The following is a 115343-nucleotide window of genomic DNA, read 5'->3' on the forward strand; positions in this document are numbered from 1 at the left end:
TTGGATGGATCGTCGCGGGGCACCAATTGGGCGCGGCATTCGCCACGCTGGGTGCGGGCATGATGCGCGCCTCGCTGGGCAACTACACGCTTGCCTCGATGATCTCTGGTGGGCTGTGCGTGGCCGGCGCCTTCCTGGTGCTGCGCATTCACCGCACGCCCAAGAAGGACGCCGAGCGCGCAGGCCAACCCGCCACGGCGTGAGTGATTACGGCTTCAGGAAGCCGTATCTGGCCAGCACCGCCTGGCCCGCCGGCGACAGCACATAGGCCACAAAGTCGGCCGCCTGCTGGGCCTGCTTCGTGCCAGACGTCACGGCGATCGGGTACGTGAGCGGCACGTTCAGCGGCACGGGGCTCGCCACCTTCACCTTGTCGGCGGCGATGGCGGCATCGGTGGAGAACACCAGGCCGGCCTCGACCTCGCCGCGCGACACATAGTCCAGCGCCTGGCGCACGTTCTGCGCCAGCACCGCCTTGGTCTCCACCGGCTCCCACAGCTTGGCCGCTTCCAGCGCACGCTTGGCATAGCGGCCCACCGGCACCGACGCCGGATTGCCGATCGCCACGCGCTTCACGTCGGGCCTCGTCAGATCGGCCAGCGCATGCACGGGCACCGTGCCGGCGGCCGGCACGATCAGCACCAGCTGGTTGGCGACAAAGTCGTGGCGCGTCTCCCCCTTGATGACTTTCTCCGCTGCGGCCTTGTTCATCGCCTCCTGGTCGGCGGAGGCAAACACGTCGGCCGGGGCGCCCTTCACGATCTGCTGCATCAGCACGTCCGACGCGCCGAAGTTGAGCACGACCTTGGTGTCCGGATGCAGCACTTCGTACTGCTGCGCGATCGTCTTGAAGGCGTTGGTCAGGCTGGCGGCGGCAGAGACAACGAGGTCCGCCGCCCGGGCTGGCGCTGCAAAACCCAGCGACAACGCAGCGACCAGGCCAATGGCGCGCACCTGCGCACGAACCGAGAAACGTTGCATGAAAGACCCGGACGTAGATGAATGACCGGCCGTAATATACGAGTTGATATAACGCTTGGTCAACGCGCGATCTGAATGCCGGATATCACGCGCTCACCATGGGCTTCAGGTGCGGTCGGCGCGTGCGGCTTCGTCGATGCAATCGGCAAGCCGCCCCGCAATGGGCTGGCGGCTATGGCGGGGGCGCTCGATCAGGCCGATCTCTCGGTAGAACGTGGCGTCGCCCAGGCTGACGGCGCGCGTGCCGGGTGGCCAGGCGGCTTGCGCGGCGGTCTGCGGGGCCAGTGCCACGCCCTGCCCGCGCGCCACGAGTTGCGTCATGCCTTGCAGCTCATCGAGTTCGATCACGTCGTGCGGGGTGATGCGCTGGTCGCGCAGGAACTGGTCGACGCGGCGGCCACCGAACGAGCGGCGGTCATAGCGGATGAACGGTTGATGGGCGAGCAGCGCGCGCCAGTCGTCGCCGGGCACGGCGGCAGGCACCAGCAGCACGAAGGGCTCGGCCACCAGCGTGCGCCATTCCAGATCGGCCGGTACCGCAAACGGCGGGCGGATCAGCACCGCGAGGTCGATCTCGCCGGCATCCACCAGGCCAAGCAGGTCCAGCGAGACACCAGGCACGATGCGCGCACGGCAATGCGGGAATTCGCTGCGAAACTGCACCAGCGCATCCACCAGGAACGACGTCTGCACCGAAGCAATCGCGCCGATGCGCACCAGGCCGCGCTGCTCGTTGCCGCCGGCCTGGTCGCCCAGACGGTCATACAGCGTGACGATGTGTTCGGCCAGCGCCAGCGTATCGCGCCCGGCGGCGTTGAGGGTGGCCGAGCGGCCCGTGCGATCGAAGAGCTGAAAGCCGAGCGATGCTTCCAGCCGCTGGATCTGCGCGCTCACCGCCGACTGCGTGAGGCCGATGCGCTCGCCCGCACCCGCAAACGTGCCATGCCGGGCGACGGCGATGAAAGTCTTGAGTTCTCGAAGCATGAGGCACGCGGATCAATGAAGAAGCGCAAGGATACGCGCGCCGCGCCGCCTCACTTGGCAAAGAGCGAAGCCATGTTGGCAAACGCCTTGATCTCCATCGCATTGCCCGACGGATCAAGGAAGAACATCGTGGCCTGCTCGCCCACTTCGCCCTTGAAGCGGATGTGCGGCTCGATGATGAACTCGATGCCGGCGGCGCGCAGCTTGTCGGCGGCGGCTTCCCACTCGGCCATGGAGAGCACCACGCCGAAGTGGCGTACCGGGACGTTGTCGCCGTCGACGGCGCTGGTCTTGCGGTGGCCGATTTCGTCCGGCGCGAGATGGGCGACGATCTGGTGGCCGTAGAAATTGAAATCCACCCACTCCGCCGAGCTGCGGCCCTCCGGGCAGCCGAGGATGCCGCCGTAAAAGGCACGCGCCGCGGCAATGTCGTGCACGGGGAAGGCGAGGTGGAATGGGGCAAGCACAGGCGTGACGTTGCTCATGTGTAGGGCGCAGGCTGGGAAGAGTTGGAATCAGGCAGCACCGGCACGCAGCGGGGGGGCCGCTTACGCACCGGGCCGCGCGAACGAGTCTATGCGCATCCACTCATGCACAAAAGCGATGTTTTTTTGCGCTGAGCAACATTAAATTTGATGAATCAGGCAAAAAAGAAGCCGCCCAACGGCGGCGAAAGAGACACACGGTAAGCGCACCTGCAGGGGTGCAGGCGCGCGAAGACGAATATCAGGCGAAGGCGAACGGCGTCACGGCCATTTCGGCCTGTGCGAGCGGCAAGCGCACGGTGCAGACCGTGGCGTCGCCCGGCACATTGGCCACGCGGAAACCCGCGTCGCGCGCAAGGCTGATCATGCGGCGGTTGATGGACAGCACCTCGCCGAAGACTTCGCGCGCGCCGGACACCCGCGCCGCACGGACCAGCGTGGCGAACAGGCGCCGGCCGACGCCCTTGCCCTGCCACGCGTCGGCCACCAGGATGGCGAACTCGGCCACGCCGTCTTCTACGACGAAGCGGCCGTCGGCGATCAGGTCTTCGCCGCTGCCATCAGGGCGCGCAACGCTCACGACCAGCGCCATGTGGTTCACGTAATCGATTTGGGTATAGGCGGCGAGCATCTCGTCGGTCAGCCGCCCGCCGCCCACGAGGAAGCGCGCATAGCGGGACTCGGACGACAGCCCCTCGACCAGGGCGGCCTCAAGCGGGGCGTCTTGCGGCAGAATCGGGCGCACGGTGGCGATGGAGCCGTCGTGCATGGTCCAGCGGTCGATCCATTCGGCGGGGTAACGGTGGATGGTGTAAAGCATGGGGATCTCCTCACGCGATGGATCGTTGTTATTGGCCGTCAGCACGGGATCACCATCTGACTTTCTAATTTGAAGCTAGATTAGCAGAAACCCTGACTTTTGCAAGTAAAGTCAGAATTGACTATGCTTTTGCCATGAGAATTCCGGAACCCTTCCCCGTCCCAGCGGCGTCCGAGCTTGTGACGTCGATGGAAGAGCCCTGCTCCATCGCGGCGGCCGTATCGATCGTCGGCGAGAAATGGACGCTGCTTGTGCTGCGCGAGGCGTTTTCGGGCGTGACGCGGTTTGATGAGTTTTTGCGCCGCACGGGGTGCTCGTCGGCGATCCTGTCGTCGCGGCTCAAGGCCCTGGTGACGTACGGCATCCTGCGGCGCGTGCCGTACCAGGAGCCGGGCGACCGCGTGCGCGATGCCTACCGGCTCACACGGGCGGGCGTCGATCTGCTGCCCGCCATCGTGGCGCTCATGCAATGGGGCGACCGCTACCTCACGCCCGACGGCGAAGGCCCGATCCTGCTGCGCGACCGCGAAAGCGGCACGCCGATTCACGTGGCGCTGGTCAATGCGCTGGGCGAGCCCGTCGCACCCCAGAACTCGATGCGCGAGCGCAATCCGCGTTATGGGCAGGGGGAAAACGCAGCCGTCGCGGCCGCTGATACGCCGCCGGCCAACGGGTAACACACAACTTTACAGGCCCGGAAAAACGCCCTATCGTCGCGGATGAATGGGCAAACGGCCGCGTTCAACCCGCTTTCCAACGCATCCCGCGCCTTCCTGCCATCGGCTGATGGTTGCCCCGCCCGATTTCGCCCTGGACCTCGCTGCTCACGCCCGGAACCACGACTGCCATGCCTGATGCCGTGGTACCGCTCTACCACCAGATCTACGTCGTCCTGCGCCAACAGATTCTTGAAGGCCGGTTCAGCGACGGCCCGATGCCGGGCGAGATCGAGCTGGCCCGCCAGTTCGGTGCGTCGCGCGTCACGATGCGGCGCGTGTTCGACTACCTCGTCAAGGAAGGTCTGGTGCGCCGCCATCGCGGCATGGGCACGTTTGTCGTCAAGCCCGATGACCCGGTGACGATGGGCGGCGGCGCCCAGACGCTGCTGCAGAACATCATCGATGTGGGCGAGCGCACCTCCGCCGTCGTCGTCGAATTTGAAGACGTGCTGGCCCCGCCCGAGGAGGCCAAATGCCTGGAAGTCGCCCCCGGCACGCCAATCAAGAAACTCGTGCGTGTGCGCCACCTGGAAGACACGCCCATGGCACTCATCACCACGTGGCTGCCGCTGGACGTGACGAGCAAGCTCACGCTCGACCGCCTGGCGAACCAGTCGCTGCTGCGGCTGATCGAGGGCTCGGGCGTGCGGATCGATCGTGCATCGCAGGTGGTGTCGGCACGGTTGGCCGATGTGGCGACGGCGCAGTATCTGGATGTGTCGGTGGGCGCGCCGCTGCTGTCCGTCCAGCGCATCGTGCGCGAGATGAGCGGGCGCCCCGTGCAGTTGCTGCAGGGTCTCTACCGGCCCGACCGCTACGAATACCGCATGGAGCTGTCGCGCGTGGGCGAAGACCGCGCTCGCCTGTGGATCGACAACGCCGGCCACGACGTGCAGGGCGGTCACAGCGAAGACGTGGAAGAGGCGCCAACATCAGCCTCCACCGCCGCCGGCCAGCGCGCCTGACACCACCACCAGCAAGGTTATTGGCCCTCAGCAGGCGCAGAGGAAAGTTGTTAGCATCGCCGCTTCGCTGCGATGCAGCAATCCCGTCCATGAGGTTCCCATGTCGACCTCGCCTGCGTCCCCAACGCCTGCCAATACCACCACCGCAACAAACACCCAAGGGCTGATCCGCCTGCTCACGGCCGGTGCGGGCATCAGCGTGGCCTGCATTTACCTGAACCACCCGCTCCTGGGCCTGATCGGCCGCGACCTCGCCATCGCGCCGAAGGCGCTGGGCGTGTTGCCGACACTCACGGCGGCAGGCTACGCCAGCGGCATCTTTTTCTTCGGCCCGCTGGGCGACCGCTACGATCGCCGCATCGTCATCCTCTGGAAGGCGGTGCTGCTCACGTTGGCGCTCATCGCCAGTTGCCTGGCGCCAAACCTGCCCCTGCTGGCAGCGGCAGGCTTCGCGGTGGGGCTGTCGGCCACCATGGCGCAGGACTTCGTCCCCAGCGCCGCCGCCATCAGCACGGACCACAACCGCAATCGCAACATCGGCACGGTGATGACGGGGCTGTTGATCGGCATCGTCAGCTCGCGCGTATTCAGCGGCATCGTGGCGGACCACTTCGGCTGGCGCGCCGCATTCGGCGTATCGGCGGTGGCGATTGTCGGACTGGCCATTGCCGTGCGCGCCGCACACTTTGGTGTGGCGCCTCCCTCGGCCACCACGACGCAGCCTTACCTCGTGTTGCTGCGCTCGCTCGGCACGCTGTTCGCGCAGCATCCGCGGCTGCGCGCGTCGGCCGTCACGCAAGCGTTCATCGGCATCGCGTTCGCGGGCTTCTGGTCGACCGTGGCGTTGCATCTGACGGGTACGCTCGGCCTGTCGACGGGGCAAGCCGGGCTGCTCGGCTTTGCCGGTGCCGCAGGCGCGCTCGGTGCAAGCATTGCCGGGCGGTTGTCGGGCCGCGTTGCGCCGGGCCACATCGCTGCGGGTGGCGCGTTGCTCATGGCGGTGACGTTTGCCGCGATGGCGCTGTTCCCGCAGTCGCTCGTCGCCATCGTGATCGGCACGCTTGTCTTTGACGTGGGCGTGCAGGCTGCGCTGGTTTCGCACCAGACCATCATTTATGCACTGGCACCGGAAGCGCGCAGCCGCATCAACGCGGTGTTCATGACGGCGCTGTTCATCGGCATGTCGTTGGGCGCGTATGGCGCGAGCCTGGCGTGGACGAACGGCCGCTGGACCGGCCTGATGGCGTTCTGCACGGTCGCAGCGCTGGTGGCGCTCGGGTTGCGCGTGATGTTCAACGCGCGGCAGGGGGCGCGGTAACAAGTCTGCTCGGCATTGCGGCTGTGACCATTTGTGAACTATAGTTTACAGATCGAAGTGCGATCCTTAGCATCCCCGCATGCTGACGATCCGCACTACCAATGCTTTCGACACCTGGTTTTCGAAGCTGCGTGACAAGACTGCGCAGCGCCGTATCCAGGTACGCATCGACCGCTTACAGCTGGGTCATCCGGGTGATGTGAAGCCTGTCCGAGCGAGTGTCAGTGAGCTACGCATCAATCACGGCCCCGGCTACCGGGTGTATTTCGCCCAGCGTGGCGCAGTGCTGATCATCCTGTTATGTGGCGGTGACAAGTCGACACAGGAAGCCGACATCCGACGCGCGATTGAGTTGTCGCGCCATCTCGACGTGGAGTGACCATGCCTACCGACAAACCCGTCAAAACTCGCCCGTGGGACTCCGCTGAGCATCTCAAGACCGAAGCCGACATGGCCGCATATCTGGACGCGTGCCTGGAGGAAGCGGCCGACGACCCCGCATTTATCACGCATGCGTTGGGCGTAGTGGCCCGAGCGCGCGGCATGACGCAACTCGCACGTGACACCGGCATGACGCGCGAAGGGCTGTACAAGGCCTTGTCTGAAGAAGGCAACCCGAGCTTTGCCACCGTGCTCAAAGTCATGCGGGCGTTGGGTATCCGCCTGCATGCGGTCGCGGTGTAAAAGGCCGGGGCGTACCCGTTTCTGCGTGACCTCCACACGCCTCCCGCACGTCTGCCGCAACACGCCATCCCACCCATCGGGGCAATTCCGGGGCGCGACAACCTGCGACATGTCGCTACAATTCTGAGGGTCAGCTTAGGCTGCCCACAGAACAACCACACCGAGACGCCCTCATGGATAGCACTGCCACCCCGCATGCGGTTGACCCGCACGACACACGTCGCCGTATCTTCGCCATCGTCGGCGCGTCGTCGGGCAACCTCGTCGAATGGTTCGACTTTTACGTCTACGCGTTCAGCTCGCTGTACTTTGCGCCGGCGTTTTTCCCCAGCGGCGACCGCACGACGCAACTGCTGAACACGGCTGGCGTGTTTGCGGCGGGCTTTCTGATGCGGCCGATTGGCGGCTGGCTGTTCGGCCGCATCGCCGACAAGCACGGCCGGCGCACGGCGATGATGATCTCGGTGCTGATGATGTGCGGCGGCTCGCTGCTGATCGCGGTACTGCCGACCTACGCGCAGATCGGCGCGCTGGCCCCGTTCCTGCTGCTTGTGGCGCGGCTGTTCCAGGGCCTGTCGGTGGGTGGGGAATACGGCACCAGCGCGACCTACATGAGCGAGGTGGCGCTGCAAGGCCGGCGCGGCTTCTTTGCCTCGTTCCAGTACGTGACGTTGATCGGCGGCCAGCTGTGCGCGGTGCTCGTGCTGGTGATCCTGCAGCAACTGCTCACGACGGCCGAGCTGAAAGCCTGGGGCTGGCGCATTCCGTTCGTGGTGGGCGCGCTGACGGCGCTGATTGCCTTGTACCTGCGCAAGTCGCTGCACGAAACGCAGAGCGCCTCGGCGCGCAAGGCGGAGCACGCGGGGACGATCCGTGGGGCGTGGCAGCACAAGGGCGCGTTCCTGCGCGTGCTTGGTTTTACCGCCGGCGGTTCGCTGATCTTCTACACGTTCACGACGTACATGCAGAAGTACCTCGTCAACACGGCGCACATGGACACCAAGACCGCCTCGAACGTGATGACGGCCGCGCTGTTCGTCTACATGGTGTTGCAGCCGGTGTTTGGTGCGCTGTCCGACCGCATCGGCCGTCGCAATTCAATGCTGCTGTTTGGCGCCTTCTCAGTGCTGGGCACCGTGCCGCTCATGAAGGCGCTGGCCACGGTGTCGACGCCGCTCGCCGCCTTCGGTCTCATCACGCTGGCGCTGGCCATCGTCAGTTTCTATACGTCGATCAGCGGGCTGATCAAGGCCGAGATGTTCCCGCCCGAAGTGCGCGCGATGGGCGTGGGCCTGTCGTACGCGATTGCGAACGCGGTGTTCGGCGGCTCGGCGGAATACGTGGCGCTGTGGTTCAAGCAGGCCGGCAGTGAATCGACGTTCTATTGGTACGTGACAGCGCTGTGCGCGGTGTCCTTCATCGTGACGTACTTCATGCCCGATCCGAGCAAGGAAGGGTATCTGCGCCACGAGCCGTAATCGCGGCCCGGCGTTCCCGCGACAAGCCCATACCGCGACCTCCGATGCCTCAAACGGTGGTCGCGGTCGGGCTTCCCGCATCAGCTTCCGGCTAACCCAACGCGCCAAACGCAGCAGCCACCAGGCGACGCTGCTCCGCCTGGTGCGCCCGCACCGACGCATGCGCGCCCGACGGCGTCGCGCTGCGGCACACACTGGCCAGTCGGCTCCGCTGCGGAACACACGTCTCAAGCGCCTCGCGCACGAAGCGCCATGCGCCTTGGTTGGCATCCTCCTCCTGCGCCCAAACAACGTCCTTCAGGTTCGGGAATGCCGACAACGCGGCCGCGAGTGCATCCTGCGGAAACGGGTAGAGCTGCTCCACACGGACAAGCGCCACATCCGTACGAGCCTCACGCTCGCGCTGCGCCTGCAGTTCGTAGAAAAACTTGCCGCTGCACAACACCGCCCGCGTGACGGTGTGCGGGTCGACCACCGAGGCGTCGGGCAGCACCGGCATGAAGCACCCGCCAATCAGGTCCTGCACGCGCGAATGCGAACGCCCGTTGCCATGGAGCTGCGTCTTCGGAGACATGACGATCAGCGGCTTGGGCGCAGCCAGGGTGGCTTGCTCGCGCAGCAGGTGAAACCACTGGCCCGATGTCGACGGCATGACCACTCGCATGTTGTCATCCGCGCAAAGCTGCAGGAAGCGCCCGAGGAACCCGTTGGAATGCTCCGGCCCGACACCTTCGTGGCCGTGCGGCAGCAACATTGCCAACGCAGACTGGCAACCCCATTTGTATTCGCCCGAAGCGATGTACTGGTCGACGAACACCTGTGCGCCGTTGACGAAGTCGCCGAACTGGGCCTCCCACAACGTCAGCCGCGTGCGGGTCTGCACGCTGTAGCCGTATTCGAAACCCAGCGCGGCCTCTTCCGACAACGGCGAGTTGACGATGTCGAACGTGCCCTGGCACGGCGCCACGTGCTGCAGCGGAACATAGCGGTCGCCTTCGTCAGACGAGCTCGACTGCGAATGCCACACCGCGTGCCGATGCATGAACGTGCCGCGCCCAACATCCATACCGGACAGCCGGATGCTGTGCCCGTCTTCCAGCAGCGTGGCGTGGGCGAGGTTTTCTGCCAGGCACCAGTCGACCGTGTGAGCGTCGCTCGAGACCGCGGTACGCCAGCGCTCGCACAGTCCGCGCACGACATCGTGCAGCAGCACGCCGTCGGGCGGTGTGGTGAGCGTCTGCGTCAATGCCTGCACGCGGTGCAATGACAACGGCTGCAACTGGCGGCGCGCCGCACCGTGCGGCAGCGAAACGTCGGCTTCACCCAGCGCAGCGCCAGGGCCTGCGTGCAAGTTGCGCACGGCAGCGTCACGCAGATCCGCCAGGCGCGCCGAGTCCACGCTGGCAGCGTGATACAGCTCCGTGACCGTCGGGTGCGCGGCAATGGCCGCGTGCAGCGCGGGCTGCGTCACGGCAGGCGTGTCGTGCTCCGAATGCCCAAGGCGGCGATAGCCGATCAGATCGATGACGATATCGGTGCCGTACTCCATGCGGTATTCGATGGCAATGCGCGCGGCGCGCAGGACGGCTTCAGGGTCGTCTGCGTTGACATGAAGGACCGGCGCATCGACCATGCGCGTCACGTCGGTGCAGTAGTCGCCGGCACGCACGTCCATCGCGTTGGGGGTGGTGAAGCCGATCTGGTTATTGACGATCACGTGCACGACGCCGCCCGCCGTGTAGCCGCTGCGGCGGGTCAGGTTCAGTGTCTCCATGACGACACCCTGCCCCGCGAACGCCGCATCGCCATGCACCATCACCGGCAGGCACGGTGTGCCGGGGTGTTCGTCCACATGCGCGCGCGCCATGCCACACACGACGGGGTACACGCTCTGCAGATGCGATGGATTGGGTGCCAGCACCAGCGCGACCTCATCGCCCGCAACCATCCGGCGCGCAACGCCACCGAGGTGATACGGCAGATCCCGCTGGGTGAATGCGATGTCCGAATCCGGATCGAGCCGATCGAGCATGCCTTGCGCGTCAAAGCCCATCACGTTGACGAGCGTGTTCAGGCGCCCACGATGCGGCATGCCGAGAAACACCTGCCGCACGCCGTGACCGGCACCTTCCTCCACCAGCGTGTCGAGCAGCGGCACCAGGCTCTCGCAGCCCTCCAGCGAGAACCGCTTGGCATGCGCAAACGTGCCGCCAACAAGACGCTCCCACATCTCCGCCGCCACCAGCCGGCGCAGCAGCCACCGCTTCCGGTCGGGCGCTAGCGGCGGTGCCAGCAGTTCTGCCTCCATGCGGGCGTAGAGCCACGCGCGGCGTTGGCGCTTGCGCACGCTGCTGCAATCGAGACCGATCGCGCCGCAGTACACGCGTTTGAGCTGCCATTCGAGTTCCTGCACCGTCGTCGCGGTGGGCAGGACCGCGCTTGCCGGCTCGCGCTTCTGCGCGGGGTCCAGCCCGTGAAACCGCAGGCGAAGCTCGGGCACGTCTGGCAGGGGCACACGTGCGAGCGGGTCCAGCCGCGCGCGACGATGCCCATGCTCGCGATAGGCATCGATCAACTGTGTGACAGGGGTGGATGGGAGTGCCGCCGCGGCAGCAGTGCCGGTCAGCACGTTGGACGGGTCAAACGCTGCGGCCGAACCCGGGTCGGCCATTTGAGGAGCGTGCGAAGACATGGTTGTTCAGGAGATAAGAGACACCGTGGGTTGGCCCCACCATCGGCACTCCGGCGCACCCGCGCGCGCAATCCTCCAACCAGCACAGCGGTTGCGCAGCAGACACCTGTTCGGCAAATGGCGGGACCGTTCGAAACGCCAACGCTGGCGCTACGTCGATTCCTTCTGTGACGAGCCGCCTGCCGGCGGCCCGTGCCTCCTCCGTTGGACTGCTGACTGCAACATCACTGCGACAACAACTGCGAATTACGAAAGTGTTTGTGCTCGCGCCCAGCCACCCTGCGCCAGGGTGGTCGCCTCGCTCGCGGCGCCATGCGCGGGGCCTCGCATGTCGCCATGCAGCTTGAACGCGCTGACCATGTCGGCCAGTTGATCGGCCTGGTCCTGCAGCGCCTGCGCCGAGGTCGCGCCTTCCTCGACCAGCGAGGCGTTTTCCTGCGTGACCTTGTCCATCTGCGTGATGGCCTCGTTGATCTGCTCGATGCCTTCGCTTTGCTCGCGGCTCGACGCGCTGATCTCGGCAACGATGTTCGTCACGTTCTGGATGCCGGCCACCACGTCGCGGATGATCTGGCCGGCCTCTTCCACCTTGGCGGTGCCGGTGCCGACGTGGCTGACCGAATCCTCGATCAGCGCCTTGATCTCCTTGGCCGCCGCGGCACTGCGCTGCGCAAGGTTGCGCACCTCGCCCGCCACCACGGCAAAGCCGCGGCCCTGCTCGCCGGCGCGGGCCGCTTCCACCGCAGCGTTCAGTGCGAGGATGTTGGTCTGGAACGCGATGCTGTCGATCACGCCGATGATGTCGACGATCTTGCGTGACGACGCATTGATGGTGCTCATCGTTTCGATCGCCTCGCCAACGGCATCGCCGCCCTTGGTGGCCACCAGCGATGCATTGGATGCCAGGCGGCTGGCTTCCTGCGCGTTGTCGGCGTTCTGCTTGACGGTGGAGGTGAGCTGTTCCATGGCCGCCGCCGTTTCTTCCAGCGAGCTGGCCTGCTGTTCGGTCCGGCTGGACAGATCGATGTTGCCGCTGGCCACCTCGCGCGATGCACGCGCGATGGTGTCCGTTCCGCCGCGCACCCGGCCGACGATGCCGTGCAGGTTCTCGGTCATGCGCTTGAGCGCGGCCAGCAGGCGGCCGATCTCATCTTGCGCGCCAAGCTCAAGACGGTGCGTCAGATCGCCCTGCGCCACGGCTTCAGCCAGATGCAGCGCACGGTTGATCGGGCCGGTGATCGTGCGGGTGATGAAAGCGCCCGTGGCAATGGCAAGCAGGGTTGCCAGCACCGCCAGCACGATCATCTGGATCTTCGCGTTGGCGCCTTGCGCGGCGGCTTCGCCCACGTCGTGCTCCATCTCGCTCGCCTGGCGGTCCACCATCTTGTCGACCAGCACGTAGTACTGGTCTTGCAGGCGGCTCATGTCACCCTGGTACAGCACGCGAGCGTCTTCGGGCTTGTTGGCATCGATCAGCTCAAAGAACTTGCGCACGCTCGCACCGTAAGCGGAACGCGCGTCGAACTGTTCCTTGAAGAGCGCCTTGCCCGCATCGGTCGTGAGCATCTTCTCCAGCCGCCCATACGCCTGCCCGTTGGCCTGGCGGATGGCCGCGTAGTCGCTCATGTACTTCGCTTTCTGATCGGCCGACGTGGCCAGCAGCAGATTGCTGAGAATGCCGTTGGCCTTGTAGCCGTTGTTCTTGATCTGGTTGCTCAGTGCGATCAGCGAATAGCGCTCGCTGACGATCCGGCCCATCTTCGTGTTGTTGTCGTCCAGCCGTTGGATGCCGACCGCGGCGGTCCCGATCAGCAGCGCCACGACAAGCGCGAACGCTGCACCAAGGCGCACTCCGATCTTCATATCCGAGATTCTCATTTGCTTCATTCCTGTTTCAGCGGCGTCAGAGAGAGAGAGAGACGACATGACCTGGTCAGCCCCATCGCCGGGATCATCTGGCGATGCACGCAGGTACATGCGTCGAAGCAGGAGCATCTTGGAGACATGTGCGGCTGTCGTTGACCGATCTTCAAAACCGTCGCGCTACAAGATTGCCCAGGCTGCTTCGATCGGAAATGACGGCACGGCACAAGGATTCTTGAATGCGATGCCAACGCAGCAACGCGCTTCAAACCTGTGCACTCGACTCGGTGCACAGGTTGCTGATTGCGAGGTGCATGGCGCCAGCACTGGCGTGGCGGCACATCGCATCAAAACGAAGAGAACGAACGCGCACCAAATTTGAGCTTTTTTGAATCTTGGCGGCGCAAAAACTTCCGATATGAAATTATTTTAATTCTCGTATGCGGATGGAAATCGGGTCCGCCATCATGCGGTCACACGCATCTGCATTCGCGTCGCATGCCTGGCCGCCTTCCACGAAAATTTCGTCACGCGCACCTGCCGCATCGTCTGCTGGTGCAGCCTCTAGACAGCAACCTGACCGCCAAACCGCTGGCGAATCAGCTCCGGCGGATAGCGATAGTTCCAGCGCAACTCGGCACCGGCGGCCACGCGCTCCGTTGCGAAGAAGGCGCGGATGGCAAAACGTCGTCCGCAACGTGAGGTCGCCTCGAACACCGCGGCCTCCATGTTGTAGCCGGACTCCGCCTGCCGGTCCGCCTGGCCACGTTCATAAGCAAAGCTGGTGTTGGCCATCGCCAGGATGTTTTCACCGTCGACCCACGAATCGATGCCGCCGGCGCTCGTGCTCAGCACGAACGAATCATCGAGGCACGTGTAGTAGGTGGCAGGGGTCATGAGCCGGCCGCCATAGACGCCGAGGCATTCGCCAACGGCGATGTCCCGCACCGCAAATACACCGCGCTCGCCAATGAGCGCTTCCTCGCGCGGGTCGCGCAGGTCAGCACGCTGCAACCGTCGGCACACAAGCGTGCTGTGATACAACCGGCCCCGCAAACTGGGCGTCACATCGACTTGCAGGTATGGCCAGACCGCGTCAGCCGGGTAACGCTCGAAGCGGCCTCCGACTCGCCCCGTCGGCTCCAGCGCGGTGATGAGAATGGGCTGCTCGATGTCGTCGCGAAACGGATAGCGCTGATCGACCTCGGGTGAATACGCGAGTCGCGCAATGGCATGCGCCTGCTTGAAAGCCTGCGTCTCTTCCCGAAAGACGTGAGCGCACGTCAGCAAGGCGGGATCGTCCGGTTCTTCGGACACCAATTCCAGAATCTCGGAGCGCAGCGCCTGGGCCGCTTCGTAAAAGCGCTCGTGTCGTGCGGCAAGTCCACGCGTTTCAGCGGCCCTTCGAAGCGACGAGCGAATACGGTCGACCAGCGCATCGGCAGAGCAAAACGTTGATGGCAGCATAAGCACCACGGCAGCAGGACGAGTTACGGACGGCCACAACCATAGCCGCAACCCGGCGCACGACGGCGTCACAGCGCGAAAGGAACCGTTGCGGCGCGAAACGAGGTCCCCCTCCCATCATCCAGTGATGTTTGCCAAAGGAAGCGCTCAGCGGATCGAGGATCTGCGTTGCGGTGCGCCGAGAAACGGCATCAGGCAGCTCGGGAAAAATCCACCCCCCTCTTCGGAGGGGAAACGTGGCATGGATCCTGCGTTATTGGCGCCCGTTTCACGACAATAAAAATACGGGTGGGGGGTATGAACAAGAAGCGGATCCCGGCGATCGCGCCGGCGACATGCAGGCCCCAGTTCGGCATGTGTGAACTGGACCATCGCGCGAGTCTGGACCGGGGGTGCGCCTAGCAGGCAGATCCGCTCGTTTCTGCGACGCGGCAGAGCGCCTCGGAAGTTTCAGGCGCACGGGGCGCGCGAACGTCCTGCGTTCTCCGTCTTTTCCGGACCTTCGCCGCACGGTGACAGCGCTGTCCCTCATGACGTCCTTGCGATTTACCTCATTCCGGCTCCCTGGCCTGGCTGCCCTGCTGATCGGACTTTCCGTATCGCAGCAGGCGCATGCCGTGGCGGCTGACGAGCCTCAGCGCTTGCGTATTGAGCGGTCAACGCTCGAGCATGTCCTGATGGAAATCACGCGGTTGAGCGGCCAACCGCTGTCGTTCGCATCCAGCCTCGTGCAGGAGCGCTGGGCAGGTCCGATCGACGGCACGATGACGGCCGCCGATGCCGCCCGGCTGGCACTGCAGAACAGCGGGCTCGCGCTGTCCGTGCTGCCTGACGGCACGATGACCGTCGTGGCGGCCGGCACCGCTGGCGCCCCCGACCCGCAGCCGCGCGACATCGGCGCGCTGCCGCCATCGGAAGTCCATGGCGCAGGCGACACAGGGTTCGCGGTGCTTTCCAGCAGCGCCATCACGCGCGTTGAAATGCCGATGACCAGCATGCCGCACGCCGTCAATACGATCACGCGTGGCCTGTTAGCCAGCCAACAACCGACCTCGTTGAATGCCGCACTGGCACAGGCCGGGGTGGCTTCGGTATTGGCTGACCCGACCGCACCGCCCCTCTATGCCATTCGCGGCTACATGACCAACGCCATCTCCGTGGATGGCTTGCCCGACAAGCTCGCCTCGCTGCGGCCCGTGGACGCACTGGAAGAGATCGACGTCATCAAGGGGCCGAACGCAGACGTCGCAAGCGTCACCATGGCCGGTGGTGCCATCAATGCCAGCCTGAAGGCACCGACCGCTGCCGCACAGCGCAGCGTCGCCATGGAGGTCGCCTCGCATGGCGGCCGCAAGGTGGTCGCCGACCTGGCCGGTGCCATCGGGGCCAACGGGTTGTCGTACCGCCTCGTTGGGGTCAACGACACGACGACCGACAGCGACGGCGGATACGCGGGCCACCGCGTCAGCTACGGCCACGCCGCACTGGGCTGGAACGACAGCACAACGAGCATCACCGCGGGCATCGAATCCCTCACCAGCCGGCAGCCTGTGCCACCTGCCACCTTTGCGCTGGACGGTGCACCTGCGCGTGTACCCGTGCAGCGTCCGTTCGGCAACGTAGACGACCGCGTTGAAGGCAGCGGCACGCGCGTCTACTACACGGCCTCGCGCAACCTGAACGACGACTGGGCCCTCCATTCGCGGGCGAGCTATGAATCCGTGAGAGAGGAATCGGCCCAGTGGGATCTCGGATCGGCCTCGTCATATAACGCGATGCCCAACAACACGATCTGCGGGCTGCGTCATACCGAAAGCCACCTGTGGGCCATGTCGAACGAGTTGACAGGCACCGTGTCGCACAACGCGCTGCGCCACACATTCACCCTCGGCTGGGAAGAGATCCAGGAGCGGCAGAACCTGATCAAACCGGGCTTCATCGCACAGGCCACGCAAGACCCGTTCGCGCCCGTACCGCTGCCGGCGGCCACGTTCATTCCCGGCAACCGGCTGTCGCAAACCTTGAGGCAGTCGATCTTCCGGCTGCGCGACCACGTCGCCATTGGCGACAGGTGGGAGGTGTCGGCCTCCATCCGCGCGAACAACTACGTCGCCCTGCTGCCCCATACGCAATTGCGCGGCGTTGCCTGGACGCCTGCCGTGGGCCTGCTCTACAAGCTCACGCCCAGCACGGCATGGTTTGCCGACTACATGCGCGGCTTCCAGATCAACACGGGCTACTTCTATGACGGCACGGGCATGCAACCGGAGCGCAGCCGCCAAGTCGAAACCGGGCTGCGATGGGAAGACGCACACCGCACGCTGACGGCGCAGGCAGCGCTCTACCGGATCGATGCGAAGAACGTCAGCCTGGCCGACGTGTCGCACCCGGGCTACTACACGCAACTCGCCGAGCAAACCAGCCAGGGCGTGGAACTGTCGATGCAAGGCACGGTGGCGCGCGGCTGGGAGGCATCGTTATGGTTATCGGTGGCTCGCATGTCAGCGAGGCTGCCGGGCGGCTACGTACCCGGCGTGCCGGCTCGAAACGCCGCGCTGTGGACCACGTACACGCTGCAGAGCGGTGTGCTCGCAGGCATGGGCATGGGGCTCGGCATCAGCGCGCAGGGCCGTGCCGACGCCCACGGCGATGCGTCGTTCCGGGTGCCCGGCTCGGTGCGTGTCGACAGCAGCCTCTTCTGGCACCAAAAGCGCTGGCGCATCGACCTCTTCGCGCGCAACCTCTTCAACGTGCGCACGTACGGCAACACGCTCAGCAGCAGCTACATCCCCATCCTGCCGGGCCGCACGCTGGCGCTGCGCGTGACGCACCACTTCTGAAGCCCACCTGCGATTCACATGCCGCGCGCTGACACAGCGGCACGCACGTGAGTTTGCCGCCGCGCACGTCCGATCTGGCCTGAGATTTCGTCTCGGTGATCAGCGCTTCGGCCTGGCTGCATGGCCTGATGGCCGACATTCCCTAACGTTCCACCAAAGTCGCCCGACATGCCCTTTCGCTTTGCGATCGGCGTGCCGGCACGCGGCTGCCCTGGGCTGCGCGGCCCGGCACGGGCAGAACGCGCAGGGCCATGTCGGCCCCGCGACCCGAACTGGAATCGGAAGCGATTGCCGTGCTGGCGTTTCTCTGCAGACGTCGGCCGCGCGGCGTTTCTCTCCTCTCTGTATCGGCATGCGCCCAGTCAGCGGCCTGGACGGTGCCATGCATCACGCCTGCCCACTGAGGTGACACATGAATATGAAGGTCCAAGACAACGCTTCACTGAATATCTCGACCCAGCTCCAGCTGGATCAACCCGGCAAACAGAACCAGGCCGAAAGCCCGCTGCAGCATCTCGTGCAAGACATCCTGAAGGTGCTGGAAGCGATGCTGCGCAACGCCACCGCACAAGGCGGCGCCAATGCAGGTGCGGGCGGTGGCTCGGGTGGCGCAGCCGGCGGTGGCGCCCAGGGCGCGGGTGCCGCGCAGGGCCCGTCCGCCAACCAGGGCGCGCAAGGTGCACAAGGTAGCCAGGGTTCGCAAGGCGCGCAGGGTGCCAACAAGGGCCAGCAGGTTGGCGACGACAACGGCGACGACTCCAGCAGCCAAGACCCGATGCAGGCGCTCATGAAGCTGCTGGAAGACCTGCTGAAGTTCATGAAGATCAGTGAGCAGATGCAGCACAAGTTCGACACGGGCGAAGGCGCCAAGGGCGTCGATGGCGCGGGTGGTGCCAACGGCGGCAAGGGCCTCAACATGGACGACATGCTGCAGATGCTGGACGATGCGCTGCAGCTGATGCAGCAGCAGATGATGACGAACGCGTTCGGTGGTGCGGGCGGCGCAGGCGGTGCTGATGGCGGTGCTGGCGCAGGCGGTGCTGATGGCGGTGCTGGCGCAGGTGGTGCTGACGGTGGAGCCGGCGCAGGTGGTGCCGGTGGCGCAGACGGCACCGACAACTCCAGCGACGCCAGCGGTGCAAACGGTGCCGACGGCACAGGCGACGCCGGTGGCGCAGATGGCGCCGACAACTCGGGCGACACCAGCGGTGCAAGCGGTGCTGACGGCACAGGCGATGCCGGTGGCGCAGACGGTGCTGATACCACAGGCGATGCCGGTGGCGCAACGGGCGCGGACAACGCCAACGGCGCCGAGGGCAGCGGTCAGAAGAGCAACGACTCCATGATCGAACAACTGCTGAAGGTGTTGGACGACCTGGTGAAGATGCTGACGCAACAACAGCAGCAGGCGCCTGGCGGTGATCAGACGCAAGGCGGCAGCGCTGGTGCCGGTGGCGCCGGCAACGCAGGCGCGGCCGGTGGTGCGCAAGGCGCGGGTGGCGCAGCGGGCGGCACGGCAGCCGGTGGCGCAAACGGCGCGTCCGGTGCATCCGGCACGCCGAACGCCTCCACGGCCGATGGCGCGAACGGCGCAGACGGCACCGGCAACGGCGCCAACAGCCCCATGGCCCAGCTCGAAACGCTGCTCAAAGACATGATCAAGGTGCTCGAGCAACTGCAGGCACAAAAGGCCGGCGGCACGCAACAGCAGCACGCCCAGGTGCAAGGCGCCTGACGCCAGCCCACTCAACCCGACGGCCGGCAACGGCCGTCACTTTTGCTATCCCAAGCAAGGAGACTCGCCATGAGTATCTTCAGCAAAATCAAGCACGCCTTTCAGCACCTTGGCGATGACATCGCCAAGGTCGGCAAGGGCATCGCCCACGCCGCCGAAAGCGTCGGCAAGAACCTCGTCCACGACGTGGAAGCCGTTGCCAAGCAGACGGCAGCCATGACCAACGATCTGGTCCACCTGCGCATTCAAAAGGCGCTGCACGATGCCGTAGGCGTTGGCGAAGCCACCTTCAAGGGCATGCGGGATCTGAATACCGCTGCCTTCGACGTGGCAGAAAAATCGCTGGAAAACGCCCACCTGAGCAAGGGCCTGGACAAGGCCCTGAGCAAGGTCGACAAGGCCCGGGGCTTCGTCAACGATATCGCCGACCGCACGGTCAAGAGCATCGGCGACAGCGTCAACGGCTTTGCGGACAGCAGCATTGCTGCGGCCAAAGCGGCTGCGCATGGTCGCTTCGGCGAAGCGCTGGGCGATATCGGCTCAGCCGCGGGTAACGCCGCACAGTTGGCCTCGGACCTGACGCCGGAAGGTCTGGCCGCCAGCGCGGCCGTGGCAACGCTGCAGAAGACGCACCTGGGCGGCACGGTGGTCGACTCGGTGGTGGAAGGCGCGCTCACGGGCGGCCGCAGCGGCCTGAAGGATGCGGTCAAGTTCGCCGCCAAGGAAGGCGCCAAGGCAGAGGCTGGCGTGCAGGCACAGAACCTGTTCAACAAGGTGAGCGGCCAAGGCAGCGGCAATGGCACCGGCGGCATGCTGCTCGGCGCTGCGGCTGCGGGCGCTGGCGTGGCAGGCGATTTCCATGCCTCCCGCAAGACCCGTCACGCCACGGCAGCTGAACCGCACCACACTGGTACGCAACATCAGCCCGAGGCTGGCGGCCACGAAGATGCGAGCCGCAAAGGCAAGAAGAAGCACGAGGCCGAAGTCGACTCAAGCAACGGCAACGGCAACGGAAGCGGCACGGGCAAGACGGGCAACGGCAGCAACACCGACCCCACCGGCCAGGACGCGGCCCTTGAGCTGCAACTGCTGCAACAGCAGTCCGCGCATCAGAGCATGCTGAACGGCATCAAGTCGAACACCAACGACGACGATGATGACGATGGCGACGACGTTACGTCGAACGCACCGGCCGCGGCACCGCAGTCCTCCGGCTCGAGCCAAGCGAGCGCCAGCGCTGGCCCGAACAGCCACGCCAGCGCGTCGACGCATAAGAAGGCTGCATAAGCCGCTGTTTGCGTTTGTTCCACTTCGGCCCCACGCGAGGTTCGCGTGGGGTCGAAGCTTTCCGCCATCGGTGCGACGCCACCGTCGTGCAACCTTCGACTGGAATTTCAATGCCTTCGATCAATCCGTTCCGCCGCACTTCGCACACTCCGGCCGCCGATTCCACGCCAGCGCATGGCGCCGTCCCTGCCTATGCCACGCCACCGCGACAGGAGCCGGCACGGCAGCCTCGGCGAGGCGGAATTGCCGGATTGTTCGGGCTGCGCCGCTCGTCTGCCAATGCGGATCGGTCTTCCGCCGCGCGCCCCAACATCGCTGCCGGCACCCCACCCGGGGCTTCGCGCACGGCGCCAAACAGCCCACTCCACGTACGCGCTCCGGCGCCCGAAAACCTGCTGCATGGTGCTGCCGCCGTGAATGCGCGCATTGCCGGTTCCGGCGTCCGCCAGGCGCTGGAGGAGTGGCACGCGCAGATGCATGCCCGGATTGGCGACTACCGCCCGACAAACCCGTCTGCTCCTTTCAATCCGGCACGGCAGCTCGACATTGCGCTGACCCACATCGAAGACGTGGCGCGAGGGCGTCGAGAGCCAGCAGACAGGATCGAGCTGAAGGCGACGCCTGTGCTTCATCTGCCTGACCTCGTTTCCGAAATCGCGCACCTCAAGGCCCTTCACGTGTCGGACTGCGACCTGCGCGAACTGCCGCACGACTTGAGCAACCTCGGCATGCTCGAGACGCTCAAGCTGCAGAACAACCCACGCCTGCACACGGTGCCCGATACGCTGGGGCAATTGGCGAGCCTGAAGCATCTCGAGATCGTGGGAAGCGGCGTGCGCGCGTTGCCGGCCATGCACGGCCTCGCGAACCTGGAACACCTTGCCATCCAGCATTCACCACTCACCTCGTTGCCGCGCGACATCGGCAACGCAAGAAAGCTGAAAACATTGTCTCTGGCGCATACCTATCTGCGCGAGGTGCCGGCCAGCATCGGCAATCTGTCGAAACTCACCGAACTGGACCTCCGCCACAACGTAGGCCTGACTTCGGTGCCTGATTCCATTGGGCAGCTGCGTCAGCTGAAAACGCTCGACCTCTCGTACTGTCCACAACTCCGCGCCGTCCCGGCGTCCGTTGGAAACCTGCGCCACCTCAAGACCCTCGATCTGCGTGGCTGCACGGGTCTTACCATGCAAGGTCTGCCGAAATCGCTCATCACCCCGATGCCCGGCCGCAAGGTGCACTTCCCGGAACATCTGCACACCGAAATCGGCAAGGTACGTGAAGAATGGGCGATGAAGAACGCACCTCGACTTCAACTGCTGCAAGCCGACATCGAGCGCAAGAACGAAGAGATGGAAAACGCCGTCTTCGGGTCGGCAAACGACATGAACGACGGCCAGTTGGTTTCGGTTGCCTTTCGTCTGAAGAAGGCTCATGACAAGCTGCCCGAAGTGAGGAATCAGGTCCTGCGTAATCCGGCAGGCCTGCAGACCGATGCGTCTGTCGCCATGCGGCATGCATTGGCCAACGCATTCAACGTGGAGCCCGATCGCGAGATGTCCGCACGTTTGGTGACCGCGGCGCGTGCGTTGCCGCGCCCCTTGCAGCACGAACTGGCCGATCTGGTCGCCTCTAGCTCGGGGCGTCAACTGGTGATCGCCATTGGCGAAGGCGCATTTGGCGTGCGAGGCTCCAGCAGGCTGCAACACATGCTGCCGGCGTTTACGCAAGAGATTGCCCGCCACCCGCAGATCAGGAACCTGCGCGAGCAGGCACGGCGACATCCGACAACCCACACCGCGCAACAGGTAGCGGCACAGCTCACGCCGATCGTTCAGCAGTTGTGGACCGCCACACAGGCCGAGGCAACACTCGCGGCGCTTGTACCGCCGCTGCAGACAGAACTGAAACCGCTGCTGGCATCAGAGGCCGGCCGAAAGTTCGTGTTGGACCTCAGCAAGGTGGCAGAGGGCGCCAAGGGAACAAGTACGCTCAGGCGTCTTCTGCCGCAATTGGCCACGCGGATTGCGCATGACCCGAATGCGCAGGCTCTTCACCGGCTGGCAAGGCAGGATCAGCACGGCACGGCCGACGAACGCCGCGAAGGTCTTGCACTGGCGTTGCTCCCCATCGCCCAGCACCACTGGGATACGCTTGCGCAACAGGGCGACGCCGGGCCGTCGCGCCGCCGTTGACCGCGTTGCCGACGAGCACAAACAAAAAGCCTCCCATCGGGAGGCTTTTTTTTCTGCTGCATTGGCAAGGGGCCCTACAGCGCCACCACACGCGGGGTCAGCAGGAACAGCCGCTGGAACCGCTGGCCCGTCGTCTGGTCATGCCGGAACAGTGCGCCCAGCAACGGGATCTTCGAAAGCCCCGGCACGGCATCCACGCCCTTGGTTTGCTGGTCGACCGAGTAACCGGCAATCAGCAGGCTTTCGCCTTCGTTGATGAGCGCCTGCGTGTTGATCTCGCTCTTGTTGACCACCGGCAGGTTGCCCACCATCTGATTGGTGATCTGGCCATCTTCAATGTGGATGTTCATGCGAATGCGCGAAGTGCCGCCATCCGTCACGACCATCGGCAACACGCGTAGCGACACGCCCGCCGAAATGCTGTACAGATCCGCCGACTGATACCCCGCTACCGGCACGTAGAAGTTCTGCTTGCTGTCCATGATGGCCTCGGTGTTGTCGAGCGTGGCCACCTTCGGGCTCGCAGTGATGTGCGCCTGGTTGGTCTGCTGCAGCGCGCTGATACGCGCCATCAGGTAACGCGATGCCCCACCGATCACGGCGGTCAACACACCGCCCGTGGGCGTAGCGGCAATGGCTGCAGCGGCATTGGCCGTGGTGGCGACCGCATCCAGCGCGCCCGGATTGGACAACTGCGTGTTCGTGCCATACCCGGTCTGCATATCGACATGGCTGTTGTGCAGGCGCCAATCAACACCGAGGTCTTCCAGTGCGCTCTCGCTGATCTCGATGATGCTGGCGCTGATCTCCAGCACGGCCGGGCGCGTGTCGAGCGATTCAATCAACGATTGGTGGGCCGCCATGCGGTCTGCGCGGTCGCGTACGAGCACCGAGTTGCTGCGCGGGTCTGCATGGATGATCGGGGCGCTGCCGCCGTCTTCCTGGAATGCATCCGCACGGCTGCGGCTCTCGCCGCTGGGCAACGGTGCCGCTGAACCGCCGCCGGCATATTGGCCGACACCGCCCGGCGGCAGGGGCGCCTTGCCGCCACCGCGGTCATTACCGCCCAGACCCGAAAGCGCACGCGTACCGCCGCGCCCTGCGTTGCCCTCGCCGGGGGCGACGCTGTCGACGCGACGGTCACCGCTTCGTTGCGGCGTGCTCTCCGTGCTCGGCGCGTTGTTGCCGTACATGCTGTTCAGGATGGACGCGACACCGCGAATGTTGATGGCCTGGCCATCCACGATCATGGTGTGGTCGGTGGCCCACGCGTAGCGCAGCGGGAAGGTACGCACGACGGTGCGGTTGGCATCTTCGCGGCCGCGGTCGATCAAACGCGCTATGTCCTGCACAAGCTCGACCAGGCGCGGCGGCCCCGATACGACCACGCTGCCGGTTTCATCGTCGTACAGCACGGGAAAGCGCGGGTCGGTCACGCCCAGGCGTGTCAGTGCGCGCTTGACCTGCGCGGTGGATGCGCGCTGCAGCGCAATGGTCGCGCTCTGCGCCTCGTTGGCGCCCGTTACGCGCAGCACGGCGCCGTCGTAATACCACGCAAAGCCGAACGTGGCGGCCATGCGATCGAGAAACCGCTGCGGCGTTTCATTGAAGTTGCCAGTCACGCTGCCCTCGACCTGCGGCGAGATCCACGTCATGACGTGCTGGCTGGCGCCGAGGTCTCGCAAGACATCCTTCACGTCTTTGCGGTCGGCCACGTATTCAAATTTCTGCGACTGCCACGGGATCATCGCCGCAGCGGCACTTCCGGCCAGCGACAGCACCGCGACGGCCGCAGCCATCAAGTACCGGCACGCGGCCAGCACGCGACCCTTCCGGCTCGCAATTCGAGTCAGATGCATGGTTGCACTCGTAAGAATGATGAAGACAGACCGCACCAGCGCGCGGCCAGGCGATACAGCGGCCGCGGCTTAACGCCAGATGGTTTCCGACGGCGCTTCGTTGAACTGCTTGCGATACCCCTTGACCAGCGCCGAGCGGCTGCGGATGCCCCAGCGCGATGCCGTATCGATGATGTTCGACGGCCCGCGCCCCTCGTCCAGCAGGTCGGAGCGGATGCCCTCCAGACGCAGCCGGCGGATGACCGAGCTGGGCGACATGCCCACCGCGCTCTTGAACGCGAGCTGCAGCGCGCGCTCGGTCACGTTGATGTGCGCGGCGACCTCACGCGTCGTCAGGTCGCTACGTTCGATGTTGTCGAGAATGTAGTGATACGCGCGGCGGTACTTGGCCGACAGACGCGCGCTCACATCATCGGACGCGCGCGACGCGGCCGGCGTGGTCGTGCTGACACGGCGGACGCCAGGCGATTCGGTGCGCAGGCAGCGCAGGGCGTCTTGCATGTAGGCGGTGTAGTACTTGAGCGCACCCGCTGCATCGCCGCGCTGCGCCGCCATCTTGGCGCGGCAGTAGAGATAGTCGAAATTCCAGCGTCGCGCGCCGAACGACGTATCGCGATTGCAGATCTGGTCATACACCTTGCCGGCCACGTCGTGCTGCTCACCGCTGAGCGCAGCCAGCACCACCTCCACCTTCGTCTGCATCAGCAGGCGGCTGCCCATGCGGCGCGATTGCCCGATGATCGCCATGAGCGGGTCGATTGCCGTGCGGTCGCCATCGGCCATGCGGCGCAGCAGGCTCAGGTACTCGGCGCGGCGATGGATCATCGCGGGCACATTCTCATCGTGCTTGCCGTTGGCGGCCCAGCCGTCGCGCCCGCCATGGTTGTGCAGCATCGCAGCGCCCACTTCGGCGGACTGCCAGAACGCATGTTCCAGCAGGCGGTTAGAGCAGCGGATGCCCGCCTGCACCGCAAACTCGTACACGACGAGATCGAGCGTGGCGACCCAGCCGGCGTCATTGCGCTCCGTTGCAATGGCACGTGCCGATTGCAGCGCCTCGTCTGCTGCGTCCTGCTGACCAAGCTGGTGGTGCACAAGTGCCAGGCCCATCATGCCTTCGACGCGCTGCAGCCATGTCGCTCCATCGTCTTCGGCCATGCGGGAGAAACAACCTGCCGCGGCCGAGTAACGATCGCGCAGCAGCGATTGCCAGCCCATGTTGCGGCACGACACCACGCGCAGCTGATCATCCGAATGGCGAATCAGACGCTGCGCGATGCGGAAGGCCTCTTCGGCGTCTTCATCGCACTCCAGCAGCATCGATGCATCGGCCATGGCCAGCACGCCGGCGTAGTCGCCAGCGTCTTTGCCGTGCAGGCCGCCATGATCATCGACCAGTTGATACGCGCGGTCGAAATCTTCCGCGAAGACGGCCTTCGCATAGTCGGGCAGACGCTCACGCGCTGCCAGTCCGGAGGCCAAGGCAAAGTAGATGTTTCCCAGCATGTCGACGCTCCCGTGTCAGAGATTGCGGCTCGCGAGGCGCTAGCCGCGTGGTGTTGGATTTCGTAAGGACATCCTAAGAAATCGCTGCACCGACAATCTCAACAAAGCTTCGTCAGCCGCTGAACAATCCTCACTGCATATTTTTCGGTTTTGACGACGTGCCATCGCCCACCAGTCCGCCCCTCACCCGCTGCAGCAACTGGCTATAGGTGAGCGTGTCCCGCACCTGGCTGGACATTGCCACCACCAGCGCGGTGACCATGAGGATGGCCACCGCACCCTTGATGGGCTGGCCAAGCGAAGCGGGTTCGAGCTTGTCTGCCGCACGCGACAGCAGCCCGATGCCGGCATCGATGAGGAACAACGTCATCATCACCGGCGCAGCAAGCTTCACAGCCGTGGAGAAGATGGAATCGGTTTGCTGCAGCAGAAAGCTCTCGGCCACGGCGCTCATGTCGGGAAGCGTGGCGCCCAGCGGCCACCAGTGAAACGACTCGAACACGACGCCCAGCAGGAACAGCATGCCACCCGCTGCATAGAACAAGGTGACGGCCAGATTCAACAACGTGTTGCCGATCGGCGTGTTCTGGTCACCCTGCAACGGGTTGCTCATCTGCACGTTGTTGAAGCCGGCCATGTTGTCGACGATCGTGCCCGCCGTCTGCGCGACCCAGAACACCGTCGACGCCGCATAGCCGAGGCACGCCCCCAGGAAAATCTCCTTGCCGGCCAGCAGGAACCACCGCGCCGCGCTCAGGTGTTCCGCCACGGCCGGCGGCTGCGCCGCAGCAACGATGATGGCGAGCGTGTACACCACGCCATTGCGCGCGGTGCCGGGCACGGACTGGTCGCTCGTGGCCGGCAGGATCGCGAAGATGGTCATGATGCGCACGCAGGACAGCGCGAGCAGCGCAAGGATCACCTCCGCGCTTTCGTCAAGGTCAAACCAGGCGTGCAGAACGGTATCGATGGCTTCCATGGGGATGGGCTGAATATCGTCGAAATGTCGTGCCATCAAGCCGCTGCACGTGGGCGCGGGCGCGCCAGGATGGCCTCCACAGCCTCCTCCTCGGTGGCAAGCTCGCGCTCGGTGGCTTCCTGCTGATCGATCCGCTCCGCAGTCTTGCGGCATTGATCGAGCATGGCATCGAGCCGCGCCAGCGCCTGACGCCGCGCCTTGAGTTCAGCTTCGCGTTCGGCCACGGCGGCGTGCGCGGCAGCGACGGCGTGCTCCGCTTGCATGACCGCATCATCCAGCTCGCCGCGAAAGGCGTCGTAGCGCAGGTATGCATCGGCCAGCAGCACCGGCGCGGCAATCAACTGATCCATGCGGGCAACGTGATCACGCAGGCGCTCATGCGCGCGCTCGCACGCGTCTTCGCTGTCTTGCGCTGCGGCCTGTGCATCGGCCACGGCTTGCTGTGCGATGCCGATCTCCGCTTCGACACGACGGCGCTGGCGCGTCTTGGCTTCGATCAGCGTGTGCCAGACCGCGGAGCGCTTGCGCTTCATGCCTGAGCCACCTCGGTCAGCAGCCGGTATGTTTCATCGGGGCTGCACCACTCGTCGGTGCGCTGGCGCAGGAAGTCTTCCATCCAGCCGTTCCATTGCACGGCGGTGTCAGCCACCGCATCGCTGCCTTCCTTGTACTCGCCCATCTGCAGCAGCGTCTCGACCTCGTTGTACTTGGCAAGCAACTGGCGCATGCGGCCGGCAGCCGCGCAGTGGTCGGCCGGCGCGACTTGCGTCATCACGCGGCTGAGGCTGTTCAGGATGTCGATGGCCGGATAGCGATTGCGCGCGGCAATGTCGCGCGACAGGATCAGGTGGCCGTCCAGAATGCCGCGCACTTCTTCGGCCACGGGGTCGTTGCCGGATTCATCTTCGGCCAGCACGGTGTACAGCGCGGTGATCGAACCCGTGGCGCTCATGCCGGCGCGTTCGAGCAGGCGCGGCAACTCGGCAAACACCGATGGCGGAAAGCCGCGCCGCGTCGGAGGCTCGCCCGCGGCAAGGCCGATCTCGCGCTGCGCGCGGGCAAAGCGCGTGAGCGAATCCATCATCAGCAGCACACGCAGGCCCTGGTCGCGAAAATACTCGGCGATGGCCGTGCCGACATGCGCGGCCTTGGCGCGCTCCACGGACGAGCGATCGGACGTTGCACACACCAGCACGGAGCGGCGCATGCCGTCGTCGCCAAGGATCTGTTCGATGAACTCGCGTACCTCGCGGCCGCGCTCGCCAATCAGCACGATCACGTTGACATCGCATTCGGTGCCACGCGCCAGCATGCCGAGCAGCGTGCTCTTGCCCACGCCGGCGGGCGCGAAGATGCCCATGCGCTGCCCCTCTGCCAACGTCGCCAATCCGTCGATCACGCGCACACCGGTGGCCAGCGGCTGCTCCACCAGACGACGCGACATCGGGTCAGGCGCCTGTGCAAACACGGGCACGTAGTCGTACACATCCAGCGGCGGCCCGCTGTCGGCGGGTCTGCCCAGACCATCCAATACGCGGCCGAGCAACCCGGGGCCGATCCCGACCGAAAGCGTGCGCCCGCTCGGCACCACGCGCGTCGAACGCGACAGGCCGACCACGCCGCCAAACGGCGCCAGCAAGGCGAAGTGCTCGCTGAAGCCGACCACCTCGCCTTGCTGAAGCTCCGTGCCATCCGGCGTGGTCAACGTGCAAAGCTCACCGAGCTTGACGTCCACGCCGCCCACGCGCAGAAGGGTGCCCGTCACTTCCACGACCTTGCCTAGACGCTGGACAGGCGCCACGCTGCGGATGGCTTCATCCATGGCGTCGATCAGCGCAGCTTTGGTCATGCCGCATCCTCGTCAAATCCGGCGTCGTCATCTGCGTAGCCTTCGTGCGGATCGGCATGTTCGACCGGCTTGCGCTTGCGACCGGAAAGCGCCTGGCGCAGCGCCGCCAGTTGCACACGCAGGCTCGCGTCGGCGACACCGTGATCCCATTCGCATTGGCAATGTCCTGGCTCGGCGCGGTCGTCTGCCAGCACCTCGAAGGCGGCGTTGAGCGAACCCGTCTGCACAGCCTTGGCAAATGCGGCGCGGGCCGATTCGATCTCGGCTGCGCACACACGCACCGTCAGCCGCGCCTGGCTTTGCAGCACACGGCCGAGCGTGGCCGCGACGCGCGCAAACAGCGCCTGGCGGTCGGATTCCAGCACCACATGCTCGACCGCCTGCATGACCGTGGCGATCAGGCGGTCTTCCTCGCGGCGCGTGGCCTCCTCATCGTCGTACGCGCGCGCGGCCATGGAGGCGTGAAAGTCCTCCAGCGCGCGCCGCTGGCCGGCGGCATAACCGAGCTTGGCGCTGCGTTGCGCGCGCTGCTCGGCTTGCCGGAGCAGCTCGTCAGCATTGGCCCGGGCTTGCGCCAGGATGGATTCAGCCTCGGTGTGTGCCTGTGCCAAGGCAGCCTCGCGCGCGCCTTCCACGGCTTGCCATGCGGCATCCAGTTCGACCACGTGCCGGTAGTCTTCGGCGCGGATCACGTCCGAGCCGATGCCGAGCGCCGCATCGCGCCTCAACCAAATAACCATGACAACTCCGGAAAGAGAACGGGCAACGCGGCCATGAAGGACTCGGCTTGCGTGTCAGACGGGGCAGTTCCGGCACACGGCGGCAACGGCGCCTGCATGCCGATCGTCAGGCGCATCAGTCGCGCCAGCGACCGGTCCGACACCGCACCTTCGGCAATCAGGGCATGCAGGCCCGCCTCCGCAAGCTGCGCCAGGTCGAGCGCCGGCAGCGGGCCGCCAGGGTCCGGGGCCCAGTGCTCGCGTTGCGTCAACCCCGTGAGGGCTGCATCGCCCAACAAGCCCGCAAGGCCCGCCAGGTAGGCGCCGTCGATGCATCGCGCCAGCGCGCCGCGCCGGTCAATCAGCGTGCGGACCGCAAGCACGCGCTGCAGGTGTTCCGTATCCAGCACGGCCAAGCGGTGCGCATGCGAAAGCAATGTCGGCAAGCCCACCTGCCCCACGCCAAGCGCGATACAGACCTGGCGCCAGTCTTTGGCCGCGCCTGCCGGTACACCGTTAGCTTGCGCGGCGGATGCCGATGCATCGAACACATGCACAAGCCCATGCAGCCGTTCCTGATACGCGTGCAGCATGCGCAGGATCATGGTGGCTGCCGGATCGGATGCGGCGCTCGCGGCGGTCATGCTGTTGCGCGCTTCTTCCAGCGTGCCGGCAACTTGTCTTCCAGGCGGGCGCGCACTGCGTCAAGGCGCGTCCGAACCGCGGATAGCCGCATTGCGGCGCGCCACAGCAATACGATTACGCTCAGGGCACCCACCACGGCCCCCAGCGTGGCCCACGACACACCGGCGGGCGCACGGCTCGCGGCATCGGGGGTGGGTGCATCCACGGTGCCGGGCACCAGCGTGACGCTGACGTTCTCGTAGGTGAGCCCTTCCACGCTATGCACGACCAGGTTCTTGATGCTCGGGACCAGCGAAGACACGTTGGCGCTCGGGCGGTACTTGATGAACACCGATGCACTGGACGGCTTGACCACGGTGGCCAGCGGATCGTTGTTGGGCAGCACGATCTGCACATTGGCCACGGCCACGCCATCAATGCGCGAGAGCGTTTGCGAAAGCTGCTGCGATACGCCGTAAATGAAGCGCACGCGCTCTTCCGTGGGCGTGGAGATCAGCCCGTCCTTCTTGAAGATGTCGCCCAGGCTCGCGTACTTTTCGTGCGGCAAGCCGTGGCTGTGCAGGACTTCCATCGCGCGGGCGAAGGCGTCCTGGTCGACCATCACCGACCAGGTCTTGCCGTCGTCGGGCGAATTCTTCTGCGCATCGATGCCGGCCTGCAGCAGCACGGTCAGCATGTCGTTGGCATCGGCCTCGCTCAGCTGGGCAAACAGCTGCTTGTTGCAGCCGGCCAGCAGCGCGGTCAGCACGAACAGCAGGGCCAGTGCGCCGCGCCGCATGCGGCAGGATGGAAGCGCGGGCCGCATCATTGGTTCCGCATCAGGGTCTGCACGGCGTTCTTGCCGGAATGCGCGATGGTGCTGCCCAGATGGATCTTCGTCATGGTGGCCGCGCACTCCATTTGCACGCGCACGCCTTCGGCCACCACTTCCTGCACGGACATACCGCGCTCGGCCTCGGTCATGGCCTCCACCCGCGCCATCGACGCCTGCACAGCGGCATCCTCTTTCTTGATCAGCTCGCCAACGGCCGAAGGCCCCTTGCTGTGGTGCTGGCTGTGCTTGGCGTTCTGCAGCATGGATTCGAAGCGTGCAACAAGCTCGGGCGCCGGCGTCGCGGCTTCTGCCGGGGCAATGCCGGTGCCCGGCGTGCCGGCAGTCACCGGCGGGATGGCGGTCGGACCTTGGATCATGATGGGCTCCCGGGAGGATGGTTAGGCGCGGGTGAAGTAGTGCGCGCTGTGGTAAGCGCTCAGATCCACGCTTTCGGCGGCCGGCGCGGCAGCGGCGGTGGTGCCGAACGTGCCGGCATCCATGTCTTCCTGCACACCGATCAGCGTGCGCACCAGCGCGACGGAATCGGCGTCTTCATTGCGGGCGAGCACCTGGTTGGCATAGACGTGCCACTCCTGGTCGCCCAGGGCGTTGAGGCACAGGGCCATCATGGCCGAGGCAAACGGCACCACGCTCTCGGCACGCTCACCGCTGTGCAGCTCACGCAGGATGCGCGCGGCATCGGCGTATTGATGGCGGCCCACCAGCAGCCAGCCTTCCACCAGATCGAGCTCACGAAAATTCGGGCGCAGCGTGCGCAATGCGGTCAGCAACGATTGCGCGTTGTCGAACTGCCCGCTGCGCGTTGCGTACATCAAGACTTCGAGCAGCCCGCCCAGCAGGCGGTTGCTACATTGAATCGGTTCCATATCGCGGGGTTCTCCGTGTCGGGTCATGTCGATGCCGGCATGGGTGCACCGGCCGACCTCGGGTGAAACCATAGACGCCCGCATGCCGCGCGCCGGCCACCCACCCCGAAAAAGAGCGCTCCGCCCCGAAGTCCGTCAGCGCTGTGCGCCAGTCCGCACAACGCAAAAGCGACCGCTTTCGCTTCGCTGTCACCCCAGCTTCGGAACCGTGCATCCGCCTTCGCCCAAAGGGCACGCGCATGGCGCCCGCCTCAGCACAATGCCTCGCATCGCTGCGGCTGCGTAGGCCGCGGCCTCCTCCGTCGACACCCAGGGCCCCACCATGTCGGACGAAAAAACCGAAGAGCCCACAGACAAGAAACTCCGAGACGCGCACAGAGACGGCGAAACCGCCAAGAGTGCCGACCTGATCGCCGCCGTCGTGCTGCTGGCGGGCTGCCTGCTGCTCGCGATGACGGCATCGCTGCTGGGCGACCGCTGGCGCGCGCTGGTCGACCTTGCGCTTGATGTGAACAACAGCCGGCATCCGGCCATGACGCTCAAGCAGACACTCGGCCACGTCGCGCTTCAGTTGGCGCTGATGACGCTGCCGCTGAGCCTCGTGTTTGCGCTCGTCGCCTGGATTGCCACGTGGGGCCAGACAGGCATCGTGCTCTCGACCAAACCGCTTGAACTGAAGATGAGCGCCATCAACCCCGCATCGGGCCTGAAGCGGATGTTCTCCATGCGCTCGATGATCGATCTGCTCAAGATGGTGGTGAAAGCGATTGCCGTCGGCGCCGCGCTCTGGAAGCTGGTCCTGATGCTTCTGCCGACAATTGTGGGCACGCCGTATCAGCCGATCATGGACATCGCGCAGATCGGCATGTCGATGCTCGTAAAGCTGCTGGGCGCGGGCGGCCTGCTGTTCCTGGTGCTGGGCGCGGTGGACTTTGGCATCCAGCGCTGGCTCTTCATCCGCGACCACCGCATGAGCAAGGATGAAGTGAAGCGCGAGCACAAGAACAGCGAGGGCGATCCGCACATCAAGGGCCAGCGCAAGCAGCTCGCGCGCCAGATGGTGGATGAAGCCAAGCCCAAACAGACGGTGGCCGGCGCGCAGGCCGTGATCGTCAACCCCACGCACTACGCCGTGGCGATCCGCTACGCACCCGAAGCGTGCGGCCTGCCGTGCATCACCGCCAAGGGCGTCGACGAAGAAGCCCTGAGGTTGCGCGAAGAGGCGCAGGCGCTGGGCATTCCGATCATCGGCAATCCGCCGCTGGCACGCGCGCTGTACCTCGTAAAGCTGAACGACCCCGTGCCCGAAGCCCTGTTTGAAACCGTGGCCGAAGTGCTGGCCTGGGTGGGCGAGATCGGCGCGAAAGACCCTGGCGCCAAACACATGGGCGCAAGCCCTTCCATCCTGAACTGAGGCATCCGATATGGCCAAGAAGACCGCCTTCTCTGAATTCAGCGGCGAAATCGGCATCGCTGCGCTGGTGGTTGCCGTCATTGCGTTGATGGTGCTGCCGCTGCCCACGGTCCTGATCGATTCACTGCTGGGGCTGAACATCACGCTATCGGTCGTGCTGCTGATGGTGACGATGTACATCCCGGCGGCAACGTCGCTGTCGGCGTTTCCGTCGCTGCTGCTGTTCACCACGCTGCTGCGGCTCTCGCTGAACATCGCATCGACCAAATCCATCCTGCTGCACGCAGACGCCGGCCACATCATCGAGAGCTTCGGCAAACTCGTGGTGGGCGGCAACCTGGTGGTGGGTCTGGTGGTGTTCCTGATCATCACCACCGTGCAGTTCATCGTGATTGCCAAGGGCTCCGAACGTGTGGCCGAAGTTGGCGCGCGCTTCACGCTCGATGCCATGCCCGGCAAGCAGATGAGCATTGACGCCGACTTGCGCGCCGGCCATCTAAGTGCTGACGAAGCCCGCAAGCGCCGTGCGCTGCTAGCCATGGAAAGCCAGCTGCACGGCGGCATGGACGGCGCCATGAAGTTCGTCAAGGGCGACGCGATTGCCGGCTTGGTCATCACGCTGGTCAACATCCTGGCCGGCATCGTGATCGGCATCACGTATCACGGCATGACGGCCGGTGAAGCCGCCAACCGCTTTGCCGTGCTGTCGATCGGCGACGCCATGGTGTCGCAGATCCCTTCGCTGCTGATCTCGGTGGCGGCCGGCGTGATGATCACGCGCGTGTCTGACGACGACCACAGCGCCAAGCCAAGCTCACTGGGCAAGGAGATCGTGCGGCAGCTTTCCACCAGCGCACGGGCCATGTTCACCGCCAGCGCGTTGCTGGCCGGCTTTGCGCTGGTGCCGGGGTTTCCCTCGGTCCTGTTTGTCGCGTTGGCTGGGGCGGTCTTCGCCTTTGGGTACACGCTGCGCAAGCGCCTCAACACGGGCAGCACGGCCGACAGCGACACCCTTCCCGCGCTGCTGCGGGAAGGGTCCAAGGACAAGGCGCCGACCATCGCCGACAAGGCCCCGTCGTTCACGGCGCCTCTGGGGGTGCGGCTCGGCACGCGGCTGGCAGAGGGACTCGACATTCCCAAGCTCGACGCCGCGTTCCAAAGCGGGCGGCACGCCTTGGCCGAAGAACTGGGCCTGCCCTTCCCGGGCATTGCCGTGTGGAAGAGCGCCGCACAGCCCGAAGACGCGTACGAAGTGCTGGTGCACGACATTCCGGGCGAACCGGTGGCGGTGTCCGAGGGCAAGGTATCGATATCGGATCTGCCGGAGCCCTTGCGCGCGCAACTCGACGCCGCGCCCGATGCTCCGCCCCACGCCGAGCAGGTGATTGCCGACCATGTCGTGCATGTGCTGCGCAAGCACGCGCACCTGTTCATCGGCCTGCAGGAAACGCAATGGATCATGGAACGTGTGACCACCGAGTACCCGGGTCTGGTCACCGAGGCGCAGAAGGCTGTGCCCGCACAGCGCATGGCAGACGTGCTGCGCCGCCTGCTGGAAGAGCAGGTGCCCATTCGCAACATGCGCGCCATCCTGGAAAGCCTCGTCATCTGGGGGCCGAAAGAAAAGGACACGCTGATGCTGGTGGAGTACGTGCGCGGCGATCTGGGCCGGCAGATCGCGCATCAGGCCACGTGCGGCTCGCGCAAGATGCCCGCCATTCTGCTGGACCCCACCGTGGAGCAGACGGTGCGTCAGGCGATCAAGCCCACGCCGGCAGGCAACTTCCTGACGCTGGATCCACAGCAGGTCGACACCATCGTCACGCGGCTCGAACACATGAGCCGCAGCGCGCCGCAATCGGACGCAACGCCGGTGGGGGCACTTGCCGTCGTCACCTCCATGGACATCCGACGCTATGTCCGCCGCATGATCGAGCCGCGCTTGCAGGCGCTGAACGTGTATTCGTTCCAGGAATTGGGCGCGTACGTAGATCTGCAGCCCGTGGGCAAGCTCACGCTGTAAGCCGCCATGACCATACCCGTACGCCTGTGGCGAGCGCCGCCCATCGTCCATCCCGTCACGCCGGTCAGGCGCCCTGCGGCGCAACGCAGCACAGAGGCGCGGTCCGGCATGCACACCGAGCCTGGTGCGGGTGAAAGCAGCGCCTGGATACCGCTCGATACATACAGCGACGCCGTATGCGAAGACGCACCCGAACACGAACCGCCCACACACGACCACGCAGACGCGCAGCCCGATGATGCGGCTCCCGAGGCCCCGCCGCTGCACACCTCGGCCATGGCCAGCCGCCTTGTGCGCACGTGCTCGGAGATCAGCGTGGGGAGCACCGTGACGGAACATCTCGCGCAGCTGCTGTCCAAGTTCTGCGGCTCGCGCGTTGTGAAAGCCAACAGCGAATGCTGGGAGGTCACGCTCGACCTCGACCCGCGCGTGCTGCCCGATACCCGCCTCACCCTGCGCCTTTCGCCCCACACGCTATGGCTTCGCTTCCTGGCGGCCCACCCGCGAGCGCGCGACTTACTCTCCGAACACGGCGATGCACTGCGCCAACGCATTCACGTTTTGCTGGAGCAGCGCATCGATATCGAACTCGAAGTGTGGTGACCGCTGCCACACGCCACCCGCCACCTCTCGCCGACTCGCCATGAACACCGGGCTCACGCCATCCCCGCTCGATGCGCATCTGCGTGCGTTCACGCCGGCCCAGGCCGCGTTGACACGGCTGACCGGCACACCCTTCCCGGATGACGATGGCCGCCACTGGCAACTGCATGCCGCAGAACGCCCGACGCCCATGCAGGCGCCCATGCGGCTGGGCGTCGGTTCATCGCTGTGCGCGGTCGACGTTGTTGTTGACGGGGCCAACCACCCGGCGCTCTACGCCATCGCGCAGGACCCCGATGCGCAACGCCGCACGGCGCTTGCCGGTCTTTGGCTGACACCGATGCTCGATGCGCTGTCTGCTGCGGGCTTGAAAGACGCCGCGCTGACGGCGATCGCGCCCGAGCGCCACAGTGCGCTGCGTAACGATGATCCGGAGCTGCCGATGCGGCTCGATGGGCCGCACGGTGAAACGCCATGCCGCATCGCTACGCTCGGTTGGCACACCACACCGCCTGCACCACCCATGGCCGATCGCAGCGCTGTGCTCGCACAACTGGGCGTCATTGGCCTGCCGGTGGGCGTCCGCATTGCCAGCCGGCGCTGCGCAACGCGCACGCTCTCTTCGCTCGCGGCCGGCGACGTTCTGCTCGGCTGGCACCCGCACGCCTATCGCCCCGACACCGATGCAGGCGCCGTACACCTGACGTGCGGCGACAGCCGGCGCACCCACTTCACTGCCCATGCTCACTACAAGGAAGGCACCGTGACGATTCTCGATGTTCCTACGCTCGCAGACGACGACACGATCGCCGCAGGCGACACCCCATCCGACAGCACTGACGGCATTGCAGTGGAAGCGCTGGAGGTGCCCGTCCACCTCGAAATCGCCGTGATGAGCCTGCCGCTGGCCGAAGTGGCTGCGCTGGCACCAAGCCACGTCCTGCAGTTGCCTGTCCTGCTGCGCGATGCGACCGTGCGCCTGGTGTGCCATGGCCAGACGCTCGGGCACGGCCAGCTCGTGGCGGTGGGCGAGCATCTGGGTCTGGAGATCTCCGCCATGAGCGCGCGCCATGCAGAACATTGAATTCGCCTCGCTCATCATTGCGGCAGTTGCCATTGCGCTGCTGCCGTTTGCCGCCATGGTGGTCACGTCGTACACGAAGATCGTCGTCGTGCTGGGGCTGCTGCGCAATGCGTTGGGTGTGCAGCAGGTGCCGCCCAGCATGGTGCTCAACGGCATTGCGATGATCGTGTCGTGCTTCGTGATGGCGCCGGTCGGCATGGAGGCCATGCAGCGTGCCCACATGCAACTCAATGATTCCAGCGCGAACGTGAGCCAGGTCATGCCGTTGCTCGACGCCGCCCGCGAACCGTTCCGACAGTTCCTGGACAAGCACACCAACGCACGTGAGAAAGCGTTCTTCATGCGCTCGGCGCAACAACTGTGGCCGCCGGCCAAAGCCGCTCAGCTCAAGGAGGACGACCTCATCATCCTCGCGCCCGCCTTCACCCTGACGGAACTGACGGCGGCGTTCCGCATCGGCTTCCTGCTGTATCTCGTCTTCATCGTGATCGACCTGGTGATCGCCAACCTGCTGATGGCGCTGGGGCTGTCGCAGGTGACGCCAAGCAACGTCGCCATTCCGTTCAAGCTGCTGCTCTTCGTGGTGATGGACGGCTGGTCCGTGCTGATTCACGGTCTGGTCAACACGTATCGATAAAGGGGCCGTCATGGACTACGACAACATCACGCGCCTGACCAGCACGGCGCTCATGCTGTGCCTGCTGGTGTCCTTGCCCGCCGTGGCGGTGTCTGCCATTGCCGGGCTGCTGATCTCGTTCGTGCAGGCCGTCACCTCGCTGCAGGACAGCAGCATCTCGCATGGGCTGAAGCTCATCATCGTGTCCGTGGTGATCGTGGTCGCGGCGCCCTGGGGAGCAGCATCGATCCTGCAGTTCGGCAACACGATCCTGCAATCGCTCTTCCAGTAGGAGGGAGCCGTGACACGTATCTCCGCTTCGACGCCCAACGTTCTCCCGTTGCCCGATCCGGTGCAGGCACCGCCACAGAACGCGGCCGCGCCGCACCATCGCAAGCATCATCGGCATGGCGCGCACGAACACCACCATTGGGCCGACCAACTGGCCGAAGAAAAGCTGCACCACCACAAGCACGTTGCGCAGGTTGCAAAACGCGTGCGACGGCCGCGCACGGGCAAGCGCAGTGGCGCGGGCTCGCCTGAAGAGCCCATCACCGACAGCACGTTCGAAGAACTGCTCCTCATGCTGGAAGAGCATGCGCGCAAGGTCGAGCCCATGGTGATTGGCCTGTCGTCCCGGCAAGGCCAAAGCGAAGGTGACGACGAACAGGCACGAGACCATCGCAGTGCCCAAGGCCGCCGCGCCCTGTTGCTGCAGTACTTGCAGGAACAAGCAGCGGAGACCTCGGCCGCCGCGCCGAAGAAAACCGCGGCAGCCGAGGCCGGCGCGCCGCCAGCCGACACGCTGCTGTCGGAGGTGGCGTCGTCCAGCTACCAGCGCCTTGAACAGGAACTGCTTGCCGTGCGGCACGCCATGCACACGGGCCATCCGATGCCGTTGCGCATGGCGTTCGACATCCTGCGCAGCTATTTGAAACAGGCGTCCATCGAGGGCACGCCCGGCACGCTGGCCGCCGTGAAAGACCGGCTGCTGGCCACCGCCACGGCACAGCACGCAGCCGCCCACGCACTGACCGACCGCGAAAAGACATTCAACCTGCTGTTTCCGCTCTTGCTGCTGAGTCCATCGCGGCCGCGCATTGGCCGCGAGCGCGGCGAGAGCATCGCACGCAGCAGCGCCGTCGCACGCCGCTGGACGACCGAACTGTGGTCTTACCGCGCGGGGCTCGGTCTGGCCCTGCCCCCGCTTTCTGATCCTTCACCGCAATCACCATGAACAAGCACATCCGCGTGTTGGCAGGCGCGCATGCCGGCGCCTGCCTCGACCTCACTCCGGGCCGCTGGACGGTCGGCCCCGACCCACAAGCCAGCATCCGCATCTCCGACTGGGTGGGCGATCCTCTCGCGCTGCTTGTCGACGCAGAACACGGCGTTCTGATCGAATCCGACGACGGCGGCACCGCCTGGGACGACCTGGCCCCTCGCCGCTTCGGCGAGATCATTCTCTGCGTGGGCCCCGCCGGTGAAGCATGGCCATCCGATCTTGCCCTCCTGGAGCGCGTGCTGTTGCCCGCTGCCCAAGAGACCGGCACGCACAGCGTCGCCGCTGCGCAAGCCCCTGCTTCCGATGCACCCGCGCACGCCCGGCCTCGCGCACGCAAAGGCTGGATGGGCGTGACGGCAGTGGCGCTGCTGACGCCGTGCGCACTGCTCCTGGCCTCCACACGCGAAACATCCTCTGCCGCCCATTCGTCCGCTGCGACCCCGATTCCGCTAATCGAGCGCGTGCGCACATGCCTGGCGCTGCACCGTATCGATGGCTTGCAGATCGAGCAGCACGACAACGAGATCATCGTCCACGGCATCGTCACCTCGCCCGCCGAAGAGCTCGCCACATTGCGTGACCTGCGGGCCGTGTCGGCGTCCGTCCATACCGATCTTTCCATCGCGCAGGAGGTGATTGAAAACCTGCGCGAATCGCTGCAGGAGCCGGGGCTCAGCATTAGTTACCTGGGCAGCAACCGGTTCTCCATCACGGGCCCCGCCGTGCACCCCGAACGCGTGCGCGCAACGGCGGACCATGTCCGCAGTGACCTGGGCGGCAACATCAAGGACATCGTCCTGGACATCACGCAGGCCCGCCAGCGCAACGCCAAGGCCGATGCCACTTCGGCACTTTCGGTGGATGAGCTGAGCTACATCGAAAGCTCTGACGGCACCAAGGATTTTCTCGCTGCGCAGCGTTAACGCTGCCTGGTCGTTCTTGCAATTCCCCTCTTCCGGAGACCCACATGTTTGACCATTTCACGCTCGACATCATCGAAACGTTTGACGGCATTCAGACCTTTGCCAAGCAGGAAGGCCCAAAGGATTTCGGCCCGCTGAACAAGGCCGTCGACGCGCTCAAGCGCACCGCCATGGACATGGAACAGCGCGCCATTCGCGCGGTGGACGTCAACCAGCGCGAGCAGCTTCGTGTGCTGTCCCATGGCTTTTCCAGCGCGGCACAGGTGTGCTCCGGGTTGATCCCGGCATAACGCGCGCAGCACCCCTACGGGCTTCGCGAGACGACATCACATTTCGCTTCCCCGCCGGCCCGGAGCGCAGAAATCCACGATGATGACTTCACGGCGAACACAACAGCAGCACGTTTCGCTGAACCGAATCAGCGACATCCCACACCGGGATGTTGTTGAAAAACCCGGCTCTCACCCGAGACCACTCATCCACCGCAAAGGAGTTTTCCATGACGTTCCAAACCAAAGCCGCTGCCGTCGGTGACACCGCTAGCCGCCTGTCGTTCAATGCGCAGCAAGAAGCCATCACCAAGGAAGGCGAGGCCGACATGCTGGAGGCCGCCAAGCTGCAAAACGAACTGAACCGCACCAACATGTTCGCCAAGCTGATGGAAGCGGGCCCGAAGGCCGCCAAGGACCTGATCTCGTAATGATCGGTTCCGGACGGCACATTCGGTGCCGCCAACGTTCGGGAACGGGGCCGCGCCGTTCCCGAGCGGTTTTTTGAATGGTTCCCCGCGCGCTTCTGCTGTTCTCCCCCGGCCCATCGCGCCGCAGCCCGATTCACCGAATCCGACCCGCTACCGCGATCCCGACATGACTCCGATCCACCGCAAAGTCTCCGCCACGCCGGCAATCCCTGCACCGGGCGATTCCGCGTCGCACCTTGCTCACGGCCTGCCGGCCGCGCACGGTTCCGGCACCCTGCAAGCGGTGGTCTCCGCCGGCACACAGGACATGCTGAACACCGCTCATCTGGAAGATGAACTGAACCGCACGCAGGCATTCGCCAAGTTGATGGAAGCGGGCCCGAAAGCGGCCAAAGACTTGCTGGCGTAGAACATGAGCATCGAACGGCGCGACGCCCTTATCCGCGACATGTGCGTGCATCTGCAGATTCCGGATGCCGACGCCATCATCGCCGCCGGCAGGCTCACTGTCGAAGGGTTCGAAGTCATCATCGACGCCGTCGAGGAAGACCTCGATGCCTTCTACCTGAACTTCGACTACGGCATCGTCACCGGCGGCCGCACGCTGCGCGTGTTCCGCCTCATGCTCGAAGCCAACGTCACCATCTATGCGCAGGACCATGCCCAGCTCGGGCTCGATGGCGATACGGGCGGCATCATCCTGATCGTGCGCGTCGCCTACGACCCCGACATCGACGGCGAGCAGCTGGCCGAGTTGCTGGGCCACTACGCCGAGCACGGCCGCTACTGGCGCGACAACATCCTGCAGACGACCGACGACATGTTCGAGAACCTCGCGAACGGCACCTACGTCTGGATTCGCGCGTAATGCGCATGCATGGGGCGCACGGCAGTGCCGCCACGGGCGCGCCTTCGCAGCGCCCGTGATGATTTCGTGAACGCGTATGCCGGCTGTCATATAACGCCGTACGCTCGCGGCATTCCATGCGAAGGTGCTCGTTGAAGCTGACGCGTCGGCTCCTGCGGCATCGCCAACCCAAGTTCATGTCCGCCTCACGCACGCCGTATCTGCCGACCCTAGACATCCCGCTTCTACGCGCCGATGAGTTCTTCCCGTTTGCCGCGCACCCCATCCTCATCGGCGCATATCAGCTCTGGTTCACCTGTGATGCCGAGGCCGATCCCGAGTCGGTCACCGTTTGCATCGACCTCGGCAAGCCGCTCGAGATCAACATTGACGAAGCCCTGCACATGATCCTGGGGCTCTGCCTCGGCCTACCCGCTTCGTCGCGCGGCATGGTCGCGCAGCAGCGGCAAACCGGTACGCTGGTCTATCGCTTTCCTTACATGCTCGACGACGACCCGACGGGCGCCCTGCTGGTGGATGCAATGACCGGGCTGGCGGCGTCTGCCGACTCGGTCTCCAAGTGGTCGGTGCACTGACGGATCGTGCGTGTGACGTTGCCATGCGGCTTCGCCATCGTCACACCGGATTCGCATTGCACGCGTGATTGTCATTCGGCCGCATCAAAGTGGTATGCCGATTGACCACGCCAGTGCCTGAACACTCCAAGCCATGCCCCCTTCACGCCTGTTGCCCGTCAACGTGCCGACATCGCCGTCGGAATACGAGACGCTCCACGATTTCGCCGCACGCACGCCATCGTCCTCGCCTCAAGGCAGCGATGCGCCGCAGCCGCGAAAGAAAGGCGGCTGGTTGGGCAACCTGAAGTCGCGCGTACGGGAAAAGCTGCCCAAGAGCGACGAGACAGAACTGGCCACGCTGCTCAGCGACAGCAAGCGCTCCGGCACATCGTTCGATACGGTGCGCAACTACAGGGAGCCCACGCGCGGCACGTTGACGGTCACGCCCGAGGCAACGCCGCAGGCCGCCGAAGGCACGCCGCACCCGGCTACACCGCAGGTGCAGGAACATCAGGAGACGCGCCGCGCGGCACGTTCGCAGCGCAAGACGTCGACCATGATGCAGCGCGCCGAACAGGGTGCGCAGCGCCTGCGCCAGCACGGAAAACCGCCGACGCCTCAAGCGCCGGCATCCACGGCACCGCTGACCGTGCCGGCCACGGCCGAAGCATTTCGTCAGAGCATTGGGCAGTTGTTCCGTACGGCGGGCAGCGCGAGCGAACGCGAGTTGCTGGCCGATCGGCTCGGTGTCCTGGCGGCCCCTGCGCAGGGCACGTCGTCCGCAGTCGGCAACTACATCGGGCCAATGCTCGCGGCACGCGCACTGGCGGCCACCAGCGGCGGCAATGCAGCCGATGCGCTGCGGGTGCTGCAGCATGTCACGCAGGCGGTGCATTTTGATGCTGCCGCCTTTGCCGCTCCTGCGCCGGCGCCCAGCAACGAGGGCTCAACGCATTCGACAGGCACCTCCTCGTTGGGCATGGGGCGCCTGTTTGACGAGACAGCATCGGCAACGTCGTCGCAGCGCTCCAGTGCATCCGATCTGGGCCTGTCGCATTTGTTTGGCGAGGGCGAAACAGACGGCGCCAGCCGGAGCGTTGATCAGCACAGTCCGAATTCGCTCTCCCGGCAATCCAGCTTGTCGGTCCAGTATGGTTCGGACGGTTCCTCCCGCAGCCTGACGGCCCCACCAATGCCAGAGGGCATGAGCGATGCCGGTGTGGCAAGCGCGGCCTGGCGCACGGCGCAGTTGCTCTCGCGCAGCCACCACGGCTTTGAAGCGCTGACCAGCCTGATGCAAGCTCCGCCCACGCCGGAGCATGCGCACACCGCGCGCGCCTTCCTGCAGGCAGCCGACCATGTGCATACGGCTGCCACCTCGGCGGCCGATCCCACCGCGCTGTTGCACGCGCATCCGCCGGGCAGCGGCACGCAGGCCGCGTCACTCGCCATCAACGTCATGCACGCCGCTGCGCTCAAGCTGCGGGGCGAGCCCGTCGGTGCGCAACAAGCGGGCGTCCTCTTTGCCTGGCACCAGGGCTTTCGTGAAGATGGTCCAGGCTCGGATCTGGCCAACACCAAGGCACGCCTTGCCAAGTTTGTCGGGCGCACCATTCCGCGCGTGGAAAAGCAAACCGCGGGCAGCCATTTCTGGCAGATGATCGGCAAGAAGAAGTCGCCGCTGTCATCGGCCGCGCTTGGCATGCACGGCGCACAGCGGCCAGGGCTGGTCAAGGAAATGGACGCCTATACGGCGGCGCTGCGCACGATGATCGACACGCTTGCGCAGGCTGGGAATGCGCCGTCGCTGCACACCATCGCCCACCCCGGCGATCTTTGGCGAAGCGCCATCCTCGCGCATTGGGCCGGGCTGGCAGCCTCCAACGCGCCGTTGAGCGACTACACGCTCACGGCAGAGAAGCTGCGCGCGCTGCAACCCGAAGTCGGGGCAGCTGTCAGCCGCATGCAGCGTGAGCATGCCGAGCCGACTGCCGTCGCCCGCACGCCGGGCAGCTCGCCGGCCCATCAGGAATTCGCGCAACTCGTGGCCTTGACCGGACTGACCGACGATGCCGACAGCCGGGCCTGGGCGCAAAGCCGGTTGGATACGCTGACGCTGCCGCAGGTGAATGCCGCGCAGGCCCACGTGACCAAGCTCATCGATCATGCCGGCCTGACGGGCAAGCCGCCGGAATACCTGGTCGGGCTGCAGCCTTCGGCCACGCTGTTGCGCTACTGGGGCACCCACGCAGGCGAAGCGGCCGAATCGCCCGCCTTCCGTGGCGCGCTCGAGCGTGCCGACAAGCTGGAGCATCCGGCAGACCTCAAGATGCCAGCGCCTACCGTAGAAGACGCCCGCAAGACCATCGAGACGCTGCTCACGTCCATGGAGTCGGGCAACAAGGTACGCCTGTCCAACGGCGGCTGGATCGGCGGCAGCACGGCCGGCGTATCGACCGGCTTGTCGCACGTCGGCAAGGCGCTGCCGGTGCCCGTGTCGGTCCAACTGGACGCCAATTACGGCAGGGGCCGCCAGGCCGTGGTGGAAATCGGGCGCAGTGCACACGGCCGCGACGTGTTCGTGGGCACCGATCGCACGATGCGCGCCTCGGTCGGCGTGGGGGCCTCCGTGGGCTACGACCTCAAGACGTGGGGCAAGCGCCTGCGCGCCAACCTGCTCGCCGTCAAGGTCACACCCTTCGATGTGGAGACGGGTGAGCCGCGCGGCGTGGTGATCCGCGCCACACGGCCCACGCAACGCCCCGTAGAGGGCCACGACGACTGGGAAGCCATCAAGTACGACGACAAGGCCGCGGCGGAGGCCATCGTCAAGGCCATGAACCTGCTGTTCGAGCAGGCAACCGCAGCGCCTGGCCACCGGCCCGATCCCGACACGTTGTGGAATACGCTTGCGCAGCACTGCGGCGAGAGCGGCAGCGGCATTTCCGTCGGCTGGGTCGACCAGACCAAGAAGCGCTGGCGCGCCTCGATGGACGCGAGCGTTGGCATGAATGTGCGCGTCAGCAGCCCACATACGCCGGTGCGGATCGGCCCGTCGGCACGGCTGCGCGGCGAAAAGACACTCAGCAACACGGCCACCCTGCACGAGAAGACCGGCACGATGCGTGTCGAGCAGTTCAGCGTCGCCACGGGGCACAAGGTGACGGCGCGGGGTGGCTTGGCCTTTTCGGTGGGCCGCACCTTCTACACGGCCGCGCCCGACGACAACGCATCGGCCAAGGCCGGCGAAAGCGGCAAGTTCACACAGTCGTTTACCGGGGGCATGCCGCTCGGCTTCAACTGGAAACTCTCCGAAGGCGGCCACACGACCAAGGTGAAGATGGCTTACCAGAACGGCAAGATCGCCGATCGCGTCAGCTACTTCGATACCGAATACCGCAGCGTGCGCGAATACCTTGCCGTCGTGCGCAGCGACCGCGATGCGTGGATCAACATGCTGGCGCACAAGCCCGGCGGCACGCCGGAAAAGGCCGCGCGCGAGTTCGAGGCCTACTGCGAGACAGTCGAAAAGCACGCCCGCCCCAACCAGCGCTATCTGCATCGGCATCGGCTTCGGCCGTCCGCCGCCCGCGAGATCGAAGGTCACCTCGCCCTGGCCGACCTGCACCGGAGCATCGACCCGAATTCCGCCGACGCGCACGCTTCAGAAGCCCTGGCGCAGGCGCTCCTGGAAGCGCCAACGTCCCGCTTGCCGGAAAAGCTCGCCATCGTGGAGCAGGTATCCACCAGCCGCAGCCGCGGCCTGACGAGTGCACTGCAGCTGCGTGCCAGCAAGGAAGCTGAAGGCACGCGTGAACTCGCCGCCATCAAGTTCGGCTGAAGATCGTTTCATCAGGTTGTCACATAAGCCGTCAAATTAATGTTCTCGGCGGTTTTTTAATTTGCATATGCGCATAATCGTTCACTCAGAATGCGACATTTGCATACTCAACGCTCAATTGCAGAGTCAACAAAAAAAACTCAATCAGATCTAAGCGCGATTTCACTCTTTATAGGGATGTGTGAGCAAATTGTGAACGTTATGCTTTGCCCCAGTTTGAAGCGCCATCTGCAAGATTCGAATCGGTAGTGCAGTGGCTTGAAAGGGGAGCGCCATGAAGTTCGCCGTATTGACCTCGAACCCATCCAGCTTTGCCTACGTGGCGAGCTGTCTATCCACCCAGGAAGCGGAGTGCGTCCGCTTTGACGACGCGCTGTCGCTGCTGCGCGCGCGCCGCACGGAAACGTTTGATCTGTTGATGATCGACGCGCAGCACTTCCGCACTGCCGGGCAGCTCGTGCTGTCGTGGCGCGAGTGCAATGCCGACATGTGCTGGCCCACCCTGGTGTTCGGGCAGTTTGTCGACCGGGGGGACATGGCCTCGGCGTTTGATGCCGGTGTGGACGACGTATTGACCGGTCACTTCAGCGCCGAAGAGCTGCAGGCCCGCGTGCAGCGGGCGCTGCGCCGCGCAGAGCCGGTGCGCCAGAATGCCGGTATCAACGTCGTGGTGGGGCCATATCGCCTTTGCCGGCTGACCCGTACCGCCACCGTCAACAGCGTCCCCATTCGCATGACTGCGCGGGAGTTCGCGACGGCATGGCTGCTGTTCTCTTCGCCGGGTTCGTTCCTCTCACGCCAGCAGATCGCATCGGCCGTCTGGGGCGCGGACGCCAGCATCGTCGAGCGCTCGATCGAGCAGCACATCTACAAGCTGCGCAAGAAACTTCAGTTCGGCCCCGAAACCGGCGTGGAACTCAAGACCGTCTATGCACGCGGCTATCAGCTGGCCGTGCAGGCTGCCAGCAACGAGCCGACAGGCCCCCTCGCGCACACCATCCTGGCCGCGTGAGCGGTCTTTTGCGCAAACGATTGCGCGCCGTAAGGCGATCGCGCCTACGGCGAATCTTTTTAGCGTTCGTTAATGAAAATCTTCAAGGCTGACAATTTCAGTACCGGCTTAAGAAACTCAGCGCCGGTTTAAAAAACATTGCCTTGTTAATGATTACCGCGTTAATGATTTTCGCGGGCGCGGCTTTCACCGGCACATTGCTGGTATAACGCTGCCAATTCTGTCCGATTACGCGCTTGCAAACGCATCAGGATTTGGCGCACGTGCGACTTCACGGTTTCTACGCCGATATGCAGCGCCTGCGCTATTTCCACGTTGGACTTGCCGGAGGCTGCCTCACGCAGGATGTCGCACTGGCGTGGCGTCAGCACCGAGAACATAGCCTCCTTGCCCGCCGACCGGCCAGCCCCCTTCCGCCTCGATTCCAACATCCGCCCAAGCATGGCGTGTGCCTGCTCCAGCGTGACCGGCTGGGCTGGCGGATCTTCACCGGCGGCCTCGGCCAGCTCGGTCAGATCGACCAGGATCCCACCGTTCGGGGCACGCGAGACCTGCCGCACCGAGATCGTCAGAGGCGCCACCGCGTGCGCCCGCCAGGCGGCGGCCGCAGGAAAGGGAGAGAAATACCGGCTTTCAGCCGTGCTGTCGGCTGCGTGTAGCAGCACGTCGTTCTGGACCCGGGCGTTCATGTCGTCCTTCGCTCTTGTGGAAGCTGTTGCATCTGGATGCAGGGGCGCGCACGGATGGTGACCGCGGCAGCCTCTTACTCTCTCTGTGCAACGAGCGAGAAAAACCGGAACCCCGATCGCAAAAATTTTTTCGCGGCGCACGCGCGCTCAGCGCGGGCCGATGCGCACCCACACGCCGCCAAGCTCCTTCACCTGGATGGGCAGCGTTTCGGCCAGCATCTGCAGGGCGCGGCATCCGCCCAGCGGGAACCGCCCCGTCACGCGCAGGCCGGCCACTTCGCGGTTCAATTCAATCAGGCCATGGTGGTAGGGTCGCAATGCGTCGATCACATCGGCCAGCGGCTGGTGTTCGACCTCGACCATGCCGCGCGTCCAGGCGGCTACGTTGCGCGCCATCAGCGCCAGTTTTTCGATGCCGCCGTCGGCCAGACGCCGAACCTCGCCTGCACGCGCCGTGGAAACGGCCCCCGCCGGCGTCGACAGTGCTGCGGTGCCTTCAAGCACGGCGACCTTCATCGCACCTTCAGGCTCCAGCGTTGCGCAGACCATGCCGCCCGTGCATTCCACCGTGCCCGCGCCAGACCACAACCGCAACTGGCCCGACGGCGACCCGGCAACGGCCAGGACGCTGCCGCTGCGCAGACGCACGTCGTAGCCGCGCACAACCGCGGAGGCGTCGACCGCGCTGCGTGCGTTCAGACGCAATTGATAACCGCCAGCGAGGGTGAAATCGCGGCGCTCGGAGGTTGCCGTACGCATATCGGCAGCCAGGTCGGACAGCGGGATCTCCCGGTCAACGAGAGCGGCAACGCCCAAACCCAGCCCGCTGAAGATCAGTGCGCGGCGCACATGCCGCATCGGCGCAGACGGCGCATCGAGCAACCGCCGCGCGGCCCGCCGGTGCGAGTCTGCGACGGACGGCAGCGCCATCGAACCCAACGCGCCCTGCAAGCGTTGCACGGCGGCGGCGTGCGCGGGGTCGGCTTCCTGCCACGCGGCAAAGCGCTGCCGCTCCGTCTCCGAAGCCGTGCCCGAGCGCAGTACGACAAGCCACTGGATCGCCTGCTCGGCGATCCGGTCATCCAGCGCGTGCTTCACGATGCTTCGGCCAGGTAGCACAGGCGCATGGCCTGCGTCATGTATTTCTGCACCATGCGAACGGATACCTGCAGGCGCTCAGCGATCTCAGGGTATGTGAGGCCATCGAGCTGGCTATAGAGGAAGGCGCGGCGCGCCTTGGGCGCCAGCCCATCGAGTACGCGGTCGATGGAGGTGAGGGTCTCGAGGATCAACGCGCGCTCTTCCGGCGATGGCAACGTCGCCTGCGGTTGCGTGGCGGCCCACGCCATGTAGGCCTCTTCGAGATCGCGACGGCGCCAGGTGTCGTAGAGCAGGCGTTGCGCAATCGTTGTCAGCAAGGCGCGCGGCTCGCGGGTGTCTTGCCACCCTGGCCGTTGCAGCAATTGCGCAAATGCCTCCGCCGCAATGTCTTCGGCGCCAAAGCGACAGCCCGTCTTGCAGCCCATACGACGGGCGAGCCATGCATAGTGCTGTCGGAACCAGTCAGAGGCCAGTTCGGTAACTGGCTGGCAGGTTTGCGTCACGGTACCCTCCGCGAAAATCTGTGCTGGGCGTTCCCCGGTAAACAGCCCGATCCGGTGTGGGCAAAGGCCCCACCCAGATGTCGAGATTTTACCCACCGCTGATATTTCAGGTGGGCATTTTTTCGCCCTATATCGCACTTTTTCGGTACCCCAGCCACATCCAGGAGCCCCTGCTGGCATCGTCTGGCGGTGCAACCCGGTTGCTGCAATGCGTTGCAGCGACGCCCGCCACGGCGCCCGCCCATGCCCTCCGAAGAATTGCCCCACCCCCCTTTCGACAACGATGCATTGCCCGCGCATGCCCTGCGCATCGGCACCCGCAACGTCTGGCTGGCTTATGACAGCTACGCCGATCCCGACATGCTGACGGCCTATGTCGAACTTGGGCCTCGCGACACGCTGGACGTCGCGTTGACGCTCAATCTGCTGCTCGGTCTCTGCCTGGAAGTGGAGGGCGCCGCACGCGGCAGCGTCGTGCGACACCCGCAAACCGGCCAGATGATCTATCGCTTCCGGTATGCGTTGGACGACGACCCCGAAGCGACGGATTTGCTCGATGCCATCGCCGCACTCACGGCGGAACTGGACGACGGCGCCGCGCCCACGCGGTATTGAGGCGCCGGAGTCACTCGTTTCGGATGCCGACGCAGCACTTCGGTGCCCGCAACGTCCGCCGGCCGGGGCTGGCTAGGCTTGCAAGATTCAATTGTGCTTGGGCGGAACCGCGTTGCCCCGGCATGCAACCTCGGAGCCCTCGCCCATCATGAAGATATTTTCCCGCCACTCCAGAGCGACGCCTCCGGCACAGACGTCGTCCAGCACATCGACATCGCAATCCTCGCAGCCCTCGATGCCAAGCGTGCGCAAGACCTCGCAGTTGCCCAGCGGCCTGCGCGATCTTGCCGACATGGTGACGGCCAGCCGCCAAAAGAAAAGCGCTGCATCGCTTTCCAATGAGCAGCTCAAGGTTGAGCTGTCGAACAGCACCTTGAGTGGGCGTGGTACGCGCGCTGTGCACCGGGAAGCCAAGAAGCGTATTCGCGAGGGCAAACTGCAGTGGCCGCCCCAGCAGCCGGAGCAGCCCGAGCAGCCGCCGTTGTCTCCCTCGTTCAGCGGGCGGGCGCAAGGCCGTCACGCGCCGCCGGATTCGCCGGTGTTCGACGTCGATACCGGCGCGCTGAACAAACCGCAGTTACGCCAGATGGCACTGGCGCTCAAGGATGCACTGCCTAGGGTGCCGGTGGCGCTCATGCACTCGCATCCGAACAGCGACGGGCTGCTCGCCAAGCTCCAGCATCAGTTGAGCACCATCCAGACGATTGCCGCGGACGACACGCGCAAGGCGCCCCATGAAGTCGGCATGGCCGTGCGTGATGCATTTGCGTCGGCCGCCAAGACCGCGCGCCAGCTTGCCAAATCGTTGGGCAACCATGATCCGGCCGACGCCTACAGAGGCATCGCCGCGCTGCTCACCGAACTCAAGCGAACACACCTGAGTGGCAGCGCGCACGAGGTCATGAGCCACTACGCCGAGAAGGAGACGGCCAACCTCGAAGCCAAGGCTCCCGGCATCAGCACGGCAAAGCCGGGCTCCAACGTGAGCACCGGCACGTCGGGCGGCGTGGCAGTGTCGGCCTTCCCCACCAACCGCTACGCCGGCGCGCACGTGTCGGTGGAAGCGGGTGGCGGCAAGGGCCGCATCTACTTTGCCGACGACGACGGCGACGTGGATTACTGGCCCTCGGCACAAGCCTTTGCCAAGGTCGCGCTGGGCGGCAAGCTGGGCGAGTGGGCCGCCAAGCTCACGGGCCGGCTTGACCTGTCCGGCGGCAACGTCTTCCTCGAACACGATGATTTGCGCCAACTCGTCAAGCTCGTTGCCAACCACGATGCCAACCATGCCTGGGTCAAGTCCGCCGGGCCGCATGCGCGCCAGGCGATGCAGCAGTTGGAATCGTTGGCCAACCTCGTGTCTCACGCGCTGGGCCGCAACTACACGGAAGCTGCCGGCAAGCCCTACTTTCTGAACGACGCCAAGATTGCCAAGGGCTTCAACACCTTGAAGATGACGCTGCTGGCCGGCGCCATCGACCAGAAACTGGGTGGCGAGCACTTCAGCACGCTGATGAAGGCCGCGTATCCGCCGATCACCGACGTCGTGACGGACCGCATGGGCAGCGGACAGCCACTGCCCGCACAACCGCGACGCGACGTGCCCGATTCGGTGGCCTATGGCGACCGCATCCTGGCCTATCGCCAGGTGACCGGCAGCCTGGATGCCAACGTCGGCAACGAGACCCACGGCGGCACCAACCTGGAAGCCGGCGGCAGCTTTGATGTGAATCTGCGCGGCAACGTCGCGCAGTTCTTCACGGAAAGCGCAGCCGCACCGCACACGCTGCTGGACCCCGGCTATCACAAGGATTACCAGTCCACGTTCAAGCTGCATCAGCAGCTCGATGCGGCCTGTGCCGAACCGCCGCCCGCGCAACTCCATCTGTACAACGAGACACGCAAGGCACTGACGCAGGAACTGCATGCGGGACCCGCGCTGCCCTTCACCGAAACCGAGCGCCTGCACTATGGTGAAGAAGCCAACATCCCCGCGCAGTTCCGCAACGCCATCACGCACGCCAGCCCCGAACAGCTCAATCACGCGACGGACCAGCTGGAGCATCTCATCGGCACGTATCTGCAATTTGCCAACCAGGCCGGCGCCGTGCTCGCCAGGAATGATCGCTTCATGCCAGCGAGCGAGCGCGGTACGTTGACCCAGCACCGAGAAGCCGCCTTCGCGCACATCAACCAGACCGTGTGGCAGGGCCGTTACCCGCAGAAGGATGCGCTGGCCAACCCGGAAGCGTTCGTCGCCAAGAGCCACGCTGCCATCAGCCTGGCGCTGGGCTGCGTGGGTGCGCATATCTCTGTCGTCAAGCAGCAGATGGCGCAGCGCGAGGAGCACGGTACGGCTGCGGCCGAAGCCATCTTGACCGCGGATTCGATGTACAAGACCGCGCGTGAGATGCTGGACAAGACCTACCTGCCGCTCAAGAACTACGACGTGCAGAAGAACGGCCCGCTGAAAGACAAATCGCTGTGGCAGCGCTGGGATGCAGCACTGAAGGCAACGGTTTCCGGCGGCGCGCAGAGCAGTGCGCTCAACGCAATCGTCAACCGCTTCGGTCGGTCCACCGGCAAAGTGCAGCTGGGGCCTTTCACGGGCTCCATCTCGGTCGGCAATAGCGCGGGGCAGATTTCGCTCACCGCCGAGGCACGCCTGATGAACGCCAATCATCAACCTAATCCCAGCCGTACGGGCAAGTTCCTGCAATTGACGTTCACAGCGCAGGGCGGTGCACCCATTACCGGCGCGATCCTCAACAAGGCCATCGAAGCGGCCATCGAGAAATTCGCGCCGAACATGCGGCTGCAGGACGAGAAGTTCGATCCGCATGAGTTGATCCGCCAGACGCAGGGGCTGCTGCTCAACGTGACCGACGGCACCAGCCTGGTCGTCAAGTTGCGTCAGGCGCCTGACGTACAGAATGCCCCGATGGAGCTCCAATACGCGCGCGTCCTGCGCAACAAGAACAGCGGCATGAGCCTGGCGATCACGGTCCCGACACCGCACGGCACGTTCACACCGTCCGTCTCTCATACGGACAGCACGCAGAGCTACGCAGGCGAGGTGATGGGCTCCGACACGAGCTACCTGATCATGCAGCACCCGTTTCTCGCCAAGATCGTCGACGCGGAAGCGCATCGCGAAGACGCCGCGCTGCGGCAGGCGTTCGATGCGAATCCGGTACAACGCGATCGCTACCTCGCCAACCCGAACCTGATGGTCGACGTGGTGGCGAAATACGCAGCCGCCACGCAAGAGATCAACGCCGCGGCGGCTGAGAACCGCCCCGTCCAGATCAAGAACGAGTTCGTGCGCTATCACGCTGCGACGCCGTTCGCACGTGCGGCCCAGGTGTCAACGCAAGTGGCGGCGCACGCGCCGGGCTCCACCGCCAACGGCGAAGAGCTGTTCAAGATGGCCGAACCGCTGGCCAAGCCGATCGACGTGAGCCACCTCGACGTGAACGCGATGCGCGCGCGCCTGCAAGCCATGACCACCATCGAGGAACGCGCGGACTATCTGTGCGACTCCAACCAGGGCCGCCCGCTGCTCGACGCGTTCTCGAAGATCATCGGCAACACGCGCGCAATCAACTCGGCCGCTCTCTTCCATACCGAGGAGCGCAACATCGGCATCCAGTCGCTGGTGCGCAACCCCAAGGCGCTGCAACGCGAGAACAACCGGACGCAGGCTGCGCTCCATGGCAAACCGCAACCGGCGGGCACCATTGGCCAGCTGCGCACGCGCCTGGAGCCGGCCAAGGCATCGGTCAAGCAGGCGAACCTGGCGGATCTACAGCGGCTCGCTGCCATGAACCTGCCGATCAGCCAACAGGCACAGCAGGAACTGCAACGCCGCAAGGCGCTGCTCGGCAACGCATTCCCGACCGAAGAGGGCCCATCGGAGACGTAAAGCCCGCGGAAGGCACGCTCTGCAGCCAGCCCAGGATGCGCCCGGGCTGGCTTTTTTTTGCCCGGCAAGCGTCCTGTTGTGTTGCCGTAGGCGCACAAAGACAAAGGCCGGCATCAAGCCGGCCCATGGGAACAACATTGAACAGCGGTGCTAGCCGGCGTGCAGCCACTCGCGCGCGACAGCAACGTGCCGCTGTGCGACGCCCTCCCCAGCCCTGACATAGCGCGCGACGTAGCCTTGCAGCGGCGGCCAGGCCGCAAGCTTCTGAACGGCCTCGTCGATCGACCCGCCGGTCGCGCCATACTCGAGCAATGCTGCAAACGCTTCGGCGCGCACCATCCGGGCGGCTGCATCTTCCGGCAGCCCCGGCTCGCGCAAGCGCTCGCCCACCAGCAACGCCATCAGCACGTCAAGCGGCAGACCCTCTTCGTCCAGGCAACCCAGCGCATAGCGCTCTTGCGCTCGCTGGAATACGGCGCTACGCAGCGCTGCCATTTCGCACAGGCCATCCACCAGCAGGCCGAGACGGCGGCTGTCGCGGTAGGCGCGCACGGCGTCGGGTGCGATGGCGTTGATATAGCGTTCCATCCAGATGCACAGGGCATCGCTGCCATATTCGGCGTCATAGGGCTGCAGGCGCGCACGCCACTCCTGGCGCAGTGCCGTCCAATCCGGCGCAATGCCGGAGCCGGCTGTCGCAACGGTGGCAGCTGCGGGGCGCAATTCGGCCAGCCGTGCCGACAGATGCGCCGGCACGTCGACACGGCACGCCGCCGGAAGGTCGCGAAGCGCTTCGGGCAGGCCCGACAATGCGTAGCAACCGCGCAAATCGAGGTGTGTCAGCTGCGCCAGGTTGCCAACGGACGCAGGCAAGCTGCGCAGCGATCCGCAATCGCGCAGGCGCAGCGTACGGAGTTGCGCGCAATGGCCAATGCCTTCCGGCACGGCCACGAGACTCGCCATGCCGGAGGCGTCCAGATGACGCAGCTTGCGCAGTCGCGCGAGCGACTCGGGCAGTGCCGTGATGGCGCAGTTCTCGCGCAGGTCCAGACGCTCGAGTTCGGCCAGGTTGCCGAGCGTGTCTGGCAAGACAGTGAGCAGAGGGTTGCCACGCAACTGCAGCTCGCGCAGTTGCGCAAGCTGGCCAAGGCTGATCGGCAATTGCACGAGCAGCTTGTTGGATGCCAGCGTCAGCGTTTGCAATGCAGCCAGCGCACCAAGCTCCACGGGCACGATGCGCAGATCCGTGCCCTGCAGCACCAGCCGCTCCAGCCTCGGCAGCTGCGACAACGACGACGGCAGCGCACGCAGCGGCGAATCGAGCACGACGATCTCTTTCAGTTGCAACAGCTTGCCCATTCGCCCCGGCAACGCCGTCAACCGCGGATTGCGTGCGAAATGCAGCGCGCCCAGGTTAACCGGCAAACCGCCGGACGCCGGCCACTCAAACAGATCGCAATCGTGAACGGTCAGCCGCTCCAGCTCTTCGGCCAGGCACAGAGCCGCAGGCAGGCGCATCACCGGAATACCGTCGAGCACGAGGTGTCGGCTCTTCTGCTGCATGGCCAGCAGCATGCGCGTGGCGGCCAGTGCCAGCCCCTGCTCCGTGGGCCGCGCCGTGTCGGTCAACAATGGGCCGCTGTAGCGGTGCAGGCGACGCGCCATCTCCTGCTGCCATCCGGCCACCGCCTCGCATACGGACAGCCAGCGGCTGGCATCGGTCGGCGGAATGGGGGCCCGCAAGCCGTGGCCCTGCGGCATGGCTTGCTGGATGCGCTGTGCATCGCGCGCCGCGCCTGCGCGTTGTTGATGCTGCGCGCGCGAAGTCGTCGGCGCCGGCTGTCGGTCATGGTGCGGTACCGACACGTGGAATCGGTTCGCGGCAGGCGACGGCTCGGCGTGCCCGGTTCGCACGCGCTGCAGTGCGCGCCGCAATGCGCGCGACAGCTTTCCGGTGACCGAGACACCGGCGTCCGCCGCATCCGGGTCGGCGCGGGTCTGTGCGACGGTGTGGGGCAGCATGGGGGCACTACCGTAATGTGATTGCATGATGGGCCCAAGAAGATGAGTGGCAGTCAGCGGCGGGCAACACGCCCTTTCCGCCTGTTTGCTGATCGTATGGACCCCCGCACAACGCGGCCCGTGGCAGGACGAACCCGTTGCGCCCACAGCGAACGGTCATGCCAACGCACGCTGTCGACACGGTTTCGCTGCAGGCCCGCCTAGTTCGCACAGCCCGCGCGCACCACCGCGCAGCCATTTCTATGATGCGCGCATGCTCGTTACCGGAGATTCGCAATGCATGCCCAATCGTCTCGCATCATGGCCGCGCGGGAGCGTCGCGCAACCACCCATGCCGTACGGCCCACGCGTCGCGAAACGCATCGCACCTGGCGGCAGCAACGCCTGCAACAACGCCACCCCATGACGCGCGCCTGCGCCGGCAGGCAAGAGCATGCGCGGGCGTAAGCGTTACGCCGCCGCGCTGCGCCGCGGGCTGGTGTTCGCCGTCGCACTGCTGGCCTGCCTGCCTGCCGCAGCCCTGGCCGATTGCATTGACGATGCCGCCGCTTATCACGGCGTCAACGCGCAAGTCCTGCGCGCGATCGGGTATCAGGAATCGCACCTGAACCCGCAAGCGCACAACCGGAACCGCAACGGCAGTGAAGACCTGGGCATGTTCCAGATCAATACGATCCACCTGCCCGAACTGTCGCGCTACGGCATCGGCCGCCAGATGCTCTATGACCCGTGCGTCAGCGCCTATGTGGCCGCATGGCATCTGGCGCGAAAGGTGCAACTGCACGGCAACAGCTGGCATGCCATCGGCGCCTATCACTCCGAGTCGCCGGGGGAAAACGGCATCTATGCGCGCGCCGTGGAAGGCATCCTGACCCGCAAGCTGGCAGCACGTGCGCCATTGCCGCTTGCCGGCCAAACCCGAGCACAAGAGGCTGCGCCGCAACCACAGCAGGATGCCGCCAAACCCATGCGCCCGGTGGTTCTCAGGCATGCGGCCGATCAGACCGCCGAACACAGGACGCATGCGCCGGACGTGCCGCCGGCCGGGGCAGATGAGCACTGGCTCGATGCGATGCTGACGAGCCTGAACCAGAGTGCGAGCTTGCGGGATCGCTTCAGCCGCTAAGCGCATGCGTCATTGCCGGCTGGGGCCGACCCCCGCTCGGGCTTCGGGTGACGCCTTCAGCACCAAGTCCGGAACCGGCACGCCGCCCGAACTCTGAATTTTTCTCAACTGCCCCGACGTCGGCGCCGGCACTCGGACGAAACGCTCTATCCTTCCCGACCACCCCCCAAACCAATAACTCGGGTGTCAGCAATACAAGGGGAGCAATCAAAATGAAAAAGCAATTTCGTGGAGGAATTGCGCATTGGCCTGCGCGGCAGTCGCTGGCTGCGGGCGCAGCGGCAGCGCTGTGGGCCTGCATGCCGGCTGGGCACGCAGTTGAGCTGGGCGTGCTGCATCTGCATTCGAACATTGGCCAGCCGCTGGATGCGGAAATCGAGTTGACAGGGTTGCGCCCGCACGACGCTCAAACGCTTGTGCCGCAACCCGGGAACCGCGAAACCTACCTTGCCGCCGGCGTGCCTTACAGCGCAGGCGCGACTTCGTTGCGGACGAGCCTGGTGCAGCGGCAAGACGGCGGCTATGCCGTTCGCGTGTACTCCACCGCGCCGCAAATGGACGCCATTGCGGATATCGTCGTGCGTCTGGCAGCGCCGGGCGGAAACATGCTGGCGGCGTATACGGTGCTGCTCAGCCCGCCGGGCGCGGCGAGCGCACCCACCACCTTCCTGCAGGCCCAACGCAAAGTCGCGCCCACTTCCGCGGTGTCTTCGCCTGACGGTGCGCCGGCACAACGCGCCGAGAAGCAGGCAGCGACAGCTGCAGCCTCTCCCGCTGCAAGCACGGCGACCGGCAGTCAGCCAGACGGTGCGCGTCCCTTGTCTTCGGCCGCCACCTTTCCTGCAGGTGAAGACGGCGGGCGTACCGAAGCGGCTTATACCGTCAAGGCGGGCGACAGCCTCTCGCAGATCGCGCTCGGTGCCGTGCAAAACAGGGCGGACGTATCTGCCGAGCAGACCGCGCTCGCGTTTTACCGGGGCAATCCGCGCGCTTTCATTGGCGGAAACATCAACCGACTGCGCGTCGGCGCCGCGCTGCGTGTGCCGTCGGCCGAGGAAATCACCGCGGTGGCAAGGAGCGAGGCCGAACGCCAGATCCGCATGCTGACGCAGGCGGTGACCACCGAGCCCGGGGCAAATGCGAACCCTGCTGCCGGCAGCCGGCCGACTTCTGCACCAGCCAATGCATCCGACAAGGACGCGCTGCACATTTCCGCTTCGGGCACGCAAGAGCGCGCAAAAGTGGAGCAGCTCAACGAGGAATTGGTTGCGGCCAGGCAGGCGATCCGTGAACTCGAATCGCGCCTTGCGCAAGTTGAGCAGAATCTGGCGGATATGCGCCGGCTCGCGGCCTTGAAGAATGCGCCGGCGCCGGCGCCGGCAGCGGCAGCGGCAGCGGCAGCGGCGGCACCATCCACAGAGAATGGCGATGCGCCACGTGTCGCGCTCGAAAGCCACAGCGCGACTCCCGCCGACGATGAAGCACTCTGGAAGCGCGCCGAGATCATCGGTCCGGCCTCGGGTCTCTTGTTGGCTGCGCTATCGGCCGCGTTCATGTTTTACCGAGTTCGCATGCGCAAGGTTCAATCTGCGCTGGCCACGATCTACACCCAATTCAACGAACACGGGGATCCGCTGACCGAACGCGGCCATCGCGGCAAACGTAAGGGCGACGCTATGCCATCCCGGTAAATCGGTGGGGGAACCGCCACGCATGTGGAGGAAAACCCGCACCCAGAGCCGTTTTCGTCAAGGCACGGCTACAGATTCAGGAACCGGTGCCGATCTACAACGAGCCCTTGCATTTCCAGCGAAGCATCGAAGCGAGCGTGCGCAAGAACGGTCAAGCGTTTGCGTCACATCGCCCGGTTTGGCGTCCTATCAGAAACGGTCTATACGGCGGCGCAGAAGACACATGCCGCGCCCCCATCGCTGGGGTTGAGAGGCCCACCACCCAAATCTGATCGTTGTTTGCCCAGCACCGAGCCATGCCGTTCGCACGCCCTCCGCTTCTGAAAGCCATTCCAATTTGCCTGATCCTGGCCGCATGCGGCGGTGGCGGCGACGATGCGGCCTCCACCCCGCCACCGAGCGCAACGCAGCCGGTTGCGCCGATCGGCTCGCCGGTCAGCCCGGTCAGCCCCGTCACCCCCATTGCTCCAGCCTCTTACACCATTGCGGGAACGGTCACGGGGTTGCTCGACTACGGCAGCCTCACGTTGCTGAACAACGGTGCGGACCCGATCGTCCAGGCCGCAGATGGCGGTTTCAGCTTTCCGGTCCCCGTCGCGGCGGGGGGCGCCTACGCTGTCTCGGTCAGCGCCAAACCGCTCTGGCAGTCTTGCTCCGTTGCAAACGGCACGGGGCTGGCCAACGGCGATGTCAATGGCGTGAGCGTCAACTGCGCGGTCGCACAGTCGATGGTGTCGACCATCGCCGGGTCCACCACCGCCGGGTATGCCAACGGTACGGGATCGGTTGCGTCGTTCCGCCAGCCGAGCGGTGTTGCGCGGGACGCCTCGGGCAACCTGTATGTGGCCGATTACGGCAACCACGTCATTCGCAAAATCGCGCCGGGTGGCGTCGTAACGACTTTGGCGGGCACAGGCAGCCCCGGCCATGTCGATGGCATGGCGGGCAGCGCCAAGTTCGCGACGCCCGTCGGCATTGCCGTGGCCGCCAGCGGGAACATCTATGTGACCGAGTTCTACGGTAACGACATCCGAAAGATCACGCCAGGCGGCACGGTCACGACGCTTGCCGGTTCGGCGACTGCGGGCAGCTCCGATGGCGTCGGCGCAGGCGCCTCGTTCAACAACCCGCTGGGCATCACCGTGGATGCCAACGAGAACGTCTACGTGGCGGATTACAGCAACAACATGATCCGCAAGATCACGCCGGCCGGGGTGGTGACAACGCTGGCCGGCACGACCACGGCGGGCAGCGACAATGGCGCGGCCGCGCTCGCCACCTTCAACGGCCCGTCGGGCATCGCGCGCTCTCCGTCCGGCACGCTGTATGTGGCGGAGTGGTTCAACAGCGATATCCGGCAGATTTCGCCGGCAGGTATGGTCACGACGCTGGCGGGCTCCGGCGCGACAGGGAGTGATGACGGCGTGGGGACTGCGGCGACGTTCTCGCTGCCGGTGGGAATCGCAATCGGCACCAACGGCGTGCTGTATGTCGCCGACGACGGGAACAACCTGATCCGCATGGTGACGCCGGCGGGCGTGGTCGCCACCCTGGCCGGCTCCCTCAATCCGGGAAGCACCGACGGCGCAGGCAGCACGGCGATGTTCAATCAACCCGCCGGGATCGCGGTCGACACGAGCGGCAACCTGTATGTTGCCGATCAAGCCAACAACCTGATCCGCAGCGTCGCGCCCAACCCATAGACGTACGGCGTGCTGCTGCCTGTTGCGTTCGCTGCGCACGTCCTCAACCTTCGGATGGCCCCGCAACCGGAAAACGCATCGCGCCCGGCGTAGCGTGGCCACGCCGGGCGCTGTGAAGCACAGCCGGGACACCGAATGCCCCGGCCAGCAACCTCACTCACTGCACGCCAACCCCACCGTACGAAAGGTATTGGCCGAAAAGGCGCGCAAACTGGCCACCATCGGTGTTGATATTCGTCGAATACGTGCCGCCACCGCCGAAGACGATTGCGAACGTATGCAGGCCGCCGTACTCCCACGGGTTGCGCAACATGTAGTCGACGTGGTTGTCACGGTAATGGTTGGGGGTGCCACCCGGCGTGTCGGACGGCACACCCAACGGCGTCTGCCACCACAGGATCGGCAGCCCATTGCCCAGCGCATCGCGGTAGGCTGCAACCTTGTTCTGCTCCTGGTGGAAGTTCGGCGTCTGGATGTTGTTCTCGTCCAGATAGAACGGGCCGGTGCGGCCCTTGCATTCGTCTACTGCAGCGGCCTCGAGGCAGCCGGCATCACGGTCGCCAGCCTGGGCGACGATGAAGTCAGCCTGGTTTGCGCCGACTGCCTGCATTTCCTTGCCGATCACGTCCGGCGTGCCAGTCCAGAACGACGGCGGGAACCCCAGCAACGCTTTGGGAGCATGCCAGCGGCCCATCGACACCAGGCACATACCGATGCCAGCTGCGGTATTGGGCAGCCAGCTGCATTCCTGCTGATTGTTCACAGACGCAGCGAGCTGCGCCGGATCATGATTGGGCGCCTGCGACCACACGTAGCCCCAGAAATCCGGCTCCAGATTGACCAGCACCGGCGTACCCAGTGCGTTGATGCGGTCATACATCATGCGCACTTGCGACCAGTAGCTGTTCATGAACGTCGCGTCGTTGATGCCGCTGATGTTCCCGTCGCCATTGGACGCCATCTGGTAGAGCGTGAACATCGGCGTGGCACCCATGGCCTGGACCCGCTGCGCGGTGTAGGTCACGTAGGCGCCGTCCGTATTCCAGTTGGGCCACGCGTTTTGTCCGACGCCAACCAGGTAGGTATCGACGATGTCCGGGCGAATGTTCTGCGCCTTCATGTCATCGGTCGATTGGCCCGAACCCAGGCCGACCTGCAGACGCGGCACGCGGCCCATCTTGTTGAGGATGGCGGTTGCGGGAGTGCTATCGGTGCTTTGCGTGCGTTTGATGCCGCCGTCGCTGGCGCCCGTCTGCGTAGCGACGGGTGCGCTGCCGGCTGCCTGCGTGCCCGCGCTGCCGCCAGACGTACCGTCACCTTCGCCGCCACAGCCGAACAGGGCAAGCGAGAGCAGCGCGGCTGCCGCATACCGCTGAGAAAACCCGCCGACCTTGTCGCGTGATTCTGCTGCAGCGCGCGCTTCCCGCACATTGCTGGCACCACTTTCTCTTTTCATTATCCCGACCTCGTCAAATCGATTTAATATTAAACGCAGCGGCGCATACATCCATGTTTCAAAGCATCAGAAAACATGCGAACAGATCGCACTACAACGCATTGAAACACGCGCAATCCGCTCGATAAAGACGCTCATGGAATATGCCATCCACCATGGCGAGACTACCATCGCGCCCGGCGAGCAGAAATGAACAGTGAGGTTATTTGAAGTTCGTTTGAAGGAACCGAATCAATACGCGAATATTGATTGGTATTTTTTTCAAAGAACTCGATGCCCAGAAGTTGCAGCGGCAACATTCAGGAAGCAGCCGAACATCTTCGCCGGATCAATGTGGCGCGGCAGGAGCGAGGGCCTATCAGAAGAAAGAAAGCCCCAGGCGGCTTGTAACCGCCCGGGGCTTCTTGACCACGCTTCACGGAGGCGCGTGAAGCGCGGCTGCGATCGATTTTATCGGATCGTCGCCCGCAAATTAACGCTGATGAGATTAATTGAGCAATGCCCGCATCGCTGTCATGAACGCGTCATCATTCAATGCGATCAGCGCTTCAATAACGCGATGCTGATATTTAATCAGCGCCAGAATGACTGCAGATAATTGTATGTAGCGCGCTCATTGGAATGAATCCCATCGATGTGGCGAAAGCCCGGTCAGCGCCCCTGCTGGTCACGTGGATGATGTCTCGGAGGTCCGTGGCTTGGCGGTTGCAGTCGTTGCCGCGGTCGCCTCGGGGAGCACCACCGTCTGCCGATGACGCGCGGCAGAACCCGCGCCCGCGCTGGCTGGCTGCTCCTGCACGCGTGCCGCTGCGGATCGCAGCTTGGCCCGGTTCTGGCCAAACAGCTTGCTCGAGAAGGCGCCCGACTTTTTCGGTGCGGCCGAGATGCCGGCCTTCGCATCCATTTGCTGTTTCAAGCGCTCCAGATGCGCGCGCGTGTCGTCGGGGCGCGCACGCGGCGGCGACATGGCCAACATGTCGGCAAGTGATGAAGATCGCTGCCCGCGCGGCGGGACAGAAACCGATTCGTGGTCGACCTCGTCGTCTGCAGCTTCGATTTCGGATCGCGCGCCTTGCACGCTCTGATACAGAGGCGTGCCCGATGAACCCTGGCGCTGCATCGGGCGATCCGATGGTGGCACGCGAGGCCCATCCTGAGGTGGCACAGAGGCGGGCGGCGCGGCCCGCTGTTCCTTCAACTGCGCTTCGTATTCTTTCAGCAGCTTGGCGTCGATCGTATCGAACACGATCTGCCGCTCGACCTTCAGCCCGGTACTCTGCGTCAGCCGCAAACCCGCATTGACGTTGAAGCCGTCGGCCTCGCTGTATTTTTCATAAGCACGCAGGCCGATCGGCATCCAGGAGTCGGGGGCGTTGATGGTCTTGGTGTATGAGGCGGCGAGCTGCTCGTGCAGCTTGGTCTCGCTTGGCGGCGTCACCAGTGAAAGCTGCTGCAGCTCGTTGAGCGTTTTCGCAGCCTCCGTGGTGAGGGCGCGCCGGACAAAGAAGGCGTTGTACGGGCTGTCCAGCAGGCGCGCCGTGTCGAGATTGTCATTGACTGCCTTCAGCCCCTTTGCCTGGCCGCCGTCTGGATCGTTCCGGTGCGGATAGGCGAAGAATTTCACCCACTCGTGCTTGGTCGCTTCGACATACCGGGCGTAGTCGTGGAAGCTGTCGAACTCGAAATCCGCCACCGACTTTGTCGGCAGCACGTTGTCCCGATCGATCGCCAGGCGCAGCTTCACGTTCGTGCCGCGCTCCTTGAGCACCGCGCCTCCGCCGAACAGATCGGCCGACGTATTGCCGGTCGTGCCCGTCACGGCAGATGTCGTGAGCCCGAGGTTGACCTTGTGCCGGCTCAGCTTCTGCTCGCGCAGGTTGGCAATCCGGTAGGTGCCCGTTGCGTCGAGCTGCTTGAACGTCGACAGCCATTGCTTCTCGAACGAGTAGCCCAGGCTCGCGCCAAGAGCGCCGGTCTCTTGCTGGCTTTTGCGGTGCTGGCTGGGGTTGAGCAGCTTGGTGACGGACGCACCGATCCCCACCGACATCTCGCTGCGATGCGCCCGCGTCTTCTGGTTGATCCAGCTGAGCGAGAGATCGTGCTCCGCATAAAACTCGCTGGCGAAAGCATGGAACAGCGCATCGGCGTCGGGCATGCCTTCGGGCGAGCGACGCCGGGCATCCGCCGCCGAGAACATGAAGTCGGTAACGCGCGAGAACAGCGCGCGGACCTCGGCATCTTTTGCCGCCGTCCGGCGCGGAATGCGGACCATGATGCCGGTGGCATCCGTGCGCTCGTGCTCGTAAGGGTTCACGTCGACGTTGGCGCCCGTGCGGCAGCATTTGAACAGCTTGGCGCCAAAGAAGCAGCCCGCGCCGATGCGCCCACGGTGGCGCTTTTCCGTGCCGATGAACAGCTCGGCGGCGTGGACGGGGTACGACATGGACACGGCCGCCTCACGCCCCTTCTCATAACGCAGATCGACACGGGCATTGCCGGCCACCGGCACGCCAAGCAGCCGCTTCTTGGCGTTGACGAGCGCCTTGGTGATGCCCTTGGTACTGAACCCGCCGGTGGTGCCGCGGCTGAACCGCACCGTGTTGCCGCCCGGAATCGTCTTCAGGTAATCCACCAGCATGGCACGCACGCTGTGCTGCGATCTGTCTGCGGGCGCCAGCGGTGGCGCCGTGGCAATTTTGCGGGCCGCCTCCATTGCCTTTTGGAAGGGCTCGGGCTGCTCGACATTCAGGAAATTTGCGAGCGCATGCACATCTTCAAGGCCAAGGCGGACACTGCCAAGATGCTGCCGGACGTTTGCAATCGCTTGTTCCACGGCCTCGGGCGAGCCCGATGTCACCTTGTGAGCAGCATCTTCCGTGAACTTGCGAATACGCTGTTCGACCGCTTCCGGCAACGCTGCGGGGGAGAATTCGCGGCCCAGCACGAGCTGATGCCCCTGCCGTGCGGCCTGGTGCTCGGGCATCCAGTCTTCAAGCGCGACCCGCAGCGCGATCCACTGGCAATGGGTATCGCTCAACGTTTCCGGACGAACGGGCGCGCCTTCTCCGGAGGCAGCCTCAGCGGGCGGGGTACTGCCGCAAAGGCGTTCCATCTCGACAGCGACCGCCTGCACCACCTCGTTGACCGCCGGTTTCGCCAGCTCCGCCATCAACGCTTTCTGCTCGTTCGCCAGGACGGCGCGATCGCCCTGCGCCATACCGATGCGCGCGGCGGAGAGCGGCGATTTGTGGTGGCTCGGCAATGCCGCTCGCCGGTCGTCGTCCATCCGGTCGACCCAGGCCAGCGACTTGAACATACGCGCCTTGAACTGGCTCAGGTCAGAACCCGGCGCGTCGTCGGTGAAGCCGTTGCGCCATGCGACCAGATCACTCTTCTCGGCGGCGCTCAGTGCCGACGGTCCTGCACCGTGGATGAGCTTGGCGCTTGCGTCGGAGACGCGCTGGGCGAAGTTCGTCGCACTCGACACGGCCTCGTGCGGAGCAAGCCGCGCGGCAATCAGCGCTTCCGGTGTCGGCTTGGCCTTCAGCGCCGTCGCAATGGCGGCGCCGGCCTGCAGATGGACGCGCAGGTTGCCCTGATCGGTGGCGGAAAGATTGCGATTGCCCGTGGCGGCAAGCATTGCCTCGAAATTGCCGGTCGTCGCAGCGTGCTGCAAAGCACCCCACGCAACGGCCCGCCCCGCTTCGGCGTGCTTGAGTTGCTGATCGTGTGTGTGCAGGTGGGTGGGCGTCGAGACCGTCGCAATCATCGCCTCCTGCGCATGGCGAATGTTCTCGGCGGTCTGCGCAGAAACCACGACGGCACTGTTGTGCTCGTGCGCCGGCGATTGGGAGCCGATTTCGTCAGCCACCGCTTCGAGCGTGGCCAGGCAGGCTGCAGCGGCCTCGGCGTTGCGCGCATCGAACTGCCCGAAGCTCTCCCGCACACCCGGCCATTGCGCGAGGGCCTGGGGCGCATGTCGTGCCGCGCCACGCATGGCGATCGGGAAATCGCGCACCGTCTGAATGAAGGCCTGCAGCGCCTTGACGTCGATCGTGTGTGACGGTGCCGACGACGCCTCCCCGCCCGAACCGGCGCCTGCGGTGCAGCGGTGTGCCATCAAGGCGTCGCGCGTCTGCTCCAGCGCGCCGCGCAGGGCGAGGATATGGGTGTCGCGCGAAGTCTCGGAATGCGTTTTCGCGCTACCGATTTCGGCGCCCAGGTCCGCATGCTTCAGATAAGAAAAGATGTCGCCATTGAGCGTGGTGGCGTTGTCCGGGTCGAAACGCTCCTTGGCGGACACGAGCGCCAGCGATACCGCCATGGCCACGGCGGGCGAATGCGCGGCAGCCATCTCCCGGACGCCCGCCACGAAGGCCTCGGGTTCGCTGCTGACCTTCACCGCCAGCGCTTGCCCGTGCGCCGTCTCCCAGTAGGCAATGACATCGTCAACGTGTTGCAGCGCCTGCGCCCCTTGCGTCTGGCCCCCGTGGAGGCTGGCGCTGGCATTGGTGATCGCAGAAATCTGGGTGCGCAGGCCCGACATCGCGTGATTGAGCGCCTGCTCCGTTCTACGTGCCGAACCTGTAGGGCTGCCGGGCTGCGGCGCGTCGCTGCGCGCAGCGGCAATGCGCTCCACAGATTGCTTGACGTGCGCGAAATCACGCAACGTGGTGGGCCTGCCGGCCCGCGAGTGGGCGCTGAACGGCGTGTTCCAGTCGAGCCGGCTCGCGCCGTCCTTCGTCACGCCACGGAATGTGCTTTTGACTTGCGCACGCAATGCCTTGCCTATCCGCTTCGCCATGCCGACGTTGGCCTGCGGTGCGCCCGGCAGCGGAGGCGGCGCGGGGGGCGCCTTCTTCAATCCCTCAAGTTGCCCGCGCTGGCGAGACGCCTGTCTGACAGGGTTGGATGGCGTACTCGTGTCGCCACCTGTCGCTTGGGACGACGAGGGATGGGTGGCAGGCGCACTGGACGAGATGCAGGGCAGTTTGAGCGGCATGGATCAGCAGGGCGCATTGAACCAGGTTGGGAACGCGTTCAAGTCTGCTTGCCCGAAGGGGCGACTGGCGTACACCAGCCGAAGATGCGACGCCCAAAACGAAGCCTGCAATGCTGACGGGCACCCGGCAAAATCCGTTGGCAACGCCGTAGCAGGGCCCCAAAAAAAGCGCCGGTCGAAGATGACCGGCCATCGCGATCAGCGACGTAACGCGATGTACCGCGACGTACCGCGGCGGCTTAACCGGCTGACAAGTCCTAGGCGGTAAGTTGGCGCAGCGCTTCAAGCAATTTGACGGCGGGGCCAGGCAGGATGCCGTGGCGGCGCCGGAACGCAGTGAGCGTGCGGCGCGCTGCCAGGCCGGGAATCGGTAGAGGTTCGATCACGCCGGCGCGGCGTTCGGCGTCGATCATCGGTTCGGCCATCCAGCTCAGGAAACCGGAGCGCGCCACCAGGCTCTTGAGCGCCGTCACCGAGCGCGTTTCCACCACGATGTTCGGCAGGCCCAGGCCGGCGGCTTCGAATACCTGGCGCATATGCTCGTACGGGCCGGTGCCGCGCGGTGGAACCGCCCACGGTGCATTTAGCGTATCGGCCAACGTCAGCGCAGCGGACCTGCGCAGCGGATGCTCAGGCGATGCCACGACGAAACTTGCGTCCTCCCACCGGCAATCCGCGATGGCGATGATGTCCTCGGTATCCGGCATCGCCATGGACAGCGCGAGGTCAATCTCGTGCTTGACGAGTCCCTCGGCCAGCCGGTCCCACACGCCCTCCAGTATCTCCACGCGCAGATTCGGCCAGCGCGCCACCACGTTGCCCACGGCCAGCGGCAGGACGTAGCTTGCGATGCTGCCGACTGCGCCGACGCGAATGGTCCCCTTGGCAAGTCCGCGCATGGCGTCGATCTCTTCACGTGCGTAGTCCGCCTCGCGCTGCAGCAATGAGGCATGCGGCAGCAGCGCTTGCCCGATCGCTGTCAGCTGCATGCCCTTGGAGTGGCGCTCGAACAGCGGTGCCCCGACCTCGTCTTCCAGCCGCTTGATGATGCGGCTCAGCGCGGGCTGGGTGACGTGCAGGACGTCCGCCGCACGGCCGAGGCTGCCGGCGGAAACGATGGTGGTGAAGGCGCGCAGTTGGCGCAGATCGAAGGCCATGCAAAAAGGTAATGACTTTGGCGAAATAATTCAATATCGCGTTAAGAACTACGGATTCCATACTGGCAGCCTGTTCCAAGGAGATGGCCCGTATGACCCGCACCTCGCTCGCGCTGACCACCGTGCGCGACGCCACCATCGAGCTGCTGCGCCGGTTCGGCATGACGCACGTGTTCGGCAATCCCGGCTCGACCGAGCTGCCGATGTTTCGCGATTTTCCGGAGGATTTCCGCTACATCCTCGGCTTGCAGGAGGCCGTGGTAGTGGGCATGGCGGATGGTTTTGCGCAGGCAACCGGCAACGCGGCGCTGGTGAACCTGCACTCGGCGGCGGGCGTGGGCAACGCCATGGGCAACATCTTTACGGCCTTCAAGAACCGCACGCCGCTGGTGATTACGGCGGGGCAGCAGGCACGGTCCATCCTGCCGTTCGATCCATTTCTCGCCTCCAACCAGGCGACGGAGCTGCCCAAACCGTACGTCAAATGGAGCATCGAGCCGGCGCGTGCCCAAGACGTGCCGCTGGCGCTGGCCCGCGCGTATCACGTCGCGATGCAGGAGCCGCGCGGCCCGGTGCTCGTGTCGATTCCCGTGGATGACTGGGATCAGCCGACGGAGCCCGTCGCCGTGCATGAAGTGGCGTGCGAAGTGCGGCCCGATCCGGTCACGCTGGCGCGCATCGGCGACCTGCTCGATGCGGCACGGCGGCCCGCGTTCGTGGTGGGGGCGGCGGTGGATCGCGCTGGCGCGTGGGATGCCGTCGTGCAACTCGCCGAGACCCATAACGCGCGCGTGTTCACCGCACCGATGGCCGGGCGCGGCGCGTTTCCCGAAGACCACCGCCTGTTCGCCGGTTTCCTGCCTGCAATGCGCGAGAAGATCGTCAGCCTGCTGCAGGGGCACGACGTAGTGTTTGCCCTCGGCGCACCGGCGTTTACGTATCACGTGGAAGGGCACGGGCCGCACGCCCCGGTTGGCGCGAAGCTCGTGCAGTTGATCGATGACCCCGCGACTGCTGCGTGGACGCCGGAGGGCATTTCCGCCGTTGGCAACATCCGCCTGGGCGTGCTCGATTTGCTCGACCGCCCCGCCCCGCCGGCCCGGCCGCTGCCGCCGCTACGGGCCAAAGCGCCGCGCGCCGAGCCAAGTTCGCCCATGTCGGCGGCCTTCGTGTTGCAAACGCTCGACGCCGTACGCGGCGCGACGGACATCATCGTTGAAGAAGCGCCGAGCGCGCGGCCCGTCATGCAGGCCTATCTGCCGATGCGACGCTCTGGTGGGTTCTACACGATGGATAGCGGCGGCTTGGGCTACGGCATGCCGGCTGCAGTCGGTGTTGCCTTGGCGACGCCTGGCACGCGGGTGATCGGCTTGATTGGCGATGGGTCGAGCATGTATTCGATCCAGGCGCTGCGGAGTGCGTCGCTGCTTGAACTTCCCATGACGTTCGTCATTCTCAACAACCGCCGCTACGCGGCGCTGCAGGAATTTGCGCCGGTGTTCGGCTTTGCCGCCACCGATGTGGTGCAGGGGACCGACTTGAACGGTATCGACTTCGTCGGTCTGGCGCGCGCGATGGGCTGCACCGGCGAGCGCGTGAGCGACCCGCATGCGCTGGAGGCCGTGCTGCGCACCGCATTGCAGTCCGCAGGACCAACCGTGATTGAAGTGGAGATTGCCTGATGACGAATACGAACATTGCCCCGCTGGACGCGGCGCAGAACATCTCGATGCTGATCAACGGCGAGCGCGTGCAAGCGGCCAATGGTGCGGTATTCGAGCGTCGCAATCCGCTTGACGGTACCGTCGCCACGCGCGCGCCGGCCGCGACTGTGGACGATGCCCGTCGCGCCGTCGACGCCGCAGCAGCAGCCTTCCCCGCCTGGGCCGCAATGGGACCGACGGAGCGCCGCGCGCTGCTGATGCGCGCCGCACAAGCGCTTGAAGCCAAGGGCGAGGCCTTTGCCGCAGCGATGGCGGCCGAAACAGGCGCCTCCGCACTGTGGGCCGGCTTCAACGTGCATCTGGCCGCAAGCGGCTTGCAGGAAGCCGCCGCCATGGTCACGCAGATTGCAGGCGAGATCATTCCGTCCGACGTGCCCGGCAGCCTCGCCATGGGCGTGCGCCAGCCGGCCGGCGTCGTGCTGGGCATCGCGCCGTGGAATGCGCCGGTCATCCTTGCAGTGCGCGCGATTGCGTTACCGCTGGCGTGCGGTAACACCGTCGTGCTCAAAGGCTCGGAAGTTTCCCCGGCCACGCATGGGCTCATCATTGAAGCCTTGCAAGAGGCGGGCTTGCCAAACGGCGTGGTCAATTTCGTGACGAATGCCCCGGCCGACGCGGGCGCGGTCGTGGAGGCGATGATCGCCCACCCGGCCGTGCGGCGCGTCAACTTCACGGGCTCCACGCGCGTGGGCCGCATCATCGCGCAGACGTGCGCGACGTATCTGAAGCCCGCAGTGCTGGAGCTTGGCGGCAAGGCGCCGCTGCTCGTGCTGGCGGATGCGGATATCGACGCTGCTGTCGATGGCGCGGCCTTCGGCGCGTTCGCCAATTCGGGCCAGATCTGCATGTCCACCGAGCGCATCATCGTCGACGAATCGATCGCCGATGCATTCGTCGCCAAGCTGGCTGCCAAGGCGGCAGCGCTGCCGTTGGGCGATCCGCGCAAGGGGCCGGCGGTGCTCGGTTCGGTGGTCGACATGAGCACGGTCGAACGCTGCAATCACCTCATCGACGACGCACTCGCCAAGGGCGCGAAGCTGCTGTGCGGCGGCAAGGCCACCAGCACGCTGATGCCTGCCACGCTGCTCGACCACGTTACGCGCGACATGCTGATCTACGCGGAAGAATCATTCGGCCCGGTCAAGGGCATCGTGCGCGTGAGCGGCGACGATGCCGCCGTCGCCTGCGCGAATGACAACGCGTACGGCTTGTCGTCTGCCGTGTTCAGCCGCGATGTGGCGCGCGCCATGAACGTCGCGCGCCGCATCGAATCGGGCATCTGCCACATCAACGGGCCGACCGTGCATGACGAAGCGCAGATGCCGTTCGGCGGCGTCAAGGCGAGCGGCTTTGGTCGCTTCGGCGGCCGCGCTGGCGTGGCGGAATTCACGGAGCTGCGCTGGATGACGGTGCAAACCACGCCGCGCCATTACCCGTTCTGAGCCGCGATGCCGATGAAGATCGCAATCCTCGGTGCGGGCGCGATGGGCTCGCTGTTTGGCGGGTTGTTGGCCGAAGCCGACCAGCACGTCACGCTGCTCGACATCAACGACGCGCATTTGCACGCCATTGCTGCGCAAGGTTTGCGGCTGGCAACCGATCGCGGCGATCGTCGCGTGCGCAACCTGCAGGCGCTGCGCCCGGGCGATGCGACAGACGTGCCGGATTTGCTGATCGTCTTCACCAAGGCGATGCACACACGGGCCGCATTGGCGAGCGTGCGTCACCTCATCGGCGCATCAACGCATGTCCTGACGCTGCAGAACGGGCTCGGCAATGTAGAGGCGCTGGCGTCGGTCGTGCCAGGGGAGCGGATCTTCGTTGGCGTGACGACGTGGCCAGCGGATCTTGCCGGGCCGGGCCACGTGCGCTCCCACGGCGCGGGCGTGATCCGGCTGATGACCGCAGACGGCGCGTCGCATCCGATGTTGGCCCGCGTGGTCGATACGCTCTGCGCCGCCGGTCTGAACTGCCAGGCCGATGCCAATGTGTGGGGCGCGGTGTGGGAGAAAGTCGCCTTCAACGCCGCGCTGAATCCGCTGTGCACCGTGCTGAATCAGCCCGTCGACGCGCTGGGCGCGATAGAAGACGGCCCGGCGCTGGCGTTGACCATCGTGGGCGAAGTGCTGGCCGTGGCCCGCGCGAGCGGCGTTACGGTTGACGCCGCCAAGGTGAACGACAACGTGCGGCACGCCATCGTTGCGCATCGCGGGCACAAGCCGTCGATGCTGCAGGACGTGCTGGCCGGGCGGCCGACCGAGATCGAATCCATCAACGGCGCCGTGGTGGCGACAGCCCGCCGGCATGGCGTGCCTGTGCCGCACACAGAGACGTTGATGCAGCTTGTGCGGTTGGTGCAGGTGCAGGCGCAGGCCGCACACCAGCAGGAGCATTAGCGGGCCGAGCGATCCAAGCTTTCATTCGATGGCGCGCAGACGCCACCTCAACGGAGACAAACCATGATGAGCAGTTCCAGATTGGTGAGCGCGACGCTGGTATTGCGTGGCGCGTTCGCATGTTCGGCGTCCCAGCGGAGGCCGGCATGAGCCAGAACCCGACCACGGTCGATATCGGCACCGTCCTTGATGACGGGCCGTTTTCTCTCGCGCAGAAGATGGCAGTCCTGCTGGCAGCCTTCGCCATCGTCATGGACGGCTTTGACGGCCAGTTGATCGGCTTCGCCATCCCCGTACTCATCAAGGAGTGGGGCATCACGCGCAACGCGTTTGCGCCGGCGGTGGCCGCGGGCCTGATCGGCATGGGGTTGGGCAGCGCGCTGGCGGGCCTGTTTGCCGATCGCTTCGGGCGACGCTGGGCGCTCATTGGCAGCGTGTTCCTGTTTGGCGTGGCGACGTGCTCGATCGGTTTTGCACCTAACGTGGCGACAATTGCCGCGCTGCGGTTTATCGCCGGCCTGGGCATTGGTGGCGCGTTGCCCAGCTCCACCACGATGACGGCGGAGTTCACGCCTGCGCGTCGGCGCACGCTGGCCGTGACGGCAACCATCGTCTGCGTGCCGCTGGGCGGGATGCTGGCGGGCCTGTTTGCGGGCCACGTGCTGCCGCTCTACGGCTGGCGCGGGCTGTTCTGGATCGGCGGCGCGCTGCCGCTGGTGCTCGGCTTCGTGCTGGTGGCGGCGCTGCCCGAATCGCCGCGCTTCCTGGCGCGCCGCCAATCGCGCTGGCCGCAACTGGCACAGCTGCTGTTGAAGATGGAGCGCGATGTGCCCGGCAATGCCGTGTTTGCCGATGTGGCTGGCCAGAAGGCGATTCAACACGCGAGTTTCCGCTCGCTCTTCGCACCTGGGCAGGCACGCGACACGATGGCGCTCTGGGCTGCGTTCTTCATGTGCCTGCTGGCCGTGTACGCGGCGTTCAGCTGGCTGCCGACGATGCTGACTTCAGAAGGTTTGAGCGTGAGCGTGGCGGGCTCGGGGCTGACGGCGTACAACCTGGGCGGCGTGATCGGTGCGCTCGTCTGCGCGGTGACGATTGCGCGATGGGGTTCGCGTTGGCCGATGGCGCTGTGTTGCGCGGGCGCAGCTGCGAGCGCCTTTGCGCTGCAGGGTGTCGATGCCAAGCTCAACACGAACCTGCTGATCCTCGGCCTTGGGTTGCACGGGCTCTTCGTCAATGCCGTGCAATCGACGATGTATGCACTGTGCGCCTATGTCTATCCCACCGCGGTGCGCGCCACCGGTACGGCGTTGGGTCTCGCGTTCGGACGTCTGGGCGCGATCCTCAGCGCGTTTGCCGGCGCCATCGTCATCACGGCCGGCGGTGCAGCCGCCTATCTGACCATGCTCGGGATTGCGATGTTGGTGGTGCTTGGCGCGCTTCTGGCCATGCGCGAGCACATCCCCCGGCTGAGCAGACGCGGCACGAAAGCCACGCGGGTGGCGCCCATCCCGCCCAGCACGCCGATCAAACCTTAGCTTCTGCCGCCTTTGGCGCTACCGCACATCTGAACCGTGCGACGGGGCTTTAAGGACGAATAGCGCATCGCTTGCGCTGTGCTGGCAGCAATACGGACAGAAGCAATTGAGGCACGTCGTGTCTTTGCTGGGTAAGACCGGCGAACACGACGGAGCGTGTCAGCGCTGAGCGAGATGCGTTCGGTCCAATGCAGCGGCGCGTGCGCACCCGATCAGCGCCAAGGTGCGCTCCATATCGGCCCGGAACATCGCGAGCACTTCAGCGACACCGGCCTCGCCACGAGCAGCCAGACCGTATAGCAGCGCGCGGCCAAGCATCACTGCATTGGCGCCGGATGCAAGCGCCTTCACCACATCTCGGCCATTGCGGAAGCCACTGTCGACGATGATGGCCGTGGTGCTTCCCACTTCCTTGGCAATGCTGGGCAGCACCTCGATAGGCGCCGGAAAATCCGCCAGTTGCCGGCCACCGTGGTTCGACACGATGACCCCGTCAATGCCGAGCGCACGGCAGCGCGCTGCATCGCTGGCGCTCAAGATGCCCTTTACAAACAGTTTGCGCGGCCAGCTCTCGCGCAGCGCGGCCAGATCGTCCCAAGAGAAACCCGCATCCATGCGCCGCTGCAGAAGTGCAGCCTGAACCTCCAAGTTGGCCGAGCCTTCTGTTTGTACATTCGGCAGCGTTGGGAATCCACCGACGACCTGCCTGGTCAACCAGGCCGGGTGAGTCAATACATCCAGTGCCATTCGGGGGTTTAGGCGCATCGGCACAGAAAAGCCATTGCGCAGATCGCGTATCCGGTGGCCGTTGACGGTCACATCGGTCGTCAGGACCAGCGCTTCGTAATCAGCGGCCAATGCCCGCGCAGTGAGCGCCCGTGCATGCTCGGGGTGAACGACATACAGCTGAAACCATAGTCTTCCGGAAGCCCGGCGTGCCAAGTCTTCCAGCGAAACATTGGAGGCAGTCGACAACACGAACGGGATCCCCGCTCGGGCAGCGGCTCGCGCCAGCATGATGTCGCCATCCGGCCGGCACGCACCTGTCAGCCCCATCGGCGCAACGATCAGCGGAAGCTCCATGCGCTGGCCCGCCAGCGTGGTCGAAAGATCCCGAGTACGGACATCGGTCAGCCGAGACGGCGAAAACCGCAGGCTTTCAAACGCGGCACGGTTGTGCTTAAGCCCCGATTCATCGTCCGCACCGCCTTCGATGTAATCGAAAACCATGCGGGGCAGATACCGCTGCGCGGCACGGCGGTAGTCCTCGATGCCAAAAAATGCTGACTTCATTTGCCGCAAACTCCTCACGCTCCAACGCATCGATGTGCTGTGTGCAACGGCCTTGGTGACTTCGCACCCGGCCTTGCCTTTCAGTCATCACCGCTTCCTGTTTCTGCGGTCTCAGGCCGCAGCGGGCGGAGCACAACGCAGGCATGTCGCCGACGTCCAGGCTTTCAGCCGCTGGTGACGACCACTTCGCCTTGCGATTGTTACAACGTCACACCGCGATCTCATATTGCCGATTACGCAAGAAGTCATTACCCGCCAGCATGGCTTTTCTGTGACTACGTTGGGACATCTGCCGTTTGAACAGGCGGAAGGTCGCGGGGCCGGTCGCCCGCGCCATCGTTGACCGTCAAAAATCTGCGTGCAGTCTGGTTCGGATCAAGCTGTCACGGGGTTCCTTGTTGGACACTGTCCACCGACAGCCGGGAGCGCGGCGAGCTTCAATTCAGGCAGTAGGCGATCAGGCCATACGAGGCAGGAGTGGCCGAGCTTTGCGGCGTGGTTCAAAACGAAAAGGAGGGTACCGATATGTCACGCGATGCCGATGAAGCAATTGTGTTGTCCCCGCCGACGACGTCAGATAACGCGGGCGGGAGAATCGACCAGCCACGGCGGTCGTTCATCGTGCAGGCCGGATTGCTATCGGCCGCCCTGTGGGGAACGTCTGCGGGCGCAGTGGGCACGCGCAGCGCCGCACGCATCGCGCGCAGCGTCATCGACCGCTCCTGTCGCGTCAGCGGTCAGCGGCTCGACGACCTCGTCGCAAAGGCGTATCCGCTGTTCAACAAGCCGGCCATTCTCCCTACGTTCGATGCGAGCCGGGACGGTGCCCGCTTCGACGTGGACCTGCATCGGATCGTTACGCACACCGTGGTGCCGGAAACCGGCGAACGACTGCGCGTGAGTGGCCTGCTGGCGGTGCCGGTGGGCGTCAAGGGCGAGCTGCCACTGGTGTCGTGGCAGCATGGAACGATCCTGTCATTCGACCAGGTACCGTCGAATTTGACGTTGCTGGCCGACCCGGCTTACGAACTCACGGATGCAGCGGACTCTCTGGAGACGCTCTTCAACGTGCATCGCTTTGCCGCCCGGGGTTATGCCGTGGTGGCAGCCGACTATGTCGGCAAGGGCCCCTTCCGCGATGGCCGCGGGGAGGGTTACGCAGTCAAAGGCGTGAGCACTCGAACCTGCCTTGACATCCTTGCGGCTGGTCAGCAAGCGATGCGCACGCTCGGTCTGCGACCCTCGAAACGCTTCCTGCATGGCTGGTCGCAAGGCGCACTCAATACGCAATGGCTCCATCAGGCGCTGCGCTCGCAATCGTTACCGGTCACGGGCACAGCGGTTGCCAGCCCGTTCAATGACCTCAACGAAGCGTGGAGCTTCTGGGCAGGCGCCCAGACGTTCCCGCTACCCGCGGGCGTCGCCTCATATCCGGCCCTGCCAGGCTGGATATCGCTGTGCATGATCGTTGCCCTGGGCAGCTACGAACTTCAGTACGGCCTTGGCGGGCTGCTGCAAGCCGCGGTGCAGCCGCAATACCGCGACATGGCAAAGCAATACTGGCAGGACTACAAGCTGGACACCGCCGCCGCACAGGGAATCCCGACGGGCGCCCAGCTGCTGGTGCCGGGCTTCTTCGATCGCGCTACCGACGAGCGCAACAGCGCGTTCCTGCGGCACCTCGCGGCCAATAGAGCCTCCTACTGGCACTACGATGCACCGATCCGCTTTCACTACGGACTGGCCGACGAAGCGATCCATCCGGCGATGGTCGGGCGCGCCCTCTCCGCAGGCGGAGCTCTTGCCGGCGGGGTTGCCGTCCCGGGTGGCAGCCATCGCGGCACCTTTCTCGCTGGCCTTTACGGAGGTCCCTCCACCCTCGACGGCGCTCAGAACATCCCGCAATGGTTCGCCTCCCTGGGTTAGGCAGGCGGACTCGGCACGTCGATGCCGCATTGAGCGGCCACGCGAGTCATGAAGGACCGCACCCGCGGTCCTCGTGAACGCACACACGGAGGCTGTGCTGTGCCATTCACCGAAGGGCCATTGACGCCGAGGGTGGAACAGCAATTCCTGCCTCAGGTCCGCCACGCACAGCGTATGCGCTCGCGAATGTCCTGCAAGCGCGAAACAGGTTCATTCGCGAAGACGAAGCGCAGGTAACGCTCTGCCCCAGGGCCCCATCCCCCCATCGGAGTAGCCGCGATTTTGCCGTGATCCAGCAGGAGCCCGGAGGCTTCCGGCGGCTCAATTCCTAAGCTTCGCGTGTCGATCAGCATTGACCAGCCGCCATGAGGACGGATGACCGGCAAGTCGGAAAGCGCATCCATCAGAAAGTTGCGGCGACTTTCCCACTCCGCGACGGCCGCAGCCACGCCGTCATCGGTTGCGGTCAGTGCGGCGGTGGCCCCGGCCATTGCGATGCCCACTTGGCAGACCACGTTGGAAAGGCTGACAAGGCGAACATCGTTCATGATCGATTGCGGACCGACGATCCATCCGACCCGCCATCCGATCATTCGATATTCCTTTGAAACCGCACCGACCGTGATGGTCCGATCTCGCATACCCGGGAAACTGGCTGGGTGAACAACGCTCCGGCCGTCAAACAGGATGCGTTCCATTGCGGCGTCATAGACAAGCCATAAGCCCCCGTTCTCGCAATGTCTTGCGATTGCCTGCCACTCGTCTGGGGACGGGACGTAACCGCTCGGCATCGAGGGCGACATGACCAATAGGGCCTTGGTTCGAGGGCCGATCGCGGCCGTCAGGCTGTCGAGGTCAAGGCGCCAGCCGTCCGGTCCTGGACGCAGCCGGGCAAACTTCGGGACGCCACCGGCCAGATGTACGCGGTTGATCAGGCCAGCGTATGTGGGATCCGTAAGCACGACCTCATCGCCAGGTTCGACGATGGCTAGCAGAACGTTGAGAATTCCGGCGAGGCCACCCGCTGACACGATGCATTCGCTCGCAGCGTCATATTCGACGCCTGCGGAATGTCCGACGCGGGCGGCCGCTGCTTCGCGCAGCGATCGTAAGCCCGTAAACGGCAGATAGCTGTTTGCCGCATCGTCGTCGATCGCCTCGTGCGTACGGGCGAGCGCCACCGCTGGTGGTCGGAGGTCGGTGTCCAGATTTTCGAGTCTTAGAATGTCTGGGTCGCACAAGGCGTCCGCTGCGTCGCCCACGCGATCCACGCCGATCCCGGGTATTTTTCTCAACCGCGACACCGTCATATCAACCTCCGACATTGTTTTAATATATTAAATTGAAAAAGACGGCAGACTGCAAGCTCTCCTCGACTTCGCTGGCCGATCGCCTGCGCGAACGCATTGCGGACGGAACATGGGCGCCGGGGACGCAACTACGCCAGGAACTGATCGCCAAGGAGTTCGGGACGAGCCATATCCCGGTCCGGGAAGCGTTTGTGCAATTGCAGGCGAGCGGCTTCGTGACGATCGTGCCGAATCGCGGCGCATTCGTTTCGGCGATGACGACGGCCGAGGCCGCGGAACTCACGGAAATGCGGGTTGCGCTCGAGCTGCTCGCGCTCAACTCGGCAATCGATTTTTTTGGCCCGAACGATGAGGCCGCGGCACGCGCGATACTTCAGCGCGACGAGAAGGCCAGGGAGATCGAGCACTGGTCGGTGGATAACTGGGCGTTTCACCGGGTGATCTACCAGGCAAGCGGCAAGAGCCATCTGATGGAAACGTTAGAAACGATCTGGCGCAAGACCGATCGCTATCTACGGCTCGTCTGGCAACTGGAACGCTACCAGGACATTTCGTCCGCACAGCATCGCGAAATACTGGATGCAGTGGTTGCGCGCGACCGGCGCGCTGCCAAGCGGCTGACGAAGGCGCATATCGAATCTGCTGGCACGGTAATGCAGGATGCGCTTCGCGAAGCCCGAGCCACCTGAATCACCCTCCACAATCAGCGCGAACGCGACGCCATTCACGCGGGCCGCATCGATTTGTCGGCAATCCAGGCTTCCGTTCTGAAGGTCCCAAACCGACCCAACTTGGACGCTCGCTGTCCATCAAGTTGTCCCCTGCCGGTGACGGCTGAACACAACCACCAGCTGCATCCAGCGCGCACGCTTGCGCGCCGCTATGAGGCAGACCGCTACACCGGCGCGCTCATCGCCCTACCCCGACAGCCATCGCCACGAGCGCGCGCCAACTGATTTTGGGCGCGCGGCGGTGCAGATTTCGGATTTGATTGAGGCCGAGTTTCGGCGGCTGGCCCCTGAGCACTCCACACAAGTACCCCAAGCGCTTACGTTCTTCTTGCCGCTCAATCTTGAAGGGCCGTCAGCACGTCGTTGCCAGCTCCCGAGCGCGCTCGGCGCCGAATCGAAGTGTGCAAGAAGGCACTCGCCACTCGACAACGATCCCCTACCGTGGAGTTGGAGATTAAACCGCAACAGTTGAAAGGCTTAGAAGCAGGCGGCGCCTGATGTAAGACAACAACTTGTTGCATATCCGATAGTATAAGAACGGTCCTTCGCGCCCCAGGGGACAGATTGCATTTTCCCCCAGCAGACCCATGCCCCACCGCAAACGCATTCCATATTCCATCATCGGTATCGGTATTGTCGTCGCCTGTGCATTGATGGGCGTTTGCGTGTTGCAGCTTATCCAGAGCCGTGCCGACGCGCTGGACCGTGCCCGCGAAACCTCACGCAACGTTGGTTTGCTGGCAGAGCGCGACATCGAACGCAACATCGAGTTATACGACCTGTCCCTCCAGGCAGCGATCCACAACCTGCAGCTGCCGAACGTCATGTCAGCCCCGCCCGCCGTACGGCGAGCGATTCTGTTCGACCATGCCATGACAGCGGATTATCTGGGCGCGATGCTGATCTTCGACGAGCACGGCAACATCGTTCTAGATTCGTCGAACGACGTGTCCCGGAAGGGCAATTTCGCAGACCGGCGGTACTTCACGATCCACAGGGAAAACCCGAACGTCGGCCTGTACATCAGTGATCCTTATGTGTCTCGCTTGCGAGGCGGCGCGCTGAGCATTGCCCTGTCGCGACGCATTTCCAAGCCGGACGGATCGTTTGGCGGGATTGCCGTCGTTGCGCTGAATCTCGACTATTTTCACAAGCTGTTCGGCGGCATCGATCTTGGCCAGCGTGGCGCCATTTCGCTCATCGGTTCCAATGGCGTGATGGTCATGCGCCAGCCGTACGACCCGAAGATTATCGGGCGCAACATCAGCAAGGCCGCCACATTCCAGAGGTTCCAAACAGCGCGGGAAGGGACGTTTTCAGAGACGGCATCCATCGACGGGGTGCGACGGATTTACTACTTCAAGCACTTCACCAAGCTGCCCCTCATCATCATGGTGGCCGAAGCCGAGGACGAGATTTATGCGGCGTGGCGAGACCGCGCCTTGATCATCGGCGGCCTTGTATTCGCGTTCGGCATCGCGTTCATCGTGCTGACGCTGATGCTCGCTGCGCAGCTGCGCCGCAGAATCCGCGCTGAGTACGAGCTCGAGTTGCTGGCCCGCACCGACGGGCTCACGGGCCTGAGCAATCGCCGTCGATTCGCTGAGCTGCTGGAGAGCGAGTGGCGACGCGCGCGCCGTGCCCGGTCCTCACTGTCTCTGCTCTTCATCGATATCGACCGGTTCAAGTCCTACAACGACACCTACGGACACCAAGCCGGAGATGACGCACTCGCCGCAGTCGCGCGTTGCATTGCCGACAACGTCCGCCGCCCCGGCGATACGGCAGCCCGTTATGGTGGCGAGGAGTTCATTTTGTTGCTTCCCGATACCCCGGAAGCAGGCGCGCGCCAGATCGCCGAGAAAATTCGAACCGCAATCATCCGGCTGTTGATCGAACACGTCGGCAGCGAACTCGGACACGTCACCGTCAGCATCGGCCTGGCTTCCTGGACACCAGACAAAGCGGGAGACACGGAAGCCATCATCAAGGAGGCGGACGAAGCGTTGTATTACGCCAAGGCGACTGGGCGAAACAAGACCGTCTCCTTCCACGACATAGCCGCCGCATCGACGCCTTCGGAACCCGTCGCGGTCACCTAGGGATCAGAGCCGCGCGGCCTATCGAACGGTTGCGTGGCACTGCAGGGTACGCCAGGGCGAGTACGTCGCTGCTTGACCAATCGCGCGTTGAAGGCCGTCTGGGTACGGACTTTTTGTCTCCGCTCACCGGTTAACGGCAGACAAAAAAGGCTGTACCAAAATCGCGTGTAAGGCATTGATTCTGCTGGCCTGCTTCCACCTTGGCGAAAAGAAAAGTCTGTACCAAGCAGACTCATCGACAGACAAGCAAGAGACACAAAATCTGGCCAACCACATGGCGCCTAGTTGGCCAGACTTTTTATCGTCGACCACGGGCTCGACGTCTGGACAGCCCGTTTTCCGCTGTGGCTATGCGCCGAGGCAGCTGCACTTCACTGCCGGGGGCATCCCAAGTACGGCCGGCCCGCTCGCCTAGGCGGGGACACGCGCTTCGGCGATCGTTTCCGCAGCTGCCGACAAACCAGCCGCTGTCTCGACGCCTTGCCACATCGCAGCTGCCTTCGCGGCCATCATCATGATCGGCACATTAGGGTTAGCCGGAACGAGAGTCGGCATGACAGACGCATCCACAACACTCAGCCCTTCTAGCCCGCGTACGTTCAAATCTGGATCGACCACTGCATCGTCGTCGCTTCCCATTGGGCAAGTGCTGGCAGGGTGAAACTGTTGGCTCGCATTGGCGCGGATGAATGCGTCAATTTCAGAGTCAGTACTGAGCGCGCCAACCGGCATGACCGGCTCGCCGCGAAACGCGTCCAACTCCGGTGCGTTGACGATTGCCCAGGTTTGCTTGAAACCTTCCCGCAGGGCCTGGATGTCTTGAGGAGCCGACAAGGAGTTGTAGAACACACGAGGCCGATCAGCCGGATCCGCAGACTTGAGTAGGATCTCGCCCCTGCTCCGTTGGCCCACCAGCTGCGTGCGGGTCACGAGGCAATCCTGGTAACGCCGCTTGATGCCCGGAAACCATGTGTCGGCATAGGGCGGCGGCATCTGCAAGTACAGCTGCAGGTCTGGCATCGACAGGTTCTGCTGCGATTTGATGAAGCCGATGATGACGCCCGGAAGCCTCGACGACGGCCCGCTACGTAGCAGCACCGCTCGCAGCATGTTCACCGCGGCCTTGTCGAACCGGAGGGATTTCTGAAATGGACTGGGCTGTTTCCGTTTCCACATCATCGGGAACGCCAAATGGTCCTGCAGGTTCTTCCCCACCGGCAGATCGATGATTGGACTGATTCCCATCGACTGCAGATGATCCGCTGGTCCCACACCCGACAGCATCAGCAAATGCGGTGTATTGATGGCCCCGAGGCAAAGGACTGTCCGCCGAGAGTAGACCTGCTCTCGCGCGCCGCTCCGCACATATTCGACACCGATGGCGCGTCTTCCTTCGAACAACACCTTGGTCGCCATCGCTCCGGTCAGAACGGTGAGATTGGGGCGCCCCAGAACCGGATGCAGAAAGGCTTTTGCTGAAGACGAGCGTCGGCCCCCTTTGATGGTGTATTGCAGAACCCCGAATCCCTCAGGTTGGTCGCCGTTGTGATCTTGCGAGATGGGATAGCCCAGTGAACGAATGGCGTCGAACCACGCCGGTGCGATGGGATCATCGATCGGTGGGGTCAGCGCCCCGAGTTCGCCGGCCCCACCTCGCCATGCATTCTCGCCGCCATCCCAAGCTTCACACTGCTTGAAGTAGGGCAGGACGTCCTTGTAGCACCAACCCGGCGCACCTTCATCCGCCCACGCATCATAGGTAGCGGGATGTCCACGCGTGTGTGCCATGTAGTTGATCGACGAACCGCCACCGATCACCCTGCCGTGCGGAATATCGTTTCTTCGACCCCCGAGCCCGGGATCTGGCTCTGACACATCCGACCACCGATATAGGTTGTTGGCTGTCATGTGAACGATGCCTACGGGCAATCCGATCATCGGATCGCGATCCCATTCGCCCGCCTCCAAGAGCAATACACGCACATTTGGATCTGCCGTCAGCCGGTTGGCCAATACGCATCCCGCCGATCCGGCGCCGACGATGACAATGTCGAAAGACTTGTCGATGTGGTCTTTGTGGCCCACTACGAATCCTCCTGCAAACCGCTCACTGGCTCGTGTATTTGAGAGATGGGTCGAAGCTGCCACCGCAGACCGGCAGTCGTTGCCTCTCTTTGCATCCCGCGACGTCGCGCAATAGCGCCTCCCCGGTTGAAAGGAGTTTGCGCATAAATCCGATCTTAGTCAATTATTTAAGTGAGCTGGGCAACAGATACCTCAACACGTCCACGCACCGTCCGCCGGTTCTGCCAGCGTTGCCTACCGTTAAATTTGCGCATCTTGCGACCTAACTGAAGCGCCATGTCTGATATTTGTACGGTACTACGCAGCGCCTAGGGGCTATCCCGGAGCCCTCCCGAGTCTAGTTGCCTCTTGTGCGAAGTGCTGATATAACTCGACTAACGCCGGCTTTTTGAGGCCGTGCAGCACATTGGAGTACCTCACACAGGAGTCCGCAATGTTGATCGGCAAGTTGGGCCCCGTCATGCAAGTCGCCTATGTAGTCGACGACGTTGATGCGGCCATCGCGCTCTGGAACAAACTCGGCATCGGGCCATTCTTTGTCTCCCGACACATTCAGTACGCGGAGCAGACATATCGAGGCCAGCACACCGAATGCGACATCACGGCCGCGTTTGCGTACTCGGGCGACCTGCAGATCGAATTGGTCGAACAACACAACGCGGCGCCCTCCGCCTTTGCGGATTTTCAAAATCGGTACGGTGCCGGCGTACAGCACGTTGGGTTGTTGTCCAACGACATAGCGGCTGACACCGCCACCCTTGCCGATCAAGGGTTCTCACCCCTGCATCGCACGCTCTCTTCCATTGGCGTTGAAACCGTCTTCTTCGAGCCCCCGTTGCTTGGCGGCACAGTCCTGGAATTGATCCAGGCGAGCCCCCTGATCACGGAAGGATTCGCCCAGATGAAAGCGGCAGCCCAAGCATGGGACGGCACGGGTCCCTCTGTCATTGAGTTCTAAGCACACCTACCCACCCATCGTCATGACGACCGACGGGCCCTTGTGCGACTTTTGGAGAATTTGAACGATGCTAAAAATCGGCGATACCGCTTACCCCTCCTTGAAGGGCAAGGTCTCGGATGACGAATGGAACATTCGGGTACAAACAGCTGCGTTGTTCCGCCTCATTCCTTTCATGGGGTGGGATGACCTTTCCATGCAATTGGTCTCGGCACGCGTAGGGGACGACTTTCTCGTCGCCCCATCGGGATTGCTGTTCGAAGAAGTCACTGCGTCCAGTCTCGTCAAAATCAATCTGGAAGGCGATGTCGTCTCGGAAAGCCCATTCGGCCCTGTTCAAAACGCGTGGTACCCCATGCGGGCCGTACATGAGGCTAGGCCGGACGCAAACTTCGTGATCCACTCCCACGACGACATCATTGCTGCGGTGGCCTGCAATGCTGATGGCCTATTGCCGATCTCTCAGTCCGCAGCCTTCGCGATTGCAGACGGCTTGGCCTATCACGACTACGAAGGCGTCGAAACATACGAAGAACGCATACCTTCTTTGCAGCGGTCTCTCGGCGCCAACAATAACGCTGCGATCCTGCGTAACCACGGACTTCTGACGCTGGGGTACGAAGCAAAACATGCCTTCATGCGGCACTACAACATCCGCAAGGCTTGCCGCATTCAGTTGCTGGCGAACAGTGCGAAACATGGGGAATTGATCCGCTTTCCGCAGTCTCTTCTCGATGAGTTCCGCCATGAACTCATGCGTGTTGGTCAAGCTGACGGCACGATGGATCCATGGCCTGGAATGCTGCGTAAGCTCACCAAGTTGGATCCGAGCTTCATGGACTAAAGGCGCCGCAGAATGCAAAAGATTCAGATCAATGGCGCTCAGTCGCTGATTCAGACGCTCGTCAACTGTGATGTCGATGTGTGTTTTGGCAACCCAGGTACGTCGGAGATGCATTTCGTGGCCGCGTTGGATTCTGCGCCGACCATGCGAAGCGTCCTCTGCTTGTTCGAGGGCGTGGCCACCGGCGCAGCCGACGGCTATGGCCGTCTTTCCGGCAAGCCTGCGGCAACCTTGTTGCACCTCGGCCCGGGGCTGGCGAACGGCCTGGCCAATCTGCATAACGCGCGCCGGGCGAACACGCCCATCGTCAATATCGTCGGCGATCACGCGACGTACCATCTTCAGTACGATGCGCTGCTGACGTCGGATATCGTCGGTTTTGCTCGACCGGTGTCCTCCTGGATTCACGAGTCGAAATCGGCGAAGACAGTGGCGGCCGATACCGCCCGCGCCGTGCAGGCTGCACGATCGGCTCCAGGATGCATTTCGACACTGATTCTTCCTGCTGATACCGCGTGGGACGAGGCTGAGCGGCCTGCGGATCCGCTGCCTCACCGCGGGCCTGAACCTGTATCAGCCGCCGCCGTCGAGGCTGCCGCCGCGCTTCTGCGCAATGGCAAGAAGACGGCACTCATTTTGCGCGCGAATGCACTGTATGGGGCAGGTCTTGAAGCCGCAGGACGCGTCCAGGCGGCCAGCGGCGCACGCCTTCTCTGCGATACCTTCGCCCCGCATACGGAACTCGGCGCCGGACGCGTACCAGTCGAACGTATTCCCTATTTCGCGGAGCAGATCGTCAGCTTCCTCGAAGGGACGGAACAGATCATTCTCGTCGGTAGCAAGCCGCCGGTCTCGTTCTTCGCCTACCCGGGAAAATCAAGCTGGTGCACACCCAAGGGATGCCACCTGAGTTACCTGGCACACCCGCATGAAGATGCTTGCGGCGCCCTCGCAGCTTTGGCCGACACATTGGGCGCACCACCGCAGGCAGCGAAGCGCGTACCGCTCCAACTGCCTGATATGCCTAGCGGGAACCTGACGCCTTTGGCAATCGCGCAGGTCATGGCGAACCTGACGCCCGAACAAGCGATCTTCGCTGACGAATCAGCGACGAGCGGCCTTGCCCTGCTGAGTACGATGGCCACCGGCCGACCGCACACCCATCTTCCGTTGACTGGCGGCTCCATCGGCGACGGCCTGCCCGTTGCCGTCGGCGCAGCGATCGCAGCGCCGAATCGCAAGGTGGTCTGCCCGCACGGAGATGGAGGCGCTGCCTACACCATGCAAGCGCTATGGACAATGGCTCGTGAGAATCTGGATATCACGGTTGTCATTTATGCCAACCGCTCCTATGGAATCCTGAACATCGAACTGCAGCGGGTCGGCGTGCAAGAGACCGGACAAAAGGCACTCTCGATGCTGGATCTTCACAACCCCGAAATGAACTGGACCAAGATTGCCCAAGGCATGGGCGTGGAAGCGTCCCGGGCGACCACCGCAGAGGAGTTTGCGGACCTGTATCGCTCAGCCATGCAGCAACGAGGTCCTAGGCTTATCGAAGCGATGATCTAGGGCTGCGGTGAACGGGGCGCGTTCCTCTGCGGATTTGAGACCCACCAGAGATGCAGCCGCTAACGCGGCGCATCCCTGTTGCGATTCACGCCAATCTTGCTGGCGCTCTGACACATGCCAGCACCGCGTCTTCAGATCCCGGTAACGGTCTCCTCTGGGGTCTTTCAATGCCGTGTCAGCACGGCATTTTTTTCGCCTCGTATTGGGAAGCATTGGTTGGGTGGCGTCAGGGCCAATGGTGTCAGACACCTCCCCCTTCAGGCCGAGGATGACGCTGCGATCGGTGCCGTGGCCCTTGTCGGTGGCGCCGAGCGAGCCGTACAGCTCAACGCGCACGCTGGCCACTTGCGGCATCAACACGCCGGCTTAGATCGCCGTGGCGAACACCAGCGCCACACACATCTGCCCGACGGTGTGCGAACTGGATCGGTCAATGCCGATCTCCTAAATCAATGCACCACTACCGTCCTTCTCAGCACGCTCTTGCCTGCAACCGCTGTTTGCTGATTGCGCCGCGTTCAAAAAAGGCTTGGTATTCGTTGTCGGGTACGAACAGCCCGCCTGTCGTCCAAATGACGTGTGTGGAGTTCGCTACGTACTGATTGAGACCGTGGCGCTCCAGGTACTCGGTCCCCTCACCTGGCGACGTTACCCATCGTGGACCGTCAAAGCCGGCCGCCGCAGACGGCTCGATCCGAAGAGACTCCGTCACTGCAGCCGTATGGACATGCTGGAAGAGCCGCTCATCGTCTACAGTGAAAACGCCTCCCAACGCAGTCCGCATGGTAGAGACCGCACGCGCGGACGCACGCGGAACCGCTAACCCGTCCGCCTCGGTTTGGTTGTCCAAGCCGATGTCGTACACAGCAGGGTTGCTCCCACTTGGGTCAAGCATAGAAAGAAGAAAGCATGGCGACGCCACAGGTTCGGCAAAGAAGCAATGCACATGCGGTCCAAAAACATGAGCAAGACCAAACGCGATGCCAGATGGTGCGCCACCAACGCCGCAAGGCAGATACACAAACAACGGATGCCGTTCATCAACGACAACCCCGGAGGCATGCAGTTGACTCTTCAGACCTAACGCAGCTGCGCTGTAACCCAGGAACAGCGACAGGGAATCCTCATCATCAACAAAGTACGACTTCGCATCGCACTCCGCTTGACGTCGGCCCGCTGCCACCGCAGCCGCATAGTCCCCCTCGTGTTCAACCACCGCGACGTTCCGCTTGCGCAATCGGTCCTTTTTCCATTGTTTGGCGTCAGCAGACATGTGCACCGTTGCCTTGAACCCCAGCGCGGACGCAATCACACCGATGCTCAATCCCAGATTGCCGGTCGAACCAACCGACACCTGATATTGGCCAAGGAATGCCCGCGCTTCGGGATCCAGGAGGCCGGCAAGGTCACCTTCGGAAGCAAAACCATGAGCGACAGCGAGATGCTCTGCTAACTCCAGGACTTCGTGGATGCCGCCTCGCGCCTTGATCGATCCGGCAACAGGTAACCCATGATCTGCCTTCACAAATACATGACCTGCAAAAGGCGGCAAGCCGAGTGCCTCTTGCAGAAAGCTGGCTCGAATCAATGGTGATTCGATGACTCCACCGGTGGCCTCCAGTTCGGGAAACAACTGAAGCAGCACGTGCCTGAAATTTGCAAAGCGGTTTGCGGCTTCAGTGACATCGGCCATGCCGATCATTCGCTCTCCCCATGAGCATACGGGCATCCCGTCATGGGAACGATTCGGGTTCGTCCACAACTGCGGTCTACGCGCCTCCAGCGCAGCGATCGCGTCAGCGGAGGCGAGTGTCAGATGCATCCTGTCCATGGAAAACAAACTCTTAGAGGGAAGGAAAACCAGATGGGAGCGTTCTCGTCCGCAAGAACGCTAAGAAACAGAAGGTTGCTCGCTATGCAGCTCCACGGGAGCAGGCGCGACGATGCGAGAGTCAAAAGCCCTGTAGAACCAGATTACGACCAGAGCTAGAGCATTCACGACCAAGGGAATCACCGAGACGGCTAGACGTATTGACCAGATTGCCGAGTGCGGTTGTTCGACGAAACCCTCTTGTGTCTCCACCAAGCCGGACAGAGCGAACAAGCCTCCGGCAACCAACGCGCCCAATGCAAATCCCAGTTTTTCGCCGGCGACGAACACCCCGCTCAGCACCGCCTCCGACTGCGGCGCGTCACTCCGGCTGTCTCCATGCTTGATGCAGTCCGCCAACATCGAATAGGCAAACACCTGAATTCCGCCTTCACTCATCCCCAAGATGGTTGCAATGGCCAACACAAATGGCACGGGGGTCGTTGGATGGACCATCAGGTACCCAAGGGCTGCGGTGCCAGCGACAACAAGTGCCACCGCGAACGATCCGAATTTGCCGACAAGCTTGCCGAGATACACAAACAGCGGAATCGCCGCGACAGACGCCCCGAAGGTCAGAAAGAAGAGAAGGGACAGGAAATCGGCGTCTCGATGCAGCACGTAAGTGACGAAGTACGCCAAGGTTGCCCCAAGCACTCCGCTCCCAATGACGTGGAGAACATAGGAAAAAAGTAGCAACAATAATGGACGGTTGTTGACCAGGGCACCCCAAATCTCGGCTTTCGTCAGGTGCGGAGCGTCCACATGTCGGGCTGGCTCCTTGGAAGTGAAGAACGTCGTCATCACGCTCACCGCCATGACGCTCCCCATCACGATACCCATCGCCAGATATCCGGACCGACCTCCCCCAAATTTCTCAACGATCAATGGAGCCCCAGCGCCCGCTAGCACGCAGCCCAGCATGGAGTACACGGCGCGATAGGAGTTGAGCGTTGTACCGTCGTGGTAGCCCGTCGCGATCTCGCTGTTCAACGCGCAATAGGGCACCAGGAAGGATGAATAGCAGAACGTGCAGATACTGAAGACCCCCGCCACAAAGCAAGCCGAGGCCAGCGGCGAACTGAACGGCGCTCCCCAGATGAAGGAGAATGCCGGCAGGATCGTCAACCCGGCGAACAGAATGAAGGGACGCCGACGGCCAAGCGACGTTGACGTTCTGTCGGACATGCCGCCCACCACCGGACTCGAAATCAGATCTACGATTTTCGGCAGAACTGCAGCCAGCGTGGCGACACCCACGGAGATGCCCAGGATGTTCGTCATGTAGAACATCAGCAAGATGCTCGGCGTGACGGAGTAGATTCCGCTGGACAGATCTCCGATGGTGTAGATCGGATACCTGACCAGACGCGATGCTTTCGGCTTGTCCATGGTGCACAACGCTATGCCGTGGTTAGGGTGCCGCGGGGTGACCGGCTGTCTCCGCCCGAAGCTGTGTCAAGCGGCTCCATAAGAGCCGACGCTTCTACATCCGTTCCTCTGCCAGAGAGGTATTTCACGGCGGCTGGCCGGCCGAGGCAACAATCGCCTCGAGTCGACGCATCGACCGTAGCAACACTTTCAGCGTTGTGAAGCGCGCTGTAGCAATGCCTCAATTGCTGCCAACGATTCGGGCTCGTCCAGAAGGGGAGGATGCCCGCGGCCTTCGACCGTTGTCAGCACGGTGTCGGCGTGAGCCTCCACCATGCGCTCAGCGCAGTCAGCCGTAAAGAAGTCCGAGGTCGCTCCGCGAAGAAGCGCCACTGGCACGCCGCGCGTCGCGAGAAACTGCGGCCATAGATCTGGCCTTTCGGCCTTCATCCGTTGCGCATCGGCAAGCGAGCGAAGGTCGAAGTCCCGGGCATATCTGCCAGGAGCCACCTCTCGATAGGCTCGCAGCATCAAATCCACCCAGCGCTCTTCGGCAAGATCCGGGTACGTCTTGCTGAAGTGCAGCTTCACGCGATCCACTGCCTCATCAAAGCCGAAGTCCGATGCGTCGACGTTGTCCGCCATTCTTTTGGCAGACTGCTCCACGACTTCGGCGCCGAGGTCGTTCAGAACGATACCTGACACGCGCGTCCCGCTCTCTCCCGCCATATCCATCGCGATGATGCCCCCAAGAGCAACGCCCAATACCGCAACCGGGCCAATGTCGAGATGGTCCAGCAGATCTTTGACGTCCCGCATGACCAGATCGTAGTGATAGTCCTTGGGGTCGCTGTACCGCGTAGAGAAACCCCGCCCGCGGAGATCCGGGGCCACCACACGGACACCCTTGGCCGCGAACGTCTTTCCCAATTCGCAGAAGTCGCGGGAGTTCCGCATGAACCCGTGCAAACACAATAGCGGCACAGAAGACGCGGGGCGCGCCGGGACGAAATCTCTATAGAAAAGCTTCGCTCCCGTAGACGTTACAAACCACGCCTCTTTGCCGTTCTCGACACTTCCGTCCATGGCAGTTCCCCTAGCATGCGTCCCGCCCACCTCGGGCGATCGTTGGTGTCAAACATTGATCCAAAAGCTGACGTTAGTCAAGTTTTATCGTACACTGGGATCCACAAGGGGTCATCGCGCCCCGTTCTCACGACGACGTCATCTCACGTACATGAAAGACACCACCATCGTTATCGGCGCAGGCATCACCGGCCTCACAGCGGCGCACACATTGAAGGAAGCAGGTCGAGATGTTGTTGTCTTGGAGGCGTCAAACCGCCCTGGCGGACGGATCGTCCGCCTGACGAGAAAAGGGGATGCAGCAGAAGGCGGGGCGCAAGGAATTCATTCCAACTACAGAGAAATGCTGAAGCTTGTGAATTCCTATGGGCTGTCTCAGGATCTGATGCCCCAATCGAACCTCCAAGCCGGATATTTGGATCGCCGGGGCAATATCCAATTTCCGCAAGGGAACTTGGGGCTTGCCAAGCTGCTGGGCCTGCGGGGAACATTGGATCTCACGTGGTTTACGATCCGGTATCTTGCCATGTCGAAACGATTTTCGTTCTTTGACACAGAGAAAGACATTCCGGAATACGACAACGTTTCGGCTGCGGACGCGTTTTCTTGGGCCGGCAGCAACTTTAAGGATTTTGTGCTCCGCCCCGCAGCCCATGGAATGGCAAATACAACGGCCGAGCATACGAATCTATATCACACGCTCAATCTCATAAAGATGTTTGGCACATCCAAAGTCATGACGCTGCGCACAGGCAATGTCACACTTGCCGAACGGATGGCCAAACGGGTCAATGTGCAATATGAAACGGCGGTATCAAAGATCCTCACGAATCGAGGCAAGGTCGAAGGCGTCCTTCTTGAAAACGGAACCACACTAAGTGCAAAGCACGTTATCGTCGCATGCTCCATCGATCGGGCTGCCGAGCTCGTCCCCGATGGTATGCAGACAGCAAAAGAGTTTCTGTCTTCATTCCCAAATGCCCCTTTCTCGCTGGTGTACTTTTTCCTTGATCGCCCTCTCCAAACAGAGGCGTTCGTGTACATGGGGCACGCCTACCGGGATACCGTCTTTAACATGGCTTTGAATCACACGGTCAAGACTCCGCACCTGGTGCCAAGTGGCAAGGGGATCATTTCCGCATGGCCTTGCTATCCCGATGCAGCGCGTCTCGCCCAGCAAAGTGAGTCAGACCTGATCATCCAAGCGTTACGCGACGTGGAGGCCTTCTTCCCAGGGATTTCTCAATGGGTTGATGAGGCACGCGTGCAGCGGCATACGTGGGGTGTTGGCCGCTTCGCTCCGGGCCAGCATGCTAAGATTCTCGCGTTCAAGAAGGAGGCTGAATCGTTTGACGGGATTTCATTCGCCGGCAACGATTACGATGGTGTCCACATGGAATCCGGCGTCCGTGGTGGCCTACGTGCAGCAGAACGAGCGCTGAAAGGCAATAAATAAAACGCTGACCCGTCGCTGAGCGCCTTTAATCTACAGAGGATTCACCCAGAGTGTCAGGATCAAAAATCACGCCTCCCGACGATGAACCGGTGCGCCAAAAGGCTTCGCACCGAAAAGGACGCACCGCAGAGGTGCGGCGATCCCCTCGCGTGCCAACTCAAGAGCGAAGCAGGCGCAGATATCAAGCGATTATCGAGGCAACCGAACATTTGCTGCAAACCGCAAATATCGAAGATATTAGTCTCTACGATATTGGAAAGCAGTCCAAGATAGCGCCCGCCTCTGTGCATTACCTGTTCAATACGGTCACCGCAATCCATATTGAGTTAAACAAGATATACAACGAGCGGCTAACTGCCATCGTTCTGGAGCAGAGCAAGCGCCAGGCTGCCAAAAAGAACCCAAGCTGGCAAGATTGGGTTAAAGCTGTGATGGCGGATGCCCGTGATGTGCTCAACAACAATCGAGCCATGAGTGAAATCATGTTGGGGCCAACATTGCATCGCCAAAGTCGGATTAACAACCTGATGCACAATAAAACATTCGGGCAGGCTTCGCTCGAGGTAATGCGGGAAGCCTATGTCATGCCGGAAATCCCAAATCTGGAACGCTACTTCATGTTCTCTACAGAACTCGGGGAGGCGTTGTGGTCGGGCTCTTATTCCGCCCGGGGCGAGATAGACGACGAAACGTTCGCGGAGTCTGTTCGGGCCACGCTCGCGTATCTGAGATGCTTCCTGCCGGAAACCCTGGTTCTAAAAGAGCGTCAAGCAGAAAGCGCAGCGTAGGCCGCAATCTGGAGCCTCGACGAGCAACAACTCTCGGCTCGTAAGCTGACGATTAATCGATTTACATCAGATTTTTCGCTCCCTATCCATTGACTTGAGCCATGCTGGGAAGCGCGGGCGCCCCGGACCGTGCTTCCCTCGCCGCAGTCAGTTGCCGGTTGCACCCATGATCGACTTTGTTTCTAGAAACTCGTCGATCCCAGCCGCACCCCACTCTCGGCCGTTTCCGGATTGTTTGTATCCGCCAAACGGCGCAATGGGATCCACCCCAGCCCCGTTGAGGTGCACCATGCCAGTACGCATCCGCCGCGCCACGCGCTGCGCCTCGTCAACATCCGGACCGTAAACGTAGCCCGATAAGCCGTAGATCGAGTCGTTGGCGATAGCAACCGCCTCTTCCTCATCGCGATATGGAATGACGACGAGGACGGGTCCGAAGATTTCTTCCTGTGCGATACGGAACATGTTGTGCGGGACTGTGAAGACCGTGGGCGCAACGTAGAAGCCTCGGTCAGTGCCTTCCACCGTGCTCAAACCACCGCTCACCAGCGTGGCGCCTTCATCCAGTCCCACTTGAATCATTTCGCGGACCTTAAGAAACTGCCGGCGGTTGGCGATGGGGCCCATGGTCGTGCTCGGGTCCATGGGGTCACCCACCACAATGCGTTTGCACGCCTCCACCGCTATCGCTTGCACTTCTGCAAGGCGGTGCGCAGGTACCAGCATGCGTGAAGGCGCCGTGCATGTCTGACCGGAGTTGCTCATCATGCTGAGCACCCCGTGTGTGACAGCGGTCGGGAAATCGGCTCCATCAAGAAGGATGTTGGCCGACTTCCCACCAAGCTCGAGAGACACACGTTTGACGGTATCTGCTGCGGCCTTGGTCACCTGTGCACCGGCGCTTGTCGAACCGGTCAACGAGACCATATCGACCAGTGGATGCGAGGCAAGTACCTGGCCGAGGCGACCGCCTTCTCCCTGGACCATATTGAAGACGCCGGGAGGAACGCCAGCCTCCTCCAGGATTTCCGCAAACAGCACTGAGGAGTAAGGAGCGTTCTGGCTGGGCTTCAGAACGATGGTGCAACCTGCTACCAAGGCTGGGGCGACCTTGCAGGCGACTTGGTTCATCGGCCAGTTCCACGGCGTGATCATGGCGCACACACCGACAGGCTCTTTCACCACGCGCGTGGACGGCAACTGAACCTCAAAGGCATGCGCCTTGGCGACAGCTGCCGTCGCACGAAAATGCATCATGCCGGCGGGCGCTTGGGCAGGCATCGACAACGCGTAAAGGGGCGCTCCCATTTCCAGCGTAATGGCACGCGCCATGTCGTCCATCCGCCGTTCATATATGTCGGCAATGCGCTCCAGCAGCGCGATGCGTTCAGCAAGCGGCGTCTGAGAATAGGCGGGAAATGCATCGTACGCAGCCTGAATCGCGAATACAGCGTCAGCTTCGTCTCCAAAGACAACACTGCCCGATACCTCTTCTGTCGCGGGATTGATCACATCGTGATGGCGGCCGCCACCGCTCGGCGGTACCCAACGGCCGTTGATGAAGGCGCATTGAAGATGCGCTGAGTCTTTTCCAATGGTCACGCGTTGTCTCCTTGCCGAATGCGTCGGCTTAGTTCTGGTTTTGGGGATTTGCGGCGGGGTCCTGTACGACGCCTCGTTGCGAGAACATCAGCCATTTCCCCGGCCCCGTGGGCAATGCCGCCGTCAGCGGGGCGCCGCCGGCACGGATCGATTCCGTGAAAGTCCGACCGCCGTCATGGCTTTGGGCCGCGAAGCCATCGAGGCCGACGACCATCACGTCGCCGTTTCTGGCCGCGATGGATGTGATGGAGCTGGCGGCTTTCAAAGGTATTCGCGTCCAGCTCCGGCCGCCGTCTTCGCTGCGCATCAACGTTCCGCGCTGGCCGCCGACTAGCAGCACGCCGCCGTCCAGCATCGCCCCGCACCACAGAGAGCCGTTGTAGCCGGTGTCGAGGTATTCCCATGTCCGGCCATAGTCGACCGAGTGCAAAACCTGGCCCTTCTCTGCAGTCGCAAATACGCCCCCCTTTCCGTCGGGAAAGAGGCCAAGCAAGTTGAAGTCGGACTTGGTGCCCGCTTTGGGATTCACGCGCTGCTCTGTCCAGGTGGCACCGCCGTCCTGCGTCACCAGCACGAGCGACCACAACCCCACTGCAACGCCACGCTGTGGATCGAAGAAATGCACCGCAAAGAGCGGGCGATCCTCCTCGGTGCTCAACCGTTGAATTCGCCATGTTTCACCACCATCGGTGGTGGCAAGGATCACCCCCCAGTGACCCACGGCCCATCCTGTTTTCGGACCGGCAAAGCTGACGCTCGTCAGAACTGAACTCACCGGCACCTGCTGTGCCTGGTGGAAAGAGGCACCTCCATCATCGGACAGCAGCACGACGCCGTTGGCGCCCACGCTGACGAGACGGTCGCCTGCCCACGTCGCACCTAGCACCGGGGACTGTGTCGCGATGGGAGATTTCGCTGCGGGAATCGGAACCAATTTTTCGGATTGGGAGGCAGCATTGGCCACCACGGCCAGTACAGGCGCCGCAGCAATGACGAAGGCTCGAAGGATGCGCGAATGAAGGATCTTCATGGTTCGTCTCCCCACATCAATGCGCCAGGAGGCCCGGTGCACGCGCGGGGCCGCGGCGTGGGAATAGCCGTTCCAGCCAAACCGCAAAAGCAGGAAGAACGGTCATCGCCATCACCATATTGACCAGGAACATGAACGCGAGCAGCTTGCCCATGTCGGCTTGGAACTTCAGTGCGGAGAACGACCACGTTGCCACCCCAACAGCCAGCGTCAGTGCCGTAAAGATCGTGGCTGTACCGACCTCCAGAATCGAATGCTCCAGCGCCTTGACGATACCCACGCCATTGGCTAGATGGAGTTGCAGGCGGTTATAGATGTAGAACGCGTAGTCGACGCCGATACCCACCGCAAGCACCATCACAGGAAGCGTGCCCACGGTCAGGCCGATCTCAAGCTCTTTCATGAACCAGTAGCCGATAAACGTGCCGATCGTGAGCGGGAGACAACAGGCCAGTACGGCGCGAACGTCCCGATAAGCGAGAAAAACCAGCAGGACGATCGTGGCATACACGTACAGCATCATGGGGAGTTCGCTGTGCTCGATCACTTCGTTCGTTGCCGCCAAGACGCCCGCGTTGCCTGAGGCAAGCCGGATCGTGACGCCGGGGAGTTTCTCCGTGTCGCGGAATGTCTTCACCGCGGCGATCACGCGATTGATCGTGGTGGCTTTGTGATCGGAGAGATAGATATGCACCGCACTCATGCTGCAATCCTTGCGCATGATTCCGGGAAGCCGCCCCACTTCTACGGCCATCGCCGCGTAATTCGCGGGATCAATGGGCGTCGCGGACATCTTCGGATTTCCTTCGTTGTAGCCTTCGTTGTATTGGCGAAGCAGCGACGAAAAGGACGTAATGGACAACACTCCATTTACGGGCTGCATTGCCCAGACGAACCGGTCCTGGTATGTGGCAATCTGGACGTTCTCGCACGAGTTGGACGGCGCCTGAAAGACGACCGTGAGCCAGTCCAGCCCGATGTCGTAGTTGGTGGCGATCGAAACAGCGTCTCGGTTGAATCGGGCGTCTGCACGCAACTCCGGCGCGCCCGCCTGCAACGTACCGACCACGCGATCCCGGCTCTGCCAGGCCGCCGTGGCAAACACGCCGGCCGCGATGACAAGAACGAGTGCTGCATTTCGGGGAACCGCAACGCGTGCCAGGACATGCAGCCAACGTGCCCGTTGTACCGCCCTCGCTTCCATGCTTTTGGCATACGCAGCGTCCACCTGAAGCATCGATGCCGCAAGGGGAAGCATGACCAGGTTCGTGATGATCTTGTACGCAACGCCAAGCGATGCCGTGATGGCCAATTCGCGCACCATCGGAATCGGGACAAGAACCAGCGTGGCGAAGGAAACGAACGCGGTGATGAGCGCAAGCGTTCCGGGCACCAGAAGACCACTGAAACTCGAGCGCGCAGCGCGGTCCACAGACTTGCCGTGAGAGATCTCTCGAACGATGAAGTTGATCTGCTGAACACCATGCGAGACGCCGATGGCGAACACGAGGAAGGGCACCAGCACACCCAACGGATCAAGCCCGTACCCCAGCAAATACAACGTCCCGAATTGCCAGATCAGCGAAAAGAGCGAGCAACTCAGTGGCAATATCGTCAAGCGAATCGATCGACAGTACCAATACACAGCCAAGGCGGTTAGCAACAGCGCCATCAGGCAGAACTGCAGGACGGCGGCAGCGCCCTCAGCGATGTCACCAATCTGTTTGGCGAAGCCGATGATCTGGATCTCGTACTTGTCGTCCTCGAACTTCTTGCGTAGCTCAGACTCCAGCATCCTGTCGAACGACACATAGTCGATACGCTTACCGCTGGCGTTCACCTCGTTCAGGTCGGCCGTCACCATGGCACTGGTTTGGTCTCGCGAGACCAGGCTGCCGACAAAGCCCCCCTGCGCCGTCGACCGAGAGATATCGCCGATGGCCGTTGCATCCAGGCGGTCCGGGGTGACCGTGCCCGGGATGAGTGGATCGGCCCGGAACCCTTCCTCGGTGATTTCGTTGACGAAGGAATTCGGCGTCCATAAAGACTGGACGCTGCTGCGCGACACATAGGGCAGGAACGTGACGGCCTGCGTGACGTCGTAAAGGCGCTTCAAGCCCTCCGTCGTCCAAATGGTTCCCTTCCTGGCTTTTACGACGATCGTCAGGCGGTTTGCGCCCAACAGATCATCTCGGTATTCGTTGAATGTGGCGATATATTCGTGCCCCACGGGAAGCTGCTTCTCGAAGCCAGCATCCATTCGCAGCTTGACCGCAAACCATCCCATCGCAACGGTGAAAGCGATGAGTAATCCAAGCACAAGCCGCCTGTGGCCGAATAGCGCGTCCTCGAGCATGTTTAAGATCCGGACGAGCGCGCTCGAACGCGCCGACTCGGCAACAGGCGACGACTTCATGATGACCTCAGAAATTGCGGGATGCGACGATGCCGAAGAAGTCTCGGTCACGTAGCGGGTTCTTGAGCGGGTTGGTCGATCCCATGAACCTTGTGTAGTTCAGGCCGATCTGCCAGTTGGCCGGGTTCTGTACAAAGTTGACGTACAGGTTCATCGAGCTCACACCTCGCACGAACTGCGCATTGATGTTGGGGGTCTGGCCAAAGAGTCCGTATCGGAAGTACACGCCTGGATTGACCTGCCAGCCCTGCACCAGTGTCCCGTCATACACCCAGTTGAAGTCGACATTGATGCCGCCGGAGTACTTTGTTCCGGCCGAACTGCCGGGGCTGTTGAGCGCACCCGTGGCAAAGAGATCGTTGAATTCGTTACCCCACAACAAACCACCAGCCGCAATAGGTGACCCTCCGTAGCTCTTATGGAGCCCCGGGTAGGCGATCACGACCGTTTCGGTGGTGAGCGTGGCCGTTTGCGCTCCCAAGAGATTCAAGAGCGCGCCTGCGTTTCCGGGCTGAAGTGCATAGAGCGAAGTCAGGTGCCACTGAAAGCGTTTTTCGTCGACCCAGCAATTACCCCCCTGGGCCACGCAACCACTCGCCGGGTTGAGCGGCACGGCATCCCGGGGCCGGAAGGAGAGCTCCGTTCCAATGGCCATGTCGCCCACCGGAAAATTGGCGCTGACACCAAACATGTGGCGGTTTTCCGGATACTTGAAAACGGTAGCGCCGTCAGCAGCGAGAGACGTCTGGGGTAGCTTGTCGTGATACGCGATCGCGTAGACCCCAAGATTGATGTCCGTTCCGTCCGGTTGATAGCGTGCGGCAAAGCCAAACTGACCGCCGTTCTTGGGACGCGCTTCTCGCACACCGTAAGCACTCTCGCCCGCTCCGATGATGGACGAGGACCAGTAGCTACCTACCGGAGGCAAGTAGCTCTTGTTCCAGTTGCTCTGGACGTACCCCTCCACATTGACCCCATGCCCGAGGCCTGAGGCAACACTAAGGATTGGGGCAGGCAGAACAAATTCCTTGACCTGTGCACCTGGCTGAGACGCCCGGTTGATATCGATGGCGTTCGTCGCATTGATGCCGCCGATCTCGAAAATACTCTCGCCCCAACTGATGACCTGGTTCCCGACCCGGACTCGCGCCTGCTGGTCACCGACACTGAACTGCTTGCTGACCCAAAGATCGAGCAACCGAGCCTTGAAGCGAATATTGCTGCGGGCATCCGATGCAAGCCCGCCACTGATATCGGGGGGAGAAGCGGCAAGCGCGTCCTGTCCGCTGGTTGCTCCAGTAGTGCGCGTGCCCGCGTAGTCGTACACCCAGGAGCCGCGGGCCATGAACGCGAGCCCCTCTGTCGGCATTTTCAACAGCAACTCGTGGCTACCCTTGAGGTACGTCGTAAAGGCATTGCCTTTGTTGTAGTTGATGTTGCCTTGGTCGCTAAGGCCGCTGATCTGCCCGAGACTCCCACCGCCCGTGCGGGCCCCGGTGGCTGGGTCATAAGTCGGCGACACGAGGTTTTCGCTTTGCGATGCCGTGCGAACACCAACCCCCGCAGAGACTGTCGAATCGAGGCTCCCCTGGATCGTGTCGTTAGAGAACGTAAAGGCGTTCGCCCCCGTGCAACCCAGCGCGATGAGCGCTGAAACGGCCCCACGCACGGCAGCACCACGCTCTTGAGAGCGAGTGAAAGAGAGGTTTTTCATTGTCGATGTCCTCTCTTTCAACGCTCGCTCAACGCGCGAAGGTTTTCAGCGTTGTAGAAGCTCGCCTTGAAGTGCGGATCGTCGGCGCCATCCACAATCCATTTCGCATCTTTTCCTGCCGCGAGCATCGATCCGTCGACAACGTAGCGGCCATCATTCAGGTTGTATTGCGCGAAGACGAGAGACATACAGGCTCCCGTCTCATACACGGGAATCGAATATCCTTCCCGCACCTTGGAGATCTTGCCCTGGGCGTCATAGTCCACCGCACCAGCAAGACCCCAGCTATCTTCGTCGATGTAGAAGAGACGCTTAGGCGCGGAATGCCGAACACCTTGTTTGACCGTCGCCTCTACCAACCACACGCGGTGGAGCTCATAGCGCCGGTACGCAGGGTTAATGAAGTCCGGCTGATAGGCGTCTTCGTACTTGGCCGTGAAGTCGTACATCCCGAGCGCGTTGTACGGAATAAGCATCTCCTTCTTGCCAATCAGCTTCCAGTCGAACCGATCCAGAAGACCAGAGAAGACGTACGCCTCGTCGATGTTGTACTGGTTGTCGAAGCCGATCTGCGGTGCATCGTAGGCATAGGTCGGCATCCGGCGCGTCCGACGTTGCCCCGGGAAGTAGTAGAAGACTTCCGCCGGTTTGGCGGCATACGCAGTAAACATTGCGCCCTGGCCGGCCAGGGCCACAGGCGACTTGTACGTGAAGTAGTTCATCGCCTCGACCTGGCCCGCGGCAGAAAACGTCGTGCCGCCCTTCACGCCCCAGGGGAAGTAGAGCCACGTGTCGGATACAAATTTCAGGCCATCGCCAGAGCTTCCCTTTCGCGGCGACGTCATCGTAATCTGGTCTCGGAACTCGATGCCAACGCCGCGGTAGCCCAGCTTGGCGTTCCACATCGCTTCGGCGCCCGTCTTAGGATGCGGAAACGGGAACCCAGGAAGATACGCATCGGCCAATGCAGTGCCGTCTGGACTCATCTTGGCGAAGCCGATGTTCTTCTTGGTGTTCTCCGCCACAAAGTCGGGCATACCGCAGGTTCGACGCGTCGGATACACCGGCATGGTGTATCCCTTGGTTTGCTTGATCAGCGCGACCTGGCCAGGATTCAGCTTGTCGGCATACTGGTCGACGTTGCTCGCATCGATGACGTACAGCGGCTTGTCAGATTTGTACTTGAAGAAATCCAGTCGGCGCTTGCCAGGACTCCATCCATTCTCCAGCGCCCCCGGCGCGGTCCATGCAGGAATGCCGCTGGACGTCCCGGCCTTTTCCGCGCCAGCAGGCGTCAGATCAGCCGTCTGTGCTATTGCCGGGTACGCCGCCGCCGAGAAGAGCGCAGCAAGCAGGGAAGGCATGGTGACCTTTTTGATAGCAGCAAACGGCTGCAGCGGCTGGGTAGTCCTGGCAATCACAACACTCTCCTCGAGAATTTGCGCCCCCCTCAACGACTCAGTCAGAGCCGTATCGAAAGCGATCGTCAGATGGATGGCAAGAAATTCGGATGCACCGCAAAGCTGATGTAAAGCGAATTTAGCAGCGGCACGGGCGCCTATCAAGCAGGGTTTATGCCAGTGTTGCGCGGTAAATGTTGAGCTTCCTCGACATGGTCGGAGAATGGTTCGCCACCAACATCTGACTTATATTGACTTAACAAGACGATCCGGAAGCAAACGCACGTACTCTCCCCTTGTTGGTGCAGCGGCCCGCTTCTGCCCTGCCGGAGGGCAAATTAAGACGCCATCTTGTGCGCACTGTCTTAGTCAGGGATGCGACGGGTGCTTGCCGTGACGCTCAAAGAGCCTCTCGCATAGCGGATACGTCCACCGTTGTATTTCCCGGCAAGCACGTGCTCGCCGAATGCGGTGGCAAGGTCGCGTAGCACCGTTGTTAGCGCACGCCGACAGGCCCGTGAACTTAATGCCGCTACCGAAAGGGAGGAATAGAACTTTCGGGGGCGAACCGGTTGTCAGTCTTATGTTTGCCGACTGCACTGCCACGGTTCGCGTGGTACCCAGACACTGCCGCATATGTCGATAGTCATCGACCGTCGCATTCAACGGCAGCGATGCCTCTTCATTCAACAAGGGAAAGCGGCGGCTAGAAATGGGGGTGTGAATCGCAAGCCAATGCCGGGCCGATGGAGGAGAGCCGATGGACGCCAGAGGATGTTGGAAATGCGTCTGGACACTCTGCGTTGACGCCCTTTTCCAGCCTCAACCTGCCGACCCAAAGAGCTGAGATGCCCGGAGGATGGCGCGACAACTCTGACCCGCAATGTTGGCCGCGTCTAAATAGCGTCGACAGTCATCCTGGAGGCAAGTCACGCGGCCTGCCTCCACATGACAGGCAACCGCGACTACTGCTTGGTTGGCTCTGCGTACACGCGCTTCGCAAACGCGGCGATCGCGTCCGCCATCGCCTTGGGCTGTTCCGGCGCAAAGGCGTGTCCGGCGTTCGGCACGACAACGACCGTCACGCGATCACCCAGCATCGATTTCAGCACCTGCGAGAACCGGCGCGGCGCCACTGCGTCGTGTTCTGCCTGCAAATCCAGGATCGGCGCGTTCCCGGCCGCAAAGTACGCATCGACCGGCGTCACGTTGCGGGCATGGGACTCTGCCTCATGCGTCTCTTCGTGCCAGCCATCGAGCCAGACGCGCGGGTCGTTGCCCGGGGCAAAGAAGGCCTTGCGCAAGTACTCAAGGCGCTGCTCTTCCGAAAGATGCATATCGCCCGCACCATCGATGGCCTTGCGCATCTCCGCGTTGATAGGTTTCTCGGTCGAGCCCGGCGGCACCTTGCCGGCCGAAGCGGCAACCAGAACAACGCCGCGCACCAGCTCGGGCCTGTCCACGGCGACCATGCGCGCCGGGAAATTGCCCCAGGCGTGACCGACCACCACGGCAGGCCCCTGCTTCTCGTGCTCGATCACCGCAGCCACATCGGCGGCAAAGGCATGCATGTCCAGATTCGCCATCGGCCCCTTGCTCCGGCCAATGCCACGCGGCTCCGGGCGCAACACGCGGAAGCCGTCGGCGACCAACCGGTCTGCGACCTGGTCGTAATCGCGCCCCGAACGGCCCAGCGACGGCAGGATGACGATCAGCGGCCCCTTGCCCTGCCGCATCACCTCGATCTGCACGTTGCTGTACTTGACCAGTTCGCGATCAATCTGCCCGGCATCCGCGGCTGCCAGCGCAGAGAAGGAAAGCATGACCGCTGCCAATGCGGTACAGCCGTACTTGATCAATTTCATGATGTTCTCCTTGGTGTGGATGGGCATGCCGTGCGGATGCGTCGGCCTGCAAGTTGTTGTGTTGACGGAATCAGGACGCGCCGGCATAGACACGTCGGGCGAAGCGCGCGATGGCGCGGCTCATCGCTGCGGGTTGCTCGGGCGCCATGGCGTGCCCGGCATCGCGGATCACCTCCACCGTCACGCGATTGCCAAGCATGGGCTTGAACACGTTGGGCACGACCACGGCGTCGTACTGCGCCTGCAGATCAAGCATGGGTACCGTGCCGCCAGCGAAGTACGCATCCACCGGCGTGACATTGCGGGCGTGGGCCTGCGCGTGATGCGCGTCCGGATACCACCCGCTCAACCATGGTTTCGGGTCGTGGCCCGGAGCGAAGAATGCCTGGCGCAGATATTCCAGACGCTTCGCCTCGGGCAGCGCGAGGTTGCCGGAGCCATCAATCGCTTCGCGCAACCGGCCATAGGGCTTCTCGTTGGAACCCGGCGGCAGCTTGCCGGCAGAGGCTGCCGCCATGACGAGACCGCGCACCAGGTCTGGCCGATCCACCGCCAGCATGCGCGCCGGCTGGCTGCCCCAGGCATGCCCCACCACGACAACGGGCCCTGTCTTTTCCTGATCGAGCACGGCGGCAACGTCGGCCGCAAACGCATGCATGTCGAGATTGGCCATCGGCCCCTTGCTTTGACCAATGCCGCGCGGTTGCGGCCGCAGGACACGCAGCCCATCCGCGGCAAGCAGGCGGGCCACCTCGTCGTAATCTTCAGCGCCGCGCCCCAGCGACGGCAGGATGACAACGGTCGGCCCACTTCCTTGGCTCAGGGTTTCGATCTGCACTTCGCCATGGCGCACGAGCGTCCGCTGCACGTCTGCACTGGTTGGCGTTGACGTGGCGCAGGCGGACATCATCAGAGTCAATGCGGCGCCAAGAAGGCATTTCTGCAACGTCATGGAGTCTCCTTCTTTCTCTCGGGACATGGCCCCGTTGCTATTGCTTCGGGCAACAGTGTCCCCTCGCGGCTGGAAACCAACCGCGATGCATCAGACAACGGCAACGAATCAGGCTATTTGGCGGAAATCGGGTCGAGCCCCGTCTGGACCAGCTTGGCAGCAACTTCCGGCGAGCGCAGATACGTGATCAACCCTTCGGCGGCCTTGCGTTCCTTGGCATCCTTTGCGACTGCAGCCGCAATCACGCTCGTCTTCTGCACTTCGGCGGGCAGCGGGCCGACATACTGGATGCCGCTGAACGCGCGCAGCTCGCTGATCTGCTGCAAGCCCAGATCGGCCTCGCCGCGCTCCAGTGCCGAGCCGACCAGCTCCTTGCCACGGATCAGCACGCTCTTGGCCTTCATCTGCTCGGCAATCCCGAGACGCTCGAACAGCGTGCCGGTGATGTAGGTGCCGCTCGCCCCTTCGGAAAATGCCACCGACTTGGCCGCCAGCAACGTTTGGCGCAGATCGTCGACGGTCTGAATATTCGGCTTGGGCAAGCCCTTGCGCACTGCAACGCCAACGCCTGACGCCACGAGATCAACGCGCGACTCCGGAATGAAGCGCCCTTGCTTTACTTGGTCCGTCAAGGCGGCGCCGATCATGAAGCAGACGTCCATCGGCTCACCGTTCTTGATGCGCATCGGCAAGGCATCTGGCGAGCTGCCATAGGACGGGCCCCACGCAATGATCAGATGGTTGCCCGACTGCCGCTCGTACGCCGGTATGACTTTCTCGAACGCTGCGTGCAACGCACCGGTGGCCAGCACGTGGATATCGGCGGCCCAGACCGCACCCGTTGCGGCGATCAACGGCACTGCGCACAGCGTACGCGCCGCAAACCGGCGCACTCTGGATTGGAACGGCATGTCTTGTCTCCTAAGTCGTTCTCGTTTGATTTTTGGTGTTGCAGAACTAAACCGCCCCGCGTGTGTTCACGTACAGGGCATAGAGCGATGTGGTTGACGCCATGAAAAGGCGGTTGAGGTGCCGCCCGCCAAAGCACAGGTTCGCGCAGCGCTCCGGCAGTGCGATGTGGCCGATCGCGGTGCCGTCGGGGGCAAACACCCGCACGCCATCAAGCTCTGCCGTGCCGGTGCCCCAGCCGCACCACAGGTTCCCATGCACGTCGACGCGAAAACCGTCCGGAGCCCCGTCCGCGGCATCGATCAGCACACGGCGGTCGCCCAGCGCTTTGCCGTCGACCACATCGAATGCGAGGATCTCGCGCGGCCGTGCGCGCGATGCCACCACGTAAAGCGTCCGCTCATCCGGTGAGAACGCCAGCCCGTTGGGTCCGAGCACATCGTCCGCAACGCAATCCAATCGTCCATCGCGCGGGTCGATCCGATAGATGCTTGCTGGCAACTGCGGCTTGGCAATCTGGCCCATGTAGTCGCTCACCAGGCCGAACGGCGGATCGGTAAACCACACCGCGCCGTCACTTGCGACGACCACGTCGTTCGGAGAATTGAGCGGCTTGCCATCGAACTCGCTGGCCAGCACGATGATGCTGCCGTCGTATTCGGTGCGCGTAACGCGGCGTTGCCCATGCTCGCAGGCAATCAGCCTGCCCTGCCGGTCGCGTGTCAGGCCGTTGGCCTTGTCGGAGGGCGTGCGGTATGCCGCCACCGCGCCGGACGCATCGTCCCAGCGCAGGATGCGATCGTTGGGCAGATCGGTCCAATAGAGCGCCCCGGCGTCGCCAAACCAGACGGGGCCTTCCGCCCAGCGGCAGCCGGTCCACAGGCGCTCGACCTTGGCGTGCGGCAAGCGGTAGTGCTCGAAGCGCGGGTCGAGAATGCGCACGGCAGGGTCAGGCGTGCGCAGGCTGGGTTGCCACCAGTCGTTGCTCATCGCTGGCCCTCCTTGACGCGGCTCAGCAGCACCAGAGAAAGCAGCGTTGCCAGCACCAGCATCGCGCCCATGCCGATCAGCCCGGCCTTGAACGAGCCCGTGGCGTCTTTCAGCCAGCCCACCATGTACGGGCCAAACAACCCGCCAAGGCTACCCACGGAGTTGATGAAAGCGAGGCCGCCCGCTGCAGCCTGCTTGTCCAGGAACGTTGCCGGAATGCTGTAGAAGCACGTGCGCACGGATGACAACCCCACCACGGCCACCGTCAAGCCGAGCATGGCGGGCACCAGCGCATCAGACGCCACCGATGCAAAGAAGCCCAGCGCCGCCACCGCACAGGTGATCACCAGGTGCAAAACGTAGCGCTGCGTGCGCGCCACCACGCGTGCCCAGACCAGCATGACCAGGGCGCCGACGACGTAAGGCAGCGCCGTGGCAAAGCCCACCTGCGTGTTCGACAGGTGATGCGTCTTCAGGATGGTCGGCATCCACACGCCAATGCCCAGAATGCCGATGATGTAGCTGAACAGAATGGCCGTGAGCAGCCAGACGCGTGCGTCTTTGAGCGCCGGTCCGAGACGATGCTCAACCGCTGCGCTGCGCTCCCGTTCGATGGCCGACGCCAGTGCGGCGCGCTCCTCTGCCGTAAGCCAGGCGGCGTTATCGGGGCGATCGGTCAGCATGCGCAGGCAAAGCAGGCCGAGCACACAGGCCGGCAGCCCCTGCAGGATGAACAGCCACTGCCAGCCATGCAGCCCCAGCCAACCGTCCAGCTCCAGCATCGATACCGACAGCGGCCCACTGAATACCGACGAAAGCGGGATCGCAGCGAGAAACCAGCCCATCATGCGCGTGCGATAGCGCGACGGAAACCACAGGGTGAGATAGAAGATGACGCCAGGAAAGAACCCGGCCTCGCCAATGCCGGCGAGCAGGCGGATCGCCGCATAGCTGTTGGGCCCAACGGCCAAGCTTGTGCCTGCAGCAAACAGGCCCCACGTGATCATGATCCGCGCCAGCCAGCGACGTGCGCCATAGCGATACAGCGCCAGGTTGCTCGGCACCTCGAACAGGCAATAGCCCACGTAGAAGATGCCGGCAGCCAGACCAAACTGCGCGGCGCTCAAGCCCAGGTCGCGGTTCATGGTCAGCGCCGCGAAGCCGACGTTGGTCCGATCGAGGTAGTTGACGAAGTACGCGATTGCCAACAGCGGCACGAGGCGCCAGGCAGCCTTGCGACAGGCGCTTTGTTCAGCAGACTGCCCTGCCTGGGCGGCATCGATAAACGTGGCTTGCATGGCGATGCCTCAGAAATAGAGTCGTTGCGGGTTATGAACGAGCACAGCTTCGGCAGCGTCGGCGCCGCAGGCTTCCTGCACGAACGCGAGCAGACTGCTGTCGTCGGGCACGTCGCCCTTGATGTTGGGGTGCGGCCAGTCCGTGCCCCAGATGGATCGCTCGGGTGCCGCTTGCACCAAGCGCCTCATCAGCGGCAATGCTGCCTCCCACGGCGGTGCCGCGCCTTGCATGACGCGGTCGACCCCAGACAACTTGATCCACCGCTTGTCATTGCGCAGATGACGCTCCAGCTCGCGCATGGCAGCTTCGTCCAGCGGGCGCGTCGCATCCTGACGGGCCATGTGGTCGATCACCAGCGGCACATTCAGGTCTTCCCACGCGTGGAGCACCGGCAGAAGCTGATCCAGTTGTCCATGCAGCAGCACGTGCCAACCCATGGGCCCGACGCGCTCGGCAAGTTCGCGCAAGCGGCCCGGATCACGGTCGCCCGGCAGGTGACCCATGAAGTTGAAGCGGATGCCGCGCACGCCGCCTTCGTCCAGCTCGCGCAGGGCGTCATCACTCGTGGTGTGGTCGACCAGCGCGACGCCTCGGTAGCGCCCTTGCGTCATGGCCAGCGCGGCCAGTAGCGGACGGTGATCGGACTGGTAGCACGCCGCCTGCACCAGCACGCCGTGCGTGACACCCAGTTGCTCATGCAGCGCAAGCAGTTGCGTCATCGGGGCTTCCACCGGGCGATACGACGCATCGGCCGGCAGCGGAAAGGCATCCCAGGGCCCATAGATGTGCGTATGGCAGTCCCACACGCCGCCGTTCAGTTCGCCTTGCATGATCAGTCGCACCGCGCCGTCATGCCGCCGTCGACCACGACTTCGGTACCTGTAATAAAGCGCGCCTCGTCCGAAGCGAGGAACAGCGCGGCATGCGCGGTATCACGCCCGTCGCCCATGAAGCCGAGCGGAATGCGGGCAAGGCGGCTTTCCAGCAGCTTGTCGACATCGCCGCCCGAGCGCTGGCCGGCGAGGCGCACTTCCACCATAGGCGTATGCAATTGCCCCGGCACCACGGTGTTCACGCGAATGCCCTTCTTGGCGTATTCAACGGCCACGACCTTGGAAAGCTGGATCACACCGGCCTTGCAAGCCGCGTAGGCCACCTGCGCCGAGCCCGTCCAGCGGATGCCGGAAGTCGATGCCGTATTGACGATGGCGCCACTGCCCTGCGCTTCCATCACGGGCAGCACGTGCTTGCAGGTCAGATAGACGCTCTTGAGGTTGAAAGCGACCTGCGCATCCCACTTGTCTTCCGACAACGCCACAGGGCCGCCAGCAGCAGAGCCACCAACGTTGTTCACCAGGATATCGACGCGGCCGTATTGCTCCACGCAGGCATCGACCATGCCTTTGACGGCCGTGGTGTCGGTCACGTCGCAGGTGTACGGCGTGACCTCACCACCGGCCTCGCGCACGCGGCGCAGCGTTTCCTCCATGGCCTCAAGGCTCTTGTCGACGGCAAAGACGCGCGCCCCCGCCATCGCAAACAGCACCGCTACGGCGCGGCCGTTACCCCAGCCCGGGCCGACGCAGCCTGCGCCGGTCACGATGGCCACCTTACCTGCCAGACGGCCCGCGGCCGTGGCTTGTTCAAATTCGGTAGTTGCTTGCACAGTGAATTCCTCGTTGCTTATTGCAATTGCGTCGGCAGTTCCGGCGTCGCACCTGTCGGCGCGGGCACATTGAATGCCTTGATGGTCATCGAGATGAGCGTGTAGTAGCCGGCAATGCCGACCAGATCGACCACGCCGTCCTGGCCGATGGCGTCGACCAGTTCGGCATACAGGCCGTCGTCCACTTCGCGCTTGGCATGCAGCTGTGTGAGGAACGCGAAGACGAGCGCCTCGTCGCGCTGCTCGAACGCCGGGTTCATGCCGTCGCGAATGGCGTCGATCACCGCCGGCGATACGCCGGCTTCCAACGCGAACGGCTTGTGCGCGGCCCATTCGTATTCCGCCAACCAGTAGCGGCCCATGAACAAGATGGCCAGTTCGGACAGGCGCGGCGGCAGGCTGCTGTCGTAGCGGCAATAGCGTCCGAGCGCCTGTGCGCGGTCGGCCAGCAGGGGGCGATGCAGCCAGACGGCCAGCGGGCCGCGCACACCCTTGCGGGGGCCATTGGCAATGGCGTCGTAGACGGCGCGCTGGTCTGCGTCCAGCGCATCGGGATCGAGGGCGGGAATGCGTTGCATGTTGGTGTTGCTCAGTGACTTAGTGGGTCAGCGCGTCGTGCGCCACCGCAGCTTGTGTGGCGGGCTTCTGCAGCTTGAGGAGAGAAGAACGGGCCTGCCCGCCGGTTTCGCGATGGAAGGCCTCGGCATCGAATGCGCCTTCCCAGCGGGCGATGGCGAAGACCGCAATGGTGTTGCCGACCACGTTGACGAGCGCAGTGGCGATCGCCATGACGCGGTCGATGCCGAACAGCAGGCCCAGACCCGCCACCGGCAGCGAACGCACCGATTGCAGCGTGGCTGCCAGCTTGACGAACGCGCCGCCGGCAACCGTGGTGCCACCCTTGGAGGTCAGGCTCAGGATGGCAAGCAAACCCAGTTGCTGCCACAGCGAGAACGGTGTGTCAGTCGCCTGCGCAATGAAGCCCACGGCGATGGCCATGTAGATCGACGTGCCGTCGAGGTTGAAGCTGTAGCCGGCGGGCAGCACAAAGCCGACCACGGCTTCATCGCAGCCTGCGCGTTGCAGCTTCTCCACCAGACGCGGGAAGGCCACTTCGCTCGATGCTGTGCCGAAGATCAGCAGCATCTCGTCGCGAATCAGCTTGAGCACGCTGAAGTACGGCAGGCCGATCATCCAGCTGATCGAGCTGAGCACGCCAAACACGAACAGCAGCGAGGCGGCGTAATAGAGCACGATCACCTTGAGCAGATACAGCAGCGTCACGCCGCCATAGCTGCCCACCGCCGCGGCCATGGCGCCAAATGCGCCGAGCGGTGCCAGCTTCATGATGAAGCCGAGCATGCGGAACAGCACCTTCTGCGCTTCGTCCATGCCGCGCAGCAGGACCGAGTCCGGACCTACCGAGAGGTTCAGCGCCAAACCGGCGAGGATGGAAATGATCAGCACCTGCACGATGTCGCCCTTGGCGAAGGCATCCACCAGCGTGTGCGGAATCAGGCTGAGCAGGTAATTGACGGCCGAGATGCCGCCAGCATTGCTGGTGGCCTTCACCGCATCAGCGCTTTCTGCGAGGTTGGTGGCGTGCAGTCCCACGCCGGGTTCGAACACGTTGACGAGCACAAAACCCAGCACCATGGCCACCGTGCTGACCACCTCGAAGTACACCAGCGACTTCACGCCCATACGGCCCAGCATGCGCAGGTCTCGCACGTGTGCCAGGCCCTGCACCAGCGTGCAGAAGATGATCGGGGCCAGCATCATCTTCAGCAGCGCGATGAACGCCTGCCCGATGGGCTTCATGGCAACGGCCCACTGCGGCGCGGCGATGCCGAGGACGACCGCACACGCCAGGCCGATCAAGACCTGCACGTGCAGCTTCTTCAGATGTTTCATGGTGTCTCCTGCGTCCAGTCGTTCAGTGCTCTGCGGCGAGAAGACGACGCAAGCTTGCTGGACTTGTATTGCTAGAAAGGCGGTCGTTACGGGGACGTGAACGCCGCTGGCCGTATGGCCTGAGGGCGAGCGTCTCCTGTACGCGTTGGTAACTTGTTATTTATAGGAAGCATAGATTGACGGTCTTTTCTTGACAAAGACCATATGAACATACAAAGCTATGCCAGCACGGCATATCTGAAAGCAAGCATGGACATCCGAGAACTCAAGAGCTTCATCCGCGTGGCGCGTGCCGGCAGTTTCAGCCGCGCGGCGGCCGAGCTGTACATCGCGCAACCTGCGCTCAGTCGACAGATCGCAAAGCTGGAGGCAGAGATTGGCGTGCCGCTGCTGGTTCGGCATGGCCGCGGCGTCCGGCTTACCTCGGCGGGGTCGCGTCTGCTGGAGCGGGCGGAAATGATCACGCACCTGCTCAGCGAAACCAGCGAAGACGTTCGCGCCAGCGCCGATGAGGAGCGCGGGCATCTGGCCGTTGGCCTGCCGCCGACCATGGGTGCACTGATCGGCGCCGATCTCGTCCAGGCCTTCCGGGCGCAGTGGCCCCGGGTTTCGCTGCATGTGCGTGAAGGCCTGAGCAGCTCGCTGCAGGAGTGGGTGCTGGATCGGCGCGTTGACCTTGCCGTCGTCTACAACCAGCCGCCGCTGGATGCGTTCCACGTGCGCCCGTTGTTCAGCGAACCCATGATCCTGGTGGGGCCGCCCGGCTCAGAGACAGATCAGCGCGAATACCAGATCCGCGACTTGGCCAGCATTCCGTTGATCTTGCCCGGCCTGCCGCACAGCAATCGGCGCCTGGTCGAACAGGCGGCCATCCAGCACGGTGTGCGGCTACGCGTCGCGCTGGAAGTCGACAGCGTGTCGCTGACCAAGCAACTGGTAAAGGCCGGCGCTGGCTATTCGATCCTGACCTACATCGCGATCAAGGAGGAGATCGCACGCGGTGAACTCGTTGCGCATCGCATCGGCCGCCCCGGCATCCGTTCGAGCGTGGCGATCACGACCTTGCGCGAGAATCCCCCTTCCCGCTTTGCCGCTGCCTGGACAGCCCTGCTGCAAGACAGGCTCAAGCAGTTCATTGCGTCGGAATCGTGGAAGGCAGATGTGGTCTGGCCTGACGATCGGGCTCGTTAGCCGCTGGCCGCGCTGAAACGGCAATGGCAAGAGTCCATTGATCAATCTGCGCGGCTCTTTCTTGAGGATCATGAAAGATATCGCCAGGGGATCGCCCAAGGGGGCCGATACCTCATCTCGTCCGATCAGCCAGCGGCCGTGCCGCACTCGTCCTAATGCTGCCGCCGGCACCGTATCCGGCTGGTAGGGACGCGGAACTACAGAGCGCAGACTGCCATATGCACGTCACTGCTCCCAAACCTTGCCCGGATCGGACTGCGCCAATCGCGGACTGGCGCGAATAGTTGCCAACCCCGCAGTTGGACCAAACTACTTTGTTCAGGTACGGACCTTTTGTCTCCCCTCACCGGTTCGAAAAAAACTAATCCGGCACCACCGCCGTCACCTCAATCTCCACCTTGGCCCGGTCTTCGACCAGCGCCGCCACTTCCACCGCCGTCATCGCAATGCTGAAGCTGCCGATCAGCTCGCGGAACGCCTTGCCGATCTCTGGGTAGGCCTCGACGTAAGCCTTCTTGTCGGTCACGTACCACGTCATGCGCACGATGTGCTCGGGCTTGGCGTCGCCGGCGGCCAGCACCTCGACGATGTTCTGCAGCGCCTGGCGGACCTGACCCGCCAGGTCATCCGTGTGGAACACGCCCTGCGCATCCCAGCCGATCATGCCGGCCACGAACACCATGCGTCCGCGTGCGGACACACCGTTGGCATAGCCCTTCGGACGCGGCCAGTTGGGAGGGAGGAGTACTTCCATGATGCAATTCCTTCTAGTTCTATTACGACTGCAGTTGAACGCTCGCCTCGATCGCCTGCCGCACGTCAGGCGGCATCGGCATCGCGCGATGCGTATTGAGATCGGTAAATACCAGCACCTGCTGCGAGCGTACGCGCTGCTCATCGCCGGCCCAGCAATCCAGGCCCAACGTGAGCGACGCATTGCCCAGCCGCTCCAGCTTCAGCTTGAACTGCACGTCGTCGCCCATGCGGCTGATGGCGCTGAACTCGCAATGCAGCTTGACGATGGGCAGGCCGATGCGGCGCGGGCCCAGCATTTGCGCATACGAAACGCCCAAGCCATCGGTAAACCAGTCTTCGACCAGGCCGTTGAACAGGACGAGGTACTGGGGAAAGTAGACGATGCCGGCCGGGTCGCAGTGTGCAAAGCGGATGCGCGCGGCGCGCTCGAAGTGGTAGTCACTCATGATTTGTCGTGTTCGCGCAGGCGGTAGCGCAGCAGCTTGCCGACTTCACTGCGCGGCAGGCTCGCGCGAAATTCGATGGCGCGCGGATACTTGTACGGGGCCACGGTCTGCTTTACGAAGTCCTGCAGTGTCTTGACCATCTCCGGCCCCGCCGTGTGGCCCGGGTGCAATACAACGAAGGCTTTGACGATCTGCCCGCGCTCTTCATCGGGCTCGCCGATCACGCCGCACTCGGCCACCGCCGGATGCTGCATCAGCGCGTCTTCCACCTCGGGCGCAGCGATGTTGTAGCCGGACGAGATGATCATGTCGTCGGTGCGCGAGTGGTAGTGGAAGTAGCCTTCCTCGTCCATCACATAGGCATCGCCCGTGAGGTTCCAGCCGTTGCGCACGTAGGCGCGCTGGCGGTCATCGGCCAGGTAGCGGCAGCCGGTCGGGCCCTGCACAGCCAGGCGGCCCACGGTGCCCGGCGGCACGGGGTTGCCGGCATCATCCACAACGCGCGCGACATAGCCCGGGACGGCCTTGCCGGTGGCGCCGGGGCGCACGTCGGCATCGGCGGCGGAGATGAAGATATGCAGCATCTCGGTCGCGCCAATGCCGTCAATCAATTCGATGCCGGTAGCGCTCTTCCACAGCGTGCGCGTGGCCACCGGCAGCGCTTCGCCGGCCGACACGCAGCGGCGCAGCGGCGTGGCGCGCAACTCGTCTCCGCGCGCCGCGATGTTGCGATACGTGGTGGGCGCGGTGAACAGCACCGTCGCGCCAAACGTGCGGATGCCATCCACCAGATCGTTCGGCGATGCCTTCTCCAGCAGCACCGTCGATGCACCCACGCTCATCGGAAACAGCAGCAGGCCGCCGAGGCCAAACGTAAACGCCATCGGCGGGCTGCCGATAAAGATGTCGTCCGCGCGCGGCTTCAACACATGCGGCGGCCAGCACGCGCAAATGGCCATGATGTCGCGATGAAAATGCATCGTCGCTTTCGGCACGCCCGTCGTGCCCGACGTGAAAGCGAGCAGGCACGTGTCATCTGCCGCCGTATCCACGTTGGTGAAGGTGTCCGGCTGGCGGGCCATGGCAGCCTCCAGCCCTTCCGGCGTGTCATCGTGAAAGCACAGCATCTGCACGGGCTTGGCCGCTTGCGCCACGGCATCGCGCAACTCGTCGACGAGCCGCGCATCGCACAGCGCGAAGCCGATCTCGCCCTTGCCCAGGATTTGGCCCAGCTCTTTGGCGCGCAGCAGCGGCATGGTCGTCACCGCAATGGCGCCCACTTTCATCACGGCAAACCAGCACGCGGCAAGCATCGGGCTGTTGGGCGAGCGCAGCAGCACGCGGTTGCCCGGCACAACGCCCATCTCATTGACCAGCACGTTGGCGATGCGGTTGGCGTGCGCCTGCAGATCCGCATACGTCCAGCGGATGCCGGGCGCCTGGATGCAAAGGCGGCCGCCCTCGCCTGCAGCAACGCGGCGGTCGAGCAATTCGGTGGCGCAGTTGAGCTGCGGCGGAAACTGCAGCGCCGGCAGGTCGAAGCGATACACCGGTTGCAGCTCCGCCGGCGGCAGCCGGTCGCGGGCGAAGGTGTCGATATGGGCGCTGGGCATGGCGAGCTCTCCGTCTCTGGGCTGGGCAGTGTCAGTGCGCTGCAGGCGTGGCCGCACGCAGCAGTTCGCGCGCGATGATCAGTTGCTGCACTTCCGTCGCGCCTTCGTAGATTCGCAGCGAGCGGATCTCGCGGTACAGGCGCTCGACCGGCTGCTCGCTCACCACGCCCAGGCCGCCCCACATCTGCACGGCGGCGTCGATCACCTGCTGCGCGTTCTCGGTAGCGGTCAACTTGGCCATGGCGGCTTCGCGCGTCACGGTGCGGCCCTGGTCGCGCTGCCACGCGGCGCGGTACGTCAGCAGCGCGGCACTGTCGATGGCGGTGGCCATTTGTGCGAGCTTGGCCTGCGTGAGCTGGAAATCGGCAAGCACGCCGCTGAACATCTTGCGGGTGGTGGCGCGCGTCAGTGCTTCGTCCAGCGCGCGGCGCGCAAAACCCAGCGCGGCTGCCGCTACCGACGTGCGGAACACATCGAGCGTTCGCATCGCCACCTTGAAGCCCTCGCCTGCTGCGCCCACGCGCTGGCTGGCCGGAATGCGGCAGTTGGTAAAGCGCAGGCGCGCCAGCGGGTGCGGCGCAATCACGTCGATGCGCTCCGCAATCTCAAAGCCCGGCGTACCGGCTTCGACGATGAACGCGCTGATGCCGCGCGAGCCCGGCGCCTCGCCGGTGCGGGCAAACACGACGTAGAAGTCTGCGATGCCGCCGTTGGAAATCCACGTCTTCTCGCCGTCGAGCACATAGTCATTGCCGTCTTCACGCGCGGCGCAGGCCATGGCGGCCACATCGGAGCCGGCGTCGGGCTCAGACAGCGCAAATGCAGAGATGGCCTCGCCACGCG

93 protein-coding genes (2 of these 93 cut by a window edge) are annotated in these 115343 nt (G+C 63.8%); 44 read left to right on the plus strand and 49 right to left on the minus strand.

Annotated elements, in window-relative coordinates; all coding sequences use genetic code 11:
* A protein-coding gene (locus tag R2669_RS04645) for an MFS transporter (RefSeq protein ID WP_316898891.1) crosses the window boundary here: on the plus strand, window positions 1–203 show its final stretch. Its footprint begins 1096 nt before the window's first position; 203 of the gene's 1299 nt are visible here — the last part of the coding sequence; the start codon falls outside the window, past its left edge; it ends in the stop codon at window positions 201–203.
* A 4-nt stretch (window positions 204–207) separates the two neighbouring features.
* Here R2669_RS04645 and modA read toward each other — a convergent pair whose 3' ends face one another.
* From modA to R2669_RS04665, 4 genes are all read right to left on the minus strand, one after another.
* Complete coding sequence (gene modA, locus R2669_RS04650) at window positions 208–981, minus strand: molybdate ABC transporter substrate-binding protein (RefSeq protein WP_316898893.1); 774 nt, start codon at window positions 979–981, stop codon at window positions 208–210.
* A gap of 105 nt (window positions 982–1086) precedes the next feature.
* Window positions 1087–1965 carry a LysR family transcriptional regulator gene (locus R2669_RS04655; protein ID WP_316898896.1) on the minus strand — a complete coding sequence of 293 codons (879 nt, stop codon included), beginning with the start codon at window positions 1963–1965 and terminating at the stop codon, window positions 1087–1089.
* Between the two features lie 50 nt (window positions 1966–2015).
* A complete protein-coding gene (locus R2669_RS04660) occupies window positions 2016–2450 on the minus strand; it encodes a VOC family protein (RefSeq protein ID WP_316898897.1) in 435 nt (144 codons plus the stop codon).
* Between the two features lie 241 nt (window positions 2451–2691).
* Window positions 2692–3270, minus strand: a complete 579-nt coding sequence (locus R2669_RS04665) for a GNAT family N-acetyltransferase (protein WP_316898899.1) — start codon at window positions 3268–3270, stop codon at window positions 2692–2694.
* Window positions 3271–3404: 134 nt separating this feature from the next.
* Between R2669_RS04665 and R2669_RS04670 the strand changes: the two genes are divergently transcribed.
* From R2669_RS04670 to R2669_RS04695, 6 genes are all read left to right on the plus strand, one after another.
* Complete coding sequence (locus tag R2669_RS04670) at window positions 3405–3947, plus strand: winged helix-turn-helix transcriptional regulator (protein WP_316898901.1); 543 nt, start codon at window positions 3405–3407, stop codon at window positions 3945–3947.
* A 170-nt stretch (window positions 3948–4117) separates the two neighbouring features.
* Window positions 4118–4954 carry a GntR family transcriptional regulator gene (locus R2669_RS04675; protein ID WP_316898903.1) on the plus strand — a complete coding sequence of 279 codons (837 nt, stop codon included), beginning with the start codon at window positions 4118–4120 and terminating at the stop codon, window positions 4952–4954.
* Window positions 4955–5054: 100 nt separating this feature from the next.
* Window positions 5055–6272 (plus strand): MFS transporter, encoded by a 1218-nt coding sequence (locus tag R2669_RS04680; protein ID WP_316898905.1) that lies wholly within the window; start codon window positions 5055–5057, stop codon window positions 6270–6272.
* Window positions 6273–6351: 79 nt separating this feature from the next.
* Complete coding sequence (locus R2669_RS04685; RefSeq protein ID WP_147214849.1) at window positions 6352–6651, plus strand: type II toxin-antitoxin system RelE/ParE family toxin; 300 nt, start codon at window positions 6352–6354, stop codon at window positions 6649–6651.
* A gap of 2 nt (window positions 6652–6653) precedes the next feature.
* On the plus strand, window positions 6654–6956 hold the full coding sequence (locus R2669_RS04690; protein WP_037026632.1) for an addiction module antidote protein: 303 nt from the start codon (window positions 6654–6656) through the stop codon (window positions 6954–6956).
* A gap of 173 nt (window positions 6957–7129) precedes the next feature.
* Entirely contained in the window at window positions 7130–8434 is a 1305-nt protein-coding gene (locus R2669_RS04695; protein WP_316875565.1) for an MFS family transporter, read from the plus strand.
* Window positions 8435–8525: 91 nt separating this feature from the next.
* Here R2669_RS04695 and R2669_RS04700 read toward each other — a convergent pair whose 3' ends face one another.
* The 3 genes from R2669_RS04700 to R2669_RS04710 form a co-directional block, all read right to left on the minus strand.
* Window positions 8526–11126, minus strand: a complete 2601-nt coding sequence (locus R2669_RS04700; protein ID WP_316898908.1) for a 2-oxoglutarate dehydrogenase E1 component — start codon at window positions 11124–11126, stop codon at window positions 8526–8528.
* A gap of 246 nt (window positions 11127–11372) precedes the next feature.
* Entirely contained in the window at window positions 11373–13004 is a 1632-nt protein-coding gene (locus R2669_RS04705) for a methyl-accepting chemotaxis protein (RefSeq protein ID WP_316875567.1), read from the minus strand.
* A 549-nt stretch (window positions 13005–13553) separates the two neighbouring features.
* Window positions 13554–14528 (minus strand): SET domain-containing protein, encoded by a 975-nt coding sequence (locus R2669_RS04710; protein ID WP_316898909.1) that lies wholly within the window; start codon window positions 14526–14528, stop codon window positions 13554–13556.
* A 458-nt stretch (window positions 14529–14986) separates the two neighbouring features.
* Here R2669_RS04710 and R2669_RS04715 point away from each other — a divergent pair, with 458 nt between their 5' ends.
* The 4 genes from R2669_RS04715 to R2669_RS04730 all read left to right on the plus strand — a co-directional run bounded on the left by R2669_RS04715 (window position 14987) and on the right by R2669_RS04730 (window position 22516).
* Entirely contained in the window at window positions 14987–17296 is a 2310-nt protein-coding gene (locus tag R2669_RS04715; protein ID WP_316898911.1) for a TonB-dependent siderophore receptor, read from the plus strand.
* A gap of 412 nt (window positions 17297–17708) precedes the next feature.
* Window positions 17709–19031, plus strand: coding sequence for a hypothetical protein (locus R2669_RS04720; RefSeq protein WP_316898913.1), 1323 nt, complete (start codon window positions 17709–17711; stop codon window positions 19029–19031).
* 69 nt (window positions 19032–19100) lie between these two features.
* A complete protein-coding gene (locus tag R2669_RS04725) occupies window positions 19101–20318 on the plus strand; it encodes a hypothetical protein (protein WP_316898915.1) in 1218 nt (405 codons plus the stop codon).
* 413 nt (window positions 20319–20731) lie between these two features.
* Window positions 20732–22516 carry a leucine-rich repeat domain-containing protein gene (locus tag R2669_RS04730; RefSeq protein ID WP_222614254.1) on the plus strand — a complete coding sequence of 595 codons (1785 nt, stop codon included), beginning with the start codon at window positions 20732–20734 and terminating at the stop codon, window positions 22514–22516.
* A gap of 74 nt (window positions 22517–22590) precedes the next feature.
* On the opposite strand, the gene sctC is transcribed toward R2669_RS04730, so the two are convergent.
* The 10 genes from sctC to R2669_RS04780 all read right to left on the minus strand — a co-directional run bounded on the left by sctC (window position 22591) and on the right by R2669_RS04780 (window position 31774).
* The gene (sctC, locus tag R2669_RS04735) at window positions 22591–24375 is read right to left on the minus strand and encodes a type III secretion system outer membrane ring subunit SctC (RefSeq protein ID WP_316898918.1); all 1785 of its coding nucleotides are present in this window, start codon (window positions 24373–24375) and stop codon (window positions 22591–22593) included.
* 69 nt (window positions 24376–24444) lie between these two features.
* Window positions 24445–25881, minus strand: a complete 1437-nt coding sequence (gene hrpB / locus R2669_RS04740; protein ID WP_316898920.1) for a transcriptional regulator HrpB — start codon at window positions 25879–25881, stop codon at window positions 24445–24447.
* Between the two features lie 130 nt (window positions 25882–26011).
* Complete coding sequence (gene sctT / locus R2669_RS04745; RefSeq protein WP_316898922.1) at window positions 26012–26896, minus strand: type III secretion system export apparatus subunit SctT; 885 nt, start codon at window positions 26894–26896, stop codon at window positions 26012–26014.
* Complete coding sequence (locus R2669_RS04750; RefSeq protein ID WP_316890330.1) at window positions 26896–27393, minus strand: flagellar FliJ family protein; 498 nt, start codon at window positions 27391–27393, stop codon at window positions 26896–26898. Before R2669_RS04750 ends, sctT begins: the two co-directional genes overlap by 1 nt.
* Window positions 27390–28709: a type III secretion system ATPase SctN gene (gene sctN / locus R2669_RS04755; RefSeq protein WP_316898924.1), complete on the minus strand. Its 1320-nt coding sequence runs from the start codon at window positions 28707–28709 to the stop codon at window positions 27390–27392. Before sctN ends, R2669_RS04750 begins: the two co-directional genes overlap by 4 nt.
* Entirely contained in the window at window positions 28706–29449 is a 744-nt protein-coding gene (gene sctL / locus R2669_RS04760; protein ID WP_316898927.1) for a type III secretion system stator protein SctL, read from the minus strand. Before sctL ends, sctN begins: the two co-directional genes overlap by 4 nt.
* Window positions 29434–30072, minus strand: a complete 639-nt coding sequence (locus R2669_RS04765) for a type III secretion protein HrpB4 (protein ID WP_316898929.1) — start codon at window positions 30070–30072, stop codon at window positions 29434–29436. The genes sctL and R2669_RS04765 overlap by 16 nt, the downstream gene beginning before the upstream one ends.
* Window positions 30069–30881, minus strand: a complete 813-nt coding sequence (gene sctJ / locus R2669_RS04770; protein ID WP_430708762.1) for a type III secretion system inner membrane ring lipoprotein SctJ — start codon at window positions 30879–30881, stop codon at window positions 30069–30071. Before sctJ ends, R2669_RS04765 begins: the two co-directional genes overlap by 4 nt.
* Complete coding sequence (locus R2669_RS04775; protein WP_147214834.1) at window positions 30878–31264, minus strand: type III secretion protein HrpB2; 387 nt, start codon at window positions 31262–31264, stop codon at window positions 30878–30880. The genes sctJ and R2669_RS04775 overlap by 4 nt, the downstream gene beginning before the upstream one ends.
* Window positions 31265–31285: 21 nt before the next feature.
* A complete protein-coding gene (locus R2669_RS04780; protein WP_147214833.1) occupies window positions 31286–31774 on the minus strand; it encodes an HrpB1 family type III secretion system apparatus protein in 489 nt (162 codons plus the stop codon).
* Window positions 31775–32096: 322 nt separating this feature from the next.
* On the opposite strand from R2669_RS04780, the gene sctU reads away from it, so the two are divergent.
* From sctU to R2669_RS04855, 15 genes are all read left to right on the plus strand, one after another.
* Window positions 32097–33188 (plus strand): type III secretion system export apparatus subunit SctU, encoded by a 1092-nt coding sequence (gene sctU / locus R2669_RS04785; protein WP_147214832.1) that lies wholly within the window; start codon window positions 32097–32099, stop codon window positions 33186–33188.
* A 10-nt stretch (window positions 33189–33198) separates the two neighbouring features.
* Window positions 33199–35211, plus strand: coding sequence for an FHIPEP family type III secretion protein (locus R2669_RS04790; RefSeq protein ID WP_316898933.1), 2013 nt, complete (start codon window positions 33199–33201; stop codon window positions 35209–35211).
* A 6-nt stretch (window positions 35212–35217) separates the two neighbouring features.
* Entirely contained in the window at window positions 35218–35814 is a 597-nt protein-coding gene (gene sctP, locus R2669_RS04795) for a type III secretion system protein SctP (protein ID WP_316898935.1), read from the plus strand.
* A gap of 40 nt (window positions 35815–35854) precedes the next feature.
* Window positions 35855–36898 (plus strand): type III secretion system cytoplasmic ring protein SctQ, encoded by a 1044-nt coding sequence (sctQ, locus tag R2669_RS04800; RefSeq protein ID WP_316898937.1) that lies wholly within the window; start codon window positions 35855–35857, stop codon window positions 36896–36898.
* Window positions 36885–37535, plus strand: a complete 651-nt coding sequence (sctR, locus tag R2669_RS04805; RefSeq protein ID WP_045205537.1) for a type III secretion system export apparatus subunit SctR — start codon at window positions 36885–36887, stop codon at window positions 37533–37535. Before sctQ ends, sctR begins: the two co-directional genes overlap by 14 nt.
* Before the next feature lie 10 nt (window positions 37536–37545).
* Window positions 37546–37806, plus strand: coding sequence for a type III secretion system export apparatus subunit SctS (gene sctS / locus R2669_RS04810; protein ID WP_024978147.1), 261 nt, complete (start codon window positions 37546–37548; stop codon window positions 37804–37806).
* A gap of 9 nt (window positions 37807–37815) precedes the next feature.
* The gene (locus R2669_RS04815; protein WP_316898939.1) at window positions 37816–38751 is read left to right on the plus strand and encodes a type III secretion protein HrpV; all 936 of its coding nucleotides are present in this window, start codon (window positions 37816–37818) and stop codon (window positions 38749–38751) included.
* Window positions 38748–39722, plus strand: coding sequence for an HrpD5 family protein (gene hrpD5 / locus R2669_RS04820; protein WP_316898941.1), 975 nt, complete (start codon window positions 38748–38750; stop codon window positions 39720–39722). The genes R2669_RS04815 and hrpD5 overlap by 4 nt, the downstream gene beginning before the upstream one ends.
* Window positions 39723–39766: 44 nt before the next feature.
* Complete coding sequence (locus tag R2669_RS04825; RefSeq protein ID WP_316875593.1) at window positions 39767–40012, plus strand: type III secretion protein HrpX; 246 nt, start codon at window positions 39767–39769, stop codon at window positions 40010–40012.
* A 209-nt stretch (window positions 40013–40221) separates the two neighbouring features.
* On the plus strand, window positions 40222–40422 hold the full coding sequence (locus R2669_RS04830; protein WP_316890342.1) for a serine kinase/phosphatase: 201 nt from the start codon (window positions 40222–40224) through the stop codon (window positions 40420–40422).
* Window positions 40423–40588: 166 nt separating this feature from the next.
* Complete coding sequence (locus tag R2669_RS04835; RefSeq protein ID WP_316890343.1) at window positions 40589–40831, plus strand: hypothetical protein; 243 nt, start codon at window positions 40589–40591, stop codon at window positions 40829–40831.
* A gap of 3 nt (window positions 40832–40834) precedes the next feature.
* Window positions 40835–41290 (plus strand): type III secretion system chaperone family protein, encoded by a 456-nt coding sequence (locus R2669_RS04840; RefSeq protein ID WP_147214824.1) that lies wholly within the window; start codon window positions 40835–40837, stop codon window positions 41288–41290.
* A gap of 176 nt (window positions 41291–41466) precedes the next feature.
* On the plus strand, window positions 41467–41865 hold the full coding sequence (locus R2669_RS04845; protein WP_316898943.1) for a type III secretion system chaperone family protein: 399 nt from the start codon (window positions 41467–41469) through the stop codon (window positions 41863–41865).
* A gap of 133 nt (window positions 41866–41998) precedes the next feature.
* Window positions 41999–45688 (plus strand): hypothetical protein, encoded by a 3690-nt coding sequence (locus R2669_RS04850; RefSeq protein ID WP_316898945.1) that lies wholly within the window; start codon window positions 41999–42001, stop codon window positions 45686–45688.
* A 274-nt stretch (window positions 45689–45962) separates the two neighbouring features.
* Window positions 45963–46700, plus strand: a complete 738-nt coding sequence (locus R2669_RS04855; protein WP_316875599.1) for a response regulator transcription factor — start codon at window positions 45963–45965, stop codon at window positions 46698–46700.
* A 161-nt stretch (window positions 46701–46861) separates the two neighbouring features.
* Here R2669_RS04855 and R2669_RS04860 read toward each other — a convergent pair whose 3' ends face one another.
* The 3 genes from R2669_RS04860 to R2669_RS04870 all read right to left on the minus strand — a co-directional run bounded on the left by R2669_RS04860 (window position 46862) and on the right by R2669_RS04870 (window position 48993).
* Window positions 46862–47389 (minus strand): response regulator transcription factor, encoded by a 528-nt coding sequence (locus R2669_RS04860; protein ID WP_186829272.1) that lies wholly within the window; start codon window positions 47387–47389, stop codon window positions 46862–46864.
* A gap of 147 nt (window positions 47390–47536) precedes the next feature.
* Complete coding sequence (locus R2669_RS04865; RefSeq protein ID WP_316898949.1) at window positions 47537–48487, minus strand: DUF4880 domain-containing protein; 951 nt, start codon at window positions 48485–48487, stop codon at window positions 47537–47539.
* The gene (locus R2669_RS04870; protein ID WP_147214819.1) at window positions 48484–48993 is read right to left on the minus strand and encodes a sigma-70 family RNA polymerase sigma factor; all 510 of its coding nucleotides are present in this window, start codon (window positions 48991–48993) and stop codon (window positions 48484–48486) included. Before R2669_RS04870 ends, R2669_RS04865 begins: the two co-directional genes overlap by 4 nt.
* Window positions 48994–49236: 243 nt before the next feature.
* Between R2669_RS04870 and R2669_RS04875 the strand changes: the two genes are divergently transcribed.
* Both R2669_RS04875 and R2669_RS04880 read left to right on the plus strand, forming a co-directional pair.
* A complete protein-coding gene (locus tag R2669_RS04875) occupies window positions 49237–49608 on the plus strand; it encodes a type III secretion system chaperone family protein (RefSeq protein WP_316898950.1) in 372 nt (123 codons plus the stop codon).
* A gap of 235 nt (window positions 49609–49843) precedes the next feature.
* Window positions 49844–53530 carry a type III effector protein gene (locus R2669_RS04880; RefSeq protein WP_316898952.1) on the plus strand — a complete coding sequence of 1229 codons (3687 nt, stop codon included), beginning with the start codon at window positions 49844–49846 and terminating at the stop codon, window positions 53528–53530.
* Between the two features lie 150 nt (window positions 53531–53680).
* Here the strand turns inward: R2669_RS04880 and R2669_RS04885 are convergent, their stop codons facing one another.
* Window positions 53681–55552 carry a leucine-rich repeat domain-containing protein gene (locus tag R2669_RS04885; protein WP_316898953.1) on the minus strand — a complete coding sequence of 624 codons (1872 nt, stop codon included), beginning with the start codon at window positions 55550–55552 and terminating at the stop codon, window positions 53681–53683.
* 433 nt (window positions 55553–55985) lie between these two features.
* On the opposite strand from R2669_RS04885, the gene R2669_RS04890 reads away from it, so the two are divergent.
* The 3 genes from R2669_RS04890 (at window position 55986) to R2669_RS04900 (ending at window position 60072) form a co-directional block, all read left to right on the plus strand.
* Window positions 55986–56678: a lytic transglycosylase domain-containing protein gene (locus R2669_RS04890; protein ID WP_147214816.1), complete on the plus strand. Its 693-nt coding sequence runs from the start codon at window positions 55986–55988 to the stop codon at window positions 56676–56678.
* A 47-nt stretch (window positions 56679–56725) separates the two neighbouring features.
* A complete protein-coding gene (locus tag R2669_RS04895) occupies window positions 56726–58369 on the plus strand; it encodes a type IV pilus assembly protein FimV (protein WP_316898954.1) in 1644 nt (547 codons plus the stop codon).
* A gap of 296 nt (window positions 58370–58665) precedes the next feature.
* On the plus strand, window positions 58666–60072 hold the full coding sequence (locus tag R2669_RS04900; RefSeq protein WP_316898955.1) for an NHL repeat-containing protein: 1407 nt from the start codon (window positions 58666–58668) through the stop codon (window positions 60070–60072).
* Window positions 60073–60229: 157 nt separating this feature from the next.
* Here R2669_RS04900 and R2669_RS04905 read toward each other — a convergent pair whose 3' ends face one another.
* The 3 genes from R2669_RS04905 to R2669_RS04915 form a co-directional block, all read right to left on the minus strand.
* A complete protein-coding gene (locus R2669_RS04905) occupies window positions 60230–61528 on the minus strand; it encodes a hypothetical protein (RefSeq protein ID WP_316898956.1) in 1299 nt (432 codons plus the stop codon).
* 667 nt (window positions 61529–62195) lie between these two features.
* Window positions 62196–66392 (minus strand): hypothetical protein, encoded by a 4197-nt coding sequence (locus R2669_RS04910; RefSeq protein ID WP_316898957.1) that lies wholly within the window; start codon window positions 66390–66392, stop codon window positions 62196–62198.
* A 395-nt stretch (window positions 66393–66787) separates the two neighbouring features.
* Complete coding sequence (locus tag R2669_RS04915) at window positions 66788–67687, minus strand: LysR family transcriptional regulator (protein ID WP_147214811.1); 900 nt, start codon at window positions 67685–67687, stop codon at window positions 66788–66790.
* Between the two features lie 92 nt (window positions 67688–67779).
* On the opposite strand from R2669_RS04915, the gene mdlC reads away from it, so the two are divergent.
* The 4 genes from mdlC (at window position 67780) to R2669_RS04935 (ending at window position 73345) form a co-directional block, all read left to right on the plus strand.
* Window positions 67780–69369 (plus strand): benzoylformate decarboxylase, encoded by a 1590-nt coding sequence (mdlC, locus tag R2669_RS04920; protein WP_316898958.1) that lies wholly within the window; start codon window positions 67780–67782, stop codon window positions 69367–69369.
* Window positions 69369–70853, plus strand: a complete 1485-nt coding sequence (locus R2669_RS04925; RefSeq protein WP_316898960.1) for an aldehyde dehydrogenase — start codon at window positions 69369–69371, stop codon at window positions 70851–70853. The genes mdlC and R2669_RS04925 overlap by 1 nt, the downstream gene beginning before the upstream one ends.
* A 12-nt stretch (window positions 70854–70865) precedes the next feature.
* Entirely contained in the window at window positions 70866–71807 is a 942-nt protein-coding gene (locus R2669_RS04930) for a ketopantoate reductase family protein (protein ID WP_316898962.1), read from the plus strand.
* 146 nt (window positions 71808–71953) lie between these two features.
* Window positions 71954–73345, plus strand: a complete 1392-nt coding sequence (locus R2669_RS04935) for an MFS transporter (protein ID WP_316898964.1) — start codon at window positions 71954–71956, stop codon at window positions 73343–73345.
* Between the two features lie 159 nt (window positions 73346–73504).
* Here the strand turns inward: R2669_RS04935 and R2669_RS04940 are convergent, their stop codons facing one another.
* The gene (locus R2669_RS04940; protein WP_316898966.1) at window positions 73505–74638 is read right to left on the minus strand and encodes an alpha-hydroxy-acid oxidizing protein; all 1134 of its coding nucleotides are present in this window, start codon (window positions 74636–74638) and stop codon (window positions 73505–73507) included.
* A 525-nt stretch (window positions 74639–75163) separates the two neighbouring features.
* Here R2669_RS04940 and R2669_RS04945 point away from each other — a divergent pair.
* Window positions 75164–76564: a lipase family protein gene (locus R2669_RS04945; RefSeq protein ID WP_316898968.1), complete on the plus strand. Its 1401-nt coding sequence runs from the start codon at window positions 75164–75166 to the stop codon at window positions 76562–76564.
* A gap of 152 nt (window positions 76565–76716) precedes the next feature.
* Here the strand turns inward: R2669_RS04945 and R2669_RS04950 are convergent, their stop codons facing one another.
* Complete coding sequence (locus tag R2669_RS04950) at window positions 76717–77874, minus strand: pyridoxal phosphate-dependent aminotransferase (RefSeq protein WP_316898970.1); 1158 nt, start codon at window positions 77872–77874, stop codon at window positions 76717–76719.
* A gap of 32 nt (window positions 77875–77906) precedes the next feature.
* Here R2669_RS04950 and R2669_RS04955 point away from each other — a divergent pair, with 32 nt between their 5' ends.
* On the plus strand, window positions 77907–78563 hold the full coding sequence (locus R2669_RS04955) for a GntR family transcriptional regulator (RefSeq protein WP_147214804.1): 657 nt from the start codon (window positions 77907–77909) through the stop codon (window positions 78561–78563).
* Between the two features lie 629 nt (window positions 78564–79192).
* Entirely contained in the window at window positions 79193–80707 is a 1515-nt protein-coding gene (locus R2669_RS04960; protein WP_316898972.1) for a sensor domain-containing diguanylate cyclase, read from the plus strand.
* A gap of 411 nt (window positions 80708–81118) precedes the next feature.
* On the opposite strand, the gene R2669_RS04965 is transcribed toward R2669_RS04960, so the two are convergent.
* Entirely contained in the window at window positions 81119–82792 is a 1674-nt protein-coding gene (locus tag R2669_RS04965) for a GMC family oxidoreductase (protein ID WP_316898974.1), read from the minus strand.
* A 433-nt stretch (window positions 82793–83225) separates the two neighbouring features.
* On the opposite strand from R2669_RS04965, the gene R2669_RS04970 reads away from it, so the two are divergent.
* From R2669_RS04970 to R2669_RS04980, 3 genes are all read left to right on the plus strand, one after another.
* Window positions 83226–83750, plus strand: coding sequence for a VOC family protein (locus R2669_RS04970; RefSeq protein WP_316898975.1), 525 nt, complete (start codon window positions 83226–83228; stop codon window positions 83748–83750).
* A 67-nt stretch (window positions 83751–83817) separates the two neighbouring features.
* The gene (locus R2669_RS04975) at window positions 83818–84594 is read left to right on the plus strand and encodes a class II aldolase/adducin family protein (protein ID WP_316898977.1); all 777 of its coding nucleotides are present in this window, start codon (window positions 83818–83820) and stop codon (window positions 84592–84594) included.
* Between the two features lie 27 nt (window positions 84595–84621).
* Window positions 84622–86166: an acetolactate synthase large subunit gene (locus tag R2669_RS04980; protein WP_316899076.1), complete on the plus strand. Its 1545-nt coding sequence runs from the start codon at window positions 84622–84624 to the stop codon at window positions 86164–86166.
* On the opposite strand, the gene R2669_RS04985 is transcribed toward R2669_RS04980, so the two are convergent.
* From R2669_RS04985 to R2669_RS05000, 4 genes are all read right to left on the minus strand, one after another.
* Window positions 86119–86520 (minus strand): serine dehydratase beta chain, encoded by a 402-nt coding sequence (locus tag R2669_RS04985; protein WP_392397947.1) that lies wholly within the window; start codon window positions 86518–86520, stop codon window positions 86119–86121. The genes R2669_RS04980 and R2669_RS04985 overlap by 48 nt on opposite strands.
* A 118-nt stretch (window positions 86521–86638) precedes the next feature.
* Window positions 86639–87997, minus strand: coding sequence for a D-serine ammonia-lyase (gene dsdA, locus R2669_RS04990; RefSeq protein ID WP_260772871.1), 1359 nt, complete (start codon window positions 87995–87997; stop codon window positions 86639–86641).
* 60 nt (window positions 87998–88057) lie between these two features.
* The gene (locus tag R2669_RS04995; RefSeq protein WP_147214798.1) at window positions 88058–89428 is read right to left on the minus strand and encodes an MFS transporter; all 1371 of its coding nucleotides are present in this window, start codon (window positions 89426–89428) and stop codon (window positions 88058–88060) included.
* A gap of 189 nt (window positions 89429–89617) precedes the next feature.
* On the minus strand, window positions 89618–90493 hold the full coding sequence (locus R2669_RS05000; RefSeq protein WP_147214797.1) for an alpha/beta fold hydrolase: 876 nt from the start codon (window positions 90491–90493) through the stop codon (window positions 89618–89620).
* A 151-nt stretch (window positions 90494–90644) separates the two neighbouring features.
* On the opposite strand from R2669_RS05000, the gene R2669_RS05005 reads away from it, so the two are divergent.
* Together R2669_RS05005 and R2669_RS05010 are read left to right on the plus strand one after the other, a co-directional pair.
* Window positions 90645–91949 (plus strand): protoporphyrinogen/coproporphyrinogen oxidase, encoded by a 1305-nt coding sequence (locus R2669_RS05005; RefSeq protein ID WP_316898980.1) that lies wholly within the window; start codon window positions 90645–90647, stop codon window positions 91947–91949.
* Window positions 91950–91999: 50 nt separating this feature from the next.
* The gene (locus R2669_RS05010) at window positions 92000–92737 is read left to right on the plus strand and encodes a TetR/AcrR family transcriptional regulator (protein ID WP_222614253.1); all 738 of its coding nucleotides are present in this window, start codon (window positions 92000–92002) and stop codon (window positions 92735–92737) included.
* Between the two features lie 147 nt (window positions 92738–92884).
* On the opposite strand, the gene R2669_RS05015 is transcribed toward R2669_RS05010, so the two are convergent.
* From R2669_RS05015 to R2669_RS05080, 14 genes are all read right to left on the minus strand, one after another.
* A complete protein-coding gene (locus tag R2669_RS05015; protein WP_316898982.1) occupies window positions 92885–94339 on the minus strand; it encodes an aldehyde dehydrogenase family protein in 1455 nt (484 codons plus the stop codon).
* Between the two features lie 28 nt (window positions 94340–94367).
* On the minus strand, window positions 94368–95369 hold the full coding sequence (locus tag R2669_RS05020; RefSeq protein WP_316898984.1) for a WD40/YVTN/BNR-like repeat-containing protein: 1002 nt from the start codon (window positions 95367–95369) through the stop codon (window positions 94368–94370).
* Window positions 95370–95385: 16 nt separating this feature from the next.
* Complete coding sequence (locus tag R2669_RS05025; protein WP_430708764.1) at window positions 95386–97785, minus strand: efflux RND transporter permease subunit; 2400 nt, start codon at window positions 97783–97785, stop codon at window positions 95386–95388.
* 7 nt (window positions 97786–97792) lie between these two features.
* Window positions 97793–99499, minus strand: coding sequence for a DUF1302 domain-containing protein (locus R2669_RS05030; RefSeq protein ID WP_147214793.1), 1707 nt, complete (start codon window positions 99497–99499; stop codon window positions 97793–97795).
* Between the two features lie 17 nt (window positions 99500–99516).
* Complete coding sequence (locus tag R2669_RS05035) at window positions 99517–100863, minus strand: DUF1329 domain-containing protein (RefSeq protein WP_147214858.1); 1347 nt, start codon at window positions 100861–100863, stop codon at window positions 99517–99519.
* Window positions 100864–101864: 1001 nt separating this feature from the next.
* Window positions 101865–102764, minus strand: a complete 900-nt coding sequence (locus tag R2669_RS05040; protein ID WP_316898988.1) for an alpha/beta fold hydrolase — start codon at window positions 102762–102764, stop codon at window positions 101865–101867.
* Between the two features lie 70 nt (window positions 102765–102834).
* A complete protein-coding gene (locus tag R2669_RS05045) occupies window positions 102835–103716 on the minus strand; it encodes an alpha/beta fold hydrolase (RefSeq protein ID WP_316898990.1) in 882 nt (293 codons plus the stop codon).
* Between the two features lie 113 nt (window positions 103717–103829).
* Complete coding sequence (locus tag R2669_RS05050) at window positions 103830–104627, minus strand: substrate-binding domain-containing protein (protein ID WP_147214791.1); 798 nt, start codon at window positions 104625–104627, stop codon at window positions 103830–103832.
* Window positions 104628–104673: 46 nt separating this feature from the next.
* Window positions 104674–105615: an SMP-30/gluconolactonase/LRE family protein gene (locus tag R2669_RS05055; RefSeq protein WP_316898992.1), complete on the minus strand. Its 942-nt coding sequence runs from the start codon at window positions 105613–105615 to the stop codon at window positions 104674–104676.
* Complete coding sequence (locus tag R2669_RS05060; protein ID WP_147214789.1) at window positions 105612–106913, minus strand: MFS transporter; 1302 nt, start codon at window positions 106911–106913, stop codon at window positions 105612–105614. The genes R2669_RS05055 and R2669_RS05060 overlap by 4 nt, the downstream gene beginning before the upstream one ends.
* 9 nt (window positions 106914–106922) lie before the next feature.
* Window positions 106923–107744 (minus strand): amidohydrolase family protein, encoded by an 822-nt coding sequence (locus R2669_RS05065; protein ID WP_316898994.1) that lies wholly within the window; start codon window positions 107742–107744, stop codon window positions 106923–106925.
* Window positions 107745–107746: 2 nt separating this feature from the next.
* Window positions 107747–108580, minus strand: a complete 834-nt coding sequence (locus tag R2669_RS05070) for an SDR family NAD(P)-dependent oxidoreductase (protein ID WP_316878274.1) — start codon at window positions 108578–108580, stop codon at window positions 107747–107749.
* A gap of 17 nt (window positions 108581–108597) precedes the next feature.
* On the minus strand, window positions 108598–109158 hold the full coding sequence (locus tag R2669_RS05075; protein WP_316890374.1) for a carboxymuconolactone decarboxylase family protein: 561 nt from the start codon (window positions 109156–109158) through the stop codon (window positions 108598–108600).
* Between the two features lie 19 nt (window positions 109159–109177).
* Window positions 109178–110494, minus strand: coding sequence for a cation:dicarboxylate symporter family transporter (locus R2669_RS05080; protein ID WP_316898996.1), 1317 nt, complete (start codon window positions 110492–110494; stop codon window positions 109178–109180).
* Between the two features lie 249 nt (window positions 110495–110743).
* On the opposite strand from R2669_RS05080, the gene R2669_RS05085 reads away from it, so the two are divergent.
* Window positions 110744–111685, plus strand: a complete 942-nt coding sequence (locus R2669_RS05085; RefSeq protein WP_316890376.1) for a LysR family transcriptional regulator — start codon at window positions 110744–110746, stop codon at window positions 111683–111685.
* A 361-nt stretch (window positions 111686–112046) separates the two neighbouring features.
* Here R2669_RS05085 and R2669_RS05090 read toward each other — a convergent pair whose 3' ends face one another.
* The 4 genes in view from R2669_RS05090 to R2669_RS05105 are tightly spaced (at most 31 nt apart) and all read right to left on the minus strand, a layout consistent with a single transcriptional unit that may run on beyond the window.
* Window positions 112047–112439: a RidA family protein gene (locus R2669_RS05090; protein WP_045205569.1), complete on the minus strand. Its 393-nt coding sequence runs from the start codon at window positions 112437–112439 to the stop codon at window positions 112047–112049.
* Between the two features lie 22 nt (window positions 112440–112461).
* Window positions 112462–112887 (minus strand): acyl-CoA thioesterase, encoded by a 426-nt coding sequence (locus R2669_RS05095; protein ID WP_316898998.1) that lies wholly within the window; start codon window positions 112885–112887, stop codon window positions 112462–112464.
* Window positions 112884–114500, minus strand: coding sequence for an AMP-binding protein (locus R2669_RS05100; protein ID WP_316899000.1), 1617 nt, complete (start codon window positions 114498–114500; stop codon window positions 112884–112886). The genes R2669_RS05095 and R2669_RS05100 overlap by 4 nt, the downstream gene beginning before the upstream one ends.
* A gap of 31 nt (window positions 114501–114531) precedes the next feature.
* On the minus strand, window positions 114532–115343 hold the 3' portion of the coding sequence (locus R2669_RS05105) for an acyl-CoA dehydrogenase family protein (protein WP_316899002.1). The gene runs 364 nt beyond the window's last position; only the last 812 of its 1176 coding nucleotides appear in the window; its start codon lies off the right edge, out of view; the stop codon is at window positions 114532–114534.

It is taken from the genome of Ralstonia edaphi, assembly GCF_958350185.1.
GTDB lineage: Bacteria > Pseudomonadota > Gammaproteobacteria > Burkholderiales > Burkholderiaceae > Ralstonia > Ralstonia edaphi.

Excerpts from the sequence above, each read along its gene's own strand:
- R2669_RS04680 (WP_316898905.1), top strand. The coding sequence starts at position 5,055 with ATGTCGACCTCGCCTGCGTCCCCAACGCCTGCCAATACCACCACCGCA.
- sctS (WP_024978147.1), top strand. The coding sequence starts at position 37,546 with ATGGACTACGACAACATCACGCGCCTGACCAGCACGGCGCTCATGCTG.
- R2669_RS04890 (WP_147214816.1), top strand. The coding sequence starts at position 55,986 with ATGCGCGGGCGTAAGCGTTACGCCGCCGCGCTGCGCCGCGGGCTGGTG.
- mdlC (WP_316898958.1), top strand. The coding sequence starts at position 67,780 with ATGACCCGCACCTCGCTCGCGCTGACCACCGTGCGCGACGCCACCATC.
- R2669_RS04780 (WP_147214833.1), bottom strand. The coding sequence starts at position 31,774 with ATGGAACCGATTCAATGTAGCAACCGCCTGCTGGGCGGGCTGCTCGAA.
- R2669_RS04765 (WP_316898929.1), bottom strand. The coding sequence starts at position 30,072 with ATGACCGCCGCGAGCGCCGCATCCGATCCGGCAGCCACCATGATCCTG.
- sctC (WP_316898918.1), bottom strand. The coding sequence starts at position 24,375 with ATGCATCTGACTCGAATTGCGAGCCGGAAGGGTCGCGTGCTGGCCGCG.
- hrpB (WP_316898920.1), bottom strand. The coding sequence starts at position 25,881 with ATGCTGGGAAACATCTACTTTGCCTTGGCCTCCGGACTGGCAGCGCGT.
- R2669_RS04935 (WP_316898964.1), top strand. The coding sequence starts at position 71,954 with ATGAGCCAGAACCCGACCACGGTCGATATCGGCACCGTCCTTGATGAC.
- R2669_RS05025 (WP_430708764.1), bottom strand. The coding sequence starts at position 97,785 with ATGAAGTCGTCGCCTGTTGCCGAGTCGGCGCGTTCGAGCGCGCTCGTC.
- R2669_RS04705 (WP_316875567.1), bottom strand. The coding sequence starts at position 13,004 with ATGAGAATCTCGGATATGAAGATCGGAGTGCGCCTTGGTGCAGCGTTC.
- R2669_RS04960 (WP_316898972.1), top strand. The coding sequence starts at position 79,193 with ATGCCCCACCGCAAACGCATTCCATATTCCATCATCGGTATCGGTATT.
- R2669_RS04950 (WP_316898970.1), bottom strand. The coding sequence starts at position 77,874 with ATGACGGTGTCGCGGTTGAGAAAAATACCCGGGATCGGCGTGGATCGC.
- R2669_RS04685 (WP_147214849.1), top strand. The coding sequence starts at position 6,352 with ATGCTGACGATCCGCACTACCAATGCTTTCGACACCTGGTTTTCGAAG.
- R2669_RS04900 (WP_316898955.1), top strand. The coding sequence starts at position 58,666 with ATGCCGTTCGCACGCCCTCCGCTTCTGAAAGCCATTCCAATTTGCCTG.
- R2669_RS04825 (WP_316875593.1), top strand. The coding sequence starts at position 39,767 with ATGTTTGACCATTTCACGCTCGACATCATCGAAACGTTTGACGGCATT.
- sctR (WP_045205537.1), top strand. The coding sequence starts at position 36,885 with ATGCAGAACATTGAATTCGCCTCGCTCATCATTGCGGCAGTTGCCATT.
- R2669_RS04945 (WP_316898968.1), top strand. The coding sequence starts at position 75,164 with ATGTCACGCGATGCCGATGAAGCAATTGTGTTGTCCCCGCCGACGACG.
- R2669_RS04940 (WP_316898966.1), bottom strand. The coding sequence starts at position 74,638 with ATGAAGTCAGCATTTTTTGGCATCGAGGACTACCGCCGTGCCGCGCAG.
- R2669_RS04850 (WP_316898945.1), top strand. The coding sequence starts at position 41,999 with ATGCCCCCTTCACGCCTGTTGCCCGTCAACGTGCCGACATCGCCGTCG.
- R2669_RS05005 (WP_316898980.1), top strand. The coding sequence starts at position 90,645 with ATGAAAGACACCACCATCGTTATCGGCGCAGGCATCACCGGCCTCACA.
- R2669_RS04665 (WP_316898899.1), bottom strand. The coding sequence starts at position 3,270 with ATGCTTTACACCATCCACCGTTACCCCGCCGAATGGATCGACCGCTGG.
- R2669_RS05055 (WP_316898992.1), bottom strand. The coding sequence starts at position 105,615 with ATGAGCAACGACTGGTGGCAACCCAGCCTGCGCACGCCTGACCCTGCC.
- R2669_RS04925 (WP_316898960.1), top strand. The coding sequence starts at position 69,369 with ATGACGAATACGAACATTGCCCCGCTGGACGCGGCGCAGAACATCTCG.
- R2669_RS04655 (WP_316898896.1), bottom strand. The coding sequence starts at position 1,965 with ATGCTTCGAGAACTCAAGACTTTCATCGCCGTCGCCCGGCATGGCACG.
- R2669_RS05035 (WP_147214858.1), bottom strand. The coding sequence starts at position 100,863 with ATGCCTTCCCTGCTTGCTGCGCTCTTCTCGGCGGCGGCGTACCCGGCA.
- sctP (WP_316898935.1), top strand. The coding sequence starts at position 35,218 with ATGACCATACCCGTACGCCTGTGGCGAGCGCCGCCCATCGTCCATCCC.
- sctJ (WP_430708762.1), bottom strand. The coding sequence starts at position 30,881 with ATGATGCGGCCCGCGCTTCCATCCTGCCGCATGCGGCGCGGCGCACTG.
- sctN (WP_316898924.1), bottom strand. The coding sequence starts at position 28,709 with ATGACCAAAGCTGCGCTGATCGACGCCATGGATGAAGCCATCCGCAGC.
- R2669_RS05000 (WP_147214797.1), bottom strand. The coding sequence starts at position 90,493 with ATGGACGGAAGTGTCGAGAACGGCAAAGAGGCGTGGTTTGTAACGTCT.
- R2669_RS04700 (WP_316898908.1), bottom strand. The coding sequence starts at position 11,126 with ATGTCTTCGCACGCTCCTCAAATGGCCGACCCGGGTTCGGCCGCAGCG.
- R2669_RS05045 (WP_316898990.1), bottom strand. The coding sequence starts at position 103,716 with ATGACGTTGCAGAAATGCCTTCTTGGCGCCGCATTGACTCTGATGATG.
- R2669_RS04830 (WP_316890342.1), top strand. The coding sequence starts at position 40,222 with ATGACGTTCCAAACCAAAGCCGCTGCCGTCGGTGACACCGCTAGCCGC.
- R2669_RS04660 (WP_316898897.1), bottom strand. The coding sequence starts at position 2,450 with ATGAGCAACGTCACGCCTGTGCTTGCCCCATTCCACCTCGCCTTCCCC.
- R2669_RS04880 (WP_316898952.1), top strand. The coding sequence starts at position 49,844 with ATGCCAAGCGTGCGCAAGACCTCGCAGTTGCCCAGCGGCCTGCGCGAT.
- R2669_RS04970 (WP_316898975.1), top strand. The coding sequence starts at position 83,226 with ATGTTGATCGGCAAGTTGGGCCCCGTCATGCAAGTCGCCTATGTAGTC.
- R2669_RS04975 (WP_316898977.1), top strand. The coding sequence starts at position 83,818 with ATGCTAAAAATCGGCGATACCGCTTACCCCTCCTTGAAGGGCAAGGTC.
- R2669_RS05090 (WP_045205569.1), bottom strand. The coding sequence starts at position 112,439 with ATGGAAGTACTCCTCCCTCCCAACTGGCCGCGTCCGAAGGGCTATGCC.
- hrpD5 (WP_316898941.1), top strand. The coding sequence starts at position 38,748 with ATGAACAAGCACATCCGCGTGTTGGCAGGCGCGCATGCCGGCGCCTGC.
- R2669_RS05060 (WP_147214789.1), bottom strand. The coding sequence starts at position 106,913 with ATGCAAGCCACGTTTATCGATGCCGCCCAGGCAGGGCAGTCTGCTGAA.
- R2669_RS04690 (WP_037026632.1), top strand. The coding sequence starts at position 6,654 with ATGCCTACCGACAAACCCGTCAAAACTCGCCCGTGGGACTCCGCTGAG.
- R2669_RS04875 (WP_316898950.1), top strand. The coding sequence starts at position 49,237 with ATGCCCTCCGAAGAATTGCCCCACCCCCCTTTCGACAACGATGCATTG.
- R2669_RS04750 (WP_316890330.1), bottom strand. The coding sequence starts at position 27,393 with ATGAAGCGCAAGCGCTCCGCGGTCTGGCACACGCTGATCGAAGCCAAG.
- R2669_RS05030 (WP_147214793.1), bottom strand. The coding sequence starts at position 99,499 with ATGAAAAACCTCTCTTTCACTCGCTCTCAAGAGCGTGGTGCTGCCGTG.
- R2669_RS04670 (WP_316898901.1), top strand. The coding sequence starts at position 3,405 with ATGAGAATTCCGGAACCCTTCCCCGTCCCAGCGGCGTCCGAGCTTGTG.
- R2669_RS04930 (WP_316898962.1), top strand. The coding sequence starts at position 70,866 with ATGAAGATCGCAATCCTCGGTGCGGGCGCGATGGGCTCGCTGTTTGGC.
- R2669_RS05095 (WP_316898998.1), bottom strand. The coding sequence starts at position 112,887 with ATGAGTGACTACCACTTCGAGCGCGCCGCGCGCATCCGCTTTGCACAC.
- R2669_RS04775 (WP_147214834.1), bottom strand. The coding sequence starts at position 31,264 with ATGATCCAAGGTCCGACCGCCATCCCGCCGGTGACTGCCGGCACGCCG.
- R2669_RS05080 (WP_316898996.1), bottom strand. The coding sequence starts at position 110,494 with ATGAAACATCTGAAGAAGCTGCACGTGCAGGTCTTGATCGGCCTGGCG.
- sctQ (WP_316898937.1), top strand. The coding sequence starts at position 35,855 with ATGAACACCGGGCTCACGCCATCCCCGCTCGATGCGCATCTGCGTGCG.
- R2669_RS04790 (WP_316898933.1), top strand. The coding sequence starts at position 33,199 with ATGGCCAAGAAGACCGCCTTCTCTGAATTCAGCGGCGAAATCGGCATC.
- R2669_RS04995 (WP_147214798.1), bottom strand. The coding sequence starts at position 89,428 with ATGGACAAGCCGAAAGCATCGCGTCTGGTCAGGTATCCGATCTACACC.
- sctT (WP_316898922.1), bottom strand. The coding sequence starts at position 26,896 with ATGGCACGACATTTCGACGATATTCAGCCCATCCCCATGGAAGCCATC.
- R2669_RS05040 (WP_316898988.1), bottom strand. The coding sequence starts at position 102,764 with ATGAAATTGATCAAGTACGGCTGTACCGCATTGGCAGCGGTCATGCTT.
- R2669_RS05050 (WP_147214791.1), bottom strand. The coding sequence starts at position 104,627 with ATGCCGTTCCAATCCAGAGTGCGCCGGTTTGCGGCGCGTACGCTGTGC.
- R2669_RS04675 (WP_316898903.1), top strand. The coding sequence starts at position 4,118 with ATGCCTGATGCCGTGGTACCGCTCTACCACCAGATCTACGTCGTCCTG.
- R2669_RS04915 (WP_147214811.1), bottom strand. The coding sequence starts at position 67,687 with ATGGCCTTCGATCTGCGCCAACTGCGCGCCTTCACCACCATCGTTTCC.
- R2669_RS04695 (WP_316875565.1), top strand. The coding sequence starts at position 7,130 with ATGGATAGCACTGCCACCCCGCATGCGGTTGACCCGCACGACACACGT.
- R2669_RS04845 (WP_316898943.1), top strand. The coding sequence starts at position 41,467 with ATGTCCGCCTCACGCACGCCGTATCTGCCGACCCTAGACATCCCGCTT.
- R2669_RS05075 (WP_316890374.1), bottom strand. The coding sequence starts at position 109,158 with ATGCAACGCATTCCCGCCCTCGATCCCGATGCGCTGGACGCAGACCAG.
- R2669_RS04840 (WP_147214824.1), top strand. The coding sequence starts at position 40,835 with ATGAGCATCGAACGGCGCGACGCCCTTATCCGCGACATGTGCGTGCAT.
- R2669_RS04725 (WP_316898915.1), top strand. The coding sequence starts at position 19,101 with ATGAGTATCTTCAGCAAAATCAAGCACGCCTTTCAGCACCTTGGCGAT.
- R2669_RS04855 (WP_316875599.1), top strand. The coding sequence starts at position 45,963 with ATGAAGTTCGCCGTATTGACCTCGAACCCATCCAGCTTTGCCTACGTG.
- dsdA (WP_260772871.1), bottom strand. The coding sequence starts at position 87,997 with ATGGACAGGATGCATCTGACACTCGCCTCCGCTGACGCGATCGCTGCG.
- sctU (WP_147214832.1), top strand. The coding sequence starts at position 32,097 with ATGTCGGACGAAAAAACCGAAGAGCCCACAGACAAGAAACTCCGAGAC.
- R2669_RS04860 (WP_186829272.1), bottom strand. The coding sequence starts at position 47,389 with ATGAACGCCCGGGTCCAGAACGACGTGCTGCTACACGCAGCCGACAGC.
- R2669_RS04720 (WP_316898913.1), top strand. The coding sequence starts at position 17,709 with ATGAATATGAAGGTCCAAGACAACGCTTCACTGAATATCTCGACCCAG.
- R2669_RS05100 (WP_316899000.1), bottom strand. The coding sequence starts at position 114,500 with ATGCCCAGCGCCCATATCGACACCTTCGCCCGCGACCGGCTGCCGCCG.
- R2669_RS05020 (WP_316898984.1), bottom strand. The coding sequence starts at position 95,369 with ATGAAGATCCTTCATTCGCGCATCCTTCGAGCCTTCGTCATTGCTGCG.
- R2669_RS04715 (WP_316898911.1), top strand. The coding sequence starts at position 14,987 with ATGACGTCCTTGCGATTTACCTCATTCCGGCTCCCTGGCCTGGCTGCC.
- R2669_RS04885 (WP_316898953.1), bottom strand. The coding sequence starts at position 55,552 with ATGCTGCCCCACACCGTCGCACAGACCCGCGCCGACCCGGATGCGGCG.
- R2669_RS04985 (WP_392397947.1), bottom strand. The coding sequence starts at position 86,520 with ATGCCGCAAGTGGCCAGCGTGCGCGTTGAGCTGTACGGCTCGCTCGGC.
- sctL (WP_316898927.1), bottom strand. The coding sequence starts at position 29,449 with ATGGTTATTTGGTTGAGGCGCGATGCGGCGCTCGGCATCGGCTCGGAC.
- modA (WP_316898893.1), bottom strand. The coding sequence starts at position 981 with ATGCAACGTTTCTCGGTTCGTGCGCAGGTGCGCGCCATTGGCCTGGTC.
- R2669_RS04835 (WP_316890343.1), top strand. The coding sequence starts at position 40,589 with ATGACTCCGATCCACCGCAAAGTCTCCGCCACGCCGGCAATCCCTGCA.
- R2669_RS05065 (WP_316898994.1), bottom strand. The coding sequence starts at position 107,744 with ATGCAAGGCGAACTGAACGGCGGCGTGTGGGACTGCCATACGCACATC.
- R2669_RS04905 (WP_316898956.1), bottom strand. The coding sequence starts at position 61,528 with ATGAAAAGAGAAAGTGGTGCCAGCAATGTGCGGGAAGCGCGCGCTGCA.
- R2669_RS05085 (WP_316890376.1), top strand. The coding sequence starts at position 110,744 with ATGGACATCCGAGAACTCAAGAGCTTCATCCGCGTGGCGCGTGCCGGC.